Source organism: Candidatus Nitrotoga sp. BS, assembly GCF_927797785.1.
In the GTDB taxonomy this organism is placed as follows: Bacteria; Pseudomonadota; Gammaproteobacteria; order Burkholderiales; family Gallionellaceae; genus Nitrotoga.
The window spans coordinates 1-114,409 of sequence record NZ_CAKMLL010000068.1 but is presented as its reverse complement, the minus strand read 5'-3'; the positions used below and the strand labels follow the sequence as shown (position 1 = coordinate 114,409).

The window sequence follows — 114,409 nt, the reverse complement described above, 5'->3', positions numbered from 1 at the left end:
GAAAACGCCTGTGGGCGATCTGAACGCCATCGGCTGGGGATCCGCAGCCCGTGCTGCCAACGAATATTGCCGCCGCCAGTTCTATCCTGCCGGTGGTTTTTTCAACGGCCATCAGCTCAATGACAAGCGTGGAATCATTTGCCTCGGCAAAAACAGTCTGGTTTCTGACCGCGTCACGGCAACGGATGACTTCCGCGCGGCGCGCATCGCAGACGCTATTGGCGCAGGCAAGGAAACCAAGAGCGCGACGACCGGCGGTCTCTCCAGAGGCGCGTTGGTTACCCCATCCGCCACTGCGGGCAAGTCCACGTCCATTGCTGCGGTGATCGCTGCACAGCAGCCTGCGGTTCTAACTAACCCAGCTCCTTCCTTCACCACCTTCTATGTGGTCGGTGCAGACGGCTCCCTCACCGAGAACCGCCACAACAATCCCGAGACCGGCACCGCGCCTATCATCCTGCCGTCCTCGAGCTCTGCGTGGAACACGTACGACCAGATCATTCCCGGCGGCGGCAACCATCTCTATGCACGCGCTCAGAACGGCGATCTGCTGTGGTACCAGCACGATGGCGTGAACGACGGTTCGAACTCGTGGCGCGGACCTATCAAGGTAGGTAACGGCTGGCAGTCGTTCACGCAAATCATGGGTGGCGGCAATGGCGTTATCTACGCCATCGCGCCCGATGGCTCGCTCATGTGGTATCGAAACACTGGTTTTGCGACTGGCGAGGCCAGCTGGGTCGGCCCCAAGAAGATCAGCACCGGTTGGAGCTCATTCAAGACTGTGTTTAGTGCGGGTGAGGGCGTCATCTACGCCGTGACGAATGACGGCAAGCTAATGCTCTACCATCACCTCGACCCGATGGGCGGCGAAAAGCGTTGGAGCGGTCCGGTGCAAGTCGGCACCGGTTGGGACGGATACGCGCAGTTGTTCTCAACCGGTAACGGCGTGATCTATGGGCTAGCTACCGACGGTAAGCTTAGCTACTATCGGCACCTCACCTGGAACGCGGCAAATCCCACGTTCAAGTGGGTCGGGCCGATCGCGGCGGGAGCGGGGTTCAACCCGGCGGCGAGGATTGTTCCGCTGCTGCCGTAGTAAAGATGCGGGCATGATTCGTTGAAGTGATCGAGGAGAACCAATCGAGACTGACGACATTGATTTGCGTTATTGTTTTTAGTAAAGCTGTATCCTACAGTGGCTTACCCTCTTTTCGCGCCTCTTCGTTCGAGGAAGGAAATGCTGACTCCAGCTTCGTACCGGCAGCTTCAAGTTGGTCTCGCAGATTGGTAATTAACCGTGATAAGCCATGCCTTATTGCCAGTTACCATCCGGGCTACTGTCGTACCTAATCCACTCCACTATAGGATAAAGTTGAAACTGTTACTACATCCACCGCTGCAATGGCTTTTCGTACTACTGCTGGAGACATTCTCTACTTCCGTATTTTATTTGTGACATAGTTTAAATAGCGATTTTTTCTAAGCTACTTTAGCCTTTCAATTCAGAAAATAGGAATTTAAGCGCACACGTCAACACACACCGCCCCACATATCCTTGCCAAGCAAATCTTTAGGAACAAATGAAATTATTTGTTTTAATCTGCTCCAACCATACCGCTTCTTGATTTCCACTGTTTTTCTTCACCTACTGGTTTCAGGTGCAATCGTGCGCAATGACACATAAACAGCCTGCCTATTAAACAAATGCCAGCGCTTGCTGTAAATCTTCTTTCAGATCATCGATGTGCTCAATACCAATGGACAAACGTACCATATCTTCTGAGACGCCTGCTTTCTTGAGCTCTTCTGGAGATAGTTGGCGGTGGGTGGTACTGGCGGGATGGCAAGCCAAAGATTTTGCATCGCCAATATTGACCAATCGTGTTATCAGTTTCAGCGCATCTTGGAAGCGTGCTCCAGCAGCAGCCCCTCCTTCTATGCCAAAGGTCAGAATTCCTGATGCACGGCCCGTCATGTATTTCTGTATCAACGGATAATCGGGATGCTCTGGCAAAGCTGCATAGTTAATCCAGCTAACTTTGGGATGTTGTTTGAGGTATTGTGCGACTGCCAGCGTATTTTCGCAGATGCGGTCCATGCGTAAGGCTAATGTTTCAATGCCTTGCAAGATAAGAAAACTGTTAAACGGTGAGATTGAACCACCGGTATTGCGTAAAGGTACGACTCGCGCGCGCCCAATAAAGGCAGCAGCTCCAAGCGCTTCAGTGTAAACCACACCGTGGTAAGAAACATCTGGCTCATTCAAACGACGAAAGCGTTCTTTGTGCTCTGCCCAAGGAAATTTGCCAGAATCGACTATAGCGCCACCCAACGAATTACCATGTCCACCCAAGTATTTGGTCAGCGAGTGAACAACGATGTCTGCTCCGTGTTCAATCGGGCGGCACAAGTAAGGGCTGGGTACAGTATTGTCCACAATCAATGGAATTCCCGCATCATGTGCCACTTTTGCGAGTGCAGCTAGATCAACCACATTGCCTAATGGATTGCCGATAGACTCACAAAAAATCGCCTTGGTTTTTTCATCTATCAAAGGCTTGAAGCTTTGCGGGTCACGATAATCGGCAAAGCGTACCTGAATGCCGAATTGCGGTAGCGTGTGAGCAAATAAATTGTATGTGCCGCCGTATAGTGTGCCAACAGAAACAATATTGTCACCCGCTTCGGCTATGGTCATCAGTGCATAGGTAATCGCAGTAGCACCGGATGATAGTGCTAATGCGCCAATACCTCCCTCTAATTCGGTAATGCGCTTTTCCAGCACATCGGTTGTGGGGTTCATGATGCGCGTATAAATATTGCCAGCCACTTTTAAATCAAACAAATCTGCACCGTGCTGAGTATCGTCAAACGCATAAGAAACTGTCTGGTAAATTGGAACAGCAACTGCGTTAGTGGTCGGATCAGGTGAGTAGCCACCATGCACTGCAATCGTTTCGAGTTTCATTGCGTCATCCTGTTTTGTAAGTAATGTGAGTGATTCTCGATTGTGCCTGTCCTGTTGTCAATCAGGTGCGTTGTTGTTGGCGATTTTTTTAGCCCTAGCTACCTCGATTAATCGCCTTTCCCAACATTGGTTTTAGATACTTTGCAGATAACAACGAATTTTCGCTCCCGTTACCTTGACCCCTATTTGATTCCTGTATCCACATGCGTAGCTATTTTTCAAACACAAGTTATCGATTGTGGTGCGTTGCTCATGGCACAGCCAAGGAGTTCAATCTTGATGTCCCATTTTTTGTTTTTTCCTTTCAAGTTATTAAGCCTATTGACAGCTTTGCTGACCCCTAACATTGCGATTAAACGATAGCATGGTTTAGAATGTCCCTCTATCGGACAATCAAGGTGTTGATACGTGTCATCTCAAGCGCTGGTCGAAATTCGCGACGTCCATTTTGGCTATGACAGCCGCCTCATACTGAAAGGTGCCAACTTAACTTTCCCCAAGGGCAAGGTGATCGCAGTTATGGGCGGCAGCGGCAGCGGCAAGACTACATTGCTTCAGCTTATCGCTGGCGCGCTCAAACCAAGCAGTGGTTATGTAAAAGTTGATGGACAGGTGATACATAAACTTGACCATAAAGATTTATTTCGTATGCGCCGCCGGATGGGCATGCTGTTCCAATTTGGGGCGCTATTCACGGATATGTCAGTGTATGACAATGTGGCGTTTCAGATGCGCGAGCATACTGATCTGCCAGAAGAAATGATTCGGGATTTAGTATTGATGAAACTGCATGCGGTGGGCTTGCGTGGCACGCATCATTTGATGCCTGCTGAGCTTTCAGGCGGTATGGCGCGGCGCGTGGCGTTGGCTCGTACAGTGGCATTGGATCCGACATTGATTATGTATGACGAGCCGTTTACCGGACTGGATCCCATCTCACTTTCCGTGGTGGCTAATCTCATTCGTCGTCTGAACGATGCGCTGGGTGCGACTTCAGTGGTAGTCACGCATGACGTTCAGGAATCACTTAAGATCGTTGATTATATTTATTTTATTGCTGATGGAGTAGTGGCTGCAGAAGGAACACCAGATGAAATAAGAGCTTCCGATATGCCGTTCGTGCATCAATTCATGCATGGCGAAATAGATGGCCCGGTTCCATTTCATTATCCCAGCGGAGATTACGGGCAAGATTTGAATTTACGGCCCGATAGATGATGATCGTTGAAAATCTGAGATCCTTAGGGCATCGCATTGTGAATACGGTGTGGCGTATTGGATATGCCTCCCGCTTCTTCATGCTGATCCTGCTTTATTCTGGGACCAGCTTCCGACGCTTTCACTTGATCATCAAGGAGATATTCGCTAGTGGGGTGATGTCACTGATTATAATTTTGGTGGCAGGCTTGTTTGTCGGTATGGTCTTGGGGTTACAGGGCTATGAGACACTCAAACGCTACGGCTCAGAATCTGCACTGGGATCACTTGTGGCACTAAGTCTGGTGCGCGAATTGGGGCCGGTGCTGGCTGCCCTGTTGTTTGCGAGTCGTGCTGGTTCGGCGATGACTGCAGAGATTGGTTTAATGAAGGCCACCGAACAAATTTCCGCGATGGCTCTGATGGCGATCAATCCGATGGCGCGTTTGGTTGCGCCTCGTTTTTGGGCTGGAGTCATTTCTGTACCGCTACTGACAGCGTTATTTTCTGTCATGGGTGTATTTGGCGGATATATGGTAGGAGTGGTGCTGATTGGCGTGGATCAAGGTTCGTTCTGGTCGCAAATGCAGGCAGGAGTCGATTTTAGGTACGACATAGTAAACGGGATGATTAAGAGCTTCGTGTTTGGAGTGGCAGTGACTGTCATTGCACTGTTCGAAGGTTATGATGCACCACCTACAGCAGAAGGGGTGTCCGGTGCAACCACACGCACAGTGGTCCAATCGTCACTGGCAATTTTGTTCTTGGATTTTATTTTGACCGCATTTATGTTTCAAGGGGAGTAGTATGAAACGCACCACGTTGGATTTATGGGTCGGCCTATTTGTCGTGGCAGGTTTCGCAGCCTTGACAGTGCTGGCATTGAAGGTGGGGAATCTGAGTACGTACAACACGTCCGATACGTATCAGTTGCAGGCTTATTTTTCTAACATCGGTGGCCTCAAGTCCCAGGCATCCATCAAAAGCTCTGGCGTACTCATCGGACGGGTGGCTCAGATCAGCCTGGATTCCGATCGATATGAGGCTAAAGTAACCATGATAGTAGACAAGCGTTACCAGTTCCCAAAAGATACATTCGCTAATATTCTGACTTCAGGATTGTTAGGAGAGCAGTACATCGGCTTGATTCCGGGTGGTGAAGAAGCATTTCTGAAGGCGGGTGACGAAATCAAACACACACAGTCTGCTGTGGTGCTGGAGGATTTAATCAGCAAGTTCTTATATAGTAAGGCTGAAGATTCACAATAACTAAATAAATTTATAGGTATCCATATGAAAAATATAATTGCATCGTGGGTGGGAGTGCTGATGGTGTGTGTGTCACTGGGCGCGCAGGCGAACACGCCGGAGCCGGAGGCGTTAATCAGAAACACCGTGGACGAAGTCCTGTCCGTCATTAGGCAGGACAAGGATATTAAGGCCGGTAATAAGGAAAAAGTGAATGCACTGGTAGATGAAAAAGTGTTGCCGCATTTTAATTTTGCGCATATGACCAGACTTGCCGTAGGTAAGTACTGGCGTAAGGCTACGCCAGAGCAGAAGAAGGTCTTGGAAATCGAGTTTCGTAATTTACTGGTGCGCACTTACACCAACGCATTCACTACCTACCAAGATCAGGAGGTTGAGGTGAAGCCGCTCAACATGGCAAGCGATGCTACTGACGTGACTGTAAAAACTTCGATTAATAACAAAGGCAAGCCACCTACATACGTAAATTATGATATGGAAAAGACAGCTCGTGGTTGGAAGGTTTACGACCTGTTGATTGAAGGTGTGAGTTTGGTTACCAACTATCGCGGTACCTTTGCGGAGCAGATTCAGAAGAACGGCATTGATGGACTGATTAAAACGTTAATGGAAAAAAATCAGTCTCTGGCGGCGTCCAAGTGATAGACCGTGATGGAGATCATATGCAAGTGCCGAGCCGTCTGACCATTGAAACAGTTACACCTCTGTTCAAAAATGGTTTGCAATCAGATATAAAAACACCGCTGGTGGTTGACTTGGCTCAGGTAGAAACGGTGGATTCTGCCGCAGTCAGTTTGCTGCTGGCTTGGCTACGCGAGGCGCAGCGCAGTAGTGTGAAGCTGTGTTTCGATCATGTTCCAGAGAACTTGTTAAGCTTGGCTCGTTTGTACGGTGTTGTGGATATGCTACCGCTATGCGGTAATGATTCCGCTCAGTCTTGAGCATTTTAATTTAATGCCACCTGCCATTGATGTGCGCCAAGCACGAAAGCGCTATGGCAACTTGCAAGCATTGGACGGCGTGGATTTGCGTATCGAGCAGGGTGAGTTCTTTGGTTTGCTTGGCCCCAACGGTGCGGGAAAAACCACTCTGATTAACTTGCTGGCCGGACTTGCATTGCCAGATGACGGGCAGTTGTCTGTGCTGGGGCATGATGTAGTCAAGCAATATCGTGCTAGTCGCCGTTTGCTGGGTGTCGTGCCACAAGAGTTAGCGTTTGATCCTTTTTTCACAGTGCGTGAAACGTTGCGTTTACAGTCTGGTTTTTTTGGATTACGCCGTAATGATGCCTGGATCGATGAGGTGATGCACCACTTGGATTTGACCAGTAAGGCCGATACCAATATGCGCCGCCTGTCCGGTGGTATGAAGCGCCGTGTGTTGGTGGCGCAGGCCTTGGTGCATAAGCCGCCAGTTATTGTGTTGGATGAACCGACTGCCGGGGTGGACGTGGAGCTGCGCCAATCATTATGGCGCTTCATCCAGCAGCTTAACCGCGATGGACACACCATTCTGTTGACCACCCATTATCTGGAAGAAGCAGAAGCCTTATGCACACGAATTGCCATGCTCAAACACGGCCGGATTGTAGCGCTGGATAGTACGCAAAATCTACTTAGTAGCTTGGCCGGTTGTCGCGTCAGACTGAAACTGGCGGGACATTTACCGGCCGCATTGCTGCCACAGGTGGTCGAGCAGACAAACGATGATTACCTACTGACACTGCCATCGTATCAAGCATTGGAGTCAATGCTGGCGGAGCTGCGTGTGGCTGGAGTTGCAGTGCAGGAGATGACTTTGCAGCAGCCCGATTTGGAAGAAGTCTTCTTGCGCTTGGTGGGACGGGTCGTGCATTGAGGCGGGCATGTTGAGTTTTTGCAGCCTGCTCTACAAGGAGGTATTCCGGGTGTGGAAGGTGGGCTTCCAGACCGTGCTGGCACCAGTGCTGACCGCACTGCTCTATCTGCTGATTTTCTCACATGTGCTGGCACAGCATGTCGAGGTGTATCCGGGGGTGCATTACACTGCCTTCTTGATCCCGGGACTAATGATGATGGCAATATTGCAAAATGCTTTTGCCAATAGCTCTTCCAGCCTGATTCAGTCCAAAATTACTGGTAATATCGTGTTTGTGCTGCTGGCACCGATTGCCTATTGGGAATTTCTTGCAGCATATGTGCTGGCTTCTATGCTGCGCGGGTTGGTGGTTGGTATAGGAATATATTTGGCCGCACTATGGTTTGCCCAGCCGCCGATGTTGTTCCCACTCTGGATTATATTGTTCGCCGTTCTAGGTAGCGCGATGCTTGGCTCGCTGGGGGTGGTGGCTGGGATGTGGGCAGAAAAATTCGATCAACTCGCAGGATTCCAGAATTTCATTATCATGCCGTTGACTTTTTTGTCCGGCGTTTTCTATTCCATTCACTCGCTGCCACCTTTTTGGCAGGCGTTATCGCGTTTCAATCCATTCTTTTATATGATAGATGGTTTTCGTTATGGATTTTTCGGCGTGTCGGACATTTCACCATGGGTGAGTTTAACGGTGGTGGGCGGCTGCATGCTGGGTCTGATGCTGTTATCTTTGGGGTTGTTAAAATCCGGATATAAATTGCGGTACTGAGCATATTGCAAGCATGGCGAGAATACATTTAAGATGAAATAGGGACTTTTAAAGATACCAGCATGCAAAAATTAGTTATACAAGGCGGCTCCCCATTGCGTGGCGAGGTGCATATTTCCGGTGCCAAGAACGCGGCGTTACCTATAATGTGTGCCAGCCTATTGACAAGTGATGTCTTGCAATTAAGCAATATGCCGGATTTGCACGATATCGCAACCATGCGTAAATTGTTGGAGCAGATGGGCGTGACGGCTGCTGTGCAAGGTGACGAGATGGCTTTGCATGGTGAGCATGTGGATACGCTGGAAGCACCTTATGACATGGTAAAGACCATGCGTGCCGCAGTGCTCGTGCTCGGCCCGCTAGTGGCGCGCTTTGGTGAGGCGCGTGTATCAATGCCGGGTGGTTGCGCCATCGGCTCTCGCCCCGTAGATATTCACATTAAAGGCCTGCAAGCGATGGGTGCTCAAATTTTCATTGAGCATGGCTACATTCATGCGCAGGCAAAACGCCTCAAAGGCGCACGAATTTTATTCGACATCGTCAGTGTGACCAGCACAGAAAATCTGATGATGGCTGCTACTTTGGCAGAAGGGGTAACGGTATTGGAAAATGCCGCGCGCGAACCGGAGGTGGTGGATTTGGCTCACTGCCTGATCGCAATGGGTGCGAAAATCGAGGGGGCCGGCAGCCACACTATTGTCATAACGGGTGTGGACCGATTGCACGGTGCAGCCCATCGCATCATGCCGGATCGTATCGAGAGTGGGACTTTTCTAGTAGCGGCAGCGGCAACGGGTGGTAGCATCGTGTTGCTCGATACACAAGCGGACATTCTTGATTCCGTGTTGGAAAAACTTACTGAAGCAGGCGCGCACATCCGTATCGATAGCGAGAACATCCACTTGAACATGACGGGTCGGCCCAGATCAGTGAACGTGCGTACTGCGCCATATCCTGCATTCCCTACGGATATGCAGGCACAGTTTATGGCCTTGAATGTTGTTGCCGATAGCAGCGCGATGGTCGTGGAAACGATTTTTGAAAATCGCTTTATGCATGTGCAAGAGTTGCGCCGTCTTGGTGCAAGGATAGACGTGGAAGGAAATACTGCTTTGGTCCACGGTGTCGATCATCTGGAAGGTGCAACGGTGATGGCAACAGATTTGCGTGCTTCTGCGTGTCTGGTTATTGCCGGATTGGTGGCGCAGGGTGAAACCGTGATTGACCGCATTTACCATCTGGATCGTGGTTATGCACATATAGAGACAAAATTGTCGCAACTCGGAGCGAACATATTTCGCATTAAATAAATGAAAGATACTCCCATGATTACCATCGCCTTATCCAAAGGGCGCATCTTTGAAGAGACCTTGCCGCTGTTGCAAGCGGCGGGGATCACACCGCTGGAAGCCCCGGAGCCTACGCGCAAATTGATTTTATCTACCAATCGTGCCGACGTACGTCTTATTATCGTGCGTGCTTCCGATGTGCCGACCTATGTGCAATACGGTGCTGCTGACTTGGGGATCGCGGGCAAGGATGTCCTCGACGAACATGGCGGCATCGGCTTGTACCAGCCGCTGGATTTGAATATTGCGTGTTGCCGCATGATGGTGGCAGTAAGGAATGATTTCGATTATGAATCAGCCGTTCGTCAAGGCGCGCGTCTGCGCGTGGCGACCAAATATGTGCAAACCGCACGCGAGCATTTTGCGGCTAAAGGTGTGCATGTGGATTTGATCAAACTGTATGGCTCCATGGAACTGGCTCCACTGGTCGGTTTGTCAGATGCAATCGTGGACTTAGTCAGCAGCGGCAACACACTGAAGGCCAACCACCTCAAGGCGGTAGAAGACATCTCTGCAATTTCCTCGCGTCTGGTGGTGAATCAGGCCTCGCTTAAACTCAAACATGCGGCTATTCAGCCCATGCTGGACGCGTTTTCCTTGGCGGTAGTCCAATGAATATCAGGCGGCTTTCCACTCGGCAGCCCGATTTCAATACGCAACTGGACAAGCTGCTGGCGTTCGAGGCAACTCAGGATCACCAACTGGACGAGACTGTGGCGGCTATTTTGGCGGATGTGCGCACACGTGGTGATGGTGCCCTGCTCGATTACACCCGACGCTTCGATCGTATGGATGTACATGACAGTGCCGCACTGGAACTGCCCCCTGCAGTCTTACGTGCCGCCTTCGAGGGATTGCCCGCCGCCCAGCGTTCCGCTCTGGAGCAAGCTGCACAGCGCGTTACCGTTTACCATCAGAAACAGCTGCAAGTTTCATGGAGTTATACGGAAACGGATGGCACCCTGCTCGGTCAGCAGATTACGCCATTGGATCGGGTTGGGCTTTATGTGCCGGGGGGCAAGGCCGCCTATCCATCTTCAGTGCTGATGAATGCACTGCCAGCGAAAGTGGCTGGGGTGGGCGAACTCATTATGGTCGTACCTACCCCAGATGGAGTGCGGAACGCGCTGGTGCTGGCAGCAGCCCACTTGGCAGGAGTGGACCGGGTGTTCACCATTGGCGGGGCGCAGGCAATTGCCGCACTGGCATATGGCACGGCAACCGTGCCGCGAGTAGATAAAATCGTCGGTCCCGGCAACGCTTACGTAGCCGCCGCCAAACGCCGTGTATTCGGCGTAGTTGGAATTGATATGGTGGCGGGGCCATCAGAGATTCTGGTGATCTGCGATGGACAAACCGATCCGGACTGGATCGCGATGGATCTATTTTCTCAAGCAGAGCACGATGAATTAGCGCAGGCTATCCTGCTGACACCGGACGCTGCTTTTGCTACAGCCGTGGCGCAAAGTGCGGATCGTCTGTTGTTAGAAATGCCGCGCAGTGACATCATACGAACTGCATTAGAGAACCGGGGGGCTTTGATTGAAGTGGCTGATTTAGATGAGGCTTGTGTTATCAGTAACCGCATAGCACCTGAGCATCTTGAGCTTTCAGTGGATAATCCCCAGCAATGGCTGCCAAAGATAAAGCATGCCGGGGCAATTTTCTTGGGTCGTTATACTTCCGAGTCACTGGGTGATTATTGCGCTGGCCCTAATCACGTCCTGCCGACCTCCGGTACGGCACGTTTTTCTTCCCCGCTGGGAGTGTATGACTTTCAGAAGCGTAGCAGTTTGATTCAGGTTTCCGCGCAGGGCGCAGCAATACTAGGCGAAATTGCCTCGGTATTAGCCCTTGGTGAGGGTTTACATGCGCATGCGCAGTCTGCCCTGCTCAGAAAGGGGTCTTGTACTTATTGAAAGTGCGGAACCATTTCAAATACAACTCCTTCCGGATCGCGTTGGGGCGTGTACAAGAGATCATTCGCACTTATGCCGTGCTTTCAAAACTGCACTACCCAGAATGGCACTGTTATAATTCGTCACCATGAACAAAGCCAACTTTGCCGCTTCGCGCGCACTTGATTTAGCTCGCGAGGTATTAAATATTGAAGCTGCAGCTGTATTGGCGCTTACGCAACGCATTGATGAGAGTTTTCTGCAGGCGTTAAATATTGTTTTAGCCTGCGAAGGCCGTGTGATTGTGAGCGGAATGGGCAAGTCGGGCCATATTGCACGTAAAATCGCCGCGACGCTTTCTAGCACGGGCACTCCAGCGTATTTTGTACATCCCGCCGAAGCCAGCCATGGCGATTTAGGCATGATCACCGCTAAAGATGTGTTTATTGCGTTGTCGTATTCGGGAGAAAGTCAGGAATTGCTTACTATAGTGCCAGTCCTTAAACGTCAGGGGGCACGGCTGATTAGCCTGACAGGCAATCCACGATCCAGCTTGGCCGAGGCGTCGGACGCACATCTAGATGCTGCTGTGGACAAGGAAGCTTGTCCGCTAGGGCTTGCCCCCACCGCCAGCACCACGGCAGCGCTAGCATTAGGCGATGCTCTGGCCGTGGCGCTGCTGGATGCCAAGGGGTTCGGGGAAGAAGATTTTGCTCGTTCGCACCCTGGCGGAAGCTTGGGTCGCCGTTTGCTTACCCATGTGCGCGACATTATGCATGCTGACAAAGGGATTCCTACGGTGCATCAAAATGCAACGCTGGCCGAGGCAGTGCTGGAAATCTCGCGTAAAGGGTTAGGTATGACTGCCATTGTAGATGATGCTCAGCAGGTGTTGGGCATCTACACCGATGGAGATTTACGCCGAACGTTGGAAAAGCATGTTGATTTTACTACCACTACAATCAGCTCCGTTATGTCGCGCAATCCGCGCAGTATTTTGCCGGATGCACTGGCAGCCGAAGCCGTGCAGATTATGGAACAAAATAATATTAGCCAGATGCTGGTGATAGATTCCAACAACAAGCTGGTTGGCGCTCTGAATATGCATGATCTGCTGCGTGCAAAAGTGATTTGATGTCTTTAAATAAAGCACAATCTATTCGCCTCATCGCCTTTGATATAGACGGCATCATGACGGATGGCGGTCTCTATCTAACCGATTCGGGTGAAGAGTTTAAGCGCTTCAATTCACTTGACGGTCATGGCTTGAAAATGCTCAAAGCATCTGGTGTGGAACTGGCAATTATTACTGGTCGTACCTCCCGGTGTGTAGAGCTACGCGCACACCACCTTGGCATCTCGCACTTGTATCAAGGCGTACACGACAAGCTTGCAAGTCTGCAAAAAATGCTTGCACAACTTAAACTGCCGTTGGATGCGGTCGCCTTTATGGGTGACGACGTGATGGATCTTCCAGTAATGCTTCGTGTCGGTTTCGCTATCAGCGTGCCGAATGCACCGCAAGTAGTGCGCGATCGCGCTCACTATGTCACCGAGCGTGAAGGCGGGCATGGCGCAGTACGTGAAGCATGCGAATTATTAATGTCTTCGCAAGGCACGCTGGATGCGCAACTCGCGCCTTATTTGACATGAATCCTCCCCGCCTTATTGACCGTTTGCGCGCCTGGCTTACCGGATTGCCGCAGCTATTGTTGTTGCTAATGCTGGCAGCAACTTATTGGCTGAATCAGCAAGTACAGCCGCTGCCGCTCACACCCGACAGCAGCAAGCGTCACGAGCCAGATTTTATCGTTAGCGAAGTTGTTGCTACTACCCTGAATGAGCAGGGTAAGCCGCGTTTCGTGATGGCTGCAAAAAAAATGCTGCATTACCCGGATGATAATAGTACGCATCTGGAAGCCCCTGTACTTACCAGCTTTGATTCAGGCCATCCTCCCATGCATACTTATGCAAATAGTGGAATGGTCTCAGGTAAGGGCGAAGAAATATTTTTACACGACGACGTAAAAATCGTGCGTACCGCTACTGCCACGCAAAGTGAAATGACGTTCACCACTACTTATCTGCATGTTGTTCCTGACCGTGGCTTGGCCGATACAGACCAGCCTGTAACGATGATTGATGGTCGTAACATTGTGCATGCAGTAGGTATGAAATTTGATAATAAAGCACGCATAGTAAAACTGCTTGCGCAAGTTAAAGGCGAATATGTGTCCAGCAAAAATTAAATACGTTGCTTTACTCTGTTTAGCGCTTATCGGTCATATGCCAATCAGCCAAGCGGAACTTGCCGACCGTGATAAGCCGATGCATTTGGAAGCAAATCAGCTCAGTATTGACGATGTCAAACAAATCAGCGTCTTTGAAGGCAAGGTGCAGCTCACTCAGGGCACGATGATTATTAACGCCGACAAAATTGTCGTGACTCAGGACAAGGAAGGATTCAAGCACGGTACGGCTACCGGACAACTCGCCAGTTTTCGCCAGAAGCGCGATAACGTAAATGGATATGTGGAGGGATATGGTGAGCGCATTGAATATGACTCCAAGACCGCAATCATAGATTTCTTCGGTCAGGCGCGCGTAAAGCAGGATCAGGATGAAGTGCGTGGCGAACATATTACCTATAACTCCAAAGCTGAGGTATTTCAGGTGAACAGTACCTCCAACAAGGGGCGCGTGCGCGCGATCATCCAGCCAAAACACAAGCGCTCCTCAGTCGGGGAGCCCCTGTCGATCAAGCCGACAACGACACTAGTCAAGCCTAACGAACAACAATGAGCGAGCTGCGCGCCGTTGCACTGAACAAGCGCTATCGGTCCCGCACCGTAGTGCATGACGTTTCCCTGTCGGTACAGAGCGGTGAGGTGGTCGGACTGCTTGGTCCTAACGGTGCCGGAAAGACTACCTGCTTCTACCTGATTGTCGGGCTGGTAGCCGCAGATGGAGGTGACATTTTTATCAATGGACAGAACATTACTCATCTCCCCATTCATCGCCGTGCGCGTTTGGGGTTGGGCTATCTGCCACAAGAAGCATCTATTTTTCGCCGCCTAACTGTCGCGCAAAATATTCAGGCTGTGCTGGAATTACAAGATTATGATAAGGATGAAATTCAAGCACGGCAGGATGAGTTGATGGCGGATCTGCATATTACTCATATACGTAATAATTCAGCTATCAGCTTGTCCGGAGGCGAGCGACGACGTGTCGAAATTGCTCGTGCGCTTGCCACCAATCCACGCTTCATACTGCTGGATGAGCCTTTCGCAGGAGTGGATCCAATTGCCGTGCTGGATATTCAAAAAATCATTCGTTTCCTTAAAGAACGTGACATTGGCGTGCTTATAACTGACCACAACGTTCGCGAAACATTGGGAATCTGTGACCGTGCCTATATCATTAATGCCGGGTCGGTAATGGCAGAAGGCAAACCCGACGAAATCATTTATAATGAAGGCGTGAGAAAAGTATATCTTGGTGAGCATTTCAAGCTATAAATGCATACTATTCGCCGCTCTTGTCCGTAAATTGCGTAATGAAACCCACTTTACAACTTAAGCAATCCCAGCAACTGACGCTTACCCCGCAGTTGCAACAAGCCATACGCCTGTTGCAACTCTCCACTCTTGAAGTCAATCAGGAGGTGGCACGCTTGCTGGACGAAAATCCATTGCTCGAACGCGAAGATGAAGACGTTATGCAGCCCTATGTTCATGGAGCCGCTGCCTCTACCTCCGCTACCGATAATGTCGAAGCAAAAGATGAAGTGCCGCAACAGGCTGATGAAGAATGGGCAAAAGAAGACTGGAATGAACCATCTTTTTCCGTAGCGAGTGGGCCGGATGACGAGAAAGAGACTCGTGCCGAACTTGCGGCAGATACCCCCAGCTTGCGTGAGCATCTCATCTGCCAACTAAATATGAGCCAGCATAATATGCGCGACCGAAAAATTATCGGTCTGCTGATCGATGCATTGGACGGTAACGGCTACCTGGCACAACCGCTGGAAGAAATTGTCGAAATGCTGCCGGATCAACTCGACATTACCCTAGATGACTTGGAAACTGCGCTCGTGCAATTGCAGCACTTGGATCAGCCAGGTATAGCCGCACGTACCTTGAGTGAATGTCTGGCTCTACAGCTCAAAGCGCTCCCGGAAGACACTCCTTGTCGCGATTTGGCGCTGTGCTTGGTGTTGCAGCACCTCAACCTGCTTGGGGCGCACGATTTTACCAAGCTGAAGAAAGTTCTCCGCTGTAACGATGACGAATTGCGCACGGTGCAATCGCTTATCACCCATCTGCAACCAAGACCTGGCGCTGAATTTGAACAGCGCACTGCAGACTATGTGGTGCCTGACGTGGTGGTAGAATGCCGCAATGGTAGCTGGAATGTACGTCTTAATCAGGCTGCCATGCCTCGCCTACGCGTTAACCAAATGTATGCCAATATATTGCAGCAGGGCAACGAAAAAAACCCACTGCAGCTAACCGGTCAATTGCAGGAAGCACGCTGGTTTATCAAAAACTTGCACCAACGTTTCGATACTATTTTGCGTGTGTCACAGACAATTGTTGATCGCCAACGCGATTTTTTCGAGCACGGCGATACCGCCATGCGTCCCCTAGTGTTGCGCGAAATCGCAGAACAGCTGGATTTGCATGAATCTACAATCTCCCGCGTGACTACACAAAAATTCATGCTCACCCCGCGCGGCATCTATGAGCTCAAGTATTTTTTCTGTAGCGGAATTGCGACTGAAAGTGGCGGTACGTGTTCCTCAACGGCGATCCGTGCACTCATCAAGCAGATTGTCAACCAGGAAGATGCGCGTCACCCCGTAACCGATAGCCGCATGTCTGGGATTTTGGCACAGCAGGGCATATTGGTTGCTCGGCGTACCGTGGCAAAATACCGCGAGTTGTTGAACATCCTTCCAGTTAATCTTCGTAAATCACTCTAAACCATTAAGGAGCAGGCAATGAACCTAAATCTCAGCGGACACCATTTGGAAATTACCCCCGCTATTCGCGAGCACGTAGTAAGCAAACTCGACAAAATTAATCGTCACTTCGACAATGTAATTGATGTTACTGTTGTCCTTTCAGTGGAAAAATTAAAACAAAAGGCCGAGGCTAACGTGCACCTGAGTGGCAAGACGATTTTTGCGGAATGTGATGATACGAATTTATATACCGCGATTGATAATCTGATCGAAAAACTTGATCGCCAAATTATCAAATACAAAGAAAAAAATGCTGCTCGTCGCCATGATGAAACCGGCATACCCCCTGTACTAGAATAAGAATAATAGCAGGGTGACTTACGGCTCCGTCTTTTCTTTTTTTAAAGTGTTTGAATTATGAACCTAATCAGCAAAACTCTGCCTCTTGAGAACGTCATACTGGATGCAGATTCAACCAGTAAGAAAAGGGTTTTCGAAAGAGTGGGGGTATTATTTGAAAACACTCATAAAATCGCACGTAGCCAAATATTCGATAGCCTGTTTGCGCGCGAGAAGCTAGGCTCAACTGGCTTGGGACACGGCGTGGCTATCCCACATGGTCGCATCAAGGGGCTGCGAGATGCGACAGCAGCTTTTGTCAAAACACAAGCATTGATTCCATTCGACGCACCGGATAGTCAACCGGTTAACTTGATTTTCGTGTTATTGGTGCCGGAACGTGCGACCGATCTGCATCTGCAACTACTAAGCGAACTGGCGCAAATGTTCAGCGATAAGACCTTCCGCGAAAAAATACAGAATACCAATGATGTCGCGATAATTCATCAATTGTTTACTAACTGGGCGATCTAACCGCAATGGCACAGGTCAATATTCAACAGCTGTTCGAGGACAAACAGGAGCGGCTGGCATTGAGCTGGGTAGCCGGAGCGGAGGGTGCTGCGAAGATAATTGATAGTGATTTAGTAAGTGCTTCTAACAACGGCTTGATTGGCCACCTCAATTTAATCCACCCGAATTGGGTGCAAGTATTGAGCGAGACTGAAGTTGACTATCTTCAAGAGCTTTCATCCACCGCGTTCACAGAGGCACTGACGAAACTGGAACACGGCGGTACGCTATGCTTGATTTTGGCCGGTACCGACAGGCTCCCACAGGAATTAATTAGTTACGCTAACCGCACACATACACCGCTGTTCCGCTCTCCTTTACCCAGCGTGCATTTGATGTGGTTGGTGCGTCATTACATTGTCAAAGAGCTGGCAGAATCGACCACGCGCCACGGCGTGTTTCTCGACGTGCTTGGTGTCGGGGTGCTGGTCACTGGTGAGAGCGGCATAGGCAAGAGTGAGCTGGGACTGGAGCTTATTACACGCGGTAACGGTTTAGTGGCGGATGATATTACCGAACTGTACGGCATTTCTCCGGAAACGCTTGAAGGGCGCTGCCCGGAACTGTTGCGTGACTTCCTTGAAGTGCGGGGGCTGGGCGTGCTTAATATTCGCACCATGTTTGGCGAGACTGCGGTACGGCGCAAAAAAAGTTTAAAGCTCATTGTGCATTTGCATCGTCCTTTACGCGGCGACCTTTCCCATCTGGAACGCTTGCCGTTAGCAGCAAGTTATCAGGAAATCCTGGGCGTGAAGATTAGCACGGTAAGCATCCCGGTCATGGCTGGGCGCAACCTTGCGGTGTTGGTAGAGGCGGCAGCGCGCAATTTCGTGCTACAGCAACGCGGTATCGACAGCATGCAGGAATTTCTCAGTCGTCACGAGCAGCAAATGCAGGAACAATAATTCATGCAGTTATTTCTGATCAGTGGCCTCTCCGGCTCAGGAAAAAGCGTGGCGCTCAAGGCGCTGGAAGACAGCGGCTACTATTGTGTGGACAATCTGCCTGCTGCGTTATTGCCTGTCCTAATGGAAAATCTGCATCAGACGGGTAATGTACGCATTGCTGTCAGCATAGACGTGCGTAGCGGCGACAGCGTGAAACAACTGCCGCACTATATTTCGCAACTTAAGCAACAAGGTATCGATGTGCACTTGCTCTTTTTAGACGCACAGACCGACACGCTGGTGAAACGTTTTTCAGAAACGCGTCGCCGTCATCCGTTGCGTAATGCTCTCCCTCCAGAGCAGACCAACGTAGGACTTACTCTGCCAGAATGCGTACAACTTGAGCGAGAAATGCTTGCCGAGATTAGTAATATTGGCCATCGTATTGATACCAGCGAACTCGGAGCCAGCACCTTGTGTGCCTGGATCAAAGATTTTAAGGGCGTTGACCGCGCACACATTACCTTGCTGTTCCAATCATTTGGTTTTAAGAATGGCATTCCGATTGATGCCGACTTTGTGTTTGACGTGCGCTGCCTACCTAACCCACATTACGATCCAGTGCTGCGACCGCTAACCGGCCGAGATGCGGCGGTAATCGAGTTTCTCGATCGCGACCAAAATGTACAAAATATGTGCGAAGACATCCGCAGTTTTATCGAGAAGTGGCTGCCTAGCTTCATCGCTGATAACCGCAGCTATCTCACTGTCGCCCTCGGTTGCACAGGTGGTCAACATCGCTCGGTGTATTTGGTGGAAAAGCTTGCGCGTTATTTTAAATTGCAACAACAAGTGCTGCTGCGTCATCGCAAACTCGGTAACACTTACTGATTTTTGTGTAATTTATGACAAATTTCATTAAAGTACCCGTCCTTTCCATACAGGAGAAAATCCAGACTTCTCAGGGCAGCTTAGATTTAAACTACCCACTGAATGTACTTTCAGTACGGTAAAGAAAGAATGTTGCTAACCAATCAATAATCATGTTGCCATTACCGCCCATAAAGACAGGCGATTGGATGGTGCTGTTGCTTGGCGTACTCGGCGTTACATGGCTTACCATCACACTATGGCAAGGCGGTGTAGCGGATAAGGCTATCATTCGCAGTGGCGGCAAAATATTCAGTGAAGTGCCGCTATCTCGTAACCAAATTATTTCTGTGCCCGGTCCACTTGGCATTAGTCGAATTGCCATACACAATCGACAGGTGCGCATCGCAGCTGACCCCAGCCCGCGCCAATATTGCGTTCACCAAGGCTGGCTTAAGCAGGCAGGCGAAATTGCCATCTGCCTGCCCAACCAAGTCAGCGTTGAACTGAGTGGCAGGGGTAAGCGTTATGACAGCCTTAACTATTAAACTCGCAACAACAGCAGCGGATCACCATATCGCGCGCATGGCGGCATTGGCGCTGGGCCTTTCGATGCTGGAAGCAGCCATTCCCTCACCATTGCCTGGCGTAAAGCCTGGCTTAGCTAACATTATCACTCTCATCGTGCTCACACGCTACGGCTGGCGCATGGCGGCATGGGTATCGCTGTTGCGTGTGCTGGCGGGCAGTTTGCTTATGGGGAGTTTTCTTACGCCGGGATTTTTTCTCAGCCTAAGCGGTGCGCTATGCAGCATCTCCATTCTAGCCATCAGCCAGTATTTGCCGGCACGCTGGTTCGGCCCGATCACCCATAGCATCTTCGGTGCATTTGCACACATTGCAGGCCAATTACTATTGGTGTATTTCTGGCTAATTCCACACACTGGGCTAATGTATCTGATTCCTGTCTTTGCGACGGCAGCATTGCTGTTTGGCACAGTAAATGGTCTGATTGCGGCACACTACCTGGATGCACCAAACACCGAGATCGAAGTACCTAAATTGACTGGTTGAATAGCACATGAAAACTATCGTACTTGCCCTAACCGGTGCATCCGGCTTACCCTACTCCATGCGACTACTTGAGTGCCTGCTTCAAAGCGGTCAACGCGTGCACCTAGTTTATTCTCAAGCGGCACAAATAGTCGCCAAACAAGAGTTGGATTTTGTGTTACCCAACCGTCCGCAAGATGCGGAAAAAATCTTGGCGGAGCAGTTCGGCAAAATCAGCGGAAAACTGCGCGTGTTCGGGCGCGATGACTGGTTCGCGCCCATGGCCTCAGGATCGAACCCTGGTGACGCGATGGTAATTTGTCCCTGCACTATGGGCACACTGGCGGCGGTGGCGGCGGGGTTAAGCGATGATCTCATCACCCGTGCAGCCGATGTCATGCTCAAAGAGAGGCGCCCATTAATTTTAGTACCGCGCGAAACGCCATTCTCTGCCATCCATCTGGAAAATATGCTCAAGCTAAGCCATGCCGGTGCGGTCATTTTGCCGCCCAACCCGGGCTTTTACCATCACCCGCAAAGTGTGCAAGACTTGGTGGATTTTGTGGTGGCAAAGGTACTTGATCATTTAGGCGTGGAGCATGTGTTAGTGAAGCGGTGGGGAGAGAATCATCGGCTGAGCTGAGGATCAAGTACAGCCTATTTCGTTGGGGTGAAATTATAGAACGCGCACATTAAACAACCCGTGGTGACATAACTTAAAATTATTTTTGGTTGCTTGTTTGACTAGTCGGGTTTTTTTAAACTATAGTTCGTTTCATGCAAGCAGAATTAGACAGATTGGGAAGAAAGTTGGCTCAATTAGCGCAATTGACTACACGTCTGCGAGAAGAAAACAATCACCTGCGTCAAGAATTGGCCCAAGCGTTAAGTCAAGGCCGTCAATGCCATGACAAAATTGATTCTGCCAAGTCGCGCTTGGAACGGCTGCTGGCGAAACTACCTGAAGAGTAAACATGAGTAGCGATAGTGAAAGAACGCTTGATGTCACAATCCTCGACCGTGAATTCCGCGTTAGCTGCTCGGAGGTGGAGCGCCCGGAGCTGCTTGATGCGGTAGCTTATCTTGATAAGAAAATGCACGAGATTCGCGATATCGGCAAGGTTACTTCTATTGAGCGTATCGCAATCATGTGTGCCTTAAATATGGCTCATGAATTACTAACCACACGTCTCGGTACTGGTTTTGACATGAGTGAGTTTAAGCGTAGAATGAACTCTATGGAGGCGACTATAGACGCGTTGCTCACGGAACAAAAAGAGTTACTTTAGGTTTCCCCTGCGGTGTTCGTCAGGCTCATAATTCTTTGGACCAATAAGCTTTGCTTAGGTCGTGACCCATAATGTTACTGTTGTGCGCATTCCTTGCGGATGTACCTGATGTAACTGGGAATCGGCCCTCTTGAACCCAGGTTCAAGATGTTGGGTCAACGGCACAGGCGGGGGTCTTTATTTATAATGCGGCGTAAGCCGCATTTTTTTATTAGTGCACCGTGCATTGCGCGCAACCGCAACTTGACTGACTGTAGTGGTCAATCAAGTGACTTGGGGATGAAAGTTCTCTTCACACCCGGCAAGGGAAGTTCTAGCTGAATGGCAAGCGTGCCCAGCTAACACAAACCTACTTAAAGGAGTTGCCTCCCATGCCTTGTAGATATCCGATCGTCATTTCTGGCCCGTTGCGTCGTTGTATAAACACCCTATGCTTGGTGCTTTGCGGGATTGCACTTCCATTGCCAGCCTGTGCTTTTTTGACTCCGATTCATGCGACGGTTTATGAATACCTGAACGACAATACCGGGCACTATCTACTGTTGTCCGACCCGAATGAAATCGCAGGCGTGGATGCCGGTGCGGCTGGTGCGGGGTGGCGCCGCACCGGCTATATTTTCGATGCCTACCAATATCATATTGCACTACACGGTGGCGAAGCCGATGTTTGCAGGTTTTACTCACCCGGCACCAACTCCCACTTTTATACGGCCAATGCATCGGAGTGCAATACTTTAAGAAACACCAATTCGGGCTGGATCTTCGAGAAAATTGATTTTGTCGTTGACGTGCCTCAGAACGGCAGTTGCCAGCCCGGTCAATCGCCTATATATCGGCTGTATAACAACCGTTGGATGTTCAACGATTCCAATCACCGATTCACGCCGGATGCCGCGATCAGAGATCAAATGCTTGCTAAGGGCTGGGCGGATGAAGGTATTGCATTTTGCGCCAATAATTCGGCCTTAATTCCAGCCAGTTCGTTTTCGGTCGACACCGAGAAGGTTCATGTAGCGAAGGAATGCGAAAACGAGTCAATTAATTTAGGCTCCTGTGTCGCGCTCAATCAGTTGCCGGAGATGCCCAATGTGATCCAGCCGTTCCTTCCCCCGTTTTACGTTGATCAAAATCCCGTTTATGACTTTGGCGTCGATCAAATTACCGGCTACCCTGATCTAGCGGGAGGGTCGGGGAATTTACATTCTTCGCAATTGCCGGGTAACTTTGCGGCGTTAGAGGCACATTCGTTCGTGCAGACGGGCGGTAATGCCTTTGGCCTATACGTGAACTCCTACGAGCGCGGAACCTTCAAATACACCAGCATCAATCCTCTCTACCAATTCACGACGACGCCACCTTTGCCGGATGCGTGGGATTTGCGGATATTTCCGTGGCATGATGAACGACCGCATGATGTGGTTGTCTCGTTCAAGCTGGAAGTCAGGACTGTCCGCCGCGCCAACCCTGAAAGCCACGTCTACGGACATCCAACGCTGCAATTCATCGATGCCAAAAGCCACAGACATTTTTATTTTACGCTGCAAACTTATGGCACCGTGGCGCCCGGAGATTTCCTGGCACTTGACGACAGTACCGGCAGGGCGATCGTCTCTACGGTGTTTCGCAGCAACCCGGCTTACGGCACACGTCTTTCTGGCGATTTCATCCCATGTACTGCCACGGCGGTTGCTGGAAGTTGTGCGGTGAAGACTCCGACCGACTTCAAGTTCAGCATTAACCGCTCTGATTTCCAGGGCATAGTCAATGCCGCGCAGAAGATCGACCCATTGTTATCGGGCAATGTTGCAGACTACGCTCTCGCCAATTTTCATTTCATTAACGAGGTTTACCTGGATGGCGAGCTCGGTCTCACGCTCAGCAACTATAAGCTAGAAATTTTTGGCTACTGATCGAAGATCCTTTCCTGGACTGATCTAGCACCGACCGAAAATGAGCAAGCCGAGTTAAAGGTGATATCTGGTGGTGACAGGCACTTCATGAACAGCAAGGAATTAATATGCGTTACTGGCTAATGAAATCTGAACCGAGCGACGTCAGCATAGATGACCTTGCCAACCTGCCCAACCAGACCGTGGCATGGTACGGTGTGCGTAATTATCAGGCGCGCAACTTCATGCGCGATCAGATGTGCACAGGCGATGCGGTGCTTTTCTATCATTCCAATTGTGCTGTACCCGGCATCGCCGGTATAGCGCGCGTTTCCAGCACGGCCTATCCCGATGCCACTCAGTTCGATCGCAATAGCAAATATTTCGATCCCAAGGCCACGCAGGAAACGCCCCGGTGGTTTAATGTAGATGTGCAATGGGTAAAGAAAGTTGAACACATTTCATTGGCAGAGCTGCGCCGCCATCCACAATTGGAAGGCATGCGTATTTTGCAACGTGGCAACCGTTTGTCCATCACACCGCTTGACCCCGCCGAGTGGCGCTTTATTCTGAAGCATCTGGTACGCGACTAATATGGAATGGGCGCTCGCCTATCTCGCGCTGGGTGCATTTGTTGGGCTATTTAGTGGAATGTTCGGCATTGGCGGCGGAGCCATTCTGGTCCCCGTTTTGCTGATACTGTTCAACATGCAAGACTTCCCCACCCCCTATATCATGCATCTGGCGCTCGGTACTTCTATGGCAACCATCCTGTTCACTTCACTCGCCAGCATGCGCAAACACCACCAGCATGGCGCGGTGAATTGGGCCGTGGTTCGTACCATAACGCCCGGCATTTTGTTTGGAGCAGCGCTGGGCGCGCTATGCGCCGCATCTGTTTCGCCGCGTGGACTAGGAATATTTTTTGCTTTATTCATGTATTTTGCTGCGATTCAAATTCTGTTTGAATTACGCCCGCAAGCCTCACGTCAATTACCCGGCGTGGCCGGTATGACACTGACTGGCACGTTCACCGGCTGGATCAGTAGCCTCGTATCCATTGGCGGTGGTACGATTGTAGTGCCGTTTCTAATTTGGTGTAACGTGCCGCTACGCAATGCAATTGGCACCTCTGCGGCGATCGGTTTCCCTGTCGCCATTGGCGGCACAACAGGCTATATTGTTTCTGGTCTTAGTTTCCATATGCTACCCTCTCCAAACTTGGGTTTCGTGTATCTACCGACGTTATTCTGGATCGCACTTGCCAGCGTCATGACCGCGCCGCTAGGCGCAAAAGCTGCACATCGCATGAAGATCGGGCTATTACGCAAACTTTTTGCAGTGCTGATGCTGGTATTGGCGACACATTTGTTAATAAAATTTATTTAGGGCGACTCTAAAAACTCAAGCCTCTGCGGGATAAACTATATGGAGCTCGCCATGACGAAGTATGAGGCGTGTTCTTGCACGATGCTAACGCTTGATTCTTGAGGAGATACAGGCAACTTGCAGGGCAAACTACTACACAATGGATTACTTTAGGCATTTTGAATTAACAGAGATGAAAAGATGATATTAAAATTCACCAAGATGCATGGTGCTGGTAATGATTTCGTAGTCATCAATGGAATGCGCCAGCACAACCCGCTTACGCTGGAGCAGCTGCGTCTGTTAGCTGACCGGCACTTTGGCGTGGGCTGCGATCAAATTCTGCTGGTGGAAACTGCACAGCATCCCGATGCGGATTTTCGTTATCGCATTTTCAATGCTGATGGTGGCGAGGTGGAACAATGCGGCAATGGCGCGCGCTGCTTCATGCGATTTGTTCACGATCAAAAACTGACGCACAAGCGTGAAATCGTGGTAGAAACAAAAGCTGGTCTGATTACGCCTCGTCTTGAAGACAATGGTCAAGTTACAGTAAACATGGGCGCGCCGATTTTTGAGGCTGCACGTATTCCGTTCCTTGGCAGTAACGATACGGTTATCCAAATGCTAGAAGTGGCAGGCGAGACAGTGCAGATTACGGCACTATCGATGGGCAATCCACATGCTGTACAGGTAGTGACTGATGTGGAACATGCACCCGTCGCTATGCAGGGAGCGCTCATTGAACATCACCCGCGTTTTACGCAACGCGTGAATGCAGGCTTCATGCAGATAGTCGATCGTAATCACATCAAATTACGCGTGTATGAACGTGGCGCTGGTGAGACTCTGTCTTGCGGAACTGGCGCGTGTGCCGCAGTGGTAACCGGCATCCGTCGCGGCCTGTTAGACGCGCGCGTAAATGTTGCCACGCGCGGTGGGGTGCTGAATATAGCTTGGGCCGGAATCGACATGCCGGTATTTATGACAGGACCCGCGATTGTTGTATTTGAAGGCGAAATAAATTTATAAGAGGACGGCATGAAATCTGCAGACATTGCACAATATTTACTAAACAATCCACAGTTCTTTGAAGATCATGCTGATATGTTAGCGGAAGTCACTATTCCTCATCCTTACAGCGAACGCACCATTTCATTGAATGAGCGGCAGTTACTGACTTTGCGTGAGCAGAACAAAATCCTGGAAAAAAAACTGCACGAGATGGTAACGTTTGCGAAGGAGAACGATGCATTGCAGCATAAAGTGCATCAATTCACCCTCGCGTTATTTGGCGCGCGTGACCTGATGAGTTTGCAGAATGTCATTACGCAGAATTTGCGTGAAATTTTTTCCGTACCGCATGTTGTGCTGCACGTCTGGAAAGGATTGCCGCCCAGCGTGGAAGTGCTGGCCTTCGCTGACCAGCAACTGCAACCCGTCTGTGCTCATCACGCTCTCCATGACACGTTGCCCTGGTTTGGCGAAAGTGCGGCTCATTTACATTCGTTTGCTTATTTACCGTTGCGCGCGGACGAAAAATCCATCGGCCTGTTAATCTTGGCGAGTGGGGATGCGCAGCGCTTCTATCCCGGTATGGGCACGCTGTTCCTGCAGCGTATTGCGGAAACTGTGAGCAGCGCGCTACGCCCCTCACTGTAAAGCGTAGTTAAACTGTACCGTGCAGGCTGCCACTCTCAACCAAGCTACACTGCACGGATTTCTCGACCATCTGCGCAACGAGCGCCGTTACTCCCCTCTTACTGAAGAAAATTACGCTCGCGATATTTGCCGTTTGCTTAAACTTGCTGGTGATACGCCGTTAAATGAGCTCAAAAATCATCAAATTCGCCGTTTCGTAGCGCAATTGCACGGTAGCGGTTTGGGTGGCAAGAGTTTGGCGCGCATGCTGTCGGCATGGCGTAGTTTTTATTTTTATCTAATACGCGACCACCAGTTCAAAGACAATCCGTGCATCGGGCTGCGTGCGCCCAAATCGGCGCGCAAGCTGCCGCATGCACTTTCCCCGGACGAAGCCGTGCGCATGATGGAATTACCCACAACAGGCGACATACTGGCGGTACGCGACAAAGCGATGTTTGAGTTATTTTATTCTTCCGGCCTGCGCCTTGCTGAGCTGGTCAGTCTCGATCCGCCAGCGCTTGACTTTACTGATGCCGTTGTACGCGTTATCGGTAAAGGCGCCAAGACACGCGTCGTACCGCTGGGCAGTTATGCGATTTCCGCACTGCAAGCTTGGCTGGCACGGCGCGGACAATTGGCCAAACCTGATGAAACGGCGTTGTTCGTTAACCGCAACGGTAGCCGCATTGGTTCGCGCGCGGTGCAATTACGTATGTCAGGCTGGGGCATCAAACAGGGCATCACCAGCGGTGTTCACCCACACCTGTTGCGCCATTCGTTCGCCTCACATGTGCTGCAATCGAGCGGAGATTTGCGGGCAGTGCAGGAAATGCTCGGTCATGCCAGCATTTCTACCACGCAGGTATACACGCATCTTGATTTCCAATACCTCAGTAAAATTTACGATGCAGCCCATCCGCGGGCCAAAAAGAAAACTGTGTGAATAAAATTACTTTTACGGAGGAGAGGGAGAAATTACATCTACTATGCCGTGGGGCGTTACATCTGTCTGGAGCGCATCTTCGAGGAATCGAAAGAAAGCTACTATAAAACGCGGAAGCCAGCTCGCTGGGCTAGCACCTTTCCGGCTTATCGCACTGCGGAATAATCTGAACGGCGACGATTAAATCTGTTTCGCAATTGAGCGGCGATCATCGCGAAAAAGTGATTCAAGCTTTTCGTCTAACCACATCGATACCGGTTATATTAGCGCCTTCAGCCGTATACAGCCCATCATCCCGGAATAGCATCTGCCCCCCATGTTTGAACAAGCTTTCAAAAATATCGACGACGTTCTCTGGAAAGAGGCCGGTTGTGCCAGCGAACTGGACTACACCGAACAAACCTCTTGGCTGCTGTTCCTGAAATTCCTGGACGGTTTGGAGCAGGACAAGGCTATGGAGGCTGGGCTGGAGGGCAAAAAGTACGCTTTTATCCTCGACGCGCCCTACCGCTGGGAAAGTTGGGCCGCGCCCAAAGGAGCTGACGGCAAGCTCGACCACAACAAGGCGCTAACCGGCGACGACTTGCGCGATTTCGTGGATCGCAAACTCTTTCCCTACCTGCACGGCTTCAAACTGAAGGCCAGCGGGCCGAATACCCTCGAATACAAGATTGGCGAAATTTTCGGCGAGATCAAGAACAAGATTCACAGCGGCTACAATCTGCGCGAGATCATCGATCACATCGACGAACTGCGCTTCCGCTCGCAGACCGAGAAGCACGAGCTCTCGCACCTCTACGAAGCCAAGATCAAGAACATGGGCAACGCGGGCCGCAATGGCGGTGAGTATTACACCCCGCGACCATTGATTCGCGCCATGGTGCAAGTGGTGCAGCCCAAAATCGGCGAGCGTATTTACGACGGCGCTTGTGGCTCGGCGGGCTTCCTGTGCGAAGGCTTCGATTACCTCAAGGCCAAGCCCGGCCTTACCACCAGCAATATTAAGACGCTGCAAGAGCGCACTTTCTACGGCAAGGAAAAAAAGTCGCTGGCCTACGTCATCGCCATTATGAACATGATTCTGCACGGCATCGAAGCGCCCAACATCGTTCACTCCAACACCCTGGCCGAGAACCTTGCCGACATCCAGGACAAAGACCGCATGGATGTGATCCTCGCCAATCCGCCCTTCGGCGGCAAGGAGCGCAAGGAAGTGCAGCAGAACTTCCCCATCCGCACCGGCGAAACAGCCTTCCTGTTCCTGCAGCACTTCATCAAGATGCTCAAGGCCGGTGGCCGGGCGGGCGTGGTTATCAAGAACACCTTCCTCTCCAACACCGACAACGCCTCGGTTTCCTTGCGCAAATTGTTGCTGGAAAGCTGCAACCTGCATACCGTACTCGACTGCCCCGGCGGCACCTTTCAGGGCGCGGGCGTGAAAACCGTTGTGCTGTTCTTCGAGAAAGGCGCGCCGACCCTTCGGCATGGCTCAGGGCAGGCCCTCAAGATTTGGTACTACCAGCTCGAACCCGGCCGCAACATGGGCAAAACCAACCCGCTCAACGATACTGACCTGGCAGAGTTCATCGAACTGCAAAAAACCAAAGCCGACTCGCCCAAAAGCTGGAGCGTGGATGCCAAGAGCATCGACCCGGCGACATTCGATCTGTCGGTAAAGAACCCCGACGGTGGCGAGGAAGTCACCCACCGCAGCCCGCAGGAAATCATGGGCGAGATCGCGGCGTTGGATGCTGAGAGTGCGGAGGTTCTGGCGCAGATTCAGCGCTTACTAACAATCGGCACGGAGGGTTGCTCTGGACAGAGGAGGCGCGACTAATGACATTCTGGGTCTACATTCTTCGCTGTGCCGACAGCAGCTACTACACCGGCCACACGGACAATCTCGAAAAACGGATAGGGGAACACACGACTGGTGCAATCACCGGTTGCTACACATTCAAGCGGCGCCCTTTGGAACTCGTTTTCTCGCAAGATTGTGCAACCCGAGAGGAAGCCCTTGCCAGCGAGCGGCAGATTAAAGGCTGGAACCGCAAGAAGAAAGAAGCCATGATGCGCGGCGATTGGGCCGAAGTCTCCCGCCTCGCCAAATCAGCTGCTTCCATACATCTTGATCCCGCCACCCCCGTTCACCCTGAGCCTCCCCCCGCCGTTCGCCCTGAGCTTGTCGAAGGGCATCTCACGAGCCCCGTTCATCCTTCGACAAGCTCAGGACGAACGGACGAGAAGATGTCGCGATGAAGGCGGGGTGGGCAATAAAATCTCTCAGAGATTTATGCACATTTAAGCCGCCAAAGTCAGAGGCAAAAGCTAAGCTCTGCGCTACGGACAAGGTTTCATTCGCATCAATGGACGTGCTCGGTATCGACCGTATGTATCTGGAATCGTCAGATGCCCGCTCGTTTTCTGAAGTAGCCGGAAGCTATACCTACTTTGCCGACGGTGATGTGCTCTTGGCCAAAATCACCCCATGTTTTGAAAACGGCAAGTTGGGCATCGCTCGCAATCTGGTGAATGGCATTGGCTTTGGCTCCAGTGAATATTTTGTTATCCGCCCAAATTCAGAGCTGACAGCAACCTACCTCTACTATTTTTTGTTGCAGCCATCCTTTCGCGAGGAAGGTGCCAAATCAATGACTGGAGCGGTCGGTCATAAACGTGTTTCCAAGGAATTTCTCGAAAGCCACAATATTCCTGTGCCACCTGTTGCAGAACAGCGCCGCATCGTCGCCATCCTCGACGAAGCCTTCGACGGCCTCTCCACCGCTAAAGCCAACGCCGAAAAGAACCTTCAAAACGCCCGTGCATTGTTTGAAAGTCACCTGCAGGCTGTCTTTACACAGCGGAGTGAGGGGTGGGTGGAGAAAAAATTGGGCGATACTTCTATATTGAAAATAATTGATGGCGATAGAGGTAGCAATTACCCCAGTAAAGAAGATTTCTCGGATGAAGGTTTTTGCCTGTTCATTAACACAAAAAATGTACGGCCTGATGGATTTAACTTCGACACCACGATGTTCATTTCTGAGGAAAAAGACAAAGTCTTGCGAAAAGGTAAGTTACAGCGTCAAGACGTAATTCTTACCACACGTGGCACGATTGGAAACGTTGCGATTTTCGATGAAGATGTTGAGTTTGAAAACATCCGCATCAATTCAGGAATGCTTATTTTTCGGCCAAATACAGGAAAAATATTACCCTCATTCCTTTTTGAGGTGTTTCGATCTGGGATTATGAAAAGTCAAATGACTCGTCATGTATCTGGGGCTGCACAACCTCAATTGCCAATAAAAACGCTCATTAATTTTAAAATCCCTGTGCCAAATAAACTAGAGTCACAACGCGCAATTGTAGCCAGTGTTAGAGAAATTGATTCAGAAACCCATCGCCTCGAATCTATCTACCAGCGCAAGCTTACCGCCCTTGATGCATTGAAAAAATCCCTGCTGCACCAGGCTTTTTCCGGCGAGCTATGAATGATGATGTGTATAGAAAACCCAGTTTTTTAATCCTACTTAACATAACGTGAAAAGAAAATGCATTTTTTTATATACGTTGTCTGCAACATGATAAGATAATTGAAATTTCTTATTATGTTTTTATAGGGCGAACGGTATGATTGCTTTACAGATACCTTCAAATGCCAGCTTGGAAGTTAAGGCTATCTGGCAAAGCCTGGCCGAGGCGCACCGCCATTTGGCCGAGTTGAAGGGTTTGTGTGAATCCTTGCCCAACAGCGCGATTCTGTTGGATACGCTGTCCATACAGGAGGCGAAAGATAGCTCTGAAATAGAAAATATCATCACCACGCATGACGAGCTCTATGCCTACGACCAAAGCAGCTCGGCTACCCCTGCGGCCAAGGAAGTACAAAACTATATCGCTGCTTTAAGGGTGGGGTATCAGGACGTGCGTGACTCCGGCTTGATTCGATTGAGAACGATTTTGCGCGTGCAGGAAGCAGTCGAACAAAACAATGCTGGCTTGAGGAAACTGCCGGGCACGGTCCTTAAAAACCAGACCACGGGCGCAACGGTTTATGAGCCGCCACAAGATGCCGAGGTGGTAGAAAAGTTGATGACGGATTTGGTGGATTTTATTCATGACGATGATGAGCTGGACCCAATATTGCGCATGGCGATTGCGCATCACCAGTTTGAAAGCATCCATCCGTTTTACGATGGCAATGGGCGCACCGGGCGCATTCTCAATTTGCTGATCTTGCAGCGCGAAGGCTTGCTGGATTTGCCTGTGCTGTATTTAAGCCGTTATATCACCTCTACGAAAAGTCAGTATTACCGACTGCTTCAATTAACAAGGGAAACCAATAACTGGGTAGATTGGTGCGTGTATATCGTGAGGGGTATTGCTGTAATTGCCAAAAGTGAAATCAAACTGATTAAGAATTTGCGGGCGTTGATGCAAACAACCAAGCATCGCTTACGCGCTGAACTGCCTAAAATCTATAGTCAGGATTTGCTTAATAATCTATTTCGCTATCCATATACCAGGATCGAGTTTGTGGTAAAAGATTTAGGCGTTTCGCGCATTACTGCGGCAAAGCATTTGGATACGCTTGCTAAAAATGGTTTTGTGGAAAAGAAAAAGGTTGGCCGCAAAAATTTTTATATCAATCGGCCATTATTTGAACTCTTGACGCAGATTACTTTAGATGATGAACGAAGCTGAAACCAGAGCCGAACACATCGACCCAGCTCTTGCAGCGGCTGGCTGGGGTGTGGTCGAAGGCAGCCGCATTCGCCGCGAGTATCGAATCACGCTCGGCCGCATCGAAGGCCACGGCAAGCGCGGCAAAGGGCTCACCGCCGATTACGTGCTGGAGTATCGCAACACCAAGCTGGCGGTAGTCGAGGCCAAGGCGTGGGACAAACTGCTGACGGAGGGAGTGGGACAGGCCAAGGATTACGCGGGCAAGCTGGCCATTCGCTACACCTATTCCACCAACGGGCAGGGTATCTACGGCATCGACATGCACACCGGCATCGAGGGTGAGTTGAAACACTATCCCTCGCCGGAGGAATTGTGGAGCCGCACCTTTCCCGCCCATAACATCTGGCGCGAGCGCTTTGCGGCCGTGCCGTTCGAAGATCGGGGCGGCTACTTTCAGGGGCGCTACTATCAGGACATCGCCATCGAACGGGTGCTTGAGGCCATCGCAGATCAGAAGCAGCGCATTCTGCTGACGCTGGCGACCGGCACGGGCAAGACCTTCATCGCTTTTCAACTTGCGTGGAAGCTGTTCCACAGCCGCTGGAATCTGGGCGACTGGAAGACTGAGAACGAACCGACGCGGCGGCCGCGCATCCTGTTCCTGGCTGATCGTAACATTCTGGCGAATCAGGCATTCAATGCCTTTTCGGCCTTCCCCGAAGATGCGCTGGTTCGCATTGCCCCGGAGGATATCCGCAAGAAGGGCAAGGTGCCGAAGAACGGCAGCATTTTCTTCACCATCTTCCAAACCTTCATGAGCGGACCGACCAAGGACGGCCACCCTTCACCCTATTTCGGCGAGTATCCGCCGGATTTTTTCGACTTTATCATCATCGACGAGTGCCACCGGGGTGGGGCGAATAACGAAAGCAACTGGCGCGGCATCCTCGACTACTTCGCTCCCGCCGTGCAGCTTGGCCTGACTGCCACGCCCAAGCGCCGCGACAACGTGGATACCTACGACTATTTCGGCGAGCCGGTGTTCGTCTACTCGCTTAAGGACGGCATCAATGACGGCTTTTTAACGCCGTTCCGGGTGAAGCAGATTTCCACGACGCTCGATGAATACGTCTATACGTCTGATGACACGCTGGTCGAAGGCGAGATCGAGGCGGGCAAACGCTACGAGGAAGCCGACTTCAACAAGATCATCGAGATCAGGGAACGGGAGAAAAAGCGGGTAGAAATCTTGATGTCGCAGATCGACCAACGCGAGAAAACGCTGGTCTTCTGCGCGAACCAAGCGCACGCGCTGGTGATACGGGATCTGATCAACCAGGCAAAGAGCAGCACTGACCCAAATTATTGCCAGCGGGTGACGGCCGATGACGGCGCTTTGGGTGATCAAAACCTGCGGGATTTTCAGGATAACGAGAAGACCATCCCCACTATCCTGACCACTTCGCAGAAGCTCTCGACCGGCGTGGATGCCCGCAACGTGCGCAACATCGTGCTGCTGCGGCCTATCAATTCGATGATCGAGTTCAAACAAATCATCGGGCGCGGCACGCGACTCTATGACGGCAAGGACTACTTCACGATCTATGATTTTGTGAGGGCGCACCATCATTTCAACGATCCGAAGTGGGACGGTGAGCCGCTTGAGCCGGAACCGAGAGAAGTCGTGCCGGTTTCCGTGCCAATTGCGCCCATCGAAGCGCGAGAACCGGCAGAGGAATATCAGGCGAGACAGAAAATCAGGATCAAACTCGCCGACGGCAAGACACGCACCATTCAACACATGATGGTGACCAGCTTCTGGCACCCGGACGGCACACCGATGTCGGCGCAGCAGTTCATGGAAGCGCTGTTCGGCAAGCTGCCCGAATTCTTCAAGGACGAAGAAGAACTGCGCGCCTTGTGGGGCGCGCCGGATACACGCAGGAAGCTTTTGGAGGGGCTCGCCGAAAAAGGCTTCGGCAAGGATCACCTGACCGAAATGCAGAGGATTATCGACGCGGAGAAGAGTGACCTGTTTGACGTGCTGGCCCATGTGGCCTATGCCCTGGCTCCGCGCACCCGCGAAGAGCGTGCGGCCCAAGCGATGGCATTCATCAGCACCCACTTCAACAGCAAACAACAGGTCTTCCTCGACTTCGTGCTCTCGCACTATGTCAGCGTGGGCGTGGAGGAACTCGATTCGGCAAAGTTGAAACCGCTGCTGTGTCTGAAATATCACGATTCAATTGCGGATGCCGTGGCTGATCTTGGCAAGCCGGAGGAGATCGGCAAGGTGTTCAGCGACTTCCAGAAGTACCTTTACCAGGAAACGGTTTGAAATTGCTTTTTTAGATTATGTGAGGTGTGGTGTGTGCAGCTCAACCGGGTCGACCATCAGTGCGTGGTCGCCAGTAGACTGGTAAATAGCGCACCGCCCAAGATCCAAAACACGCCAGCCAGACGGCCCCAGCAGCGACATACAGCCAGTGTCCAGTTTGTATGGGCAATATGTCCGCCAGCACACGCAGTATGGCGACAAGCTGCAATCCCATAAACATCAAATTGATCGGTTTACCCACTTTCATCGGCAGCCCGGAATGCCCGAGTGTGACGCGTGTAGCCATGCCGATTAGTAAAGTGGAGAAGCAACCTATGGTCAGTGCGTGCAAAGGTGCAAGTCCCCAGATAAAAGTTTTGCCATCGCTGATGAATAGTACAAAACTTTGCGCAGTGAACAGCAGCATGGCGATGCCTAGCCAGGCAAAGCCGATGTGCAATACGCCCAGCAGCGGGAATTTTAGGCTGCGGCGTAATCCCCAGCTGTGCGTTAAATGGAGTGCCACGATAGCCAGTGGTGCGTCGCATAGCCAAAGCCAGGCAGATGCACCATTCATTTGCAACAGACCATGCCCCGCGCTGGCAACCAATATGCCCCACCAAGCCCAATGCGGGCTCGGGATATAGTTATGCGTCAGCGCACTGGCGGTGAAAAATGGAATCATACGATGCGCAACACTGGAAAATACCGGTAACAAAAATAACCACAGTCCGCCTTGAATAGAGAAACGCAACCATGTTGTGTTGCCACTCAATAACCAGATGAGGTAGGCAACGAGGCTGCACCAACCTAGGCTCAGTGCGATGAAAATGAGTTGCGGGTGACGTTTGTTTTGGTGTGTAGTGTCAAGCAATACGCGCAACAGTGCATACAGTGCCAGGAGCCATCCCGATAGCGTACTGAAGATGGCAACAATCAATAGGGTATGGCTAATCAATAGCCCGATAAAGAAACTAACAGCCCCTAGCATGAGCAGCAAAAAGGCGGGCACATATCGATGCGGCGGAATGTCGCTACCTTTCATCCAACGCGGATAGGTCGTCATCAGAAAGCCAAACATGAAAAACGGAAACAGGCCGTACATCATTAACCATGCGTGTGCGGCATTCGGTGCAATTGCCCAAGCTATGGGATGCCAGAGCACACCATAGCTTGTCAGCAACTCAGTCAGCAGCCATACCATTACGGCGACAGCTTGCAGCGCACCGCCGAAGAACATGACGCGGTGAGGTGCGGCACTAAAGATATGCCATTGTTTTGAGATAATCATAAGTTCGTGTGGATTGACTACGCTAAATAGCGTTGCGTAACAAAATGGTAGCTAATATTTTTAGTGTGTGATTTTCGATGGCATTATGCATGCTGACATTCTACTCGGTGCGGCTCATCAAACCCAGCAGGTGCAGCAAGATAGCTTGAAGTAGGATAAATCTGATTTAAGGTTGACGCTCTAATTTCAGAGCATTTGCGAAAGTACCTAACAGTTGCACCTGCCATCGGATAAGCCCCATCAAGTGTTATAATTCACGCTTCTTGTGAAAGTGTTGTGTAATGTTTGCTGTCCTGAATTTCAAGTCCCATCTTTCCGAATTGTTCGCGCAGGCTGTGCGTGTTGTTGCACCTGAAGCGGCACAGACCGACATCCTCATTGAGCGTCCCAAACAGGTGCTGCATGGCGATTACGCCTGTAATCTGGCGATGCAGCTGGCAAAACCGCTGCGCAAATCTCCACGTGATATCGCGCAAGCATTGATCGCGGCCTTGCCTGCATCTCTAGTGGTGGCAAAGGTGGAGATTGCGGGTGCGGGTTTCATTAATGTATTCATTACGACTGCAGCCAAACAGAATGTGGTGCGCAGCGTGTTGCAGGCAGGGGTGGGCTATGGCCACATTCATCTGGGCGCGGGTCGTAAGTTGCAAGTGGAATTTGTTTCTGCCAATCCAACGGGGCCGCTGCATGTAGGGCATGGTCGCGGTGCAGCGGTAGGCGATTGTTTGTGCCGCGTGTTGCTGGCGGCAGGTTGGGATGTAACGCGGGAGTTTTACTATAACGATGCTGGTGCGCAGATTGACAATCTCACGCTATCCGTACAATTGCGCTGCAAGGGTGTGACACCTGACGATCCATCGTGGCCTGAAAATGGTTATCGCGGCGATTATATTACCGATGTCGCTCGTGCGTATTTAGCGCAAGAAACGGTGGAAGCCGACGACCAGCATGTGCGAGCATCAGGTGATGTAAATGATGCCACTGCCATCCGCCATTTCGCGGTAGCTTATCTGCGTAGTGAACAGGATCTCGATTTGCGCGCCTTTGGCGTAAATTTCGATGTGCATTCGCTGGAGTCTGCACTGTATACCGACGGTAAAGTGGAGGAAATTGTCAGCAAACTTATTGCCAGTGGCCACACATATGAGCAGGACAATGCACTATGGCTGCGCACGACAGACTTCGGCGACGACAAAGACCGTGTAATGCGCAAGAGCGATGGCAATTTCACTTATTTTGTACCGGATATAGCCTACCACCTGGATAAATGGCGACGCGGCTTTACTCGGGTCATTAACGAACAAGGTGCGGATCATCACAGCACTATCACTCGCGTGCGCGCGGGACTGCAAGCTTTGGATGTTGGCATTCCAAAAGGTTGGCCGGATTATGTGTTGCACCAGATGGTAACGGTACTGCGCAATGGCGAAGAGGTGAAAATATCCAAGCGCGCGGGCAGTTACGTCACTCTGCGTGACTTGATTGATGAGGTGGGCTGCGATGCGACACGCTTCTTCCTGGCGGCGCGCCATCCTGACTCTCAACTGGTGTTTGACATCGATCTGGCAAAATCGCAGAGCAATGAAAACCCTGTGTATTACATTCAATATGCTCATGCGCGTATTTGCAGCGTGTTGGGACAGTGGGGTGGCGATACTGCGGCGCTCGGTCAAGCCGATGTGAGTGAGCTGGAGAGTGACTACGAGCGCGCCTTGTTACAACACTTGATTGACTACCCGCATGTGATAGAAAGTGCTGCAGAAGATTTGGCACCACATCTGATTGCATTCTACTTAAAGGATTTGGCCGCTGATTTTCACAGCTATTACAATGCTTCACGCTTCCTGGTTGAGGAAGAAGGCATTAAGCAGGCACGGTTGGCATTGATTGCTGCGGTGGCACAGGTCATGCGCAACGGCTTGGTGCTGCTGGGGGTTTCCGCACCGGAAAAAATGTAGGTTGGCTTCCTTGCGCTAGCAGCCTGTCGGACTTCAAGGCCGCGAGGTCGAACTCAAATGTGGCGTTACCAATTCTATGGGTTGCGCGATGAACTTCGCGGGAATACATGAAATTTTTTAAAGATTGATTATATGAATAAAAATAGTACCACTCGATCCGCTGCGCCGCGCCAAGGCAGCCTGCTACTGACTGGCATTTTGGTCGGCGTGGTAGTGGGGCTGGCTATTGCGGGTGGGGTGGCATGGTTTGTTTTAAAGACGCCTAACTCGTTCGTAAGTAATGTTTCACATGAAACAACTAAGCTTGCAGCAGACGCTAAGAAGCAGCTTCCCGCATCTACAGAAAAAACTGCGCAGGAACCCACTTCTTCGGCGGCTATATCAGGTGTGGATGATGGCAAACCGCGCTTTGAGTTTTACAAGGTGTTGACTGACAAACAAGATGCAGCAGAACGTATTCAAAATAACCGTGACGATACGGTAACGAAGGCGAATAAGTCTGCTGGTAAAGACACTGAGAAAGCTAGCAATGAGACTGCGAAAGCAATTTATTTTTTACAGGCGGGTTCATTTTCCAATGCGGATGATGCAGATAGATTAAAAGCCAAGCTGGCTATGCTGGGCATAGAAGCCAGTGTGCAAATCGCGATCATTCCTGATAGAGGGGTGTGGCATCGCGTGCACATTGGCCCCTATAAAGACAAAGAAAAAATGAGTGTTGCATTAAGCATGTTGAAACAAAATGGGGTGAGCGCTACTCCAATGCTTGCGAGATAGGCGAAAACGTAAGCTCGCTGGTTATAGAAGTAATTGTCTAGTTAACTTTGTGAAGTGTTTTTAATAAATTTAGCTTGTAGTCTGAATGTTCCGTATTTGTTTGCATGAAACTGCATTAAGTTTCTATTGTTCGGCAGTATTGAAAAGCAATGTGACATTTCATATGCCAGAATTAAAAATATGCAGCACAAACAAATAGTAATGTTTTTTAACGCGGTAATTTTATGATATATTTTTGCTTGCAGTCCTAACTTTGTATGGAGATAGATATGAAATTCATCAAACAGTTGTTTGTGGTTCTAACTTTGTTATGTGTTAACCAAGCTTTTGCCGAGCCTGAGCTTGGCAAAGATTACAAAGTACTCAATTCGGCGCAGTCGGTGCCTGCAGGCAACAAAATTGAGGTGTTGGAATTTTTCTTCTACGGCTGCTCACACTGTTTTAAGATGCACCCGACGTTGACCGCTTGGGAAAAAAAGATTCCCAAGGACGTAGAGTTGATCTATGTACCGACTATTTTCAACGCATCATGGGAACCGATGGCACGTACTTATTACACATTGGAATTGCTTGGACAGGGAATGCGGCTGCATGACGACCTGTTCAATGCTTGGAACGTGAACAACATTGACCTGAGCGACAAAGCCAAGATCGTTGACTTTGTTGGCCAGCGTGGCGTGGATCGCAAGAAATTCAGCGATACCTACAATTCGTTCACCATGCAAAGCAAAATATCGCGCAGTAAACAATTGGCGAAGATTTATGGCATTCGCGGTACACCGTCGCTGACGGTGGATGGAAAATATCTGATTAGTGGCCTAGGGCCGGATGAAAGCATACAAGTGTTGAACGCTATGATCGACAAGGCACGCAAGGAACGCTTGGTTAAACGTTAGTGACTGCACAACGCGTCGTTATCAGCGGCGCATCCAGCGGCTTAGGTCTGGCGCTGGCTCAGCATTATCTTGAGCAAGGCGCGATAGTTGGGGTGTTTGCCCGTCGCGCTGATTATCTGCAAAGCCTCTCTAAGCAATATCCTCAACAAGTTTATTGTTACCCGCTGGATGTGCGTGACTCGGCTGCCGTGCAAGCGGCTGCGCAGCGTTTCATTGCGCATAAGAGTGTGCCAGATATCGTAATTGCTAATGCAGGTATTAGTGCCGGAACGCTTACTGACTATGCCGAGGATATTGATGTTTTCCAACAGATAATGGATGTCAATATGTTGGGCGTAATAAAAACATTTCAACCGTTTCTTGTACCTATGCGTGAGGTAGGCCATGGGACACTGGTTGGCATTGCCAGTGTGGCGGGATTTCGGGGGCTGCCGGGGGCAGGTGCTTATTCCGCATCCAAGGCAGCGTTAATCTCATATATGGAAAGTTTGCGTGTGGAATTGCATGGTAGTGGGATGCATGCAGTTACCATTTGTCCTGGCTACATCAAAACGCCGATGACCGCCATCAATCCGTACTCCATGCCTTTTATTTTGTCAGCTGACGAAGCAGCGCGTCGCATAGCACGAGTAATTGTTTCCGGTAATTCATTTGCAGTCGTGCCTTGGCAGATGGGACTCGTGGGGCACGTACTTAAGCTGTTACCTAACTGGATATATGATATTGCGTTTTCACGGGCTCCGCGCAAGCCGCGTAAACTGTTTTAACTTTCTCGCTCTTAAATAAAGTTTTGATTCAAACTCTATAAGAACTATTCAAGGCCGTACTTCTTGTTCTGACCAAGCCATCTCGTCGCGTATTCGTATGAAGCGGGCAAACCGGGGGATACCGGTTTTTTCATTCAATCCGTTATAGCGGTAGGTTACCCAACTTCCCAATTGGGGCGGATGAAGCCGATCTTCGTCAGACAGGCCAGTACCCAGCCGAAATCGCAATCCATCAGCCGATTCCACCTCTAATGCTCCCAATGTGTTTGCATATTTACCTTTGCCTGGCAGGTAAGCTACTACCTTGGCCTCAGCATCTTCATAGGGTTTTAGTTTTAATAGATCGTCGCTGCGAATTGCCCGGTAAAGTGAAGTGCCGCGATGTAGCATCAGCCCTTCCCCGCCTTGCTTGACCACCCGTTTAAGCATCACTTTTAATGCGACCTGATCGGCCACTTTAATCTGCTCAACGTGGTGTACCCATGGCTGTCCGATCTGCGTGATGACAGATTGTAGTGCCGCATTGCGTTCGGTGTAACCACCTGGATGCGCTGGCAGATCGAATATCATGAAGTGCAGCATGCGCCATTGAGCGTCGTCGGGAATTTTTTTCCTGACGGTGGAAACTGTGCGGGAAAACTGGCCGTGGCCTATCCATAATTCTCCATCGAGAGGAATGTTTGGCCAGCCGGTGGTGAACCATGCTGGGGCTTCGATATGTTCGCCACTCCGCGTCAATAATTTTTCGCCATCCCAGTAACCGCGCATGCCATCAAATTTTTCACTTACCCAATAATCTGCCAGCGGGATATTGCCTCGAAAGACATTTGCCAGCATCACCTGAGGCGGCGCAGGCTCCGCTGCTCGTGTGGGCGGGCAACAAAAAAGAAGTGCAAGCGATAAAGTGCAAAGTCGTACCAAACAGGAAAGATGGATTCCTGAGTAGCAGCGTGTTAGTAACTGAACAGCTGTGAAATGTTTCATGTACCTATCCGAAAATGTATTGCTCATGGCACATATTCAGGCCTTGCGCTCGAGTGGTTTTGATGCGGATGGTTTGCTTGATGTTCCAGAGGAGCGCGCGATTTCCAAGACTGTTTCCAGCCAAAAAATTCGCGCAGTAAGACGGATCTTTCTTGCTGAATTTTCATGGTACCTGTCTCTTGGAATGGCTGATTAAAGTTCAGTCAGTTGCAAGAGCGCAGTATTTAACCCGCTAGCTTGCGCTTTAGAATTTCATTCATCTGTGCGGGGTTAGCTTTTCCTTTGCTGGCTTTCATGGCGAGGCCAACAAAATAGCCAAACACTTTTTCCTTACCACTGCGATATTCGGCTACTTGCGCTGGATTAGCAGTGATAATCTCGTTTACCATTGCCTCCATTGCGCCGACATCGGACATTTGTTTTAAACCTTTTGTTTCGATAATGGTATCGGGGTTACCGCCTTCACTCCAGAGTACCTTGAAAACCTCCTTGGCGGCGGAGTTGGAAATGGTTCCATCTGAAATACGCTTGAGCATACCGCCTAGCTGCTGTGGTGTAATCGGGCATTGCGTGATATCGCGATCTTCACGATTAAGTGAAGCGCTTACATCACCCATCAGCCAGTTGGCGCACAGCTTGGCTTCGTTAGTGGCTTCGTTTAGTGTTGCCTCGAAGAAATCCGCCATTTCTCGTGAGGAGGTCAAAGTGTCGGCATCGTAGACAGATAGGCCGAGATCGGCAACATAGCGTGTTTGTTTGGACAGTGGCAACTCGGGAAGCGTGTTGCGCACCTGCTCAATCCACTCATTATCAATCGCTAGCGGCAATAAGTCAGGATCCGGGAAATAACGGTAATCGTGCGCGTCTTCTTTACTGCGCATGGCGCGAGTTTCACCCTTATCGGAATCGAATAACACTGTAGCTTGATGAATAGTCCCGCCGTTTTCCAGTGTATCTATTTGCCATTGTGCTTCGTATTCAATTGCCTGCTGTAAAAAGCGGAATGAGTTAAGATTTTTAATTTCGCGGCGTGTGCCCAATTCTGCCCCCGGGCGACGGACAGAGACATTTGCATCGCAGCGGAACGACCCTTCCTGCATGTTGCCATCGCAGATGCCGATCCAGCGTACCAGAGTGTGCAGCATTTTGGCATAGGATACGGCCTCGGCGGCAGAGCGCATGTCCGGTTCCGAGACTATTTCCAGCAGAGGTGTTCCAGCACGGTTAAGATCGATGCCTGTCATGCCATGAAAATCTTCGTGTAACGATTTTCCTGCATCTTCTTCAAGATGGGCACGGGTCAGCCGTACTATTTTTTTATAAGTTTGCCCTGCGGTCGTTGTTGGAACCTGAATAGTCAATGAGCCTTGGCCAATGATAGGTAGATCAAACTGACTGATTTGATACCCTTTGGGCAGGTCAGGATAGAAATAATTTTTACGTGAAAACACGGAGCGCGGCGCAATATGCGCACCGACAGCAAGGCCAAACCTGACAGCTCGTTCCACTGCGCCACGGTTCAGCACCGGTAATACGCCAGGCAGCGCCAAGTCTACCGCGCAGGCTTGGGTGTTGGGTTCTGCGCCAAATGCGGTCGAAGCGCCAGAAAAAATCTTGCTGCTGGTCGAGAGCTGAGCATGCACTTCCAGTCCGATAACGATTTCCCATTGCATGGTGCGGTTCCTTACACCTCGATATGTTGCGGAGTGCGGGTGTGCCAATCGGTCACCTGCTGATATTGATGTGCGACGTTTAGCATACGTGCCTCGTCAAAATAATTGCCTATAATTTGCAAGCCAACGGGCAGGCCATTGCCGTCGAGGCCTGCCGGGATGGACATGCCGGGCAGGCCTGCGAGATTCACCGCGATGGTATAGATGTCGGAGAGGTACATTTGCACCGGGTCATCGTTTTTCTCGCCCAGATTGAAGGCAGTGGTGGGAGTCGTTGGCCCCATGATGACGTCACATTGCTTGAATGCTTCAACAAAATCCTGTGCGATCAAGCGGCGAATTTTCTGTGCCTGCAAATAATATGCATCATAGTAACCGTGCGATAGCACGTAAGTGCCGATCATAATGCGCCGCTTCACTTCGTCACCGAAACCTTGCGCGCGGGATTTTTCATACATGTCTGCAAGATTGGTGTATTCCGGCGCGCGGTAGCCGTAACGCACACCGTCGTATCTCGACAGATTGCTGGAGGCTTCTGCCGGAGCCAGCACGTAATACACCGGGATGGACAGGCGCGAGTTGGGCAGGCTGATGTCTACCACGCTGGCACCTAATTTTTTATATTCGGCAATGGACGATTCGATCGCTTGCGCGACATCTGCACTCAAACCTGCGGCGAAAAATTCTTCGGGCAGGCCGATGCGCAGGCCATTCAACGGCTTATTTAAATCTCGTGCGAAATCTTCTGTTTCACGTTGCAGGCTCGTGGAATCACGTTCGTCGAAGCCTGCCATTACATTCAGTAGTAGCGCCAAATCTTCTGCGCTGCGTGCCATTGGTCCAGCCTGGTCCAGGCTGGAGGCAAAGGCAATCATGCCGTAGCGAGAGACTACGCCATAAGTCGGCTTCAGGCCTGAGATGCCGCAGAGTGCAGCCGGTTGGCGGATAGAGCCACCAGTGTCGGTGCCGGTGGCTGCTGCACATAAGCGTGCCGACACAGCTGCCGCACTGCCTCCAGAACTACCACCAGGTACGGCGTTGCGGTTCCATGGGTTTTTTACAGTGCCAAAGTAAGAGGTTTCATTACTGGAACCCATGGCGAACTCGTCCATGTTGGTTTTGCCCAGATTGACCGCACCGACGCGGTTGAATTGTTCAATCACATGTGCATCATAGGGGGCAATAAAATCAGACAGCATTTTCGAGCCACAGGTGGTACGCCAGCCCATGGCACAGAATATATCTTTCTGAGCAATAGGAATGCCAGTGAGAGCGTTGGTTGGGGATTGCGCCAACTGGACATCGGCTGCGCGTGCCTGTGCCAAGCTCATTTCTTCATTTACCGTGATGTAGGCGTTGAGTTTTGAGTTAAGTGCGGCAATGCGGCTGAGGTATAGTTGCGTCAACTCTACGCTGGAAATTTTCTTACTGCGCAATGCTGCGCCTAACTGTTGCAAACTGGAATTAAGCATGGTCTTGGAACTGGAAGTTATTCGATGACTTGTGGTACTAAATACAATCCATTTTTAATTTGTGGTGCTGCAGCCTGGAATAGCTCACGTTGATTGGGTTCCGTGACCACATCCTTACGCAAGCGTTGGGTAATATCCTGAGCGTGTGGCATCGGTGCAATCCCAGTAGTATCGACTGCCTGCATTTCGGCGATCAAGCCAAAGATATTCAGAAGCTGTGCGTGCGCCGTTTGTGCTTCCTGCTCGGTCATTCCTAGTCGGGCCAGCCGGGCAACTTTATAGACATCATTAATACTGAGCGACATAGGCTGAATTCTTTATCTTTATTAAAGGTAGCTTAATAGGTTATCATCAAATATTGTTGCCTGACTAATTTTTTATGATATCGGGCACGTTTTTTCTACTCTGGGATTCTTCATGTTTGGATTTTTTAACAACTATTTCGCTAATGATTTAGCGATAGATTTGGGCACCGCTAATACCCTGATCTGGGCACGCGGCAAAGGCATTGTGCTGGATGAGCCTTCAGTAGTGGCGATTCGCCAAGGGAGTGGCCCAAACGACAAGAAAGTGATTCAGCAGGTTGGGCTGGCAGCCAAGCAGATGCTCGGGCGCACGCCAGGCAATATTACTGTTATACGCCCGATGAGAGACGGCGTAATTGCTGATTTCACCGTAACAGAACAAATGCTTAAACAATTCATTAAGAGAGTGCATAAGTCTGGCATTTTCAGCCCTAGCCCGCGTATCGTGATTTGTGTGCCGTGCGGCTCCACTCAAGTGGAGCGTCGCGCTATCCGCGAATCCGCTTATGGTGCAGGGGCGCGCCGAGTAGAATTGATTGAAGAGCCTATGGCAGCAGCAATAGGCGCTGATCTGCCAGTGGAAGAGCCAAACGGCTCGATGGTGGTGGATATTGGCGGTGGTACAACCGAAGTAGGTGTGATTTCGCTTGGTGGTGCCGTGTATTCCGGTTCCATACGTGTCGGGGGCGACAAATTCGACGAGGCAATTATTAATTACATTCGCCGCAACTATGGCATGTTGATTGGCGAAACGACTGCAGAACAAATCAAGAAAGAAATCGGCTCGGCCTTTCCTGGCAGCGAAGTGCGTGAAATGGAGGTAATGGGACGCAATCTGGCGGAAGGTGTACCGCGCAGCTTTACCATTTCCAGTAATGAAATACTGGAGGCCCTTACTGATCCGCTTAATAATATTGTCAGCGCTGTGAAGATCGCGCTAGAACAAACACCCCCTGAACTGGGTTCGGATATTGCCAGAAAGGGTATGGTTCTGACAGGCGGCGGTGCATTGCTACGTGATATCGACCGCTTATTGATGGAGGAAACTGGCTTACCTGTGTTGGTTGCCGATAACCCACTTACCTGCGTGGTGCGCGGTTCCGGCATGGCTCTTGACCGGATGGATAAACTCAGTGGGATTTTCACCAGTGATTAGGCATCAGATTTAATGACATGTGGATAATTTTAAATTAATACAGTCCAGTGATTCCCTTCTCTAACGCTATTCTCTTTCGTAAACGGGAGAGAATAGCGTTAGTGTTGTAACTGCGAACTGTAAGCAGAAATGGCTGTTGAAACGCTCTAATGGAACAAAACCAGCCCCTTCGCTTCTTCAATCGAGGCCCTTCTCCAGCCGTCCGGCTGGTATTTTTCGCGCTGCTCTCGTTACTGCTACTGTTCGTGGATGTTCGATATCGATATCTTGAATCCATACGTAGCGGCCTTTCAGGCTTGGTGCACCCTCTGCAACGGCTAGTAACGACACCAAGTAAACTATGGCATGAGGTTGATGATTTTTTTTCCGCCCATAACAGTTTGATTCGCGATAACGCTGCATTACTTCGTCAACACACTTTAGATGGCGCACAGTTGCTGCAACTGGAGGTGCTGAAGGGGGAAAACCAGCACTTGCGTAAACTTCTTATGGTGCAGCAGCGCGCCGATTATCCAATGCAGCTAGCCGAAATCATATATGTTGAACGAGACATCTTTAATCGCAAAATATTATTGGACAAGGGCACGCAGGCAAATGTGCTAGCCGGACAAATAGTAATGGATGATAGCGGTATCGTCGGCCAGGTTACACGCGTTTATCCTTGGATGAGCGAGGTCACGTTAATTACTGACAAAGATCACTCGGTGCCAGTGCAGGTGCTGCGCAATGGCTTGCGCGCAGTGGTGTTCGGCGCTGGCGATGCCGGAAATAAGCTGGCGCTGCGCTATATGCCCAATAGCGCTGACATTCAGAATGGCGATGTTTTGGTCACTTCTGGTATCGATGGCACTTATCCACCCGGCTTACCGGTAGCTAAGATAATCCATGTTGAGCGCGATCCCACCTATCCGTTTGCGCGCATTTTGTGTGCCCCGATTGGAGGGGTGGATAAGCGCCGCCAACTGTTGATCTTGTCTACGTTGCTAAAGTTTCCGGAGCGCCCGGAGGGTGTGGAAGCCGCAACCGACAACTCAAAAAATGGCAAACGGAGGGGGCAGTGAGTGATCGCATTCTGCAAGACCAGGAATTCCAGTTGCCCGTCAGTCGTGTTTTTATCGCAGCTACCTTATTGGCTGCGCTCTTGCTCGATTGGTTACCGTGGCAAGGAATCTGGTTGACGTTCCGTCCAGATTTTGTCGCGCTGGTATTACTCTACTGGTGCATGCACAAACCCTACCATGTTGGGATTAGCGTTGCGTGGACGGTAGGCATACTTGCCGACGTGGCGGATGCAAGTCTCTTCGGGCAGCATGCACTGGCATATTCGGTATTAGCTTTTAGCGGCATCGTGTTTTATCGCCGAGTGTTGATGTTCAATTTACATCAGCAGACCTTGCAAATTTTCCCGTTGTTTTTGCTTGCATATACGGTGTATGCCATGGTGCATTGGCAGCTACATGGTAATATTTCATGGAAATACTTCATTGGCAGTGTGGTTTCATCCTTGCTGTGGGCACCAATGACTATATTGTTGCAAGCTTTGCGTCGTCCCCGTGCTGCACCTAATCAGACATGACGCGTCACATCGAGTTTAAAGACACTCATCGAGAAATCCATAATTTTCGGCTGCGCCTAACGCTAAGTTTAGGGTTTGTGTTACTGCTGTTGTTAATATTGCTGGCGCGTTTTATTTATCTGCAGGTAATACAACAGAGTCACTATCAAACTCTGGCAGAGAATAATCGCATTTCCATCGTGCCCATTGCACCCAGCCGCGGCTTGATACTTGACCGCAACGGCACGACTCTGGCACAGAATTACTCTGCTTATACTTTAGAGATAACTTCAAGCAAGGTGGCCGATCTGAAATCGACTATTGATGAACTTGCAAAGTTAATTGATATTCAGCCCGGAGATCGCAAGCGATTTAAGAGGCTGCTGGCAGATAACCGTAATTTTGAGAGCCTGCCAATACGCAACCGCTTAACGGATGAAGAGGTGGCACGTTTCGCAACACAGCGCTATCGTTTCCCCGGCGTGGAAATTAAAGCGCGCTTATTCCGTGAGTATCCATATCACGAGCAGATTTCTCACTTGCTCGGCTACATCGGTCGGATTAACGAGAAAGAAATTGCGCAGCTTGAAGAGGACGAGATGGCTGCAAATTATCGTGCTTCCAATTACATCGGCAAGACTGGCATCGAGCAGAGTTACGAGAACGAATTACATGGTAAAGCCGGTTACCAGCAGGTGGAAGTCGATGCAGGTGGGCGCGAGGTGCGAGTGCTGTCGCGCACTCCACCCGTATCGGGTAGCAATTTAATACTAACGATAGATGCCAAATTGCAGGAAGTTGCCGAGCAGGCGTTCGGCAAATATCGGGGAGCGTTAGTAGCTATAGACCCGAGCAATGGGGAGGTATTGGCCTTTGTCAGCAAGCCAGGCTATGATCCAAACCTGTTCATTGATGGTATTGATCAACAGAGTTGGAATGAACTGAACAACTCGCCCGATGTGCCACTCAACAACCGTGCATTGCGTGGCCAATATCCACCAGGTTCTACTATCAAGCCGTTCATGGCATTGGCTGGGCTACATTACAACAAGCGCACACCCGGCTACACTATTAGCGACCCAGGTTACTTCAGCCTGCCCGGCAGTCGACGTCGATACCGCGATTGGAAAAAGGAAGGACATGGCAGCGTAGACTTGTTTAAATCCATCGTGGTGTCTTGCGATACTTATTATTATGGGCTGGCCACCGAATTGGGCATAGACAACATATTTAGCTTTTTTTCGGAGTTCGGATTCGGTAAGAAAACCGGTATTGATATGGAAGGTGAGGCTTCCGGTTTGATGCCGTCCCAGGAGTGGAAGCGGAAACGTTACAAACAAAAGTGGTATGCCGGCGACACGGTTTCGGTTGGTATCGGTCAGGGCTACAATTTGGTTACACCGCTACAATTGGCTTATGTTACTGCGACATTGGCCAACGATGGAATAGCCTATCGCCCGCATTTGTTGAAGGAGGTACAAAGTTCGCACACAAACAAAAAACGGGCATTGGGGACGAAAATGGAGTTTAACCTCAACCTTGATCCGGAGCATCTCGCGCTCGTAAAAAATGCTATGGTAGCCGTAACCCAGCCTGGGGGCACCGCCACGATGGCAGGTGCGGGTGCATCCTACGCATTCGCCGGCAAAACCGGCACGGCGCAGGTGGTAGGCATTAAACAGGACGAAAAATACATCGAGAGCAAGGTTCAGGAACGGTATCGTGACCACGCTTGGTTCATTGCTTTTGCACCTGCCGATCAGCCTAAAATCGCGCTAGCTGTGCTTGTTGAGAACGGCGGACATGGTGGCTCTATCGCTGCACCGATTGCACGTAAGGTCTTGGATTACTTTCTGCTTGGCAAGATGCCTCAGCCCTTGCTTACAGTGGATGAGGCCGCAGGGATAGAACATGATTAGGCGACGCTTATTGCAACGCTTCGTTGCACACCTTGATCCCGTTCTGTTGGCTTTGATTGGATTGCTTCTGCTGATTAGCGTGGTGGTGATATATAGCGCCAGTGGCGGTAACTGGTCCCGTGTATTGGCGCAAATGACAAATATACTGGTGGCGTGCGCCGCACTCTGGATAGTGGCCAATATGCCGCTTCATTACCTAATGCGGGTTGCCGTGCCCGCTTACTTGCTAGGTATGGTGCTGCTGATCGCAGTGGCGTTTTTCGGCGAAATAACAAACGGTGCTCGGCGCTGGTTAAACCTTGGGGTGACGACCATTCAGCCTTCTGAGCTGATGAGGATAGCCGTGCCGTTGATGATGGCTTGGTATTTTGAGAAGCACGAAGCCATGTTGACATTAAAAAATTATTTCGTCGCAACCTTGCTGTTACTGCTGCCGGTGGCTTTAATTGCGCGCCAGCCAGATTTGGGTACGTCCATTATGATTGCCGCAAGCGGATTTTATGTGCTATTTCTTGCCGGGATATCCTGGCGAGTCATGCTGACCTTCTTTGTAATTATAATGGCAAGTATGCCGCTTGCGTGGTCCACACTGCACGATTATCAGCGCCAACGCATCATGATGCTTCTTGACCCAGCGCTGGATCCGCTGGGCAGGGGCTATCACACTATCCAAGCCATTATTGCAGTGGGTTCCGGCGGCATGTTTGGCAAGGGGTATCTCAATGGCACTCAGACTCACCTCGAATTTTTGCCTGAGCGTACTACCGACTTCATTTTTGCTGTGTACTCGGAAGAATTCGGCCTGCTCGGTAACGTTATACTGTTAAGCTTGTACCTGTTCGTCATTGCACGTGGCTTCGTCATTACCGCCAATGCTTCAACTTACTTCACTCGTCTCATGGCCGGTAGTATCACACTCACTTTTTTCACCTATGTCTTCGTCAATATAGGCATGGTGAGTGGAATTCTTCCAGTTGTGGGCGTACCGTTGCCGCTCATTAGCTATGGTGGCACGTCTATGGTTATATTACTGCTTGGTTTTGGTATGCTTATGAGTATTCATACTCATAAGAAGCTGGTGCAAACTTGATGTGGTTGAATGGCAATCGTGCAGTCCTATGGGTTAAAGTGTCCCGTCCCGAGTGATCATATCCCCGTCCGCAGCTGGCCACTGTTTAGAGCGCGGCAACATTGTTTTTCGCTTGGGTCAGCAAGTGCATCGCCAGAAACCAGCGTGTCAGTGGCAGCTTCGTTGCTTGGAAGATCGTACCGGCAGTGACCGTCGTCTGGTAGCGGCACACTCGGCACTGCCAGTGCTGCCTGCCGTCGTGGATAAAGGTGCTGTGATGGGTTCCCCCGCAATGCGGGCAGACAAAGCCCTCTGGCCAGCGCGACGCCAACAGCGCCGCGTGGCACTACTCCACCCTCCCGTACTGCTTCAGAAACTCAGATATCGACAGACCCTTTTGAAACTGAACTCGATTCATTGCCATGACGCATCTCCTTGGATAGATGCGCCTATTATTACCCCCTCATAGCTCACCACATGAGCCTGAAAGTAAAAAATTGTACCCAGCTGAGGCATGTAACCAATCAAGTTGGTTTATGTGACAGGGGAAATCGGGGAAAATCCACCATCGGCGATACCCATATCCTTATCCCTAAAACCACACGCAAGAATGCCAGACAGGAGCAGCTTTTTCTGGCACGTTATCGCTTCAGACGACGGGCAGGGATAGCGCCGGTTATTGGCCATCTGAAATCAGACTATCGGCTGGGACGCAACTTTCTCAAAGGGATGATGGGCGACCAACTAAACGTCCTGATAGCTGCTGCAGTATGGAACTTCACCAAGTGGATGAGGGATTTTGCCTGCATTTTAGGCGCAGTAAATGGTCACTACGCCACAAAAATAATCATTATCTCGCTAGGGCAATGCATCAAGTACGGAGGAGTAAAACAGATCAGCACTCAGGCAACTTACGTAGCCTGATCTTAACGACAGAATCGAATAATTCAGTGTCGACTAAATAGGTTCGATTGCAAATCCCATATTGTCACTTGGATCTGTGCTTCCAAGTGACAATATGGGTAAGACATTTAAACCATTAAGTGACTTATAGCCCGGCGTCAGCCCGCAGGGCAGGTGCCTTGTCTGTTGCTTCCCAGGTAAACTCTGGTTCTTCGCGGCCAAAGTGGCCATAGGCAGCAGTATTGGTATAAATTGGGCGCAACAAATCGAGCATTTGCACAATACCTTTTGGGCGCAGGTCGAAATGTTTTTTTACTAACTCCGCAATTTTTTCATCGGAAATTTTTCCCGTTCCATAACTGGTGACCCACACACTGGTGGGTAGAGCCACGCCAATCGCGTAGGAAATCTGAATCAAGCACTTGCTGGCCAGACCAGCAGCTACGATATTCTTGGCGATATAACGGCCAGCGTAGGCTGCGGAACGATCTACCTTAGAGGGATCTTTGCCGGAGAATGCACCACCTCCATGAGGGGCGGAGCCACCGTAAGAATCTACAATAATCTTGCGCCCTGTCAGGCCGCAGTCGCCTTGCGGGCCGCCGATAACAAAACGGCCAGTGGGATTTACCAAATACTTAATGTCACCTTTGATTAGCTCCTGTGGCAACAGGGGCTTGATAATATCTTCAATTACGGCTTCACGAATTGTTTCTAGCGACATCTCGGGGGAGTGCTGAGTAGATAGCAATACAGTGTCGATGGAGTGTGGCTTACCATCCACATAACGGATGGTGACTTGCGCTTTTGCATCCGGACGCAGCCAGTTAAGGCGACCATCGCGGCGCAGTTGCGACTGGCGCTCAACTACGCGGTGTGCCAAATGAATCGGCAGCGGCATTAACGTGGGTGTTTCATCGCAAGCATAACCAAACATCAGGCCTTGATCACCTGCGCCCTGATCCATGTACTCATTAGATGAGCGATCAACGCCTTGGGCGATGTCCGGACTTTGCTTGTCATAAGCAACAAGCACGGCACAACCTTTGTAGTCTATGCCGTATTCGGTATTGTCATAGCCGATGCGCTTGATGCAGTCGCGCGCAACTTTGATATAGTCCACATTAGCGCTGGTGGTGATTTCACCGGCAAGCACCACGAGGCCGGTGTTGACTAATGTCTCAGCGGCTACTCGCGCATGGGGGTCTTGCGCTAGAATAGCATCTAAAATGGAATCGGAAATTTGATCCGCGACTTTGTCTGGATGACCTTCAGACACTGACTCGGATGTAAATAGAAATTCATTCATGAACTCTCCTTAAAGATAGAGTTGGTTGAGAAAACCTTCATTATAGCAACTACTGATTGTAATTACCCCCATGATCCCCTCGCTTGTAGCCAGACTATTCAATTTGGTAGCGCGTTTACCGCTGAGTGTGTTACACCGTCTTGGCGCCATGCTGGGCAAATTGACTTATAGTCTGTCGGATAAGTATGCAGAACGGATGCGTGAAAACCTCAATAATGCATTAAAAGGGCGTCCCCAAACAGATTTTCGCAGAGTGTTAAACGCCAGCATAGTTGAAACGGGCAAGGGGGCGGTCGAGTTACTGTGGATTTGGTGCCGACCTTTAGCAGAGGTGACCGCCAGCGTCAAAGCATGTTATGGCTGGGAGCATATCGAAGCGGCACGTGCAAGTGGCAAGGGGATAATTTTTTTAACGCCGCATTTGGGATGTTTCGATGTGTCAGCCTTATATGTCGCAGAGCATATGCCACTCACTGTACTGTATCGCCCTCCCAAGTTAATCTGGCTAGAGCAAGTGATGCGCAACGGTCGCGAGCGAGCCCAAATGCGGCTGGCGCGTACCGATGTAAGCGGGGTGCGCCAGTTGTATAAAGCGCTCAAGCGGGCTGAAGCAATAGGGCTTTTGCCAGATCAGGTGCCCGGCAATGGCGAGGGAGAATGGGCAGACTTCTTCGGGCGACCAGCCTACACCATGACGTTGATTGGGCGCTTGGTGAAGTCTAGCGGCGCATCGGTAGTGATGACTTCCGTCGAACGATTAACCAATGGGTCGGGATATGTCCTGCGCTTCACACCCCTGAAATTCAATGTTGATTTGCCCATTGGTAGGCAGGTCAATGCGGCGCTTGAAGAATTGGTGCTCACGAATCCTGCGCAATATTTGTGGAGTTACAATCGTTACAAGACTCCGGCAGGCATTAAGCCGGCCACGAAGCAAGACGTAAATCCAATATGATGGTGCGTTGTGGTGTTTTTCTGCTGTGGTTACTGCATTTCCTTCCATATCGGCTGCAAGCGTGGATAGGCAATGTCCTGGGGGCGCTGCTTTATATGTTTACAGCCAAGCGTCGTCGCGTGGCATGTATCAATTTGCGTTTATGTTTCCCCGAACTGAACGAAGCAGAGCGATCGAAACTGGTGCGACAGCACTTTAATGCTTTTGGCCGCAGTATTGTGGAGCGGGGTATTTTATGGTGGTCTAGCCGCGAGCGCATCCAGAAGTTGATACGTGTTGAAGGTGTGGAGCATTTTCAAAACGCACTCGGTAATCCACTGATTTTACTGACGTCACATTTTGTTGCTCTGGATGTTGGTGGTTCCTGGATTACCCAGCATACGGATGGGGTGAGTGTGTACTCTAAACAAAAAAATACTTACTTGCAAAACTTGGTGTTGCAGAAACGCGCGCGTTTCGGCAAGCAATTTTTGTATGCGCGACAAGCGGGGATGCGCCCGGTAGTAAAATCATTACGCGAATGTCGGCCATTTTATTATTTTACGGATCAAGATTGGACTACCAAGGATGGTGTGTTCGTTCCATTCTTTGGTATACCCGCCGCTACGTTGGCGACGTTGCCTCGCCTGGTAATGATGGCTAATGCAAAGGTGGTGCCGTGTATTACACGTGTTTTGCCGGATTATAAAGGGTATGAGGTACGCTTCTATCCAGCGTGGGAAAACTATCCTAGTAATGATTTAATAGTCGATACCCGCCGTATAAACGAATTTATCGAACAGCGAGTGCGGGAAATGCCGGAACAATATTTCTGGCTGCACAAGCGATTTAAAACCCGCCCCGAGGGCGAAGAAAGTTTTTATAAATGAAATATCGTGACCTGCGCGATTTTATCTCGCAATTAGAAAAACTGGGTGAGCTTAAGCGCGTGATTACGTCAGTTTCTCCGCATTTGGAGATGACGGAAATCTGCGATCGTGTGTTGCATGCACAAGGCCCTGCTGTGCTGTTTGAAAATCCTGCAGGACACAGTATGTCTGTTCTGGCGAATTTGTTCGGTACGCCGCACCGCGTGGCATTAGGCATGGGCGAGGAAAGCGTAACGGCATTACGCGAAGTGGGCAAGTTGCTGGCTTACCTGAAAGAGCCCGAGCCACCCAAAGGTTTAAAGGATGCCTGGGACAAGTGGCCGATATTGAAGCAGGTGCTGAATATGACACCCAAGGTAGTTTCGAGCGCTGCCTGCCAGGAAGTAGTATGGGATGGCAGCGAAGTAGACCTGAGCAGGCTACCCATACAAACTTGCTGGCCAGGAGATGCGGCACCCCTGATTAGCTGGGGGCTGGTGGTGACCCGTGGCCCCAACAAGCCGCGCCAGAATCTTGGCATTTACCGCCAGCAGGTGATCGCGCCCAACAAGGTCATTATGCGCTGGCTGGCGCATCGCGGAGGTGCGCTGGATTATCAAGAGTGGTGCAAAACGCATCCGGGTCAGCCGTTTCCGCTGGCAGTGGTGATCGGTGCCGACCCAGCTACCATTTTAGGCGCCGTCACGCCAGTGCCGGACAGCCTGTCTGAATATCAATTTGCTGGGTTGTTGCGTGGATCGAAAACAGAACTGGTTAAATGTATTGGTAGCAATTTGCAAGTACCTGCCAGTGCCGAGATCGTTCTGGAGGGAATGATCCACCCAAATGAGATCGCGCTGGAAGGCCCGTTTGGTGACCACACCGGTTATTACAATGAGCAGGAAAAGTTTCCGGTATTCACCATTGAGCGCATTACCATGCGTCACAATCCCATTTATCACTCCACCTATACCGGCAAACCGCCAGATGAGCCGGCCATTTTGGGCGTGGCATTGAACGAAGTGTTCGTGCCACTTCTGCAGAAACAGTTTCCCGAAATTTCGGATTTCTACCTGCCGCCGGAGGGCTGTTCTTATCGTTTGGCAATTGTGTCCATGAAAAAGCAGTATCCGGGACATGCCAAGCGCGTGATGTTCGGCATCTGGTCCTACTTGCGTCAGTTCATGTACACCAAGTTCATCATCGTGGTGGATGATGACATCGATATCCGTCAATGGAAGGAAGTTATCTGGGCGATCACAACGCGCGTTGATCCCGCGCGCGACACATTGCTGGTGGATAATACGCCCATTGATTATCTCGATTTCGCCAGCCCGGTATCCGGTCTGGGCAGTAAGATGGGACTGGATGCGACCAACAAATGGCCAGGTGAAACGCAACGCGAGTGGGGTACGCCAATTGCGATGGACGACGCGATCAAGCGTCGTGTAGATGCCATGTGGGAGGAGCTTGGCTTGTAGTTGACCGTAGTATTAATCCATCACCAGTACGACTTTGCCAGTGACGCCGCCTTTTTCAATGAGACGGTGTGCGTGGGCAGCATCTTTCAATGGCATCACCATGCTCATCAGCACGCCGAGTTTTCCGGCCTCAACTAATTGCGCTCCCTGTTCCAGTATTTTGCGCTGGCGTATACGCTCGTCATGCAAGTGCATCACTTGCGGCGTAAGCATCAGTTCGTAGCACAATGACAGATTGCGCAGTCGCGCCAGTTGAGTGTCAGTCAATGACAGCGGAGTGGACAGCAAGCTGACCACTTTGCCGCCAATGCGCGCTGCATTGAACGAGCGCAGAAAAACTTCGCCGCCTACCGTGTCAAATATCACGTCCACACCTTTATCAGCGGTCCAGGCAAGAACTTCCGGCACAAAATCCTGCTCGCGGTAATAAATTATTTTTTTTGCACCGAGACCTTGCACCAGCCCGGCTTTTCTGTCATCGCTTACTGTTACCGCGACATGTGCGCCCAGATGGTGGGCGAGTTGCACGGCAATATGGCCGACACCCCCAGCCGCGGCATGGATGAGGATAGATTGTTTGACTTGCAGATTAACGCGTTCGACTAGCGCCTCCCACACGGTAATCAGCACCAGTGGCAACGCAGCGCTTTCATGCAGGCTGAGGTTGGCTGGTTTGAAAGCGCAGTAGTCTTCATGCACGGTGGTATATTCAGCATAGCAGCCGGGTTCGTCGCCGATACCACCGTTGCAGAAATAGACCGCATCACCGACTGCAAAACGCGTCACGGCCGTGCCGATGGCATCTACGATACCGGCACCATCGCAGCCCAGGATGGCGGGAAGTTTGTCGGGGTAATAGGCTGGCTTAGCGCGCAGTTTGGTGTCCAGCGGATTGATACCCACGGCGGCCAGTTTGACCCGCAAATGGTTTTGTGAGGGTATTTCGGGTAGGGGGATTTCACGCAGTTGCAACACATCGGGGCTGCCAGCTGCGGTCATTAAAATTGCTTTCATTTTTGTAACCATGAATGGATGGTTGGAAGGGTAACCGGAGACCGAGGCCGCAAATCGCCAGAAAGTCAAAAAAGCCTATTACACATCAACTGCCTAGTTGGAGCGACTTGATAGAGATGTGGTATGTTAAACTCGCCTCATAAATTTAGCGAGTTTAGCCATGTCAGGAAATACATTCGGTACTTTATTCTGCGTCACATCTTTTGGTGAGTCTCATGGTGCCGCAATCGGTTGCGTGGTTGATGGTTGTCCGCCTGGGATGGCGTTGAGTACAGCAGATATTCAAAGTGAACTGGACAGGCGTAAGCCCGGCACTTCACGCCATGTCACCCAAAGACGCGAGTCAGACACGGTAGAAATTTTATCCGGTATCTTTGAAGGCGAAACCACTGGCACACCGATTGCGTTGTTGATTCGCAACGAAGATCAACGTAGCAAAGATTACGGCAACATCGCCGCAAGCTTTCGTCCTGGCCATGCCGACTACACTTATTGGCAGAAATACGGCATCCGCGATCATCGCGGTGGCGGGCGGGCGTCGGCACGTGAGACCGCAGTGCGCGTAGCGGCTGGAGCGATTGCGAAAAAATGGCTGAACGAGCGTTATGGTGTGGTGATACGCGGCTATTTATCGCAATTGGGTGAAATAGTGGTGCCCTTCAAGAGCTGGGATGAAGTCAACTGCAATCCCTTTTTTGTCGCCGATAACAGTTACGTTGAGCAACTGGAAACCTACATGGATGCGTTACGCAAATCCGGCGATTCCATCGGTGCAAAACTCACGGTCGTGGCTGAACATATGCCTGTGGGCTGGGGCGAGCCAGTGTATGACCGTCTTGATGCCGACATTGGCTACGCCATGATGAGCATTAATGCTGTAAAAGGTGTAGAGATTGGTGCCGGCTTTTCCTCAGTTACGCAGAGAGGCAGTGAGCATAGTGACGAAATCACTCCACAAGGTTTTTTATCCAACCATGCTGGCGGCATACTGGGCGGCATTTCCACTGGACAGGATATTGTGGCACATGTCGCCATAAAACCCACTTCCAGCATTCGTCTTCCGCGCCGCTCCATCAATAAAGCGGGTGAGCCAACGCTGGTGGAAACCCATGGTCGCCACGACCCGTGTGTAGGTATTCGCGCTACGCCTATCACTGAAGCCATGCTTGCCTTGGTACTGATCGACCATGCGCTGCGCCACAGAGCCCAGAACGCAGACGTGGTATGCACCACACCAAAAATTCCAGGCAAGATCGATTAGCACTCGAAAGGCTATAGGGGTATCGATGATGCTCTTATAACGCTAGACCGCACACCAAACGTACTCTTGCTAGCTGAGAACTGCATTGCCGCAGCGATGAAAATCAAGCTTGAAAAATAAAGCCAGCAAAGCGAAGAGTCAGCGCACTCTTGTTAGGCTCACAATATCCTTCAGCTCGATTTTCTGCCCACATATTGCCACCGTCGCATGAGTGATGGGCTCCCTAGCCTTATTAACAAGTGAGAAGTTTCCTTTGTAAGTCATGCACGAAGTCAAGAGAAGAGCTACCGACACCACCTAGTAAGAAAGTCTTCATTTCAGCGCGCTCCTTGATATGTATTGTATGACGAGCCGTTGAGAGGCAGAGTCCACAGCTTGCCTTGATTAACCGGCGTACTGTTTTTCCAGCGTCTCGCCCGACAGCGTTGTTGTACAAATCCATGAGCATTTCACCCAACTGCTGCCCGCCCCTCAGACTGTCGAGCTTATGACCGGTTCCTGCTATCCATATGGTACAAGAATTTGTTTCTTGTGTCGTTTGGTTGAAAGCTAAAGTTGGAATCCGCTATAACGTTACCGAATTCATCGTAATCCATGCGTTGACCTTGCCGGTTTTTTTTGAGTGTGATGTCAGGCGACTCGATCAGGCACTAAACGATCACTTCATTGTTTATTATTTTCAGTGAGACATCGTCAAGGCATCAATCAATGCTGACAAGCGTGGCGTGAAGTTGATGAAGCGCACAATCAGGATAAGAAACGCTGTTGGTCGCTGGGGCATGATGCCAGCGGAGTCTTGTTGCTGGTGACGCATATTTACCAGACTACCGGCCCCACCAGTGCCAGTGCCCGCTTGATTTCCGCCCACCCGGCCATTAAGTGGAAACGGTTTTTTTACGAGAACGTACCACGATAGGTACCAATATGAATGCAGCTACTACCCCCTCACATGACAACGACATCCCTGTCGAAGTGGATTATACCGGTTCGACACGCGGCAAGTTTGATCAGCCCAATCTACGCCCCAACCTGCCGGTTTATCTTGATGCCGAGGTGCAGGATTATCAAAATGTGATAGCCGCTAAAAAAGAAACCACCGCATCCGGGTTGCCGGAGAGGATGGCTTTTTTATTGTAAATAAGTAAGGAAGAGAGAGGGTGGGCAGTGCGGCTCAATCAATCAGCGAATTGTGGAACATTATCATACGGCGCAATGCGCTTCGCTTATTGTCGCCTTACGGGGTGCGCCTTACGCGGGTTGGCACATTGGTAACGCATGTGTCCTCCCCTTGTGATGTTGGGCTTCGTAAGCTCAGCGCCAACCTACGTTAGCTCAGGCTACGCTTGCCATGTAGGATCAAGGTGACGCTTGCAGCAAAATTGAAACCACAATACCTTGGCGCATTCCTATGCCACGAACTAAAGATGTATCTGTATCAGGTCCGTATAGCCAGAATTGATCTAACTCTTTTGGTTTGTAATATCTGCCACTATCATCCGAAAGCCATCATTTATAGGCTGTTGCTGAGTCCAGAATTTCTATAGGATTTCCATAAGCAGATATCACATTTTTTTCAGTGCTACCAAGTGAAATTCCTCTTTCAGTGACAAATTGGTTAAGGATATATTTTGCTTTCCCTCTGGAAGCACAAGCTTCGTTATTAGAAAGAAGCATCGAGACTACTATCCCTTCGCTCTGTAGTACGCCAGCTCGAAAATAACCGCCACCAGTCACAGCATAACAATAGTAGACAATGTCTTTACCCGCAGGATTTACCTTACCTATCGTTTTGAAAAGATGCTTGGCATCCAACGCTTTTTTATCTAGACAGTTTTCACCTAAACATGTCGGCCCCTCTTTAGAGGCAGCGTGGACAGTTAAAGTCAGAAATAACAACGCTACAACCATAACGAATCTAGATATATTTATTCGCATAAAAGCTTCTCAATCCTAATATCGATAGTATGGAATACTGACTCCTGGATGTTCTTTCTTGAAATCCATAATCTTGTCAGCCAAATCTAAAACGTCGCCATTCTGTCCTCTAGTACAACCCATGGTTGCACACCACCCCTGTTGGTCTGCTTGGGAGTCTGCTACAGCTCTACAGCTTCCACCTCCATGAATATGTCTACCTCGCGAATCTCCAACGTCAATCACAGCACCGTCTGGGCCAAACGCTCGGCTATTACCTTTGTGACGTACACCAATAACATTTGGTGTAGAAAATCCTTGATTTGCATCTGATCTTGCGCGTGATGAAACAGAAGTACTCGTCGGAATTGTAAATGGATTCCCATTTGGATCTTCTGGTCGAGGATCAAATGTGGTCGTACCTCCACGCATGTCGGTATACAACGATGCTAATCCCAAAGGATCCACATAACTAAGCGGATTCCCCCCGACATAGGTATACAAATTCCGATCCCCACCTTCAAACAAGATCGGATCCTTGGCTGTCCACCGTCCAACTTCGGCATCATAATCGCGAGCGCCGAATCTGAGCAGCTTGGTATTGCGATCATACAACCCGCCTGCGAAGCCGAAAGGTTGGAAGCCAGGGTTGGAATCCGCAATAACATTGCCGAATTCATCGTAATCCATGCGTTGTACGATGGCGCCGGTGGAGGTATTCACCACCAACCTCGGGCTACCCAGATTATCGGCGATGATGCGGTAGGTTACACTGGCCTTGATCATGTAATCGGGCACATTAATGTGTGTGGCATATACGAAACGACTCACGATAGCGTTAGTGCTGTTCAATTCGGCAACAGGACGAAGCCGGCCCTGGTATAAAAACGCCTGCACCAGTGTTCCGTTCACTTTTTTGCCAATACGGCGATTCTCTCCATCGATCAGATAGTCTATGGCTGTGCCATCTGGCAGCGTAACGTTCAGCAGGTTACCGATTGCCCGCCGCTTTGCCTTTGACGTATGTTTTACAGTCGTTCGCATATCGGTTAAAGACATAAGTCTACTTCCAAGTGCTGATTCATAGGCGATATACTCGTCCATCCTCGACTATCACGAAAGTTTTTTCCATCGACAGGTCGTGATTAACTCGGTCAAAAAACTATTCCAGCACTATGCTACCTCAGTTCTGAGGCCCTCTGTAACGTATTGATTGTCCGTTTTGAACGCTTAAAAATTAAGTAATACTTTGTTTCACGTGGAACAACTATGAGAGGGCTTTCTGCCTTCGTATCATTTTGATGTATGATGCGTGTATTCGTTTCATCAAGCGTATTACCGTTTCTGCAATCAAAAAACTAAAGAAAACAAAGATGGATTTCCCGAAAAAATTCGATGTGATTGTCGTGGGCGGTGGCCACGCCGGGACAGAGGCTGCACTTGCAAGTGCACGCATGGGCTGCGCCACCTTGTTGCTCACGCATAACATTGAGACACTCGGGATGATGTCGTGCAACCCATCTATTGGCGGCATCGGAAAGGGGCATCTAGTCAAAGAGATAGATGCTTTGGGCGGTGTTATGGCGGCGGCAGCTGATGAATCTGGCATTCAATTTCGCATCCTCAACGCCTCTAAAGGGCCAGCAGTGCGCGCTACGCGCGCTCAGGCTGATCGAGTGCTATACAGGCAAGCCATCCGCAAGCGATTAGAAAACACCCCCAACCTTTGGTTATTTCAGCAGGCGGTGGATGATTTACGGGTAGAAGATAATAAGGTATGCGGAGTTTTCACTCAACTGGGTTTGTATTTTTCTGCAAAAACCGTTGTGTTGACTACAGGGACTTTCCTTTCGGGCCTAATTCACATCGGACAGACCTCTTACCAAGCAGGACGGGCGGGCGACCCACCCTCTTTTAGTTTAGCGCAATGTTTGCGCGAACTTAAGTTACCGATGGGCAGGCTGAAGACTGGCACGCCACCGCGCATTGATGGGCGTAGCATTGATTATTCCGTGATGACCGAGCAACCTGGCGATATGCCGGTGCCAGTATTCTCATTTATGGGACGAGTACAACAGCATCCGCAACAATTATCTTGCTGGATTACCCATACAAATCAACACACGCACGATATTATCCGCGCTGGGTTAGATCGTTCACCGATGTTCACCGGAGTTATTGAGGGTGTGGGGCCACGCTATTGCCCTTCTATCGAGGACAAGATCACGCGCTTTGCCGACAAAGAATCGCACCAGATTTTTCTGGAGCCGGAAGGGTTGACTACACACGAAGTTTATCCAAACGGGATTTCCACCAGCTTGTCTTTCGATGTGCAGTTGGCACTAGTGCGTTCCATAAAGGGCTTGGAGAATGCGCATATCACGCGCCCTGGCTATGCAATTGAATATGATTATTTTGATCCACGCGGATTGAAGCATTCATTGGAAACCAAAGTGATAAGTGACCTGTTTTTTGCCGGGCAAATTAATGGCACCACCGGATATGAAGAAGCGGCCGCTCAGGGTTTATTGGCGGGCATTAATGCAGCCTTGCGCGTGCTGGGCAAAGAAAGTTGGTGCCCGCGACGCGATGAGGCCTATCTGGGCGTATTGGTAGATGACTTAATTACGCGTGGCGTGTCTGAGCCTTATCGTATGTTTACCAGTCGTGCCGAGTATCGCCTGCAACTACGTGAAGATAACGCAGATCTGCGTTTAACAGAAATCGGGCGCAAACTGGGTGTGGTAGATGATGCATATTGGCGGGCGTTTGAGTTGAAGCGTGATGCAATTACACGCGAACAAGAACGGCTGAAATCCATTTGGATCAACCCAAAGCTGTTGCCACAGGAAGATGCGGTGCGCGTTCTGGGCAAAGGGATAGAGCGCGAATATGCGTTATATGAACTTTTGCGCCGTCCCGATGTGAGCTATGCCAGCCTGATGACTTTGCCTGGGGCAGGTGAGCCGGTAGTTGATGAAAAAGTGGCAGAGCAGGTGGAAATTCAAGCCAAATATCACGGCTACATTGAGCGACAGCGCGGTGAAGTTGCGCGCAATGAACATAATGAAAATATGCGGTTACCTGAAACTATGGATTATCGAACGGTGCTTGGCCTGTCAATTGAGGTGCAGCAAAAACTCAATCAACATATGCCAGAGACAGTAGGAGAGGCGGCCCGTATTTCCGGAATAACTCCGGCAGCGGTTTCCTTGTTATTGGTACACCTGAAACGCGGTTTTCGGAGTGTTGTAATGACAGCAGATGTTAAAGAGCCACCAGAAGGCGCGAAAGTGAAGAAAAGCGCGTGAATCAGGCCAAAGAGCTGGCGCTTGGTATTACGCAACTCGGGTTGGATGTTGCGCCAGATGTGCAGTGCAAGTTGTTAAGTTATCTTGAGTTGTTGCAAAAATGGAATCGGGTTTATAACCTGACGGCAATTCGTCAGCCGGCACAGATGGTAAGTAGTCATTTGCTCGACAGCCTTGCCGTCTTGCCGCATTTATGGCCAGGCCGTTGGCTAGACGTGGGCTGCGGTGCAGGCCTACCCGGCTTGATGCTGGCGCTAATGCGCCCAGAATGGACATTCGTCCTTCTGGATAGTAACAGCAAGAAAACTAGCTTTGTGCAGCAAGTGAAAATTGAACTGGAATTGCGCAACGTAAGCATTTACTGCGGACGAGTGGAAGCCTGGCAGTCGGAGGAGAAATTTGATGGCATCATTTCCAGAGCTTTCGCAGAGGCAACAAAATTTGTTGCGCTGACACGTCATTTGCTGGCACAGGAAGGGCGCTGGGTAGCCATGAAGAGCGTTCCGCAGCTGGAGCTGGAGCGGTTGCCAAATGATGTCAGTGTGGAACGAGTTGTTCCGTTGCAGGTGCCAGGGCTGGCCGCCGAACGCTGCCTGATGATGTTGAAATTCACTTGAATATGGTCAAGATACTAGCGATTACCAATCAGAAAGGGGGGGTGGGTAAAACGACCACGTCAATTAATTTGGCTGCAAGTCTGGCAGCCATGAAGCAGCGCGTATTGCTGATTGATCTGGATCCCCAAGGTAATGCCACTATGGGTAGTGGTATTAACAAGCGTGATTTGTCGGCAACTATTTACCACGTTTTACTGGGAAGCAAAACCCTGCAAGAAGTTCGTCTTCAGTCGGAAGTCGGTAAGTATGACGTACTACCGGCGAACCGTGATCTGGCTGGTGCCGAAATTGAACTGGTTGATTTGCCGCAGCGTGAAACCCGACTCAAGAAAATTCTGCAAGCCGTAACGGCTGAGTATGATTATGCATTGATTGATTGTCCCCCCGCTTTAAATCTGCTTACCCTCAACGGGCTGTGTGCAGCAAAGTCAGTCATGATTCCGGTACAGTGCGAATACTATGCCCTGGAAGGGCTTAGCGATTTGGTTAATACCATCCGAAAGGTGCGAGCTCACCTTAATCCGGATCTTGAAATCGAGGGTTTGTTGCGCACCATGTTCGATCCACGTAATACATTGGCTTTGCAGGTATCAGAACAATTGCAACAGCACTTTGGTGAGAAAGTCTACCGTGCTATCGTCCCACGTAATGTGCGGTTGGCGGAAGCGCCCAGCTATGGTGTGCCGGTACTTCACCATGACAAATCTTCCAAGGGTGCTCAGGCCTATCTAGCTCTGGCTGGCGAATTGCTCAATAAGGCGGCGCAATCGGCACCGTCTTAACCTAGAAGGAAATGACTTGGTAAAACCAAACAAAGGATTGGGGCGCGGCTTGGATGTATTGCTGTCCGGCAACGGCAAAGAGCAAGACGACGTACTGAGTGAAATGAAGGTTGATGAACTCCAGCCGGGCAAGTACCAGCCGCGCAGCCGCATGGATGAAGCCTCACTCAATGAACTGGCCGCTTCGATCAAAGCGCAGGGCGTTATGCAGCCAATCCTGGCGCGTTTGTTACCCAATGGTGATCACGAGATAATTGCCGGGGAGCGCCGCTGGCGAGCTGCTCAGCTGGCAGGTCTGAGCCAGGTGCCGGTGTTGGTGCGCAAGGTGGCAGACAACGCCGCACTGGCCATGGCGTTAATCGAAAACATTCAACGTGAGGATCTCAATCCATTAGAAGAAGCAATCGGCATTCAGCGTCTGATCGATGAATTTCAGATGACGCACATGGAGGCCGCCGACGCGGTAGGGCGTTCGCGCAGTGCAACTAGTAACCTACTGCGCCTGCTCAAGTTGCCGAAGGCAGTGCAGGATATGTTGATGGGGGGCGGCCTCGATATGGGGCACGCTCGTGCGCTGCTGGCGCTGGATGGCGCGCGGCTGATCGCCGCCGCCAACAAAATTGCAGCGGACGGGCTGTCGGTGCGCGAGGCAGAAAAGCTGGTGCAAGATTTGTTGAATCCAATACCGCGACACAACAGGGTCAAACCCAGTCGCGATACACTGCAATTACAAGAAGATATTGCCCAGAATCTCGGCACTAACGTACAAATCAAGGAAGGTAAAAAAGGCGCGGGTAAGTTAATTATTAACTACACTAGTCATGATCACTTGGCCGAGCTCATCGCACGCTGGAAATGACGCCCTGAAAATAAATCGTTGACGCAAGTCAGCTAGATTGAGTAGAATGCTGGGCTTCGAGGGAATTGGGGACGCTTGTGGGCAGTGCGGTTCGCCGGATTATTTTGATTCAGGTGGCTGTAACCGTGGCAATGGCATTGTTGATGCTGGTGCGCCTGAACGCAGTTGCCGCAGCCTCTGCTTTTGCTGGAGGAGCGGTAGGTTTTCTGACCAGTTTGGTTTACGCTAAAAAAATGTTCGCGCCATTGGGCAGCGAACCAGAAGCAATAATTTCGGCGCATTATCGCGCCGAAGCTTACAAGCTTGTGTTCACCATCCTATTGTTCTCTTTGGTCTTCACGCAATTTAAGGAAGTGCATGTGTTGCCGCTGTTTGTGGCATATATTGCAACTTTGATGGTTTACTGGGTAGCACTAATTTTTGTCTAAAATTTATGAGCACTGAAGGCCTGACGACATCCGCTTATATTAAGCACCATCTTCAAAATCTGACCTGTTCCATACAGGAGGGTCATTTCCATTGTGCGCATACAGCCGAGGAGGCTAAGGCAATGGGGTTTTGGGCATTCAACATGGATACACTTTTGGTTTCTCTACTCCTAGGATTGGTGTTCTTATTCCTTTTTAACAGGGTGGCTAAAAGCGTCAGCACTGACGTTCCAAGCGGTATGCAGAATTTCGTGGAATGGGTAGTTGAATTTATTGACAGCAGTGTGCGCGGCTCATTTAACGGGCGCAGTGCATTGGTTGCTCCGTTGGCATTAACCATTTTTGCCTGGATTTTCCTGATGAACCTTATGGATCTGGTGCCTATAGACTATGTTTCGTTGATTACCCAGCCGCTGGGCATTGGTCATTTTAAGCTGGTTCCTACCACGGATCCGAACGCTACCATAGGTATGGCTATTGGCGTATTTCTGTTAGTGCTCTATTACAGTGTAAAGGTTAAAGGTCTGGGTGGCTTTGTCGGTGAATTGACGCTGCAACCGTTTGGTAAATTTGGTTTGCCAGTCAATCTGTTTCTAGAAGGAGTCAATCTAATTGCCAAGCCGGTTTCATTGGCATTGCGGTTGTTCGGAAATATGTATGCAGGCGAAATGATATTCATCCTGATCGCGCTTATGGGCGCATCTTGGGTAAGCTTTACCTTCTCCAGCACGCTATTGTTCGGTTCACAGATTATTCTTTCTTTGGGGTGGGCGATTTTTCATATTCTGATTGTCACGCTGCAAGCCTTTATTTTCATGACGTTGACTATTGTGTATTTGGACATGGCGCATCAGGAACATCACTAGAGAATCATAACTTTATTTTCTTAAACACTTAACTTTTACTGACAGGAGAAAAACAAATGGATACGGCACAAGCAATGCTTTATATCGCCGGCGCGATCATGATGGGGCTCGGTGCTTTGGGTGCCGCAGTAGGTATTGGTATTTTGGGTGGTCGCTTCCTTGAAGGCGCCGCTCGTCAGCCTGAGTTAATTCCTATGCTACGTACACAGTTCTTCGTGGTAATGGGCTTGGTTGATGCTGTGCCAATGATTGCGGTCGGTATTGCTATGTATGTTCTGTTCGCAGTGGCAGGTCAGTAAGCCTACGTACGTTTAATCTAGGAAAGGTATTTGCATGAACATTAATGCGACCCTTATCGGCCAAACGATCATGTTTGCATTGTTCGTATGGTTTTGCATGAAATTTGTGTGGCCACCCATCATGGCAGCGCTGGATGCTCGCAGTAAGCGGATTGCAGATGGTTTGGCTGCGGCAGAGCGAGGCAAGAATGACTTGGCGTTAGCTTCCAAGCGCTCTGCCGAGCTTCTCCGAGAAGCAAAAGAAAAGGTATCTGAAATTATTGCGTTAGGTGACAAGCGCGCAAGCGAAATAGTTGAAGAAGCCAAGGTGCAAGCCAAGATAGAAGGTGAACGTATTGTTACGGCAGCTAAGGCTGAAGTTGAGCAGGAGGTATTCCGCGCCAAGGAGCATTTGCGTACACAGGTGACTGCAGTTGCATTGGCTGGTGCAGGCAAAATTCTGGGTCGAGAAATAGACGCCAAGGCACATAACGACTTGCTTGATAAGCTAGTCGCGGAAATTTAAATATTATGGCTGAAGCTATTACTGTCGCACGCCCATATGCTCAAGCCGCATTCGATGAAGCGCGTGCGCTTGGCGAATTGAAGAGTTGGTCGGACATGTTGCAATCACTAGCTCAGGCAGTGATTAATCCAGAGGTTCGTGCAATTATTACCAGCCCACGCATAATCAAAAGCCAGTTAGTAGACTTGATGCTGGCACTTGCCGGCGATAAGGTAAGCAAGATTCAACAAAGCTTTGTCAAATTGATGATAGAGGGTCAGCGCCTCACGCTTTTGCCAGAAATCGTAATTCTGTTTGAGATAATGCGAGCTGAAGCAGAGAAAAATGTGGACGTTGTGGTGACTTCCGCCTTTGATTTAAGTGAAGTACAAAAGCAAAAAATTTCTGAAGCGCTACAAAAGCGCATGGGCCGAGAGATCAGGCTTAGCTGTGAAACTGACCGCAAATTATTAGGCGGAATAGTTATCCGCGCCGGTGATAAGGTGATAGATGGATCTGCGCGCACCCACCTTTCCGAGTTGGCCAACGCCTTGGCTTGATACAGATATATTGAAATTAAGGAAAAGTAGATGAAGCTCAACCCTTCTGAAATTAGTAATTTGATTCGTAGTCGCATCGAAAATTTCGAGGCGCTATCCCAAGCGCGTACGGAAGGTACGGTCGTCAGCGTAACCGATGGTATTGTACGTATTCACGGTCTGTCAGATGTTATGCAGGGTGAGATGCTCGAATTTCCCGGCAATACATTCGGGCTGGCGCTCAATCTTGAGCGCGACTCCGTTGGCTCAGTGGTGCTGGGCGACTACGAGCACATTACTGAAGGTGACACTGTCAAGTGCACTGGCCGAATTTTGGAAGTGCCTGTCGGACCCGAGCTGATCGGCCGCGTAGTGAATGCTCTTGGTCAACCCATTGACGGCAAGGGTCCAGTCAACGCCAAGATTACAGATAAAATTGAAAAGGTTGCGCCGGGTGTAATTGACCGCAAGTCAGTGTCACAGCCAGTGCAGACCGGCCTCAAAGCCATTGATTCGATGGTTCCAGTTGGTCGCGGCCAACGCGAATTGATCATTGGTGATCGCCAAACTGGAAAGACTGCCGTAGCTGTAGATGCCATCATCAACCAGAAAGGTCAGGACATGACCTGTATCTACGTTGCGATTGGCCAAAAGGCATCTACTGTTGCCAACGTAGTGCGTAAGCTCGAAGAGCACGGCGCGATGGAATACACCATTGTGGTTGTGGCAACCGCCTCTGATTCTGCGGCCATGCAATTTCTGGCGCCTTACGCCGGTTGTACTATGGGCGAGTATTATCGAGATCGTGGCCAAGATGCGCTGATTGTTTATGACGATTTAACAAAACAAGCTTGGGCATATCGCCAGATATCTTTGCTGTTACGCAGACCACCCGGTCGTGAAGCCTACCCAGGAGATGTATTTTACTTGCACTCGCGCTTGCTGGAACGTGGCGCACGGGTGAATGAAGAGTATGTTGAAAAATTTACTAATGGCGAAGTCAAAGGCAAGACTGGCTCGTTGACAGCGTTGCCAGTGATTGAAACTGCCGCAGGTGACGTGTCCGCTTTCGTCCCTACCAATGTAATTTCCATTACCGACGGCCAGATTTTCCTGGAATCTGATTTATTCAATTCGGGCATCCGCCCCGCGATCAACGCCGGCATATCAGTATCGCGCGTGGGTGGTGCGGCACAGACCAAGGTAATCAAAAAACTGGGGGGCGGCGTACGTTTGGCGTTGGCGCAATATCGCGAACTAGCCGCCTTCGCTCAGTTCGCTTCTGATTTGGACGACGCAACACGCAAACAACTGGAGCGTGGTCGCTTGGTTATGGAATTGATGAAGCAGCCGCAGTATGCACCATTGTCCGTAGCTGAAATGGCAATAACGCTGTTCGCGATTAACAAAGGTTCCTTTGATGATGTACCTATCAATAAGGTTTTGGCATTTGAAATCGGACTCCACACATTCGTAAAATCCCAATATAAGTCCTTGGAGGAAGCCATTGAGTCCAGTAAGGAATTATCTGCCGACAACGAGAAAATCTTGATTGCTGCGATTGAAAAATTCAAGTCCACTGCAGTTTACTAAACTGGGGGCAAGATAATGGCTGGTAGCAAAGAAATACGAACTAAAATAAAAAGTGTAGAGAATACACGAAAGATCACGCGCGCGATGGAAATGGTGGCGGCTTCCAAGATGCGTAAGGCACAGGAACGTATGCGCGCCGCTCGCCCATATGCGGAAAAAATACGTCAGGTTGCAGCACATTTGTCTCGTGCTAATCCGGAATATAAGCATCCATTTCTGATTAAACGAGAGATCATCAAGAATGTCGGTGTGATTATTATTACCTCTGACAAAGGATTGTGTGGCGGTCTCAACACGAACATCTTGCGTCTAGTAGTGGCGCGGATGAAGGAATGGGAAGACGAGAGTAAAGGTATTAGCATATGCGCTGTTGGTAATAAAGGTTTTACCTTTATGTCCCGTATCGGTGCAAAAGTCAAATCACATATGATTGGACTGGGAGACATTCCTCACATCGAGAAACTGATAGGAGCGGTCAAGGTAATGCTGGATGGATACAATGCCGGTGAGATTGATGCAATTTACATTAGTTATAACGGGTTCGTTAACACCATGAAGCAAGAGCCAAGAATGGAGCAATTGCTGCCGCTCACGGGCGAACTTCTGGAGCCTACGAATGGCAGCGCATGGGATTACATTTATGAGCCTGATGCCAAGGTCGTAGTGGATGAGTTGTTAGTTCGGTACATTGAATCGTTAGTTTATAACGGGGTGACTGAAAATCAGGCGTCCGAGCAGAGTGCTCGCATGGTAGCCATGAAGGCTGCATCCGATAATGCGAAGGAAGTGATAGGTGAACTAAAGCTGATTTACAATAAAGCGCGTCAAGCAGCGATTACGAAGGAAATATCAGAAATTGTTGGTGGTGCAGCGGCTGTAAGTTAATGTATGTTATTTACTGCGGCTCAATCAAATTTAGAATCTTAAATTAGAACTGGGCTGCTAAAAAATAGCACACGCATATTTTGTAGATGCTTAACAATAAGTAAATATTTAGTTAACAAAGCCAGATCACGATAGATTTTGAATTAGAGATGTACTCAACTGTTTGCAACAATGAGTACAGAATCAATATAAAGTGGGGAACCTCAAGATGAGTCAAGGAAAAATTGTTCAGTGTATTGGTGCGGTGGTGGACGTTGAGTTTCCGCGTGATCATATCCCAAAAGTTTACGATGCGCTGGTAGTACAGGACGATGGAAGCTCTGTTGCTGAAAAAGGCCTGACCTTGGAAGTACAGCAGCAGATTGGCGACGGCGTTGTGCGCACCATTGCAATGGGTTCCTCCGACGGACTGCGACGCGGAATGGGAGTGGTCAATACAGGTGACCAGATAACTGTGCCAGTTGGTCATGGCACTTTGGGTCGTATTATGGATGTGTTGGGTCGCCCTATTGATGAAGTGGGTGAAATTAAATGTACGGAACGGCGCTCTATTCACCAGAAAGCGCCAAAGTTCGATGAATTGTCTCCATCGGTCGATTTGTTGGAAACTGGTATTAAGGTTATTGATTTGGTGTGTCCCTTCGCCAAGGGCGGCAAGGTGGGTCTATTCGGTGGCGCTGGTGTTGGTAAGACCGTGAATATGCTTGAGCTCATTAATAATATTGCCAAACAACATTCCGGTTTGTCCGTGTTTGCTGGTGTAGGTGAGCGTACTCGTGAAGGGAATGACTTCTATCATGAAATGTCGGAAGCGGGTGTGATCCAATTGGATAACTTGCCTGAGTCCAAAGTAGCAATGGTATTTGGGCAGATGAACGAACCGCCAGGCAATCGCCTACGCGTGGCGTTGTCTGGTCTGACTATGGCGGAATATTTCCGTGATGAAGGACGTGACGTCCTGTTTTTCGTAGATAATATTTACCGCTTCACGTTAGCTGGTACTGAAGTATCTGCTTTGTTGGGACGTATGCCTTCAGCGGTAGGTTACCAGCCAACTCTGGCAGAAGAAATGGGGCGTTTGCAGGAGCGTATTACCTCAACTAAGACGGGCTCCATCACCTCGATCCAGGCTGTGTATGTGCCAGCCGATGACTTGACCGACCCTTCTCCTGCGACTACGTTCCTACACTTAGATTCCACCGTAGTTCTGTCGCGCGACATCGCTTCATTGGGTATTTACCCCGCTGTAGATCCATTGGACTCAACTTCGCGCCAGCTTGACCCTCTGGTAGTAGGAGAAGAACATTATAACGTTGCCCGTAGCGTACAACAGACGTTACAACGCTACAAGGAATTGCGAGACATTATCGCGATTCTAGGCATGGATGAATTGGCACCAGAAGATAAGCTGGCAGTGGCACGTGCACGTAAGATTCAACGTTTCTTGTCTCAGCCTTTTCACGTAGCCGAAGTGTTTACCGGCAGCCCTGGAAAGTATGTGACTCTGAAGGAGACTATCAAGGGCTTTAAGGGCATTGTCAATGGCGATTACGACCACTTGCCTGAACAGGCATTCTATATGGTCGGTACTATTGATGAGGCGGTTGAAAAAGCAAAAACTCTTCAGTAAGATTTTAACGCCGTAATTGGGCCACGTGTCGTAGTAATAAGGAAATTTATGGCAATGACTGTTCATGTTGATGTGGTGAGCGCAGAAGAGTCCATTTTCTCTGGCCTTGTAGAAATGGTCGTCGTTCCGGGAGAAATGGGTGAGCTAGGTATTTACCCACGCCATGCACCACTATTAACACGCATTAAACCAGGTTCTGTTCGCCTCAAGCTGCCGGATCAAAGTGAATTTATGCTGATTTATGTTTCTGGCGGGATGCTGGAAGTGCAGTCCAGTGTTGTTACGATTTTAGCTGATACCGCCATTCGTGGCGCAGACTTGGATGAAGCGCGCTCGCTCGAAGCTAAGCGTGTAGCTGAAGAAGCAATGAAGAACCGTGCTTCTGATATTGACTACGCTACGGCGCAAGCCGAGTTATCTGAAGCACTAGCCCAGTTGCAAGCAATTCAGAAAATGCGTAAGCAACAACCACATTAAGCTACTATATTAATGTGATTTTCAATGAAAGCGGCTTAGGCCGCTTTTTTTGTTTATACTTATCAATATATTTTATATTGTATATATCATGACAAAGCTCAATATCGTTATTCTTGCTGCTGGCAGGGGGCAGCGCATGCACTCGAATAAACCAAAGGTGCTGCATACTTTGGCTGGTCGTCCACTGATACAACATGTTCTTGATACCGCTGCCCAATTAACTACTGGTATAACCTGCGTGGTTTATGGCCATGGAGGCGAAGCGGTGCCGCAGGCGATGGCGAAGTATGGTGCTGATTTTGTGTTGCAGGAGCCCCAGCTCGGTACCGGTCATGCGGTACAGCGAGCACTTCCGCATTTAAATGATGACACTTTTACTCTGGTGCTGTATGGCGACGTGCCGCTTATTCAGCGCGACACATTGGAAAAAATGTTGCTAGAGCATCAAGCACTCACTTTGCTCACTATTCACCTTAGTAATCCTGCCGGTTACGGACGTATCGTGCGCGATAGTGCAGGCAACGTAATCTGCATCGTAGAGGAAAAAGATGCCACTGCAGAGCAGCGCGCCATCCGCGAAGTAAATACTGGCATCCTTGCTGTTTCTACCAATCTACTGTGTAACTGGTTGTCGAAATTACGCAATGAAAATGCACAAGGCGAGTACTACTTAACAGACATAGTCGGCATGGCCGTTGCGCAGGGTGTTGCTGTGCATACGGTACAGCCTGCTCATGGATGGGAGGTTGCAGGTGTCAACAGCAAAGCACAATTGGCCGAATTGGAACGTATCTGGCAACACGAACAGGCACACCAGCTATTGATGAATGGTGTTACGTTGGCTGACCCTGCGCGCATCGATGTGCGCGGTAAATTGGTTTGCGGGCGTGATGTTGAAATTGATGTTGGCTGCATCTTCGAAGGCGATGTTTCTCTAGGAGATGGCGTACGCGTAGGTGCTTACTGTATTATAAAAAATACTCGCATTGGCGCTAATACCTACCTCGAACCATATAGCCATATTGATCAAGTGAGTATCGGCGACAGTTGCCGTATCGGCCCTTATGCCCGTCTGCGTCCTGGCAGCAAATTACATAACGAGGTACACGTTGGCAATTTCGTCGAGGTTAAAAATAGTGAAATTGCCGCCAATAGTAAGGCTAACCACTTAAGCTATATTGGAGACAGCAGCGTCGGCAGCCGCGTAAACATAGGCGCAGGCACTATCACCTGCAATTATGATGGCGCAAACAAACATCGCACTATCATCCATGATGATGTTTTCATAGGCTCAAATACACAACTGGTAGCGCCATTAGAAGTCGGGCGTGGTGCTACCATAGGCGCGGGCTCCACCATTACGAGCGATGCACCTGAAGGTGAATTAACCTTGTCACGTGCCAAGCAAGTTACTCTGACGGGCTGGCGGAGACCAAGCAAGAAGGAATAGTTTACCTTAATTTGAGTGTGCTTTATCAAGGAGATGCTCCCTCGTTAATATTCGGGTGCATAAAAAATCAGTCTATCTGGCTCTTGGTTAACTATAAAATAGCACTGCTGTCCGGTTAAAAGTCGAATAAATTAAGGTGATTGCTGATGGTGGCATCATCCGAAACGTAGTCACTGCCCGCAAAGGCCTGCTGCATGGGCATTTTTTCGAACAGTGTGAGCGAAAATATCTGTCGCAAAGTGTAACGTGAAGTCTCCAGATTGAGGCGTTTTTTGACAATGGCAACGAGGAGATAAACCGACACGGCGATCCAGATTTGTGATTTCACTGCATTTTCAGAGTTACCGTAAAATTTCTTGATACGCAAATGCTGCTTTATCCACTTAAAAAACAATTCCACCTGCCAGCGTGCTTTATAAAGAGCGCAGATGGTGGCTACCGACAAAACAAAATTGTTGGTCAGAAATACCAACGTCTTGTTGGTCTCGGGGTCATTGAAACGGATACGGCGCAGATGCTCGGGATAATTTTGCGGCTTAATGATGCCAGTGAGCGCGACGGTTTGGTCACAGATGATCCCCGTGCTGCGATCTACCGTAGCCCAATAGACGCGTCGCATTTGAGTGTTCGACTTGGCGTGCGTGACAAAACAGGCTTGTGCCTGATACATCACGTAAAGCCTTGCGAAATCCAGATAGCCACGATCCATGACGTAGATCGCGCCAACTTCCAATACCAGCACATCCGAGCACATTCACATCGCCCAGCTTACCGTCAGAGATAGGGATGAAGCTGGGGATGTTGCCGCGCAAATCGAACAGTATGTGCATCTTCACTGCCGACTTTGTCGTGCGAAACAGCGCCCAAGGGAAGAGCGACATGCACAGATCAATCGTCGTCGAATCCAGTGCGTAAGTCGTATTCGCAAGCTCAATGCCAAAGCTATCGTCGATTAAAGCTTCCGGGCTTGAACGATCAGGCGCTGAGCGAACTTCTCATGGATGCGCCAGCTCCGCGTCTCGTTGGTATCGGCCAGCGTTGTGCGCTTGACCTCCTGCTCGAATCACATATGGTAAAGCCTGGCAGATTAAGCCGAGAGGCAAACCTTGATGTCACGCAGACTCTCGCGATAAGTCAGTTGGGCGAAGACCATCACGCGGAATTGCTCGGCGCAGGTGAGCGACTTCACGTAACGGTCGCCGCCATGTCGCTCGACAAGGCGTGTGAACGTGCTCCAAGGCAGGAAATCCATCGGTTGGGCAAACAGTGTTTTGCCAGTGTTCATATACGTCTCAGGGTGTGTTACCCCCAGAATTCGTACGGAACACCATTTTGACATTCAAATCGACACCACAACGTTATCCTATGGACGCTCCACCAAGTACGGCTTCCAGCGATTTGACCATTCGTTTAACCGGACAGCAGTGATAACATTCACTAGTTGGGGCTAACATCGGGACAATAGGGGCAGCCCCACCTGCCCCGACCCTGTTAAAATCCGATTCTTCTCATATCCTCCGGACCTGCCGCTCATGACCCAGAACCCGACCCTGAATACACCCGTCACCATCCATCGCAAAGACTACACTGCCCCGGCCTATTGGGTGAATATCGTTGAAATAGGTTTCGATCTCGACCCTGCGGCAACCCGTGTGTCCACGCGCATCACGCTGCAGCGCAATAGCGCATCACCCAACAAGGATGTGGAACTGCTGGGCGACGGCGCCAAGCTGGTGGCTTTGCGCATGAATGGCAAGACGCTCCGCAAAGGAGTTAAGGGTTACTCGATAGCAGACGGCAAGTTGCGCATTGCCAACGCACCGGACGAAATCACGCTGGAGGTCGAGACACTGGTTGAGCCCGAGAAGAATACTTCGATGATGGGTCTGTATGTCTCCAACGGCAATTTCTTTACCCAATGCGAGGCCGAAGGGTTCCGCAAGATCACCTGGTTCCCCGATCGCCCGGATGTGATGGCCAAATACACGGTCATGCTGCGCGGCGACAAGAAGAAGTATCCGGTGCTGCTGTCCAACGGCAATCTGATCGAACAGGGCGATCTGCCCGGGGGTCGCCACTATGCCAAGTGGGAAGATCCGTTCAAGAAGCCGTCCTATCTGTTTGCACTGGTGGCCGGCAAGCTGGTGTGCCAGGAAGAAAAATTCAAGCTCAACAGCGGGCGTCGTGTATTACTGCAAGTGTGGGTGGAGCCGGGCAATCTGGACAAGACCCAGCATGCGATGGATTCACTCAAGCACAGCATCCGCTGGGATCAGCACCGTTTTGGACTGGAGCTGGATCTCGATCGCTTCATGATTGTCGCGGTGAGCGACTTCAACATGGGCGCGATGGAAAACAAGGGCCTGAATATCTTCAACACCAAGTATGTGCTGGCCAATCCCAGCATCGCCACCGATACCGATTACGCCAATATTGAGGCGGTGGTCGGCCATGAATATTTTCATAACTGGACCGGCAACCGCGTGACCTGCCGCGACTGGTTTCAGTTATCGTTAAAGGAAGGCCTCACGGTGTTCCGTGACCAGGAATTCTCAGCCGACATGATCGGTACGGACAGCGGTCGTGCGGTGAGTCGCATCGAAAATGTGCGCATGTTGCGCCAGGTGCAGTTCTCCGAGGACGCAGGGCCGATGGCCCATCCGGTGCGGCCGGACAGTTATGTCGAGATCAACAATTTCTACACCGTCACCATTTATGAAAAAGGCGCGGAGGTGGTGCGTATGTATCAAACCCTGCTGGGACGTGACGGCTTCCGCAAGGGCATGGACTTGTACTTTGAACGGCATGACGGACAGGCGGTTTCCTGCGACGATTTCCGCGCGGCCATGGCCCACAGCAGCGGGCGCGATCTTGCCCAGTTCGAGCGCTGGTATAGCCAGTCCGGCACGCCGCAACTCAAGGTGCAAAGCCGTTACGACGCCGATAAGCAAACCTATGAACTCACGCTCAGCCAAAGCTGCAAACCCGGTGTTGGGCAAAAGAAGCCCCTGCCCTTCCATATCCCGGTTGCGGTGGGCCTGCTCAATGCCCAGGGGCGAGACATGCCATTGCAGCTTGAAGGCGCAGCCGCTGCCACCGCTGCTACCCCTGCCCCCACCACCTGTGTGCTGGAGCTCACCAAGGCAAAACAGACGTTCACCTTCACCAACGTCACCAGCAACCCCACGCCCTCGTTGCTGCGCAACTTCTCGGCACCCGTGGTGATGGAATACAACTACACCGATCAGGCGCTGGCACAGCTGATGGCGCATGACAGCGATGCCTTCAACCGCTGGGAAGCCGGACAGCGGCTGGCCATGCAACGCTTGCTCAATCTGATCAAGCAGGTACAAGAGGGTAAAACGCTGACGCTGGATGAGTTGTTCGTCAACGCCTTGCGCACCACGCTCAACGATCCGTCGCTTGATCCATCTTTCATTGAGGTGGTGTTAGCGTTGCCTTCTGAATTGATGCTGGCCGAACAGTGCGAAATGATCGACCCGCAGGCGATTCACACTGCGCGCCAGTTTATGCGCAAGACGATCTCTGAAAGACTCAAGGCCGACTTCATCGCCGTCTATGCAGCCAACCAGACACCCGGCAAATACAGCCCCGATGCCAGATCGGCCGGTAAACGCGGGCTGAAGAACCTGTGCCTGTCTTATCTGCTTGGCTGGCAAGATGAATCCACGCTGCAACTGGCTTACGCGCAGATCGACGCTGCCGACAATATGACCGACCGCCTGGCGGCGCTAATGGCGCTGGTGAATACCGGTAGCAAGACGGCACAACAGCCATTGAAAAATTTCTATCGGGATTTCAAAAACGAGGCGCTGGTGGTGGACAAATGGTTCAGCCTGCAGGCGGTCGCGGTGCATACCGATGTAAAAGCAGTGCGTAAGCTGATGACACATTCCGCGTTCACGTTGAAAAATCCCAACCGCGCACGCAGTCTGATCTCCAGTTTCTGCAACGGCAATCCGTCACAGTTCCATGCAGCAGATGGCAGCGGCTATGCCTTCTGGACAGAACAGGTGATCGCGCTGAACAACCTCAATCCGCAGGTGGCTGCGCGTTTGGTACGCACGCTGGATCATTGGAAAAAATTCCAGCCTGCGCTGAAACAACAGATGCAGGCCGCGTTGCAGAAAATTGCCGCAACCAAAGGCTTGTCCAAGGATGTGCAAGAGGTGGTGTTCAAGACTTTGGGCTGAGGGAAATAAAGGGGTGAGGCTCGGAATGGCACTATTGACTTGGCCAGTAGGTAGGGTGGGCACGTCTTTGTGCCCACGCGGGCAGCGTCAATCATATCCCAGCACCGCGCGTTCCATCGAATCAGACAAGTCATGCGCATATACCCCATCACGCACATAGCGGTGAAATGTCGAATGAGGCCAATCAACCGCACGATTACCATGCCCGTGTTTAACCGGGTTGAAATGGATGTAATCGACATGGCGGGCAAAATCATTTTCATCACGAATTTGGTGTTCCCATAATCCGCGTGGGCATAAAAACCTGCCCACCCTACCTTACTTACGGAGCGTCGGGCAATGCCTCTGTCGCGTGGCAGATCGAAACGTGAGGTGGCAGATTAAATCAAGGGCGCCTCTAAAAATTCAATTTTCTAGACAAGACAAGGCGCGAGTAAAAAATTTGAGCGAGGCATATAGTTGATATGTAAGCGATAATTTTTTTCGAGTAACGCAGTATTGTGACGAAAATTGGATTTTTAGAGGTGTCCTCAAGTTTGCCACCAATTTACAAGCTCTCCTTTTTCCTAATTCTCGTCAGCGGTTAAGTAGCTATCAAAGTACACAGCATGGCAGGTATAGCCACCTGGGTTATTCACCAAATAGTCTTGATGATAGTCTTCAGCTACCCAGAAACGCCCGCGTGGTTCAAGGGTAGTAACCACCGGATTAGGCCAACGTTTAGATTTATCAACAATGCCAATCATTTCTTTAGCGATCGCTTTTTCTTCATCATTAGCAAAAAAAATAGCTGAGCGATACGAAGAACCGCAGTCGTTACCTTGTTGGTTAATCGTCGTTGGATTGTGAATCTGAAAGAAGAAGTCGAGCAATTTCTTGTAATTTGTTTGAGCTGGATCGTACGTGATCTCGACCGCTTCGGCATGATTGGAATGGTTATGGTAGGTCGGGTTGTCATTCTGGCCGCCAGTATAGCCGGCTTCAGTATCGACAACTCCCGGCTGCTTTCGAATTAGGTCTTCTAACCCCCAAAAACAACCTCCCGCTAGGACTGCTTTCTTATGTGTAGGCATCGTTATTTACCGTTAGTGAGTAACCTCTATGTAGTTTTGTGGTCAAGACAAATACCGTTGATACAGTAGCGATCGTGTCGACCAAAGTCTTGCTCGCCATCTTTTTTGCGGTCTGGTCCGTCTGGAAAAACATGTCCGAGGTGTGCTTTGCAGCCCGCACACTGTACTTCAGTGCGGCGCATACCGTGGCTGTCATCGCTGATAAGCTTGACTGCATCTTTACTTACCGGATCAGTGAATGACGGCCATCCTGTACCTGACTCAAACTTTGTGTCTCCACTAAAAAGTGCTGCATTGCATACTGCACAGCGAAACACACCTTCTTTGTCTGCATGCAATAAGTCACTGGAGCCTGATGGTTCCGTACCTCCTTGTCGAGCAACTCTGTATAGCTCAGGATTGTCTTTCTTTAGCTGTTCGTCTGTTTTCATACTCGTTGCCTTATGCTTATGAAAATTTAAGTATAGCAAAGCTGTCAAGCTCTTGAGACAGAGGCGAAGGGGTCAAAGAAGGCGGCGAATACTTATGGGTGCATTATTCCATTGTTAGCAGAGCGCTCCATCAAACTTCGCTCAAAATGCATGATTACGAGGCCAGCCCTTAAGTTTTTTCGGATACCTATATTTGATCAATTGCTCCCTTGCCAAATCCCTTGTTTTTGTCAGTAGCTGATATGGTTTATGGCGTCGCTTGATTGCCCTTGGCTCGATTCGTCCGGGGCGGTTGCCGACAGACTGCTCGGCCACCAGCGCCAGCCAAGTAGCCAAGTAGGGTGGGCACGATTTTGTGCCCACGCGGGCAGCTGGGTTGAAATGAATGTAATCGACATGACGGGCAAAATCATTTTCATCACGAATTTGGTGTTCCCAGAATCCGCGTGGGCACACCCTCCGGGTGCGAGAACCTCTACGAGGCAAAAACCTGCCCACCCTACATTATTAACAGCCCCCATGTTCTCTTAATTTCTTTCAATTTGCATGATGAACCTCTTATCTATATCCGGCAGTGGAGTAAATCCACCGCCGGGTGATGAGATCAGGTAGCCTGCACTACGATCCGGCGCGGCTGTGCATGCTCGGCTTTCGGAATGCGCAATTCCAGCACGCCATGTCGGAATCCTGCCGATACCTTGTTGCCATCCAGTTCCCGCGACAGGCCGAATACCCGGCGGTAACGCGACAGGTCGACTTCAGCGTGGATCGCCTCCATGTTCGGCGGGGAATTTATTTCCAGCTCGCCTTCCAGAATCAGATTGTCGCCTTCCACATGGATGGACAACTTTTCTTTTGGCACTCCAGGTAGATCGGCATACAGTGTGATGCCGGTCGCATCTTCAACTACGTTCACTGCAGGGCGCATGGCTGCACTCTCTTCACTCGCATTTTCACGCTTGATAACTTTCTCGCTCATGGTGTTCTCCTTTCTCATTGAACCGAAATCCGGCGCGATTGGGCAGCTTCCCTGCGCGCCACGCAGACGTGTAGCACGCCATCGCGATAACTGGCCGTTGTCGAATTCGGCTCGATGTCGTCCGGCAGCGATACGACACGTCGGAAACGCCCGGAGAAATGTTCGCCAATATGTATGGTCGCTCCCTCAGGTGCCACTATGTCTTTGCGCTCGCCACTGATGGTCAGCACGCCATTCTCGACTTGCACATCGAATTCCTCCGGTGTCATGCCGGGCGCAAAGGCATAGACCTCAACCGACTTCGGTGTTGTGCCAACGTTCATGGCCGGATAGCCTGGCGCTGCACCGCGAATGCTGGGGGAGCCGTCAAAATCACGCTGCAACCGCTCCAGTTCCGCGAACAGATCGCGGGGAAAAATACCTCGATAATGCATGATGTCTCCTTTCAACGGGTAAATGCTGGCAGGATTGCCATACCCCTCAATCTGTGGACACGAACATAAAATTTCAAGTGCTGGAAAGTGGAAAATCTGACAATTTATGGATCAGAGATATTCTGGAGAGGTTCATGCATTATCAGGACTATTGCAGATGCCGGCCGTATCGCTTGATGCCACGGCGGAAGAGCCAAGTAGATACCGTCTTTAAAGTCAAGCATTTTTCAGATAATTGTGTTGATATGGCTGTTGAGTTTTGAGTACGCCAAAGCACAAATGTACCAACTTACGCATTGCGGCACCGAGGGAAGACATCTTGGACTTGCCTCGAGCAACTAGGCGTTCATAAACAGCTTTGACGTGTGGGTTGCAGCGTGTCCCCACGACGGCAGCCATATATAACACGGCACGTATTCTGGCGGGACCGGCCTTGGACATACGCGCGCGACCCAGCACCGAACTACCCGACTTTCGTTCCACCGGAACGAGTCCCAGATAAGCCGCCAACTGTTCAGCCGAACCAAAATCATGGTTGTGCATCACAGAGAGTAAATTGCTCCCCACCTGTGGACCAACTGCTGGAATACTCTGGAGCAATGCCCTATCTTTCTGAAGATCCGCATGCTTGTCGATATGTGCGTCAATATCCTTTTGTATCTGATCTAACTGCTTGGCCAGAAATGCAATGCCCTCTTCAAGTGATTTATGAATCAGCGCTGGCGTGTCTGTGGCAACGGCTTTCTCCTGGCGATTACGCTCACGATGTAAATCTTGGACAAGCGCCTCACGGCGTACTAACAACGCTTGCAATACCCGTGCTTCCGGTGTAGGCGGCACCCAAGCTTTGGGTTTGAGTAATGCGCCATAACGAGCCAGCACAACGCTGTCCACGCCATCGGTCTTGGTGCGCACGGCCAGCCCACGGCCAAAATCTTTAACCTGCGCCGGATTGATGATGGAAACCATCACACCAGCATCCGCGAGCGCCATGGCAGCATGTTCGTGATAGATGCCGGTGGCTTCCATGACGATATGCAAAGCTTCCGGGGATACGTTTTGTTTGGCAACCCAAGCCAGCAAATCAATGATGCCTGACTGGGTGTTTTTCACTACTTTAGTCTTGCGCTTGCTACTGGCCTCATCCAGCAACAGGCAACAATCTAATTTGGCTTTTGCCACATCCATACCGAGATAGAACATGATGACCTCCTGTTTCAATGTTAGCCAACTTCGCCCACTTGCCTTGTGCATGCAGGGTTCACCCCTTGGATACCGTTCAGTGTCTATGCTGGCGAAAGGTGAAGCAGAGGGCTTGATCTACATGACAAGGTCGAGCCTTAAGGGTGGGCTCAAGCTTCCTCTGCTTCGTGTAATGGTAGCTAACCACCACGGGAAGAAAGATACAAGGGTGGGCACGTCTTTGTGTCCACGCGGGCAGCTGGGTTGAAATGTATGTAATCGACATGGCGGGCAAAATCATTTTCATCACGAATTTGGTGTTCCCAGAATCGCCGTTGCCAGATAGTCGATTCGCGATGTTTGAGTTTTGATGTAGTCACCCAGTCGGCACGACGATAATCTGCTCTGCAGGTCAAAGAAACCGCGCGCTTGATCATCATCCAACGGGTGGAAAAATCGGCATCACCGTCAGGTAATGTCCTCACGCAATGTAAATGATCAGGCAACAATACCCATGCATTAATGACGAAAGGACGCGCCACACGCACCGTTTCGATTGAGGTGCGCAATGCGTTACGAATCACTTCGTCACATAGAATCGACTGGCGCCGATAAGCGACCACCGTAAAGAAATAGCTTGAGCCTGCAGCCATTGCGCGGCGATAACGTGACATAGTGTCTACTCCAAAATGACGAATCCGCGTGGGCACAAAAACGTGCCCACCCTACATGGCTGTTTATTTTGCGAGCCACTTTAAGACCGGCTCTGCCGTCAGCACAGACAGAGCGATACAGGCCGAGCTGAGCCAGAAGAAACTATGCTCAAACATTGCCCAGACTCTACCCGGCATAAGGCGAAGTCCGTATGGCCCTTGCTTGCAAAGCCAAAGTTCGTCATACGTTTTGCATTCAGTGCTGGAGCTTGCGATGACCGCCCCGCAGACCCCAGCTAGAAACATAAAGATTACTGCAGCGAGCAGCAATTTCGGGCTGCCAACATATGGCGCTAGATTCCGGGTTTTGTTCTCCTCGGCAAGATAACCGACGGCGGCAGTCAGCGCTCCTGCTACAGACAGGTAAATACCAATGTGCCACTTCGTGTAGTCGTACAGTCGTTCGAGCCGCTTGTCGTCATTCATAATCTCGCTCTCAAAGTTGAAAAAGGCTAGTTTATAAGGTTACAGTTAAAGCAGTTATTTTGAAGCGCAATAAAACTGAGGGACGGCAAACTTCTGAGCAGTCAAGTAGGGTGGGCACGTCTTTGTGCCCACGCGGTCTGAGTCAATCAGACCCTAACACCCCATTTCTCATCGAATCAGAACAGTCATGCGCATATACCCCATCATGCACATAGCGGTGAAATGTCGAATGAGGCCAATCAATCGCACGTTGTACATGCCCGTGTTTAACCGGGTTGAAATGAATGTAATCGACATGACGGGCAAAATCATTTTCATCACGAATTTGGTGTTCCCAGAATCTCCGTTGCCAGATAGTCGATTCGCGATGTTTGAGTTTTGATGCAGTCACCCAGTCGGCACGACGATGCTCTTCTCTGCAGGCCAAAGAAACCGCTCGCTTGATCATCATCCAACGAGTGGAAAATCGGCATCACCGTCAGGTAATGTCCACACGCAATGTAAATGGTCAGGCAACAATACCCATGCATCGATGACGAAAGGACGCGCCACGCTCACCGTTTCGATTGAGGCACGTAGTGCGTTACGAATCGCTTCATCACATAAAATTGACTGCCGCCGGTAAGCGACCACCGTAAAGAAATAGCTTGAGCCTGCAGCCATTACGCGGCGATAACGTGTCATTGCTGTTTACTCCAAAATGACGAATCCGCGTGGGCACAAAAACGTGCCCACCCTACATGGCTCTACCCGTGCGTTCCAACCTAACCTTATTCGTTAGGCTCGATATTTGTTAATACTTTCAAATCAGTTCGCCAATCAGCGCCTTAACATGATTAGATACTTTGCCACTATTCTTGAGTTCGAATGGATCAAATGTCGCATAATCTTCTTTTATTAAATGACCACCGTGCTTAAGCATTTCTTGAAAGTCATCATTACCAAGTACGACATACGGTTCGAAACCTATTGACTGAAGAAGCCTCCAAATATCGCCAACATTCTCAGGCTCTGAATCGTTCAAAGCCTCAGAGATTCTGAATCTAGATATACTGTGAATCATGCCAACTAGATTAACAACGCCATTAAAAAACTTGGCTCTAAGATCAATATACATCTTATCTTCAAGGAAGTCGGGTATAACCGCTTCACCAATTATGAGTGGGAGCATTACTGTGCGTTGTTCTTTTTGCTCTCTGGACAAGGCCTTTTTATATTCTGTTTTTGTCCATACAGTTTTGTTGTAGTTTTCAGTAATCAATATTGCTATATATCGAGATTCATTCATGGCCTTAGAGATTTCATCTGTAAGGCTTTGTCCTACCTCAAGTTCCCAATCGTCTAACCATACATCTATAGAACAAAAATTGAGTACTTTAGCCAAATGAAGTGCCGCCTTTTTATCTTTAGAAGAATGACTGATAAAAATATCAGGCTTTGCGGTTCTTTTCGCTCCACGCTCAATCATCATCATTGTTCAATATCTCCTTTTATGTTTCTTGTGTTGAAAATTCAGTCACGTAGGGTGGGCACGTCTTTGTGCCCACGCGGTCTGCGTCAATCATATCCAAGCACCGCATTTCCCATCGAATCAGACCAGTCATGCGCATATATCCCATCACGCACAAAGCAATGAAATGTCGATTAAGACAATCAAACGTACGTTAAACATATCAGCGTTTCCCCAATTTGACGAGAGTGGATCTGTGCGTTATTTAACATCTAATTTAAGTCATCACTTAATGCTTCTTTGTACTCATCCAGAAAATGATAAAGCGAGCTATCTACAACTTTTACAGCACCATCTAACAAATGACAGCGCCCGCCTCCCGGTAAAATATTGCATAAATCAACTAGGCTATCCAGATCGGCTTTTGAGCCTTTTCCCGTATCTATCTCACCTAACAATTGAGACATATAGTACGTACCCGTTTTACAAGCGGGACATTGGCCACATGATTCTGCCGCAAAAAAATCAACATACTGCGCCACGCGTTTAACAATACCTGTACCACGTGATACCACAATCATTGCACCTGTACCCAGAGCTGAACGTCTTTCTGAAACAGATTTAAAATCCAAATTAACATCCAGATCTTTTTCAGTCAGAATGGTATTCGAGGGGCCGCCGGTAAATACTGCTTTCAGCTGCTTGCCTACCAACATACCCTGCCCATATTTAAATATAAGCTCCGTTAAAGGTGTGCCCATTGGTAATTCATAAACACCGGGTGAAAGCACATCACCACTCAAGCTATATATTTTCGTGCCATTCGCTTCGCCTATACCTAAATCTCGATACCATTGCACACCTTTACGCAAAATATGCGGGACGTTACATAAGGTTTCTATATTATTAATCAGGGTAGGGCAGCCATTAACACCTGAAGTAGTAGGACGCGGTTCTTTACCTCTTGGAAAAGGGAATTTGCCTTCGACTGATTCAATGGCGGCTGTTTCTTCTCCGGCAATATAGTGTCCGCTGCTGGCGACTATTGTGTATTTTAGATTTAAGCCCTGCTGTAAAGCATTATTGTGAATTTCAGAAGCTAGCCATTTTGCCAGGGCACTTTGCATAACTTCATGGCAGGTTTTGAGGTTAGGATTAATATAAAAAACAACATTATTTATACCGCAGGCTAACGCTGCAATTGTTGCGCCTTCAATCACCTGGAATGGCGTTTCTTCCAATAACACTCTATCTTTAAATGTACCTGGCTCATCTTCATTGCCATTACAAATTAAATATTTTTCCGTATTTGTCTGATCAGCAATGGCTTGCCATTTTATATGTGTCGGAAAGCCGCTTCCGCCAAGCCCGAGCAAACCTGCATCTTTAATATTAGAAATAATATCGGCAGGATGCTCCATGGCATTTTTTAAACCTTGCCCACCCCAGCCATTTTTCCAGAGTGAGTAGTCTGCACCCACTCTGTTATTTTTGTGCAACAGAACCTGATTAAGCACATTTTCCATCATTTACTCTTTTTATTCTTATGTAGCCCGGAATAGTCTGAATCTGTTTCAAACTTTGCATAAGCCGGAAATAAAATAGGACCTTTTGAGTCCATTGGCATATCGGCAAGCATCAACTCTCTGCGTAATCGACTTAAATGTTCAATAGAGATTTTTCTAAAGGGCTTTCTTGGAGAGTATTTTGCTGCATGAATGCCTGCTCTGCGACCGAAGCTTATAATTTCCAGTAGCGAATTACCCATTAAGCGGTTGCGTCCATGAATGCCGCCACTCACTTCACCGACACAATACAATCCTGGAATATTTGTTTGCCCATGCTTGTCAATGATAACGCCACCATTCTGATAATGAAGTGTTGGATAAATAAGCAAGGGTTGTGTACGCGGGTCTATACCGGACTTCTTGCCTATTTTAATTAATTTAGGAAATCGAGCGTTAAAAATACCCGGATTATTAAGCTCTAAACCAGGGGTATCAATCCAGATGCCTTTTATACCATTCCCTGCATCTACGCCCCGACCTTCTACACATTCACGCATGATTGCCGCAGCAACTTTATCTCTCGGTAGTAACTCATCAACAAAGCGTTCTCCCCGAGCATTTAATAAGTATGCACCGGCAGACCTCACCCCTTCGGTAATTAACGTGCCGGATAAATGCTGCGGATACGCCAGGCCAGATGGATGATACTGAAATGAATCAAGATCCCGCAGCTTCGCACCTAGCCTGTATGCTAACACCAGCCCATCACCCGTTGCGCCGAAGTGGTTTGAGGTAGGAAAACCATTCAAATGCAAACGACCTATGCCACCCGTGGCAATGATCACAGACTTGGCTTTTACCAGCTTATAACGATTGTCCTCTAAAGAGGACAGCACAGCGCCTGTACAATGGCCATCCTCATCGGACAACAACTCTACTGTAGGCACATAATCCAGCACCTCAATTTCTGTGCTGCGCACCGCCTCCTTTAGCACCCGCATCATTTCAAGGCCGGTGTAATCTTTGAAATAGACCACCCGGGGAGCCGTGGTTCCACCCGCCTTTCTGGTAAGCAAATCACCATATTCATCCAGATCAAACTGCATGCCTTGCTGGATAAGCCAACGAATAACATCAGGCGCACTCATGACCATTTCAGCGACGAGTTCTTTATCTACCGGCCTGTCTGCACTGCGCAAAGTGTCATCATAATGCTGCTGTGGCGTATCATCTTTCTCAATGGAAACTTGCACACCGCCCTCAGCCATCACGGTATTACTGTCGCCTAAACGTAATTTGGTTGCGATAAGTACACGGGCGCCGGACTCTGCAGCGGTTAGCGCGGCAGCACAGCCGGCACCGCCACCGCCAATGATCAATATGTCTGTTTCAATGACTTGCGCACCTGCAAGGTCGGCCTCATCAATACGTGCATCAGCCTGTAACATCTCGGCTAATTGAATATGGCAAATGTCGCCCTTGTTCGGGCCAATCTTAAGTTGAACGCACGCGTCTTTGAAATAATCCGGGTGATATTTTTCAAGCAACCCCTCATAGTTCACTTCAGGCAAAGGCCTTTCTGAGACGGCCTCATAGCTAGCAAATGCTTCCTGGTAAGAAATATTATTAGTCATATAAATTTTTTATCTCAGCATCAGATGACGACTTTAAGCTCACCCTTGCGTAATAGCTCAAGTCTATTTATTAAATTGGATGGACGTGTATGCAGGTGAGCAGTAACTCGACGAGAAAAAATGCCAACATGATTCGGGGCGATATTTTCAGGGCATGCACTTTGGCAAAGGTCACACAGCACACATTCTGTAAAAAGATCACCGGCTTCTCTGAAACGTCCCTTGGCGGCAAGAATCACGCCTCTTTCGACATTTATCCCTTTGGGGCAGGTTGTATTGCAGCCACCACAATGCCGACAATTTTCCGCTTCCGGGAAAATTGTATGGAAATTGTCCTGTACTTCCCATGAATTACGGATATCTTCTAGTTTGTAATGCTGTTGTGCAGGCGTTGGGAAAGCCAGGAAATTAACCTGCATGCCTTCTTCAATCAGCACCTGACAACCTAATTCAGTGCTAATGGTTTGAGAATTTTGCCTGCGCACCAATACCCTGCAGGTGCCGCAAACACCCTCAAGGCAACCCACGCTTTTTATCCTTGGATAGCCCGCATGCCATAACGCCTGAATGACTGATAAATACTCCGGAGCGCTTATAGCTTTACCATTAATGGTCGCATTTATTAAAGTTTCTGTAGTTTGGTTCATAATTTTGACTGGCTTATAGGCGAGAGTGTGTTCGTTTTGTTGGCGCTGGCTTCGGATTGACCAGTTGTGCCGGGTTAAAACTGACCAGATAGAAATTGTTGCATAGCGTACTACGCAGATGTAGATAAGTCGACAAAGACTGTAATTGGTTTTGATCTCCTGTTCGATTTTATATGGTTGCGATTTGATGGGCCGGTAACAGTGTTGTGCAACTCTAAAAGCCAATCTTCGGCACACGCAAAGTGATGCGAATCCGGGGGCAATCGGATTTAAAAAAGCGTAAACTGGCCATTGGTAAATCACAAGAATCATAATTCATGTATGAGCAGGAAAGTCGTTATTCGCAATACCACCCATGCAGATGTCATTCCGTTGATCGAGTTGCAAAAGCACGTCTATCCGACTATCCCGCCCTGGCGTGAGGATCTGCTGCTGAATCAGCTGGAAGTGTTTCCTCAGGGACAGTTCGTCGCCGAGATCAATGGTGAGTTGGTGGGCGCGTCGAGTTCGTTCGTGGTGCTGTGGGATGAATGGCAGGTGGAACATACCTGGAAAGAGATCACCGCCCGTGGCAGCTTCAACACCCACAATCCCGAAGGTCGCACGCTGTATGCCGCCGAAGTATTCGTACATCCGCATAAGCGCGGTGCGGGGATAGGGCATGCACTGTATCACGAGCGCCGGCGTCTGTGCCGTCGGCTCAACCTGAAACGCATCATGGCCTGCGGCCGCCTGCCGGGCTACCACCGTTATGCAGACCAGATGCCCGCCGAACTCTATGCGCAGAAGGTCGTGTGGGGCGATCTTCAGGATCCGGTGCTCAGCTTCCAGTTGCGCGAGGAATTCCAGTACTGCGGCATCGTTGTTGGCTACATACCGGAAGATCAGGAGAGCCACGGTTATGCCGCACTGATCGTGTGGCTCAACCCGCGTTACAATGCAAAGAAGCCCAGTCTCATCATGCAAGGAGAAGCGCCGTGAAAGTCCGTATCGCCGCTGTACAATATCTGCTCCGCTCAATCAAAGACTGGGACGGTTTTGAAAACCAGGTTCGCTTCATGCTCAAGGCAGCTGCAGAATACAAACCGAACTTTGTGATGCTGCCGGAGATTTTTACCAGCCAGTTGCTGTCATTCTTGGATACGGATAACGATATCAAGGCCGCTGTGCGGCGCATGCACGACTTCACCCCGCGCTATCAGGAACTGATGATCGAGATGGCCAAGAAATACGGGTTTTACCTGATCGCCGGCAGCCACCCCAACCTGCGCGCCGGCCTGCTCTACAACACCTCGTTCATGTTCTCGCCGCAGGGCGAGATGTTCATGCAGGACAAGATCCACCGCACCCGCTGGGAGCGCGAAAAGTGGGATACTTCGGCGGGAAGCAAGCTGCACCTTTTTCAGACTGAATATGGCGCGGTCAGTATCCTGATCTGCTATGACATTGAGTTTCCAGAATTGTCCAGGATGGTGTGCGAGGCGGGCGCGGATATCCTGTTTGTGCCGTCTTCCACAGACGACCGCCAGGGTTACTTGCGGGTGCGCTACTGCGCCCATGCGCGCGCCATCGAGAATCAGGTCTACGTCGCGATGACCAGCACCGTGGGTAACCTTGCGGTGGAAGGGCTGGGTATGCATTACGGCCAAGCTTGTATCATGACGCCGTCTGATTTTCCGTTTTCGCGCGATGGCATCGCCGCAGAAGGCGTTGCCAACATGGAGCAGGTGGTGGTTGCAGATGTCGATCTCGATGCGCTGATGCAAAACCGTATCAACGGCACGACCATCCCGCTCTACGACAAGATGCGCGAGGTGTATCAGGATCCTGTCAATATCGTTAAGACGCAGAGCAGCACAACGAAATCCTGATAGGCTGCTAGACCATTTAAATGGCGGTATTCCCGTCACGAGAGTTCCGTAGGCTCTGGAAAGGTTGCATTATGATCATCCAGTGCTGCAAATTTTGGGGTGACCTCAGGCTCTATGTATAATGGCGGCCTGAAAAGTATTTATTATCAAGCTGGAACCTCGATTAACTGATGAAATTCCCGTTTCTGGAAGAAAAGCAGATTCTTGAATGGAAGCGCCGGCTTGTATTCTGGAGCGGCGCAGTCAGCGTCGGCGTGGTTGCAATTTTTTTTGCTGTTGCCTGTGAGCAGGCAAATGCCCTGTTTCATAAATTGCTTGCGTACTCCCCCTATCTTCCGCTGATACTCACTCCACTGGGTCTCATGATGATCGTCTTTGTGACCCGAAAATTCTTCCCGGGATCCCAAGGTAGCGGTATTCCCCAGACCATTGCCTCTCTTGAAAAAAATGAAAGCTCCGAAATCCGTGATCGTATGCTTTCATTGCGCGTGGCTTTCGGGAAAATCATGCTCTGTATCGCTGGACTTTTTTTTGGCGCTTCCGTGGGACGCGAAGGTCCGACGGTACAAATCGGCGCAGCCATCATGCACAGTCTGGGCAACCTTGCACGCTTCCCCAGGCACGATCTTGAAAAGGGTTTGATACTTGCCGGCGGCGCAGCAGGTGTCGCAGCTGCTTTCAACACACCGCTGGCCGGCATCGTGTTTGCCATCGAAGAGATGAGCCGATCCTTTGAAGAGCACAACAGTTCAACGATCCTCATGACAGTAATCATTGCCGGTATCACTTCACTGGCGTTGCTGGGTAATTATTCCTACTTCGGCCACACCTCTGAAACACTGGTGCTCGGCAGGGAATGGAGTGTGGTCATATTCTGCGGCATCAGCGGCGGATTGCTGGGCGGAGGGTTCAGCCGCATCCTGATCGAAGTCAACAAGGGTTTGAAAGGCCGTATGGGCAAGTTGATGCGGGAAAAACCGGTCGCTTTTGCCGGTTGTTGTGGTGTTGCACTGGCACTGATAGGTCTGGCATCCGGTAATAGCACTTACGGAAGCGGATACATCGAAGCCAAATCACTTCTTGACGCCAACGCAGAATTACCGGAAAGCTACGGCTTGTTGAAAATGGTTGCCACCATCGTTTCCTACGTCAGCGGAATTCCGGGGGGGATCATGGCGCCAACGCTTTCTGCAGGGGCGGGATTCGGCGCCAACATTGCGCACTTCTTCACCTCGGTACCTACAGGTGCTGCCATCATCCTTGGAATGGTTGCTTACTTCGCCGGCGTAACCCAGGCACCCATTACCGCTTTCGTTATCGTCATCGAGATGACAGACAACCACGAGATGATCTTGCCGATGATGGCAGCTGCTTTCATAGCAAAAGTCTGCTCGAAATTGATCTGTCCCACACCGCTGTTCCATACGCTTGCCAAAAACTTTTTGCCCAAGACAGAGAGGAGGCTTATATCCTCCCCCTATCATGAATCTCGCAGGGCAACGGATTAAGCCAAGTAGAGATGGGCAAGTCTGCTTTAACCATTCATAGCCATTTTTTCTGAGGAATAAATTGTTTTTTCTCAGGATCTGGCAATGCAATTCAACGCTTGATTTGGGAAATTTTTGTACCTTCAATGCTTATGCTCGCCATGAGTCCCTGCATGTCAAATATGAAAGCGTAGGCGTCATCTTTTAATGTTGTTGTGGAGACATTCTTAGCGACTCCTTCATTCATCACAACTACAGACGGTCCTACACCCACTTCCCAGCCCTTCGATTTTTCTAGATAATTTATGGCCTTGTCGTTCATGAGAAACAAAACGTAACCATACGATTGTGCACCTGCCTGCAAACCCCACGATATTCCTACCGAATTATAATAACCTGCAACAGAGCCATTTTTCATTAAGACCCCTTCACCATAGCTCCCTCCAAATACAAGTCCGGCTTTGACAATGTTGGGGAACACTATTACGGCCTTAGCAATCTTTGAAAATTCTGCTGCAATAGAATTGGATTTGAGCAAACTTTGAAGTGCTTGAGTAGCCTCTCTGTTCAAGTCTTCCGCAGATTCAGCGGCATGGCTACTAACTGTAGTTAATGAGAACATTACGACAGTCATGAGAAAAAACCTGTGAAAAATTAGTTGGGCATTCATCATCATTAATTATCTCCTTAAAATTAATTTTATAAATATTAAATAGATACAGGCACGTAGGGCGGGTTGGCGTAGCGTAACCCGACATTCCCTCATTCATGCCCAATATCCTCAAAATCCATCTGCCCCTGCCCCCAGCCCGCCTCATAAACCCCAGATTCGACATATCGCGGGAAGCTGGAATGCGGCCACGCCAACGGCGATGCCACATACCCGTGTTTCACCGGATTGTAATGGATGTATTCCACATGGCGCTCGAAATCGGCTTCGTCTCGCAGCATATGTTCCCAATAACGATGCTGCCATAACGCCTGCTCTTGCCTTCTCGTCTGTACAGCGCTTGGTGCGGGACGTAGCGCCGGATCGCAATGCTTGGTGAACCATGTTTTAACCAGTCGCCAGCGAGTGGCAAAATCCGCGTCGCCGGGTGGCAATGTCCAAATGCAATGCAAGTGATCGGGCAAAACCACTATCGCATCAAGCACAAAAGGGCGAGTGGAGCGCACCGAGCGAAATGCACGTCGCAAGACATCCACAGCCTCCGCTGATGCAAACAACGGTCGCCGCTTCTCCGTCACCAATGTGAAGAAGAATGAACCACCAGAAACGAAAGCGCGCCGGTATCTCATTGCATGGTTTATCCTCGAATAACGTCAATTCGTACAAGTTAATCGTCGGGTTACGCTGCGCTAACCCGACTTAAGGGGCTTTTCCATCACGCACCGCAATTGCATTACGTGCGGCCTCAGGTAGATTTGAGTAGAGTGCCTCAATTTGCTTGGGGCGGCTGATTCGGTCCTCAACGATGAAATTGATCATCGCGAAAATTTGGTGGGCAATTTCAGGTGTGTCGTTCAGATCAATCTCACCTGGGTGCACAGCATTGTTGCCAACAATACGGCAGAAGTCTAATGCCTGTTGGACTTGTACAGGGAGACCCTTCTTCACGAGGCTAGCGATATCATCATTAATATTCTTACCAGATTCTCCAAGTATTGGCATTAGCTGCTGAACTGCTAGCCGCAGCAGCGCAGATGCTGCACGAGGAGAAGCAGAGACGATCGAACGCGCCTCTTGATATTCTGGAAGGCACTTCTGCGGCATATCGAGGTGTGGGGGCTGTACTGGTGCGTCTGAGGGCACGATCATCCGTTCGTCAAACCAGTACGACCATTTAGAGCAGTGACTGCATGCGCAAAATTTGAGGTGTTGCTCAGTATAGATACTCCTATGCTCCGTTTTGTAATATAAGTTGTGCCAATACTGTGCTGCATATACCCCGCAATGAATACAATGAAATTGAGCTTCTTGGAATTCAGGCGGATAGTATTTTTGCATGTTAAGTACCGCTCCTATGTGTTGTGACCTAACGTAAATTAGGTACCCCAAAAAATGCCACTAAAAATACCTATAGATGCATAAAGTGGTGCTTATGTCTGTTAATCAACTGCTTTAATTGAATGTAAAGCCTACACCACATCCGAATTTAGTTAGCAAATTCATCGTTTTATTCTTGTTGTACATCATCTTCGTCTTCCCAGTTCAAGTAACGAGGGCTATAAATACATCACATGACTTGCAACAAAATGAAACATTACTCTAAGTTCTGAATCTGCTCTCGCATCTGTTCTATCAAAAGCTTCATTTCCATCGATGCACGGGATACTTCTGCGTCGACGGACTTTGAGCCTAGCGTGTTTGCTTCGCGGTGAAGCTCCTGCATCAGAAAATCCAGCCGCTTGCCTACTGCCCCGCCTTTGACCAGTACTCGCTTCATTTCTACCAGATGCGTTTGCAGGCGTGACAATTCTTCATCCACGTCAATTTTGCTGGCAAACAGTGTAATTTCCTGCCGCACGCGTTCATCGTCTCCTGTTTGCAGCGCTATACGCAAACGCGCGACCAGTTTTTCTTCATACGCCGCAATTGCCGTTGGGATGCGCGGTGAGACCAGGGCGCATAAGGTTTCGATTTGCTCTATGCGCTGCAACAGAAACTCTTGTAATTTGTCACCTTCGCGTCCACGTGCTGCGGTGAATTCTTGCAGCACTTGTTGCAGTAGTTCAGGCACCAGGGTTTGCAGCGTGTCGGTAGGGAGAGCGGCGCTTAGTAGCGCGCCATTCCAACGCAATACATCGGCTACGCTCAAGCCCTTTGCTTCGGACAGGATGGATTGCACTTCGTCGTTCCATTTCGCCAGTTGTTGTACCAGGGGTTGATTGAGCTGCGCCGGATTCTGTTCGGATATCCGTGCGGAGAAGCCGATACGGCATTCCACCTTGCCGCGCGTCAGCTGCGCAGCAAGGATCTCACGCAATAGGGGTTCCAGCATGCGCAGTTCGTCTGGCATGCGTATCTGGAGGTCGAGGTAACGGTGGTTGACTGCACGCAGTTCTACTGCAAGCGATCCGCTGTCGAGTTCTGTTGCGGCAGTGGCAAAACCGGTCATGCTAAAAATCATTGGGACTCCAGATAATGTAGTGTGAGTGATTGCCCAATCCAGTTCCAACGTTAATCAAGGCCATGATTTATTTATGTCTGGCTACGTTTTTTTGGAAATATAGATTGAGCTGAAGTGTGTGCATTATATGATGATTGCATAGTGTAATTTTTGTTATATACCGTTTAAAACGCGTCTGTAGCAGTCGCGCGGGACTAATCCTGAAGACTGCGGTGGCGCAAGTTATAATGCGTGCCATTCTATTTTCAGGATTATTTTATGCGTCCCAGCCAGCGGCAATCTGATCAGCTTCGTTCCATTCTCATCACGCGTCATTACACCAAGCATGCCGAAGGTTCGGTGCTGATCGAATGCGGCGACACAAAAGTGATTTGCACCGCAAGCGTGGAGGAGCGTGTGCCGCCGCATAAAAAGGGCTCTGGTGAGGGATGGGTTACGGCGGAATATGGCATGTTGCCACGCTCAACCGGCAGCCGCATGGCGCGTGAAGCGGCCAAAGGCAAACAGTCTGGACGGACGCAGGAAATCCAGCGTTTGATAGGACGCAGTTTGCGTTCTGTAGTGGATTTGAAACTATTGGGCGAGCGCACCATCCAAGTGGACTGCGACGTGATTCAGGCCGATGGCGGCACGCGTACCGCCAGTATTACCGGTGCTTTTGTCGCCTTGCACGATGCCGTTAGTGGATTGGTCAAACAAGAGTTGATCAAAGAAAGCGCATTACGCGATTTCGTCGCTGCGATTTCGGTGGGCATGTATCAAGGTGTACCAGTGCTTGATCTTGATTACGCCGAAGATGCTGCATGTGATACCGATATGAATGTGGTGATGACCAGTGCGGGCCATTTTATAGAGGTGCAGGGTACGGCAGAAGGTCACGCTTTCAGCCGTGTTGAAATGGATGCCATGCTCGATTTAGCGCAGTCTGGCATCGCCAAATTAATTGAGATACAGCGCGCGGCGCTGGGGAAGTAGCTCACCATGCATAAGCTAGTTATCGCCTCCAACAATCCGGGCAAATTGCGCGAGTTGCAGTTAACGCTTGCGTCACTCCCCATAGAGATACTGACGCAGGCGCAACTGGGCATTGAAGAGGCTGAAGAACCTCACTGTACTTTCATTGAGAATGCGCTGGCCAAGGCGCGTCAGGTCAGCCGTATCAGTGGCCTGCCCGCACTGGCGGACGATTCTGGAATTTGCGTCGCGGCTTTGAGCGGCGCACCGGGAGTACAGTCTGCGCGTTATGCGGGCGATCCGAAATCGGATTCGCGCAACAATGAGAAATTGTTGCAAGCAATGAAAGACGTGGTTGACCGGCGTGCACATTATTATTGTGTGCTAGTGTTGGTGCGCCATGCTGACGATCCGCAGCCGCTGATTGCAGAAGGTGAATGGCATGGCGAAATTGCGCAACAAATGCTCGGCGAAGGAGGATTTGGTTACGACCCGCTGTTCTGGTTGCCGCAACTCAACAAAATGAGTGCGGAATTGAACCGCGACGAGAAAGCGGAGATTAGCCACCGTGCACAGGCACTGCATATTCTGCTACAAAAGCTGCAAATTGCGGAGCCTTGAGAGTGCTGGCGTTGCAAACCACTCTCAGGTATACCAACCGCGCGCAGTAGCAGGCGAAGTCGTTCGCGCTGACATTTCTAATGACAGTGACCTTGTCCGTGTTTTTCCAGATACTGCTGGTGGTCATCCTAGGCGTGGCCAGTGGTGCCAGTGCACACTTCCATATTAAGTTGGATTGACCGTATTGCCGCCAATATTTCCAACGCTCGTTCCAAGTACGCCTGGCGTCTGCCGAAATGCAGCTTCTCCATCCCGGAAACACCCTGCTGAAAAAGTTGCCTGTTCCATATTTTATGCTCTCAGTTGGTACAATCGCATCCATGAACATTCACCTTTCACACCCACTCAACTCCACGACGCAAGCGATCAGTTTTAAAGCTTTACCGCCGTTGTCTTTGTACATCCATATTCCGTGGTGTGTGCGCAAATGCCCTTATTGTGACTTTAATTCGCATGAGGTGCGCGAGTCTCTGCCGGAGCAGGAATATGTGACTGCGTTAGTGCGCGATCTGGAGCTGGCTCTGCCGCAAATTTGGGGACGCAAGGTTTACACCGTGTTCATCGGTGGCGGTACGCCCAGTCTGCTTTCTGCTCAGGCGATGGAGAAAATTCTCGCTACAGTACGCATGTTATTGCCACTGGATCTTGGCGCGGAAATTACGCTGGAAGCCAATCCGGGCACAGTGGAGGCAAACAAGTTTGCGGGTTTCCGTGATGCCGGAGTCAATCGGCTGTCGCTTGGTATACAGAGTTTCAACGATACTCACCTCAAGGCGCTGGGACGAATTCATGATGCATCTGAGGCGCGGCGGGCAGTAGAAATCGCACAGCAGCATTTTGACAACATTAATCTGGATTTAATGTACGGCTTGCCGCAGCAAACGCAGGCGGAAGCGGTGCAGGATGTGCATGCCGCGCTGGAGTTTTCACCGCAACATTTGTCCTGCTACAACCTCACTCTGGAACCCAATACACTTTTTCACCGTTATCCGCCACCTTTGCCAGACGATGATCTGTGTAGCGCCATGCAGCAGAATATTGAACAAATACTCAGTAAGCACGGTTATCAACATTACGAAACTTCGGCCTTTGCACAACCGAAAAAACAATCACGCCATAATCTGAATTACTGGCAGTTTGGTGATTATCTGGGCATAGGCGCGGGCGCGCACAGCAAGTTGAGTTTTCCGGATAAGGTGCTGCGACAGGTCCGTTATAAACAGCCGCAGGCGTATCTGAAACAGGTCGCGCAGGATTTGCCGGTGCAGTCCGAAGAGTCCGTGAAGCGCGAGGATTTGCCGTTTGAATTCATGATGAATGCGTTGCGCTTGAATCAAGGTTTTGCTGACACACTATTTGCCGAGCGTACCAGCTTGTCTTTGCTATTGATTCGTCGTGAACTGGAGCAGGCTGTGCAACGTGGCCTGCTGGAGCGTGATCTGCAACGTATCGCACCGACCGAGTTGGGGCGGCGATTTTTGAATGACTTGCTGCAGGTTTTTTTGCGTAAGTAAGGTTTTGTGGATTTGATTAGAGCTTCTTGAATACCATGTCCCAAACGCCATGTCCCAATCGCAGCCCACGCTGTTCGAACTTGGTAAGCGGGCGATAAGCCGGGCGCGGTGCATAATCAGCTGCGGTATTTTCCAGTGATGTTTCGCCGCTCAATACTGTGAGAACCTGTTCAGCGTAATCCTGCCAATCAGTGGCGACATGAACATACCCACCCGGTTTGATTTTCTTCACCAGTTGCGCCACAAATGGAGGTTGAATCAGGCGACGCTTGTTGTGGCGTGTCTTGTGCCAGGGATCGGGAAAAAAAATATGGACACCGTCCAGCACGTTATCGGCCAGCATGTCGCGCAGTACTTCAACTGCATCATGCTGAATGATGCGGATATTTTTCAAATCCAACTCTTCAATCAGTTTGAGCAAACAACCCACGCCCGGGGTGTGTACCTCAAGGGCAAGATAATCATTTTGCGGATGTGATTGGGCAATGGCGGCAGTAGTTTCTCCCATGCCGAAGCCGATCTCAAGGATTTTAGTCGCCGTTCTGCCGAAAATACTTTCCAAATCCAGCGATTGAGAATGGTAGGGGATGCCATAAACTGGCAGGAGCGCGTCGAGGCACCGCTGTTGCCCATTGGAGATGCGCCCTTGACGCAGCACATAGCTGCGAATGTGTGAGGAGCGCTGTGGTATCAACTTATTAATCCGCTGGTAGGTGAGCTGGGTGTAGCGCTATACAGTTTTTTTGGCATGCGTCCGGCCAGAAATGCCATGCGACCCGCCTCCACGGCCAGCTTCATGGCAGAGGCCATTAACACCGGCTGCTGTGCGGCGGCAATGGCGGTATTCATCAACACCCCATGGCAACCGAGCTCCATGGCGATGGCCGCGTCTGAAGCCGTGCCCACTCCCGCATCCACAATAACCGGCACCTGCACGCGATCCATGATGAGCTGCAAATTCCACGGATTGAGGATACCCATGCCGGAGCCGATCAGCGAAGCCAGCGGCATAATGGCGACACAGCCGATATCTTCCAGCTGCTTGGCGATGATGGGGTCATCCGAGGTATACACCATCACCTGAAAGCCATCTGCCACCAGCGTTCTTGCGGCGGCGAGGGTCTCTACAACATTCGGATAAAGCGATTGTGGATCACCCAGCACTTCCAGCTTGACCAGACTGTGCCCGTCCAGTAGCTCGCGTGCGAGTCGCAGCGTGCGCACGGCGTCGTCCGCGCTGTAGCACCCCGCCGTGTTGGGCAGCAGGGTATATTTTGATGGCGGTAAAATGTCCAGCAGATTTGGCTCGTTCGGGTTTTGCCCGATGTTGCTGCGACGGATGGCGATGGTGATAATTTCGGCGCCGCTGGCCTCCACCGCTGCCTGAGTCTCGGTGAAATCCTTGTATTTGCCGGTGCCGATTAAGAGGCGCGAGTTATAGCTTTTGCCCGCGATGAGCAATGTATCTTTGTTCATTAATGTGTTCCGTGTTTAACCACCACCGACTGCGACAACAATTTCAAGTTGGTCGCCATCTGCCAGCAGTTGTTGGTTGAATTGTCCGCGCGGCAAGATTTCACCGTTGAGCTCAAGCGCGATACGCTTGCCCGTCAGTTGCATCTGTTCGAGGAGCGTAGCGATGGTAATAGAATTATCGAATTGGCGAACTTTGCCGTTAATTGAGACTGAAATCACTTTCAAATTCTGGTCTGGTTAAGGTAACATCTATTTTACATGCGGGCGTCGTATAATGGTAATACCCTAGCTTCCCAAGCTAGCGCCGTGGGTTCGATTCCCATCGCCCGCTCCATCTCCCCTTAATATAATCCGCAGACGCCGATTATCGTCGGCATTCAGTTGAACAGGTAAGGAGAGCACCGACCTTAGTAATGTTTGGAGGTCAAAGTCTGCAAAAGCATCGCTGATTATGACGCACTAGCTACGATAACTGGCGTTTATCTTGACATAGTCATAAGAGAAATCGCAGGTCCATACTGTGGCAACAGCCGTGCCGCGATCTAGCATGACCCGAATGGTAATGTCGCTTTGTTGCATGATGCGCTGACCATCTTCTTCAATATAGCTGGTAGCGCGCCCACCATTTTCAGCCACTAGCACGTCGTCAAGATATAGCTTGAGACGATGCACGTCGAGATCCTGCACATCGGCGTAACCGATAGCAGCGAGAATGCGTCCAAGATTGGGATCAGAAGCGAAGAATGCAGTCTTGACCAAAGGAGAATGTGCCACAGCATAGGCAATTTTCTTGCACTCCGCCACGCTCTTTCCCCCTTCAATTTGGACAGTGATAAATTTAGTTGCACCCTCTCCATCACGCACGATGGCCTGCGCCAGCAATATGGCAACATCCGTGATTGCCGCCTGCAATTGCTCGAACGCCCTGCTTGTCACGTCAACGATAGCTTGTGCGCCGCTCATGCCGGTGGCGATTACAATCAGTGCGTCATTTGTGGAGGTATCGCCATCCACGGTGATGCAGTTGAATGAAGCATCACTGGCGTGAGTGGCTAACTGTTGCAACAGAGGCTGTGCCACCGCCGCATCCGTGGCAATATAGCCAAGCATGGTAGCCATGTTGGGATGGATCATGCCGGAGCCTTTAGCAATGCCGGTAATTGTGATCGTTACACCATCGAGCATAATTTGTTTGGACGCCGCCTTGGCAACGATGTCAGTGGTCATGATGGCCTGCGCGGCATTAAGCCAGTTATCCTCGCGTAGTTCAGTTACGCAGGTTGGCAGCCCAGATATCAACCGCGACAGTGGCAACGCCTCCATGATGACTCCGGTGGAGAACGGCAGCACCTGCTCTGCCTCGCAGTCCAGCAGATTGGCTACTTCGGCACAGGTGGCGCGAGCCGCAGCCAATCCCTGCTCACCGGTGCCAGCATTGGCGTTACCCGTGTTAACCACCAATGCGCGCACGTTTTTGTGCGCAACCAGATGTTCGCGTGCCACAATAACCGGCGCAGCGCAGAAGCGGTTTTGCGTGAATACACCGGCCACCGTGGCTTGCTCGGTTAGATGCATGAGCAGTAAGTCCTTGCGCCCGGGCTTTTTGATACTCGCTTCCGCCGTGCCCAGCAGCACGCCCTTGACAGGCAGGAGAGCACTTGAAACGGGAGATTGTAGATTAACTGGCATGCCTCTAGCCCATATGTTTCATAAATTTGTACGATGTGCGAATGCCATTAGCTACCAGGCAATGCATTTGAAGGCGCGGTGTGGATATTCATATAATGATCTGAACAGCATATTGTATAGAAACATCTAGAGGCCAGTAAGGAGGTGCTCTCCACAGTTAAAGCTTTAGGATTTGCGCTAGTAGCGACCACCTTGTTGGTAGATATAGTTGCTCATTTCTACGGATTGCATATTCATGCGCCTCACAATGCCATGCACATGACGCACGACACCGCGCATTACATAGTAAACGATGGCGGGGTTAGTGCTAAGAAACGATTCTAGTCGGGAGCGTTCTAGTAACAGCATTTTGCTGTTTGTTTTGGCCATCACGGTCGCACTGATCTGCGCGGCACTCCCACCAACAAACGTGATGATGCCAGCCAAGTCACCGGGCTGTAGCAGATGCAAGGTAGCTTTCTCACCGCCGAGAGTGGCCGTCGCCTCAACCTCACCAGTAGCAAGGATCATAAGTGTATTTCTGAGCGTGCTATTGCCAGGCTGGAGAAGATACTCACCCGCTTTGTATTCATGCACCGTAACAATACTTGCCAACGTTTCAATCTCGGCATCTCGCAACTCTTCAGTCAACGTGGAGTTGCGCAAGGTCTGCAAAATCAGGTCATCCATCGTCATCGTGCTCTCCCACCACCAATAATAACTACATCAAGTTAATTTGCCATGGCATTGCTTGTATTTTTTGCCAGAACCACAGGGGCATGGATCATTGCGCCCGGCTTTTTTGTCAGTGCGAACAAAAGGTTTTTGCTCTGCATCACCATCTTCCGTAGCCAATGCCTCATCGTAACCAGCATGATGATACTGCACATTTTCTGGAGCGTGGGGTGCTTCTACTGCTTCAATATCCTCTTCGTTGCGGATGCGCACGTTCATCAGTGTGCGCGTGACGTCACGCTTGATCGAGTCCAGCATACTGGAAAACAACTCAAATGCTTCACGCTTATACTCTTGCTTGGGGTTCTTCTGCGCATAACCACGCAGATGGATACCCTGACGCAGATGATCCAGTGCTGCCAAGTGCTCACGCCAGTGGGAATCAACGCTTTGCAGCATAATGATGCGCTCATATCCGTGCATCATTTCTGACTCAACTTGCTCCACCTTGGCTTGATATTGCTGCTGTGCAGCCTGTACCACATGGTCACGCAAAGCAGTTTCATCAAGCTGCTTATTTTGTTCTAGCCACTGTGTAAGTGGTAGCGATAATTGAAATTCAGCAGCCAATTCCTTCTCCAGCTCAGGGACTTCCCACTGCTCTTCCATACTTTGCGGCACGATGTATCCGCTAATGATGTTATGCATTACCCCTTCACGCATTGCATCGATAGTTTCGGAAATGTCCACACTCTCCAACAGCTCATTGCGTTGCTGGTAAATTACCTTACGTTGTTCATTGGCGACATCGTCGTATTCAAGAATCTGCTTGCGCATGTCGAAATTACGCGCTTCGACCTTGCGTTGTGCGTTCTCAATGGCGCGGGTGACCCAAGTATGCTCAATCGCTTCACCTTCGGGTAGTTTGAAACGGTTCATGATGGCTGCCACGCGGTCGGAGGCGAAAATACGCAACAGCGGGTCTTCCAGCGATAAATAAAAACGGCTGGAGCCGGGGTCGCCCTGACGGCCCGCACGGCCACGCAACTGGTTATCTACACGACGCGATTCGTGGCGCTCAGTGCCGATGATATGCAAACCACCGCTCTTCACAACCTGGTCATGTATCGGCTGCCATTCAGCACGCAATTGGGCGATACGTTGATCACGAGTGACATTATCCAAGCTCTCGTCCATGCGTAACAGTTCGATGGGCTTTTCCACATTACCGCCCAACACAATGTCAGTGCCGCGCCCAGCCATGTTAGTGGCAATCGTAATCATCTTTGGGCTTCCCGCTTGCGCTATGATCTCTGCTTCGCGCTCGTGCTGCTTGGCGTTTAAAACTTGGTGCGGCAGCTTTTCTTTATCGAGTAATTGCGACAGTAATTCCGATGTTTCAATCGAGGTTGTGCCGACTAGCACCGGCTGTTTACGTTGGTAGCAATCCTGAATATCTAAAATTGCTGCTCTATATTTTTCATCTGTCGTAAGATAAACCTTGTCCATCATATCCTTGCGAATAGTGGGCAGGTGCGGCGGAATAATAACGGTTTCAAGGCTGTAAATCTGCTGAAACTCAAACGCTTCGGTATCTGCTGTACCGGTCATACCGGCCAATTTGCCATATAGACGGAAGTAATTCTGGAAGGTAATGGAGGCTAGCGTTTGATTTTCCTTCTGGATAGCCACTCCTTCCTTGGCCTCTACCGCTTGGTGCAGGCCGTCGGACCAACGCCTTCCTGCCATCATGCGACCAGAGAATTCGTCTACAATGATCACTTCACCGTTCTGCACTACATAGTTCTGATCGCGAAGGAACAGCGCATGTGCTCGCAACGCAGCATACAGATGATGAATCAGCATGATGTTGGCCGGGTCATACAAGCTGCCACCAGCGGGCAATAGCCCTGCCTGACTAAGCAATTCCTCAGCATGTATATGGCCGCTTTCCGTCAATAAGATCTGACGGTTTTTTTCGTCAACACTATAATCGCCGGGGCTATCTTCTTCTTGCTGACGGACAAGCTGCGGCGCCAGCTTGTCCATACGGACATAGACGTCAACATTGTCTTCAGACTGGCCAGAAATGATCAGCGGGGTACGCGCCTCATCAATCAGAATGGAATCCACTTCATCCACGATGGCATAATTAAGCTTGCGCTGGAAGCGCTCACCAGCATGGGTGGCCATATTGTCGCGCAGGTAATCGAAGCCGAATTCGTTGTTGGTGCCGTAGGTGATATCTGCATTGTAAGCAGCAAGCTTGTCAGCATGATCCATCTGAGACAGAATTACTCCAACCGACAATCCAAGAAAGCGATATAGCCGCCCCATCCATTCAGCATCACGTGCCGCGAGATAATCGTTTACCGTCACCACATGCACGCCTTGACCTGAAAGCGCATTGAGATATGCGGGCAAAGTCGCCATCAAAGTTTTGCCCTCGCCAGTGCGCATTTCCGCAATCTTGCCATGGTGCAACGTCATGCCGCCGATCAGCTGCTCGTCGAAGTGGCGCATTTGTAATACGCGCTGCCCAGCTTCACGCACCACGGCGAATGCCTCTGGTAACAATGTGTTCAGAGCTTCGCCTTTGGCAATGCGCTGTTTGAAGGTTTCAGTTTTAAGGCGCAATGCCTCGTCTGAAAGCTTTCCCATCTCGGCCTCGAGAGTGTTAATTGCCTTCACTGTCTGACGATATTGTTTGAGAAGACGATCGTTACGGCTGCCAAAAACACTTTTCAATAAATTAGAAATCATTATTTAATTTTTTAGGTTTCAATTCTGAGAATTTTAATGCTGGATTTAAATTCCGAAATTTTAATTCATTTTCAACTACACTAAATAAAAAGGGTGAAGTGCCACACCTCACCCTGGTACAAAATCCAATGACTATCAATATCGCGACGTTCCAAAAAACGCTTGTGGCTATGTTTGGCATCGTTGGATGTTTGACTTCTAATGTTAGTATAAGCAAGCAAAAAAGCCCATATCTGTTGGCCTTGGCTACCTCCCGCCCGCATTGCTGTTATGAATTGCGACAGCAGACTAAAGATGTACACATAGAGAACCAAACATCATTGCCATAATCAGTCTTTGACATATTATCATATTGCTCTGGGTAATCCGAATGCACTCCTAATATCTAATATCAATTAAGAGCTGTGCCCAATTAAAAATGTTTATACATTGAAAAGCCCATTCGCTGGAAGCGAGGCAGTTTCTTGTTGAGTATAACGCACTGGCAATGGGAACAATCCTGCCCTAAAGACAGCACAGCTCTCTGATAGTGCATTGTTACCGAGCAGGCACTACGAGATTTTACAACACAACGGAAACTAGAATAATATCAACGTTTACATTTTTGAATTAGCCGGATTTTAGTGTCAAATCGATTAAGTTCATATTTCAACGCCAGCCAAGAGTTGCGTCAACTATCGCACAAGGTAGATCAGCTGCTCATATTACAGCGGCACTATGAGCAAATCGCGCCACCTGCCCTGGTACGCGCTAGCCATGTGATGCAAATTGACCAGCACACTCTCCTGGTCGCTGCTGATAACGGCACGGTGGCGGCCAAATTGCGTCAGCTTGCCCCAGGACTTACCCAGCTATTGCAAGATAGGGGGTATGAGATTACTGGAATTCAGTTTAGGGTGCAAGTTGCCTTGCCGATCACCACGCGACCTCCTCGCCCCAACTCGCTCAGTAGCATTGGACGGCAACAGCTGGTTGATTTCACCGTAAAATTGCAGGACTCACCTCTGAAAACAGCGTTGCAGCGCTTGGCAAAAAACGAGAAATAATGGCAGGCAATCTTAGCTCGGACAGTTAGAAATTATTGGAGCTTATATTTTCACCCAGCAGTCCCAACACGGACTCAAATCGAAAAGCTATGGCACAATGCGAAATGGGAGTGGGTAGACTTCAGAGCCCGACGATGTCGAAGGTAATCGAAATTGACACGGCCTGAATTCTTAACTTTCGACGAGCGGAATCTCGATAAGGTGCATGGCAATCATATTATCGACTTACCAAATGAGCACGCCCAACATATCAACCCTGCTACGATTGAGAGATGTCGCCCTCAATATTTCTTGCAGGTTTTATCATTTAAATAAATTAAGATCTCACTTCTATTAAAGGCCTGCCGGGTTTATCCTCATCGCTCTGACCAGGACCAGTTATAGAGGGGCTGATAGCATGGTGGTTGCTTCCCTAAGACGAGAGACTACTGTTTACCTTTTAATTTCTGCTTACGAGCGGTTTCTGTGGAGTATGGTGGGATGAGTCGCTTATTTCTTGTAGTTGTTATCTTCATAGCCATCTACTTGTTACTTAAGTATTACCGCAAGCAGTTGCCAAAAGAAGATGTCCCTGGTGAAGATGCATCCAAGCAAAGAGAAAATATGGTGCGTTGCGCGCACTGCGGTGTGCATCTCCCCAAAGGTGAGAGCATAATGCTTGATCATAAGCACTATTGCAGTGAGGCGCATCGCCGCGAACATATAGACGAACCTGAATAACTCCTAACTACCAGATGAATTTTGATGTGGGATAACCTGCCCCTCTCTACGTGGCATTTATTACGCGCGGGATCTAATTCTGCGTCTGCGCCAGCACCGGAAGCCATGTGGCGCTCAATTTACTTCTTTAACCTATATCGACTGACCTTGAGTGGACTATTTGTGTTCCTAGTGAGCACGTTTAGTGAAGCTCTGTCATTAGGTTCACACTCGCCATCGTTGTTCTTGTACACCAGTATTACATACTGCGTACTGACCTTAGCGTCACTTCTAAGCATCAAGTTACGTCAGCCACGATTTGGCTTGCAATTGGCATTGCAGGTAGCAGTTGATATTGTATGTATAACAATTTTGTCGCATGCCAGCGGGGGCGTACAAAGCGGCTTGGGAGTGTTGCTACTAGTATCGTTGACCGCTACAGGATTGATTAGCCGTGGCAAGATCACTCTCTTCTTCGCGGCCCTTGCCAGTATTGCGGTGTTATTGCAGCATTCCTACGCAGTGCTTACCCAAGATGCAGCGGTAGCCCAATATATGCAGGCCGGATTGTTGAGTACCGCTTATTTCGCCGTTGCTTGGTTAGCACATACCATGGCCAAGTATGCCATTGCCAGTGAAAATCTGGCCGCTATGCGCGGTGTAGATCTGGCCAATATGGCGGAAATTAACAGGCTGGTGATTCAAGACATGCCTGACGGCGTGCTCGTGGTGAATGAGAGCGGGATGGTCAGGCAATACAATCCTAGCGTAGAGCGTTTGTTAGGGTACAAGTTTTCAGATACTGACAGTGCCACGCTGGAAAGTTGCGAGCCTATGCTGGCGGATCGGTTCTCCGTTTGGCGGCAGCACCAGAGGCGTGGACATGAAGTGTTGCGTTTGCCGATCACCAACCATCAGGTGCGTGTGCGTTTCCTGCCTGTACAGCGCGAGGGATTCAGGGGCGCGATAATTTTTCTTGAGGATATTCAACGTGTTCAGGCTCAAGCTCAGCAGATCAAGCTTGCCGCACTGGGCCGGCTGACCGCTAACATTGCCCATGAGGTGCGCAACCCATTGTCGGCTATCAGTTACGCAACTGAATTGCTGCAAGAAGAAAAGCACGATCCGGCGCAGACTCGGTTATTTCAGATCATTATGGACAATGCTGCAAGGTTGAATCACATCGTGGAAGATGTGTTGCAATTGAACCAGCGCGACAGAGTACAAAGCGAAGAATATAATTTAGCCGAAAAATTACCTCCCTATATTGAGGGGCTTAGTCATACCCAGGGCGTGTCGCAGGAGATATTTGTAATTGAGGTTGCATCGGCCTGCGTAATCAGCTTCGATCGTGGTCATCTAGATCAAGTATTGTGGAATTTATGCCGCAATGCTCTGCGTTATTGCAGCAAACAGGTAGGCAGTGTGCAACTGTCTGCATGGAACTCCAGTGAGGGCAAGGCGGTATTGGAAATTTTTAACGATGGACCTCCAGTTGCCCCCGAGGCCGTTCATAAATTGTTCGAGCCTTTCTTCACCCTGACTGCGGGCGGCACAGGTTTAGGCCTGTATCTCGCACGCGAACTGTGTGAAGCTAATGGTGCGACGCTTGAATATAGGCAGCCGGCAAAGGACGGTGCGTGTTTCCGCATTGTATTTGGAGAGCAAAATGAACGTTGATATGCCGACCAATACTGCGCGCGTCTTGGTGGTGGATGACGAGCCAGACATATTGGAGCTGATCGAGTTGGCGTTACTACGCATGGGATTGCAGGTCGATCGCGCAAGCAACGTGCAAGAAGCCTTGCAACAACTAAATAATAAATCCTATCAACTGTGCCTGACAGATATGCGCCTGCCGGACGGAGAAGGGTTGGAGGTGGTGCAGCATATTTCAGCCCGCAACATGCATGTGCCCGTTGCAGTGATTACCGCGCATGGCAATATGGAAAATGCGATTTTTGCACTAAAGGCGGGTGCTTTTGACTACTTGGCCAAGCCAGTTGCATTGACCCAGTTGCGCGCCTTGGTCAATGCTGTGTTGAAGCTGCCGCCACCATCCGCAACCGTGCGGAAAGGCGTGCGAATTTTGCTGGGGCACTCCCCGGCAATGGAGAAGGTGCGCGACCTGATCGACCGGGTTGCGCGTAGCCAGGCGCCGGTGCATATCAGTGGCGAATCCGGGAGCGGAAAAGAATTGGCTGCGCGGCTGATCGTTGAAAAAAGCGCTCGGCGAGACCAACCTTTCATCGCGGTAAACTGCGGTGCAATCCCGGAAGCGCTCATGGAAAGCGAATTTTTCGGTTATCGCAAGGGCGCATTCACTGGTGCGGAGAAAGATCGTGAGGGTTTATTTCAAGCTGCCAATGACGGCACTTTATTCCTTGACGAGGTGGCCGATTTGCCTCTCTCCATGCAGGTAAAGCTCCTGCGGGTAATCCAGGAAAAAAAAGTACGTAAGGTGGGCGCTACACAGGAAGAGTCGGTGGATGTGCGTATCATCAGCGCCACCCATACTGCGTTGGCAGAGCAGGTACAGCAGGGGAAATTCCGTCAGGATCTGTATTATCGACTGAACGTTATTACCCTGCTTATGCCACCGTTGCGCGCAATGCGCGATGACATCGTCGAGGTCGCCAGCCAGTTTTTAGTTCGCTTGAGTGGTGATGCAAAGGTCGAGTTTGCGGCGACAGCTTTAAAGGCACTTCAACAATATGATTTTCCAGGTAATGTGCGCGAGCTGGAAAACATAATCGAGCGGGCGCTTGCACTGTGTTCGGACGACATAATCATGCCAGCCGATTTGCAGCTAGCGCCCATTGATATTGAGGGAGTCACCGTCAAACCAAGTGTGGCTGGCAAATACCCGCTTACCGATTATCTGGATAGCGTTGAACGCGCAGCGATTCTGGAAGCGTTACAACAGACCAATTTTAATCGCACAGCTGCGGCCAAGGTGTTGGGAGTGACTTTTCGCGCCTTGCGCTATCGTATGGATCGGTTGGACATCACTGACAAGGATGAGTAAACAGTGAAAGTTGGCACAAATGGATGGGTCAGCGGTATGCGCCGTCTTGCTTCGCCAAATTGTGATTCCCGTCCAGCTGGTACTGCCATAGATTTATTGGTTATTCACAATATCAGCTTGCCACCGGGTGAATTCGGTGGCCTGGCGGTTGCGCAGTTATTTACCAACACGCTTGATACGGATGCGCACCCATTTTATGCTCAACTCAACGGCGTGAGAGTTTCTGCCCATTTTTTAATACAACGTACGGGCGAGATTATCCAATTCGTGCCTTGCGGCAAGCGTGCTTGGCATGCGGGTGCATCAGCGTGGCATGGACGCACGGCCTGCAATGACTTTTCCATAGGCGTAGAACTAGAAGGCACGGACTTCCTGCCATTCAGCGATCAGCAGTATGCTGCATTGATACGGCTGACACGAGTGCTCAAACGTGCCTATCCAGTTCGTGCCACCGTAGGACATTCAGACATTGCGCCGGGACGCAAGACTGATCCTGGGTATGAATTCGACTGGTCGCGTTATCTTGCAAAAGATTACTTGAAAGTGAGCAGAAAATTGGACATGTAGGTCTATTTGCGTCGATAGAAAATATATTGTGCTGTGTTTACTTGTTGTAATTTTTCGTTGTATAAAATAGATTGATTTAGCAGAAAAAAATTGAATTATTTTGCTGGTGCACTAAAACTGTTTTTACTATAGCTACTCCCATATACGATACTGAACCACTACATATAGTGGTTTTTTTATTTTGACCTGATTTAATATAAAGTGATAATTCTTGTAGTTCAAGCAACAATTATTATGTTACGATAATCAAAAGTTACTCATAATTTAAGACTCAATATAAGATCTACATGACCTCCTCTCTAGTATCGGTAAAAGTTGTTTCCGTCGAAGGCACGTCTTCTTCCAGCCTCCCTTTTGACCAACATAAGGTTATACGCCGCAATGGTTCTGTAGTTGCTTTTGAGGCAACTAAGATTGCGGTTGCTTTGACCAAGGCGTTTATTGCCGTAAACGGCGAGGCATCCGCGCGCGTGCGCGAGCTGGTTAACCAATTGACCGACACCGTGGTTAATGCGCTGTTGCGCCGCCACCCGCATGGCGGGACGCTGCATATCGAAGATATTCAGGACCAGGTCGAACTGGCTTTGATGCGCTCCGGGGAACACGATGTGGCTCGCGCCTACGTGCTTTACCGCGAGGAACGCACACGTGAACGGGCCAAGGAAAAGATCGCGCCAGCACATGTTCTTCAAGTTAACGACAAGGGCGTGCTTCTCCCACTAGATGAAGCAGTGCTTGCGGCACGTATCACGGCAGCTTGTGAGGGGCTAGGCAACGCGGTAAGTGCTGACCCAATTCTAAAGCTGACACTACGTGATCTTTATGATGGCGTACCAGTTGAAGAGGTACGCAAGAGTGCCATTCTGGCCGCCCGCGCAATGATCGAACATGATCCAGCCTATAGCTTTGTTACCGCCCGTCTGTTGCTGAACAACATCTGCTGTGATGTTGTCGGTGAAGACGCCAACATGGCAACGCGTTATGCCGAATATTTTCCCTCGTTCATCAAGCGCGGCATCGAGGCAGAGCTACTTGACCGTGACATGGCGAACTTTGACCTGCCTCGATTGGCTAATGAACTCACTGCAAGCCGTGACTTGCAGTTCAGTTATCTTGGCTTGCAAACCCTATATGACCGTTACTTCCTGCACATAAACGAAAACCGTATTGAGCTGCCACAGGCATTTTTTATGCGCGTAGCTATGGGGCTGGCGCTCAGGGAGAGTGATCGCGATGCACGCGCTATCGAGTTTTATCATCTGCTGTCCAGCTTTGAGTTTATGAGTTCGACACCGACCTTGTTCAACTCCGGGGCGATTCGTTCGCAACTTTCTTCCTGCTACCTTACTACCGTGCCGGATGATCTTGCCGGAATTTTTGAAGCGGTAAAGGAAAACGCCCTTCTGGCCAAATACTCTGGTGGTCTTGGCAACGACTGGACGCCCGTGCGTTCCATGGGCGCTCACATCAAGGGCACCAACGGCAAATCGCAAGGCGTAGTGCCGTTCCTGAAAGTTGCCAATGACACCGCCGTGGCAGTCAACCAAGGGGGCAAAAGAAAGGGCGCGGTATGCGCGTATCTGGAAACATGGCATCTGGACATTGAGGAGTTTCTTGAGCTGCGCAAGAATACTGGCGATGATCGCCGTCGTACGCATGATATGAACACCGCCAACTGGATACCCGACCTGTTCATGAAACGCGTTATGGAAGACGGGCAATGGACACTGTTTTCGCCGTCAATCTGCCCTGACCTGCACGACAAATTCGGCACAGAATTCGAGCGTGCCTACATGATTTATGAAGCCAAGGCAGCGAATGGCGAGATTACCCTGTTCAAGAAAATTTCGGCTGCCAACCTGTGGCGCAAGATGCTGACCATGTTGTTTGAGACCGGCCACCCATGGATTACTTTCAAAGACCCATGCAACATACGTTCGCCGCAACAACACATCGGCACGGTGCATAGTTCTAATTTATGCACCGAAATTACGCTAAACACCTCCGAATCCGAAATCGCGGTATGCAACCTTGGCTCAGTCAACCTCAAAGCGCATCTCAATACATCCGGTCAGCTTGATCATGAAAAACTTAAGCGCACCATTACCACCGCCATGCGTATGCTGGACAACGTAATCGACATCAACTACTACGCTGTTGAAAAGGCACGCAACTCCAACCTCAGGCACCGTCCTGTTGGGCTAGGTATCATGGGGTTTCAGGATTGCCTGCATGAACTGCGGATTCCCTATGCCTCGAAAAAGGCAGTCGAATTTGCCGACAGCTCCATGGAAGCAGTGTGCTATTACGCTTATTCTGCATCCACAGAGCTGGCCGAAGAACGAGGCCGCTACGAAAGCTATAATGGCAGCCTGTGGGATCAGGGCATATTGCCGCAGGATACGCTGGAGCTTCTGCGTCAGTCACGTGGAGGGCATGTAGAGGTAGATATGTCCACCAGCATGGACTGGGACAAGCTGCGTGCGCGCATCAGGCAGTACGGCATGCGTAACTCAAACTGCGTGGCCATAGCGCCCACTGCGACTATATCGAATATTATCGGCGTATCAGCCTGCATTGAACCTACTTACCAGAACTTGTTTGTAAAATCGAACCTGTCCGGTGAATTTACTGTTATTAACGAATATCTGGTGAAGGATCTCAAACGACTTGGACTGTGGGATGAGGTGATGATAGCTGACCTAAAATATTTCGATGGAAGCCTTGCCAAAATTGATCGCATTCCAGCCGAATTGCGTAGCCTGTACGCGACCGCATTTGAAGTTGAGCCCCAATGGGTAATAGAAGCGGCGGCACGGCGTCAGAAATGGATTGATCAATCACAATCACTCAATATCTACATGGCTGGCGTATCGGGGCGCAAGCTCGACGAAACCTACAAGCTGGCATGGCTGCGTGGCCTGAAAACTACTTATTATTTACGCACCATGGGCGCGACTTCGACGGAGAAATCCACTTCGCGCGCTGGTGAACTGAATGCGGTGCAGATGTGCGCAATTGACGATCCAGAATGTGAGAGCTGCCAATGAATGACTATACTATCGCATCCAGTTCGACTGGACGGATACGAGTGGAAGATAAACGCATCATCAACTGCAATGCAGACGTTAATCAGCTCGTGCCATTCAAGTACAAATGGGCTTGGGAGAAGTACATCTCTGCCTGTGCCAACCATTGGATGCCGCAAGAGGTCAACATGTCCGCCGACATCGCGCTATGGAAGAACCCCAACGGCCTGACCGATGATGAGCGCCTCATGGTCAAGCGCAATCTTGGGTTTTTCACCACAGCGGACAGCCTCGCGGCCAACAATATCGTACTTGGCACTTACCGTCACATCACCAACCCTGAATGCCGCCAGTACCTGCTGCGCCAAGCGTTCGAGGAGGCAATCCACACGCATGCCTACCAATACATCGTTGAAAGCCTAGGATTGGATGAGGGCGAAATTTTTAACATGTATCATGAGGTTTCCAGCATACGTGAAAAAGATGAATTTTTGCTGCCCTTTATCGACACTCTGACCAATCCGGACTTCAAGACTGGCACACCGGAAACGGATAGACAATTATTACGCAGTCTGATTGTGTTCGCCTGCATCATGGAAGGACTTTTTTTCTATGTCGGTTTCGTGCAAATTTTAGCGCTTGGACGTCAAAATAAAATGACCGGTGCCGCCGAACAGTACCAGTACATCATGCGTGACGAATCCATGCACCTCAATTTCGGTGTGGACGTAATCAATCAGATCAAGCTGGAAAATCCCCACCTGTGGACACTTGAGTTCCGCGCGGAAATTTGCAGCCTCATGCAGAAAGGCGTGGAGCTGGAATACCGTTATGCTGAGGACACTATGCCACGTGGTGTGCTCGGCATGAACGCATCAATGTTCAAAGAATACCTGCGCTTTATCGCCAACCGACGTTGTCAGCAAATCGGGCTGGATGTGCTATATCCAGGAGCTAGTAACCCGTTCCCGTGGATGGCGGAAATAATTGATCTCAAGAAAGAGAAAAATTTCTTCGAAACGCGCGTTACCGAATATCAAACCGGGGGCGCGCTATCTTGGGATTAATAGGCTTCGGTCATTCTGCATTGATATGCACTAGAGAAGGTAGTGGTTGTTAATGTTGTATTTCTTTGAACTTTGATTACCGAAGGAGGTTGAAATGGCAGCAGTAAAGAAAGCTAAACCCGCAGCTACAACAGCAGTAAAGAAAGCTAAACCCGCAGCTAAAACAGCAGTAAAGAAAGCTAAACCCGCAGCTAAAACAGCAATCGCTGCCAAGAAGCCTGCAGCTAAAACAGCAGTCGCTGCCAAGAAGCCTGCAGC

Annotated in this window: 117 protein-coding genes, 1 tRNA gene, 1 other RNA gene and 3 pseudogenes (1 of these 122 cut by a window edge); 83 read left to right on the top strand and 39 right to left on the bottom strand. The window is 50.0% G+C overall.

Annotated features, from left to right (window positions below; translation table 11 throughout):
* A protein-coding gene (locus MJ769_RS08795; protein ID WP_239236425.1) for a tachylectin-related carbohydrate-binding protein crosses the window boundary here: on the top strand, positions 1-1,099 show its end. 1,343 nt of this gene lie to the left of the window's left edge; 1,099 of the gene's 2,442 nt are visible here — the last part of the coding sequence; the start codon falls outside the window, past its left edge; the stop codon is at positions 1,097-1,099.
* 600 nt (positions 1,100-1,699) lie between these two features.
* Here MJ769_RS08795 and MJ769_RS08790 read toward each other — a convergent pair.
* The gene (locus MJ769_RS08790; RefSeq protein WP_239236424.1) at positions 1,700-2,971 is read right to left on the bottom strand and encodes an O-acetylhomoserine aminocarboxypropyltransferase/cysteine synthase family protein; all 1,272 of its coding nucleotides are present in this window, start codon (positions 2,969-2,971) and stop codon (positions 1,700-1,702) included.
* A gap of 408 nt (positions 2,972-3,379) precedes the next feature.
* Here MJ769_RS08790 and MJ769_RS08785 point away from each other — a divergent pair, with 408 nt between their 5' ends.
* From MJ769_RS08785 to hsdR, 37 genes are all read left to right on the top strand, one after another.
* Positions 3,380-4,189: an ABC transporter ATP-binding protein gene (locus MJ769_RS08785; protein WP_239236422.1), complete on the top strand. Its 810-nt coding sequence runs from the start codon at positions 3,380-3,382 to the stop codon at positions 4,187-4,189.
* Positions 4,186-4,974, top strand: a complete 789-nt coding sequence (gene mlaE / locus MJ769_RS08780) for a lipid asymmetry maintenance ABC transporter permease subunit MlaE (protein ID WP_239236420.1) — start codon at positions 4,186-4,188, stop codon at positions 4,972-4,974. The genes MJ769_RS08785 and mlaE overlap by 4 nt, the downstream gene beginning before the upstream one ends.
* Position 4,975: 1 nt before the next feature.
* Positions 4,976-5,437 carry an outer membrane lipid asymmetry maintenance protein MlaD gene (mlaD, locus tag MJ769_RS08775; RefSeq protein WP_239236418.1) on the top strand — a complete coding sequence of 154 codons (462 nt, stop codon included), beginning with the start codon at positions 4,976-4,978 and terminating at the stop codon, positions 5,435-5,437.
* Positions 5,438-5,461: 24 nt separating this feature from the next.
* Complete coding sequence (locus MJ769_RS08770; RefSeq protein ID WP_239236417.1) at positions 5,462-6,079, top strand: MlaC/ttg2D family ABC transporter substrate-binding protein; 618 nt, start codon at positions 5,462-5,464, stop codon at positions 6,077-6,079.
* 20 nt (positions 6,080-6,099) lie between these two features.
* Positions 6,100-6,378, top strand: a complete 279-nt coding sequence (locus MJ769_RS08765; RefSeq protein ID WP_239236415.1) for an STAS domain-containing protein — start codon at positions 6,100-6,102, stop codon at positions 6,376-6,378.
* Positions 6,379-6,391: 13 nt separating this feature from the next.
* Complete coding sequence (locus tag MJ769_RS08760; RefSeq protein WP_239236413.1) at positions 6,392-7,294, top strand: ABC transporter ATP-binding protein; 903 nt, start codon at positions 6,392-6,394, stop codon at positions 7,292-7,294.
* A gap of 7 nt (positions 7,295-7,301) precedes the next feature.
* The gene (locus tag MJ769_RS08755; RefSeq protein ID WP_239236403.1) at positions 7,302-8,057 is read left to right on the top strand and encodes an ABC transporter permease; all 756 of its coding nucleotides are present in this window, start codon (positions 7,302-7,304) and stop codon (positions 8,055-8,057) included.
* 62 nt (positions 8,058-8,119) lie between these two features.
* Positions 8,120-9,370 (top strand): UDP-N-acetylglucosamine 1-carboxyvinyltransferase, encoded by a 1,251-nt coding sequence (murA, locus tag MJ769_RS08750; RefSeq protein WP_239236401.1) that lies wholly within the window; start codon positions 8,120-8,122, stop codon positions 9,368-9,370.
* A 15-nt stretch (positions 9,371-9,385) separates the two neighbouring features.
* A complete protein-coding gene (hisG, locus tag MJ769_RS08745) occupies positions 9,386-10,024 on the top strand; it encodes an ATP phosphoribosyltransferase (RefSeq protein ID WP_239236399.1) in 639 nt (212 codons plus the stop codon).
* Complete coding sequence (gene hisD / locus MJ769_RS08740) at positions 10,021-11,328, top strand: histidinol dehydrogenase (protein ID WP_239236397.1); 1,308 nt, start codon at positions 10,021-10,023, stop codon at positions 11,326-11,328. Before hisG ends, hisD begins: the two co-directional genes overlap by 4 nt.
* 127 nt (positions 11,329-11,455) lie before the next feature.
* Positions 11,456-12,442, top strand: coding sequence for a KpsF/GutQ family sugar-phosphate isomerase (locus MJ769_RS08735; RefSeq protein WP_239236396.1), 987 nt, complete (start codon positions 11,456-11,458; stop codon positions 12,440-12,442).
* Positions 12,442-12,960: a KdsC family phosphatase gene (locus MJ769_RS08730; protein ID WP_239236394.1), complete on the top strand. Its 519-nt coding sequence runs from the start codon at positions 12,442-12,444 to the stop codon at positions 12,958-12,960. The genes MJ769_RS08735 and MJ769_RS08730 overlap by 1 nt, the downstream gene beginning before the upstream one ends.
* On the top strand, positions 12,957-13,556 hold the full coding sequence (gene lptC / locus MJ769_RS08725; protein WP_239236393.1) for an LPS export ABC transporter periplasmic protein LptC: 600 nt from the start codon (positions 12,957-12,959) through the stop codon (positions 13,554-13,556). The genes MJ769_RS08730 and lptC overlap by 4 nt, the downstream gene beginning before the upstream one ends.
* 37 nt (positions 13,557-13,593) lie before the next feature.
* Positions 13,594-14,109, top strand: coding sequence for a lipopolysaccharide transport periplasmic protein LptA (gene lptA, locus MJ769_RS08720; RefSeq protein WP_239236392.1), 516 nt, complete (start codon positions 13,594-13,596; stop codon positions 14,107-14,109).
* On the top strand, positions 14,106-14,828 hold the full coding sequence (gene lptB, locus MJ769_RS08715) for an LPS export ABC transporter ATP-binding protein (RefSeq protein WP_239236384.1): 723 nt from the start codon (positions 14,106-14,108) through the stop codon (positions 14,826-14,828). Before lptA ends, lptB begins: the two co-directional genes overlap by 4 nt.
* A gap of 38 nt (positions 14,829-14,866) precedes the next feature.
* Entirely contained in the window at positions 14,867-16,294 is a 1,428-nt protein-coding gene (locus MJ769_RS08710; protein ID WP_239236379.1) for an RNA polymerase factor sigma-54, read from the top strand.
* Between the two features lie 18 nt (positions 16,295-16,312).
* Positions 16,313-16,636 (top strand): ribosome hibernation-promoting factor, HPF/YfiA family, encoded by a 324-nt coding sequence (gene hpf, locus MJ769_RS08705; RefSeq protein WP_239236377.1) that lies wholly within the window; start codon positions 16,313-16,315, stop codon positions 16,634-16,636.
* Between the two features lie 57 nt (positions 16,637-16,693).
* Positions 16,694-17,149, top strand: a complete 456-nt coding sequence (locus MJ769_RS08700) for a PTS sugar transporter subunit IIA (protein ID WP_239236375.1) — start codon at positions 16,694-16,696, stop codon at positions 17,147-17,149.
* A 5-nt stretch (positions 17,150-17,154) separates the two neighbouring features.
* Entirely contained in the window at positions 17,155-18,093 is a 939-nt protein-coding gene (gene hprK, locus MJ769_RS08695; protein WP_239236373.1) for an HPr(Ser) kinase/phosphatase, read from the top strand.
* A gap of 3 nt (positions 18,094-18,096) precedes the next feature.
* A complete protein-coding gene (rapZ, locus tag MJ769_RS08690) occupies positions 18,097-18,966 on the top strand; it encodes an RNase adapter RapZ (protein WP_239236372.1) in 870 nt (289 codons plus the stop codon).
* Between the two features lie 152 nt (positions 18,967-19,118).
* Positions 19,119-19,493 carry a NusG domain II-containing protein gene (locus tag MJ769_RS08685; protein ID WP_239236370.1) on the top strand — a complete coding sequence of 125 codons (375 nt, stop codon included), beginning with the start codon at positions 19,119-19,121 and terminating at the stop codon, positions 19,491-19,493.
* The gene (locus tag MJ769_RS08680; protein WP_239236369.1) at positions 19,474-20,019 is read left to right on the top strand and encodes a Gx transporter family protein; all 546 of its coding nucleotides are present in this window, start codon (positions 19,474-19,476) and stop codon (positions 20,017-20,019) included. The genes MJ769_RS08685 and MJ769_RS08680 overlap by 20 nt, the downstream gene beginning before the upstream one ends.
* 7 nt (positions 20,020-20,026) lie before the next feature.
* A complete protein-coding gene (locus tag MJ769_RS08675) occupies positions 20,027-20,641 on the top strand; it encodes a flavin prenyltransferase UbiX (protein WP_239236368.1) in 615 nt (204 codons plus the stop codon).
* 134 nt (positions 20,642-20,775) lie between these two features.
* Complete coding sequence (locus tag MJ769_RS08670) at positions 20,776-20,970, top strand: hypothetical protein (protein ID WP_239236365.1); 195 nt, start codon at positions 20,776-20,778, stop codon at positions 20,968-20,970.
* A 2-nt stretch (positions 20,971-20,972) separates the two neighbouring features.
* Positions 20,973-21,287 (top strand): cell division protein ZapA, encoded by a 315-nt coding sequence (locus MJ769_RS08665; RefSeq protein WP_239236364.1) that lies wholly within the window; start codon positions 20,973-20,975, stop codon positions 21,285-21,287.
* Position 21,288: 1 nt separating this feature from the next.
* Positions 21,289-21,465, top strand: a non-coding RNA gene (ssrS, locus tag MJ769_RS08660) — 6S RNA.
* 193 nt (positions 21,466-21,658) lie between these two features.
* Positions 21,659-23,197 carry a hypothetical protein gene (locus MJ769_RS08655; RefSeq protein ID WP_239236362.1) on the top strand — a complete coding sequence of 513 codons (1,539 nt, stop codon included), beginning with the start codon at positions 21,659-21,661 and terminating at the stop codon, positions 23,195-23,197.
* A 107-nt stretch (positions 23,198-23,304) separates the two neighbouring features.
* Positions 23,305-23,769: an EVE domain-containing protein gene (locus MJ769_RS08650; RefSeq protein WP_239236360.1), complete on the top strand. Its 465-nt coding sequence runs from the start codon at positions 23,305-23,307 to the stop codon at positions 23,767-23,769.
* A 1-nt stretch (position 23,770) separates the two neighbouring features.
* Positions 23,771-24,565, top strand: a complete 795-nt coding sequence (locus tag MJ769_RS08645; RefSeq protein ID WP_239236358.1) for a sulfite exporter TauE/SafE family protein — start codon at positions 23,771-23,773, stop codon at positions 24,563-24,565.
* 180 nt (positions 24,566-24,745) lie between these two features.
* On the top strand, positions 24,746-25,576 hold the full coding sequence (dapF, locus tag MJ769_RS08640; protein WP_239236357.1) for a diaminopimelate epimerase: 831 nt from the start codon (positions 24,746-24,748) through the stop codon (positions 25,574-25,576).
* 9 nt (positions 25,577-25,585) lie between these two features.
* Positions 25,586-26,206 (top strand): DUF484 family protein, encoded by a 621-nt coding sequence (locus MJ769_RS08635; protein ID WP_239236355.1) that lies wholly within the window; start codon positions 25,586-25,588, stop codon positions 26,204-26,206.
* A gap of 19 nt (positions 26,207-26,225) precedes the next feature.
* Positions 26,226-27,131 carry a tyrosine recombinase XerC gene (xerC, locus tag MJ769_RS08630; RefSeq protein ID WP_239236353.1) on the top strand — a complete coding sequence of 302 codons (906 nt, stop codon included), beginning with the start codon at positions 26,226-26,228 and terminating at the stop codon, positions 27,129-27,131.
* A gap of 316 nt (positions 27,132-27,447) precedes the next feature.
* A complete protein-coding gene (locus tag MJ769_RS08625) occupies positions 27,448-28,968 on the top strand; it encodes a class I SAM-dependent DNA methyltransferase (RefSeq protein ID WP_239236351.1) in 1,521 nt (506 codons plus the stop codon).
* Positions 28,968-29,390: a GIY-YIG nuclease family protein gene (locus MJ769_RS08620; RefSeq protein ID WP_239236349.1), complete on the top strand. Its 423-nt coding sequence runs from the start codon at positions 28,968-28,970 to the stop codon at positions 29,388-29,390. The genes MJ769_RS08625 and MJ769_RS08620 overlap by 1 nt, the downstream gene beginning before the upstream one ends.
* Positions 29,387-30,625: a restriction endonuclease subunit S gene (locus tag MJ769_RS08615; protein WP_239236347.1), complete on the top strand. Its 1,239-nt coding sequence runs from the start codon at positions 29,387-29,389 to the stop codon at positions 30,623-30,625. The genes MJ769_RS08620 and MJ769_RS08615 overlap by 4 nt, the downstream gene beginning before the upstream one ends.
* Before the next feature lie 139 nt (positions 30,626-30,764).
* On the top strand, positions 30,765-31,838 hold the full coding sequence (locus MJ769_RS08610) for a Fic family protein (protein ID WP_239236338.1): 1,074 nt from the start codon (positions 30,765-30,767) through the stop codon (positions 31,836-31,838).
* The gene (gene hsdR / locus MJ769_RS08605) at positions 31,825-34,158 is read left to right on the top strand and encodes an EcoAI/FtnUII family type I restriction enzme subunit R (RefSeq protein ID WP_445083082.1); all 2,334 of its coding nucleotides are present in this window, start codon (positions 31,825-31,827) and stop codon (positions 34,156-34,158) included. The genes MJ769_RS08610 and hsdR overlap by 14 nt, the downstream gene beginning before the upstream one ends.
* Before the next feature lie 40 nt (positions 34,159-34,198).
* Here hsdR and MJ769_RS08600 read toward each other — a convergent pair whose 3' ends face one another.
* Positions 34,199-35,428, bottom strand: coding sequence for an NnrS family protein (locus tag MJ769_RS08600; protein ID WP_239236335.1), 1,230 nt, complete (start codon positions 35,426-35,428; stop codon positions 34,199-34,201).
* A gap of 281 nt (positions 35,429-35,709) precedes the next feature.
* Between MJ769_RS08600 and argS the strand changes: the two genes are divergently transcribed.
* From argS to MJ769_RS08580, 4 genes are all read left to right on the top strand, one after another.
* Entirely contained in the window at positions 35,710-37,386 is a 1,677-nt protein-coding gene (gene argS, locus MJ769_RS08595; protein ID WP_239236333.1) for an arginine--tRNA ligase, read from the top strand.
* Positions 37,387-37,518: 132 nt separating this feature from the next.
* Positions 37,519-38,163: an SPOR domain-containing protein gene (locus MJ769_RS08590; protein WP_239236331.1), complete on the top strand. Its 645-nt coding sequence runs from the start codon at positions 37,519-37,521 to the stop codon at positions 38,161-38,163.
* Positions 38,164-38,432: 269 nt separating this feature from the next.
* Positions 38,433-39,059 (top strand): thiol:disulfide interchange protein DsbA/DsbL, encoded by a 627-nt coding sequence (locus MJ769_RS08585; RefSeq protein WP_239236329.1) that lies wholly within the window; start codon positions 38,433-38,435, stop codon positions 39,057-39,059.
* Positions 39,059-39,826, top strand: a complete 768-nt coding sequence (locus tag MJ769_RS08580; RefSeq protein WP_239236328.1) for an SDR family oxidoreductase — start codon at positions 39,059-39,061, stop codon at positions 39,824-39,826. The genes MJ769_RS08585 and MJ769_RS08580 overlap by 1 nt, the downstream gene beginning before the upstream one ends.
* 48 nt (positions 39,827-39,874) lie before the next feature.
* Here the strand turns inward: MJ769_RS08580 and MJ769_RS08575 are convergent, their stop codons facing one another.
* Positions 39,875-40,810, bottom strand: coding sequence for a DNA ligase (locus MJ769_RS08575; protein WP_239236326.1), 936 nt, complete (start codon positions 40,808-40,810; stop codon positions 39,875-39,877).
* A 25-nt stretch (positions 40,811-40,835) separates the two neighbouring features.
* Between MJ769_RS08575 and MJ769_RS08570 the strand changes: the two genes are divergently transcribed.
* Positions 40,836-41,006 carry a hypothetical protein gene (locus tag MJ769_RS08570; RefSeq protein ID WP_239236324.1) on the top strand — a complete coding sequence of 57 codons (171 nt, stop codon included), beginning with the start codon at positions 40,836-40,838 and terminating at the stop codon, positions 41,004-41,006.
* Between the two features lie 28 nt (positions 41,007-41,034).
* Here the strand turns inward: MJ769_RS08570 and gatB are convergent, their stop codons facing one another.
* From gatB to gatC, 3 genes are read right to left on the bottom strand one after another with little or no spacing between them, the layout of a single operon-like run.
* Entirely contained in the window at positions 41,035-42,483 is a 1,449-nt protein-coding gene (gatB, locus tag MJ769_RS08565; protein ID WP_239236322.1) for an Asp-tRNA(Asn)/Glu-tRNA(Gln) amidotransferase subunit GatB, read from the bottom strand.
* 11 nt (positions 42,484-42,494) lie between these two features.
* Positions 42,495-43,955 (bottom strand): Asp-tRNA(Asn)/Glu-tRNA(Gln) amidotransferase subunit GatA, encoded by a 1,461-nt coding sequence (gene gatA / locus MJ769_RS08560; protein WP_239236320.1) that lies wholly within the window; start codon positions 43,953-43,955, stop codon positions 42,495-42,497.
* A 17-nt stretch (positions 43,956-43,972) separates the two neighbouring features.
* The gene (gene gatC, locus MJ769_RS08555; protein ID WP_239236312.1) at positions 43,973-44,260 is read right to left on the bottom strand and encodes an Asp-tRNA(Asn)/Glu-tRNA(Gln) amidotransferase subunit GatC; all 288 of its coding nucleotides are present in this window, start codon (positions 44,258-44,260) and stop codon (positions 43,973-43,975) included.
* A 112-nt stretch (positions 44,261-44,372) separates the two neighbouring features.
* Between gatC and MJ769_RS08550 the strand changes: the two genes are divergently transcribed.
* The 5 genes from MJ769_RS08550 (at position 44,373) to rodA (ending at position 49,980) form a co-directional block, all read left to right on the top strand.
* On the top strand, positions 44,373-45,416 hold the full coding sequence (locus tag MJ769_RS08550; RefSeq protein WP_239236303.1) for a rod shape-determining protein: 1,044 nt from the start codon (positions 44,373-44,375) through the stop codon (positions 45,414-45,416).
* A 149-nt stretch (positions 45,417-45,565) separates the two neighbouring features.
* Positions 45,566-46,477, top strand: coding sequence for a rod shape-determining protein MreC (gene mreC, locus MJ769_RS08545; RefSeq protein ID WP_239236301.1), 912 nt, complete (start codon positions 45,566-45,568; stop codon positions 46,475-46,477).
* Positions 46,474-46,992 (top strand): rod shape-determining protein MreD, encoded by a 519-nt coding sequence (gene mreD, locus MJ769_RS08540; protein ID WP_239236299.1) that lies wholly within the window; start codon positions 46,474-46,476, stop codon positions 46,990-46,992. Before mreC ends, mreD begins: the two co-directional genes overlap by 4 nt.
* On the top strand, positions 46,989-48,890 hold the full coding sequence (gene mrdA / locus MJ769_RS08535; protein ID WP_239236297.1) for a penicillin-binding protein 2: 1,902 nt from the start codon (positions 46,989-46,991) through the stop codon (positions 48,888-48,890). Before mreD ends, mrdA begins: the two co-directional genes overlap by 4 nt.
* Positions 48,883-49,980 carry a rod shape-determining protein RodA gene (rodA, locus tag MJ769_RS08530; RefSeq protein ID WP_239236296.1) on the top strand — a complete coding sequence of 366 codons (1,098 nt, stop codon included), beginning with the start codon at positions 48,883-48,885 and terminating at the stop codon, positions 49,978-49,980. The genes mrdA and rodA overlap by 8 nt, the downstream gene beginning before the upstream one ends.
* An 88-nt stretch (positions 49,981-50,068) precedes the next feature.
* On the opposite strand, the pseudogene MJ769_RS08525 reads toward rodA, so the two are convergent.
* Positions 50,069-50,383, bottom strand: a pseudogene (locus tag MJ769_RS08525) (transposase); the annotation flags it as partial.
* Positions 50,384-50,436: 53 nt separating this feature from the next.
* Between MJ769_RS08525 and MJ769_RS08520 the strand changes: the two are divergent.
* Positions 50,437-50,883, top strand: coding sequence for a hypothetical protein (locus MJ769_RS08520; RefSeq protein WP_239236294.1), 447 nt, complete (start codon positions 50,437-50,439; stop codon positions 50,881-50,883).
* Positions 50,884-51,007: 124 nt separating this feature from the next.
* On the opposite strand, the gene metK is transcribed toward MJ769_RS08520, so the two are convergent.
* A complete protein-coding gene (metK, locus tag MJ769_RS08515; RefSeq protein ID WP_239236285.1) occupies positions 51,008-52,171 on the bottom strand; it encodes a methionine adenosyltransferase in 1,164 nt (387 codons plus the stop codon).
* A 70-nt stretch (positions 52,172-52,241) separates the two neighbouring features.
* Between metK and MJ769_RS08510 the strand changes: the two genes are divergently transcribed.
* From MJ769_RS08510 to ubiD, 3 genes are read left to right on the top strand one after another with little or no spacing between them, the layout of a single operon-like run.
* Positions 52,242-53,126 (top strand): lysophospholipid acyltransferase family protein, encoded by an 885-nt coding sequence (locus tag MJ769_RS08510; protein WP_239236283.1) that lies wholly within the window; start codon positions 52,242-52,244, stop codon positions 53,124-53,126.
* The gene (locus tag MJ769_RS08505; RefSeq protein WP_239236275.1) at positions 53,123-53,995 is read left to right on the top strand and encodes a lysophospholipid acyltransferase family protein; all 873 of its coding nucleotides are present in this window, start codon (positions 53,123-53,125) and stop codon (positions 53,993-53,995) included. Before MJ769_RS08510 ends, MJ769_RS08505 begins: the two co-directional genes overlap by 4 nt.
* Positions 53,992-55,455 (top strand): 4-hydroxy-3-polyprenylbenzoate decarboxylase, encoded by a 1,464-nt coding sequence (ubiD, locus tag MJ769_RS08500; RefSeq protein WP_239236273.1) that lies wholly within the window; start codon positions 53,992-53,994, stop codon positions 55,453-55,455. Before MJ769_RS08505 ends, ubiD begins: the two co-directional genes overlap by 4 nt.
* A 12-nt stretch (positions 55,456-55,467) precedes the next feature.
* Here the strand turns inward: ubiD and MJ769_RS08495 are convergent, their stop codons facing one another.
* The gene (locus MJ769_RS08495) at positions 55,468-56,469 is read right to left on the bottom strand and encodes a zinc-dependent alcohol dehydrogenase family protein (RefSeq protein ID WP_239236271.1); all 1,002 of its coding nucleotides are present in this window, start codon (positions 56,467-56,469) and stop codon (positions 55,468-55,470) included.
* Between the two features lie 160 nt (positions 56,470-56,629).
* Between MJ769_RS08495 and aroC the strand changes: the two genes are divergently transcribed.
* Positions 56,630-57,730, top strand: coding sequence for a chorismate synthase (aroC, locus tag MJ769_RS08490; RefSeq protein WP_239236269.1), 1,101 nt, complete (start codon positions 56,630-56,632; stop codon positions 57,728-57,730).
* 679 nt (positions 57,731-58,409) lie between these two features.
* Here the strand turns inward: aroC and MJ769_RS08485 are convergent.
* Positions 58,410-58,598: a hypothetical protein gene (locus MJ769_RS08485; protein ID WP_239236267.1), complete on the bottom strand. Its 189-nt coding sequence runs from the start codon at positions 58,596-58,598 to the stop codon at positions 58,410-58,412.
* Between the two features lie 56 nt (positions 58,599-58,654).
* Between MJ769_RS08485 and MJ769_RS08480 the strand changes: the two genes are divergently transcribed.
* Entirely contained in the window at positions 58,655-58,867 is a 213-nt protein-coding gene (locus MJ769_RS08480; protein WP_239236265.1) for a hypothetical protein, read from the top strand.
* Between the two features lie 369 nt (positions 58,868-59,236).
* Here the strand turns inward: MJ769_RS08480 and MJ769_RS08475 are convergent, their stop codons facing one another.
* Both MJ769_RS08475 and MJ769_RS08470 read right to left on the bottom strand, forming a co-directional pair.
* Positions 59,237-59,665, bottom strand: a complete 429-nt coding sequence (locus MJ769_RS08475) for a hypothetical protein (RefSeq protein WP_239236263.1) — start codon at positions 59,663-59,665, stop codon at positions 59,237-59,239.
* A gap of 15 nt (positions 59,666-59,680) precedes the next feature.
* Positions 59,681-60,703, bottom strand: a complete 1,023-nt coding sequence (locus MJ769_RS08470; protein WP_239236261.1) for an RHS repeat-associated core domain-containing protein — start codon at positions 60,701-60,703, stop codon at positions 59,681-59,683.
* A gap of 314 nt (positions 60,704-61,017) precedes the next feature.
* Between MJ769_RS08470 and mnmG the strand changes: the two genes are divergently transcribed.
* The 14 genes from mnmG (at position 61,018) to glmU (ending at position 73,864) form a co-directional block, all read left to right on the top strand.
* Complete coding sequence (mnmG, locus tag MJ769_RS08465) at positions 61,018-62,955, top strand: tRNA uridine-5-carboxymethylaminomethyl(34) synthesis enzyme MnmG (RefSeq protein ID WP_239236259.1); 1,938 nt, start codon at positions 61,018-61,020, stop codon at positions 62,953-62,955.
* Positions 62,952-63,572, top strand: coding sequence for a 16S rRNA (guanine(527)-N(7))-methyltransferase RsmG (rsmG, locus tag MJ769_RS08460; protein WP_239236257.1), 621 nt, complete (start codon positions 62,952-62,954; stop codon positions 63,570-63,572). The genes mnmG and rsmG overlap by 4 nt, the downstream gene beginning before the upstream one ends.
* Before the next feature lie 2 nt (positions 63,573-63,574).
* The gene (locus tag MJ769_RS08455) at positions 63,575-64,354 is read left to right on the top strand and encodes a ParA family protein (protein ID WP_239236251.1); all 780 of its coding nucleotides are present in this window, start codon (positions 63,575-63,577) and stop codon (positions 64,352-64,354) included.
* A gap of 16 nt (positions 64,355-64,370) precedes the next feature.
* Complete coding sequence (locus MJ769_RS08450) at positions 64,371-65,213, top strand: ParB/RepB/Spo0J family partition protein (protein WP_239236249.1); 843 nt, start codon at positions 64,371-64,373, stop codon at positions 65,211-65,213.
* Positions 65,214-65,290: 77 nt separating this feature from the next.
* Positions 65,291-65,641, top strand: coding sequence for an ATP synthase subunit I (locus tag MJ769_RS08445; protein WP_239236247.1), 351 nt, complete (start codon positions 65,291-65,293; stop codon positions 65,639-65,641).
* Between the two features lie 5 nt (positions 65,642-65,646).
* Positions 65,647-66,507 (top strand): F0F1 ATP synthase subunit A, encoded by an 861-nt coding sequence (atpB, locus tag MJ769_RS08440; protein ID WP_239236245.1) that lies wholly within the window; start codon positions 65,647-65,649, stop codon positions 66,505-66,507.
* 56 nt (positions 66,508-66,563) lie between these two features.
* Positions 66,564-66,806 carry a F0F1 ATP synthase subunit C gene (gene atpE / locus MJ769_RS08435; RefSeq protein ID WP_239236244.1) on the top strand — a complete coding sequence of 81 codons (243 nt, stop codon included), beginning with the start codon at positions 66,564-66,566 and terminating at the stop codon, positions 66,804-66,806.
* Between the two features lie 34 nt (positions 66,807-66,840).
* Positions 66,841-67,311 carry a F0F1 ATP synthase subunit B gene (locus MJ769_RS08430; RefSeq protein WP_239236242.1) on the top strand — a complete coding sequence of 157 codons (471 nt, stop codon included), beginning with the start codon at positions 66,841-66,843 and terminating at the stop codon, positions 67,309-67,311.
* A 5-nt stretch (positions 67,312-67,316) separates the two neighbouring features.
* Positions 67,317-67,850: a F0F1 ATP synthase subunit delta gene (locus MJ769_RS08425; protein ID WP_239236241.1), complete on the top strand. Its 534-nt coding sequence runs from the start codon at positions 67,317-67,319 to the stop codon at positions 67,848-67,850.
* Positions 67,851-67,880: 30 nt separating this feature from the next.
* The gene (atpA, locus tag MJ769_RS08420; protein WP_239236240.1) at positions 67,881-69,422 is read left to right on the top strand and encodes a F0F1 ATP synthase subunit alpha; all 1,542 of its coding nucleotides are present in this window, start codon (positions 67,881-67,883) and stop codon (positions 69,420-69,422) included.
* 15 nt (positions 69,423-69,437) lie between these two features.
* Complete coding sequence (gene atpG / locus MJ769_RS08415; RefSeq protein ID WP_239236238.1) at positions 69,438-70,307, top strand: F0F1 ATP synthase subunit gamma; 870 nt, start codon at positions 69,438-69,440, stop codon at positions 70,305-70,307.
* Between the two features lie 208 nt (positions 70,308-70,515).
* On the top strand, positions 70,516-71,937 hold the full coding sequence (gene atpD / locus MJ769_RS08410; protein ID WP_239236236.1) for a F0F1 ATP synthase subunit beta: 1,422 nt from the start codon (positions 70,516-70,518) through the stop codon (positions 71,935-71,937).
* Positions 71,938-71,985: 48 nt separating this feature from the next.
* Positions 71,986-72,414 carry a F0F1 ATP synthase subunit epsilon gene (locus MJ769_RS08405; RefSeq protein ID WP_239236234.1) on the top strand — a complete coding sequence of 143 codons (429 nt, stop codon included), beginning with the start codon at positions 71,986-71,988 and terminating at the stop codon, positions 72,412-72,414.
* An 88-nt stretch (positions 72,415-72,502) separates the two neighbouring features.
* Entirely contained in the window at positions 72,503-73,864 is a 1,362-nt protein-coding gene (gene glmU, locus MJ769_RS08400; protein WP_239236225.1) for a bifunctional UDP-N-acetylglucosamine diphosphorylase/glucosamine-1-phosphate N-acetyltransferase GlmU, read from the top strand.
* 115 nt (positions 73,865-73,979) lie between these two features.
* On the opposite strand, the pseudogene MJ769_RS08395 reads toward glmU, so the two are convergent.
* Positions 73,980-75,149, bottom strand: a pseudogene (locus tag MJ769_RS08395) (IS4 family transposase).
* A gap of 247 nt (positions 75,150-75,396) precedes the next feature.
* On the opposite strand from MJ769_RS08395, the gene pepN reads away from it, so the two are divergent.
* Positions 75,397-78,078 carry an aminopeptidase N gene (pepN, locus tag MJ769_RS08390; RefSeq protein ID WP_239236223.1) on the top strand — a complete coding sequence of 894 codons (2,682 nt, stop codon included), beginning with the start codon at positions 75,397-75,399 and terminating at the stop codon, positions 78,076-78,078.
* 87 nt (positions 78,079-78,165) lie between these two features.
* Here the strand turns inward: pepN and MJ769_RS08385 are convergent, their stop codons facing one another.
* The 14 genes and pseudogenes from MJ769_RS08385 to MJ769_RS08315 all read right to left on the bottom strand — a co-directional run bounded on the left by MJ769_RS08385 (position 78,166) and on the right by MJ769_RS08315 (position 88,555).
* Entirely contained in the window at positions 78,166-78,390 is a 225-nt protein-coding gene (locus tag MJ769_RS08385) for a hypothetical protein (protein WP_239236222.1), read from the bottom strand.
* A gap of 254 nt (positions 78,391-78,644) precedes the next feature.
* A complete protein-coding gene (gene msrA, locus MJ769_RS08380; protein ID WP_239236220.1) occupies positions 78,645-79,151 on the bottom strand; it encodes a peptide-methionine (S)-S-oxide reductase MsrA in 507 nt (168 codons plus the stop codon).
* 26 nt (positions 79,152-79,177) lie between these two features.
* The gene (msrB, locus tag MJ769_RS08375; RefSeq protein ID WP_239236211.1) at positions 79,178-79,582 is read right to left on the bottom strand and encodes a peptide-methionine (R)-S-oxide reductase MsrB; all 405 of its coding nucleotides are present in this window, start codon (positions 79,580-79,582) and stop codon (positions 79,178-79,180) included.
* A 141-nt stretch (positions 79,583-79,723) separates the two neighbouring features.
* Complete coding sequence (locus MJ769_RS08370) at positions 79,724-80,068, bottom strand: hypothetical protein (RefSeq protein ID WP_239236430.1); 345 nt, start codon at positions 80,066-80,068, stop codon at positions 79,724-79,726.
* A gap of 118 nt (positions 80,069-80,186) precedes the next feature.
* Positions 80,187-80,561: an Hsp20/alpha crystallin family protein gene (locus MJ769_RS08365; protein ID WP_239236209.1), complete on the bottom strand. Its 375-nt coding sequence runs from the start codon at positions 80,559-80,561 to the stop codon at positions 80,187-80,189.
* Positions 80,562-80,575: 14 nt separating this feature from the next.
* The gene (locus MJ769_RS08360; RefSeq protein ID WP_239236207.1) at positions 80,576-80,995 is read right to left on the bottom strand and encodes an Hsp20/alpha crystallin family protein; all 420 of its coding nucleotides are present in this window, start codon (positions 80,993-80,995) and stop codon (positions 80,576-80,578) included.
* A 216-nt stretch (positions 80,996-81,211) separates the two neighbouring features.
* Positions 81,212-82,249 carry an IS110 family transposase gene (locus tag MJ769_RS08355; protein ID WP_239236205.1) on the bottom strand — a complete coding sequence of 346 codons (1,038 nt, stop codon included), beginning with the start codon at positions 82,247-82,249 and terminating at the stop codon, positions 81,212-81,214.
* A 128-nt stretch (positions 82,250-82,377) separates the two neighbouring features.
* Positions 82,378-82,851, bottom strand: coding sequence for an REP-associated tyrosine transposase (locus MJ769_RS08350; protein WP_239236203.1), 474 nt, complete (start codon positions 82,849-82,851; stop codon positions 82,378-82,380).
* Between the two features lie 63 nt (positions 82,852-82,914).
* The gene (locus MJ769_RS08345) at positions 82,915-83,316 is read right to left on the bottom strand and encodes a hypothetical protein (protein WP_239236201.1); all 402 of its coding nucleotides are present in this window, start codon (positions 83,314-83,316) and stop codon (positions 82,915-82,917) included.
* 142 nt (positions 83,317-83,458) lie between these two features.
* Positions 83,459-83,979, bottom strand: a pseudogene (locus MJ769_RS14730) (REP-associated tyrosine transposase).
* Between the two features lie 139 nt (positions 83,980-84,118).
* Positions 84,119-84,790, bottom strand: coding sequence for a toll/interleukin-1 receptor domain-containing protein (locus MJ769_RS08330; protein WP_239236198.1), 672 nt, complete (start codon positions 84,788-84,790; stop codon positions 84,119-84,121).
* Positions 84,791-85,038: 248 nt separating this feature from the next.
* Positions 85,039-86,295 (bottom strand): NADH-ubiquinone oxidoreductase-F iron-sulfur binding region domain-containing protein, encoded by a 1,257-nt coding sequence (locus MJ769_RS08325; RefSeq protein ID WP_239236196.1) that lies wholly within the window; start codon positions 86,293-86,295, stop codon positions 85,039-85,041.
* Positions 86,292-87,908: an FAD-dependent oxidoreductase gene (locus MJ769_RS08320; RefSeq protein WP_239236194.1), complete on the bottom strand. Its 1,617-nt coding sequence runs from the start codon at positions 87,906-87,908 to the stop codon at positions 86,292-86,294. Before MJ769_RS08320 ends, MJ769_RS08325 begins: the two co-directional genes overlap by 4 nt.
* Before the next feature lie 20 nt (positions 87,909-87,928).
* Positions 87,929-88,555, bottom strand: coding sequence for a 2Fe-2S iron-sulfur cluster-binding protein (locus tag MJ769_RS08315; protein ID WP_239236193.1), 627 nt, complete (start codon positions 88,553-88,555; stop codon positions 87,929-87,931).
* A gap of 321 nt (positions 88,556-88,876) precedes the next feature.
* Between MJ769_RS08315 and MJ769_RS08310 the strand changes: the two genes are divergently transcribed.
* The 3 genes from MJ769_RS08310 (at position 88,877) to MJ769_RS08300 (ending at position 91,934) form a co-directional block, all read left to right on the top strand.
* Entirely contained in the window at positions 88,877-89,536 is a 660-nt protein-coding gene (locus MJ769_RS08310) for a GNAT family N-acetyltransferase (RefSeq protein ID WP_239236191.1), read from the top strand.
* Complete coding sequence (locus MJ769_RS08305; protein ID WP_239236189.1) at positions 89,533-90,426, top strand: carbon-nitrogen hydrolase family protein; 894 nt, start codon at positions 89,533-89,535, stop codon at positions 90,424-90,426. Before MJ769_RS08310 ends, MJ769_RS08305 begins: the two co-directional genes overlap by 4 nt.
* A gap of 170 nt (positions 90,427-90,596) precedes the next feature.
* Positions 90,597-91,934, top strand: a complete 1,338-nt coding sequence (locus MJ769_RS08300) for a chloride channel protein (protein WP_239236188.1) — start codon at positions 90,597-90,599, stop codon at positions 91,932-91,934.
* Positions 91,935-92,025: 91 nt separating this feature from the next.
* On the opposite strand, the gene MJ769_RS08295 is transcribed toward MJ769_RS08300, so the two are convergent.
* The 4 genes from MJ769_RS08295 to MJ769_RS08280 form a co-directional block, all read right to left on the bottom strand.
* Complete coding sequence (locus MJ769_RS08295) at positions 92,026-92,589, bottom strand: lipid-binding SYLF domain-containing protein (protein ID WP_239236186.1); 564 nt, start codon at positions 92,587-92,589, stop codon at positions 92,026-92,028.
* Between the two features lie 86 nt (positions 92,590-92,675).
* Positions 92,676-93,212: an REP-associated tyrosine transposase gene (locus MJ769_RS08290; RefSeq protein ID WP_239236185.1), complete on the bottom strand. Its 537-nt coding sequence runs from the start codon at positions 93,210-93,212 to the stop codon at positions 92,676-92,678.
* Positions 93,213-93,282: 70 nt separating this feature from the next.
* Entirely contained in the window at positions 93,283-93,921 is a 639-nt protein-coding gene (locus MJ769_RS08285; RefSeq protein WP_239236183.1) for a DUF4145 domain-containing protein, read from the bottom strand.
* A gap of 256 nt (positions 93,922-94,177) precedes the next feature.
* Positions 94,178-95,044: a YicC/YloC family endoribonuclease gene (locus MJ769_RS08280; RefSeq protein ID WP_239236181.1), complete on the bottom strand. Its 867-nt coding sequence runs from the start codon at positions 95,042-95,044 to the stop codon at positions 94,178-94,180.
* Between the two features lie 258 nt (positions 95,045-95,302).
* Between MJ769_RS08280 and rph the strand changes: the two genes are divergently transcribed.
* Positions 95,303-96,019 (top strand): ribonuclease PH, encoded by a 717-nt coding sequence (gene rph / locus MJ769_RS08275; RefSeq protein WP_239236180.1) that lies wholly within the window; start codon positions 95,303-95,305, stop codon positions 96,017-96,019.
* Between the two features lie 6 nt (positions 96,020-96,025).
* On the top strand, positions 96,026-96,619 hold the full coding sequence (gene rdgB, locus MJ769_RS08270) for an RdgB/HAM1 family non-canonical purine NTP pyrophosphatase (protein ID WP_239236178.1): 594 nt from the start codon (positions 96,026-96,028) through the stop codon (positions 96,617-96,619).
* Positions 96,620-96,784: 165 nt separating this feature from the next.
* Here rdgB and MJ769_RS08265 read toward each other — a convergent pair whose 3' ends face one another.
* Positions 96,785-96,907: a peptide-methionine (S)-S-oxide reductase gene (locus MJ769_RS08265; RefSeq protein WP_239236177.1), complete on the bottom strand. Its 123-nt coding sequence runs from the start codon at positions 96,905-96,907 to the stop codon at positions 96,785-96,787.
* A gap of 32 nt (positions 96,908-96,939) precedes the next feature.
* Here MJ769_RS08265 and hemW point away from each other — a divergent pair, with 32 nt between their 5' ends.
* A complete protein-coding gene (gene hemW, locus MJ769_RS08260; protein ID WP_239236176.1) occupies positions 96,940-98,133 on the top strand; it encodes a radical SAM family heme chaperone HemW in 1,194 nt (397 codons plus the stop codon).
* A 16-nt stretch (positions 98,134-98,149) separates the two neighbouring features.
* Here the strand turns inward: hemW and trmB are convergent, their stop codons facing one another.
* Genes trmB through thiS form a run of 3 tightly spaced genes read right to left on the bottom strand, consistent with a single transcriptional unit; the run spans position 98,150 to position 99,828 of the window.
* Positions 98,150-98,827 carry a tRNA (guanosine(46)-N7)-methyltransferase TrmB gene (trmB, locus tag MJ769_RS08255; protein WP_239236174.1) on the bottom strand — a complete coding sequence of 226 codons (678 nt, stop codon included), beginning with the start codon at positions 98,825-98,827 and terminating at the stop codon, positions 98,150-98,152.
* A complete protein-coding gene (locus MJ769_RS08250; protein WP_239236172.1) occupies positions 98,824-99,609 on the bottom strand; it encodes a thiazole synthase in 786 nt (261 codons plus the stop codon). Before MJ769_RS08250 ends, trmB begins: the two co-directional genes overlap by 4 nt.
* A 15-nt stretch (positions 99,610-99,624) precedes the next feature.
* On the bottom strand, positions 99,625-99,828 hold the full coding sequence (gene thiS / locus MJ769_RS08245) for a sulfur carrier protein ThiS (RefSeq protein ID WP_239236170.1): 204 nt from the start codon (positions 99,826-99,828) through the stop codon (positions 99,625-99,627).
* 41 nt (positions 99,829-99,869) lie between these two features.
* On the opposite strand from thiS, the gene MJ769_RS08240 reads away from it, so the two are divergent.
* Positions 99,870-99,943: transfer RNA gene (locus MJ769_RS08240), tRNA-Gly, on the top strand.
* A 125-nt stretch (positions 99,944-100,068) separates the two neighbouring features.
* On the opposite strand, the gene argJ is transcribed toward MJ769_RS08240, so the two are convergent.
* The 3 genes from argJ to secA form a co-directional block, all read right to left on the bottom strand.
* Positions 100,069-101,298: a bifunctional glutamate N-acetyltransferase/amino-acid acetyltransferase ArgJ gene (argJ, locus tag MJ769_RS08235; protein WP_239236169.1), complete on the bottom strand. Its 1,230-nt coding sequence runs from the start codon at positions 101,296-101,298 to the stop codon at positions 100,069-100,071.
* 177 nt (positions 101,299-101,475) lie between these two features.
* Positions 101,476-101,973, bottom strand: coding sequence for a Crp/Fnr family transcriptional regulator (locus MJ769_RS08230; RefSeq protein WP_239236167.1), 498 nt, complete (start codon positions 101,971-101,973; stop codon positions 101,476-101,478).
* Positions 101,974-102,003: 30 nt separating this feature from the next.
* Positions 102,004-104,715 carry a preprotein translocase subunit SecA gene (secA, locus tag MJ769_RS08225; RefSeq protein ID WP_239236165.1) on the bottom strand — a complete coding sequence of 904 codons (2,712 nt, stop codon included), beginning with the start codon at positions 104,713-104,715 and terminating at the stop codon, positions 102,004-102,006.
* Positions 104,716-105,338: 623 nt separating this feature from the next.
* Here secA and MJ769_RS08220 point away from each other — a divergent pair.
* The 7 genes from MJ769_RS08220 to MJ769_RS08190 all read left to right on the top strand — a co-directional run bounded on the left by MJ769_RS08220 (position 105,339) and on the right by MJ769_RS08190 (position 114,151).
* Positions 105,339-105,761: a DciA family protein gene (locus tag MJ769_RS08220; RefSeq protein WP_239236163.1), complete on the top strand. Its 423-nt coding sequence runs from the start codon at positions 105,339-105,341 to the stop codon at positions 105,759-105,761.
* Positions 105,762-106,241: 480 nt separating this feature from the next.
* Positions 106,242-106,481: a PP0621 family protein gene (locus tag MJ769_RS08215; protein ID WP_239236162.1), complete on the top strand. Its 240-nt coding sequence runs from the start codon at positions 106,242-106,244 to the stop codon at positions 106,479-106,481.
* Between the two features lie 105 nt (positions 106,482-106,586).
* On the top strand, positions 106,587-108,140 hold the full coding sequence (locus tag MJ769_RS08210; RefSeq protein ID WP_239236160.1) for a two-component system sensor histidine kinase NtrB: 1,554 nt from the start codon (positions 106,587-106,589) through the stop codon (positions 108,138-108,140).
* Positions 108,130-109,488, top strand: coding sequence for a sigma-54-dependent transcriptional regulator (locus MJ769_RS08205; protein ID WP_239236158.1), 1,359 nt, complete (start codon positions 108,130-108,132; stop codon positions 109,486-109,488). Before MJ769_RS08210 ends, MJ769_RS08205 begins: the two co-directional genes overlap by 11 nt.
* 3 nt (positions 109,489-109,491) lie before the next feature.
* Positions 109,492-110,055: a 1,6-anhydro-N-acetylmuramyl-L-alanine amidase AmpD gene (gene ampD, locus MJ769_RS08200; RefSeq protein ID WP_239236156.1), complete on the top strand. Its 564-nt coding sequence runs from the start codon at positions 109,492-109,494 to the stop codon at positions 110,053-110,055.
* Positions 110,056-110,342: 287 nt separating this feature from the next.
* Entirely contained in the window at positions 110,343-113,105 is a 2,763-nt protein-coding gene (locus MJ769_RS08195) for a ribonucleoside-diphosphate reductase subunit alpha (RefSeq protein WP_239236154.1), read from the top strand.
* Positions 113,102-114,151, top strand: coding sequence for a ribonucleotide-diphosphate reductase subunit beta (locus MJ769_RS08190; RefSeq protein ID WP_239236152.1), 1,050 nt, complete (start codon positions 113,102-113,104; stop codon positions 114,149-114,151). The genes MJ769_RS08195 and MJ769_RS08190 overlap by 4 nt, the downstream gene beginning before the upstream one ends.
* Before the next feature lie 30 nt (positions 114,152-114,181).
* Here the strand turns inward: MJ769_RS08190 and MJ769_RS08185 are convergent.
* Positions 114,182-114,409, bottom strand: a 228-nt coding sequence (locus MJ769_RS08185; protein ID WP_239236150.1) for a hypothetical protein, incomplete at its 5' end; no start/stop codon positions are given.

Excerpts from the sequence above, each read along its gene's own strand:
- mlaD (WP_239236418.1), top strand. The coding sequence starts at position 4,976 with ATGAAACGCACCACGTTGGATTTATGGGTCGGCCTATTTGTCGTGGCA.
- atpE (WP_239236244.1), top strand. The coding sequence starts at position 66,564 with ATGGATACGGCACAAGCAATGCTTTATATCGCCGGCGCGATCATGATG.
- MJ769_RS08645 (WP_239236358.1), top strand. The coding sequence starts at position 23,771 with ATGGAATGGGCGCTCGCCTATCTCGCGCTGGGTGCATTTGTTGGGCTA.
- MJ769_RS08285 (WP_239236183.1), bottom strand. The coding sequence starts at position 93,921 with ATGCAAAAATACTATCCGCCTGAATTCCAAGAAGCTCAATTTCATTGT.
- MJ769_RS08520 (WP_239236294.1), top strand. The coding sequence starts at position 50,437 with ATGAGCCTGAAAGTAAAAAATTGTACCCAGCTGAGGCATGTAACCAAT.
- rdgB (WP_239236178.1), top strand. The coding sequence starts at position 96,026 with ATGCATAAGCTAGTTATCGCCTCCAACAATCCGGGCAAATTGCGCGAG.
- MJ769_RS08325 (WP_239236196.1), bottom strand. The coding sequence starts at position 86,295 with ATGATGGAAAATGTGCTTAATCAGGTTCTGTTGCACAAAAATAACAGA.
- msrB (WP_239236211.1), bottom strand. The coding sequence starts at position 79,582 with ATGAAAACAGACGAACAGCTAAAGAAAGACAATCCTGAGCTATACAGA.
- metK (WP_239236285.1), bottom strand. The coding sequence starts at position 52,171 with ATGAATGAATTTCTATTTACATCCGAGTCAGTGTCTGAAGGTCATCCA.
- mrdA (WP_239236297.1), top strand. The coding sequence starts at position 46,989 with ATGACGCGTCACATCGAGTTTAAAGACACTCATCGAGAAATCCATAAT.
- lptB (WP_239236384.1), top strand. The coding sequence starts at position 14,106 with ATGAGCGAGCTGCGCGCCGTTGCACTGAACAAGCGCTATCGGTCCCGC.
- MJ769_RS08770 (WP_239236417.1), top strand. The coding sequence starts at position 5,462 with ATGAAAAATATAATTGCATCGTGGGTGGGAGTGCTGATGGTGTGTGTG.
- rodA (WP_239236296.1), top strand. The coding sequence starts at position 48,883 with ATGATTAGGCGACGCTTATTGCAACGCTTCGTTGCACACCTTGATCCC.
- MJ769_RS08405 (WP_239236234.1), top strand. The coding sequence starts at position 71,986 with ATGGCAATGACTGTTCATGTTGATGTGGTGAGCGCAGAAGAGTCCATT.
- MJ769_RS08425 (WP_239236241.1), top strand. The coding sequence starts at position 67,317 with ATGGCTGAAGCTATTACTGTCGCACGCCCATATGCTCAAGCCGCATTC.
- gatB (WP_239236322.1), bottom strand. The coding sequence starts at position 42,483 with ATGCAATGGGAAATCGTTATCGGACTGGAAGTGCATGCTCAGCTCTCG.
- MJ769_RS08675 (WP_239236368.1), top strand. The coding sequence starts at position 20,027 with ATGAAAACTATCGTACTTGCCCTAACCGGTGCATCCGGCTTACCCTAC.
- mreC (WP_239236301.1), top strand. The coding sequence starts at position 45,566 with ATGGAACAAAACCAGCCCCTTCGCTTCTTCAATCGAGGCCCTTCTCCA.
- MJ769_RS08455 (WP_239236251.1), top strand. The coding sequence starts at position 63,575 with ATGGTCAAGATACTAGCGATTACCAATCAGAAAGGGGGGGTGGGTAAA.
- MJ769_RS08360 (WP_239236207.1), bottom strand. The coding sequence starts at position 80,995 with ATGCATTATCGAGGTATTTTTCCCCGCGATCTGTTCGCGGAACTGGAG.
- mnmG (WP_239236259.1), top strand. The coding sequence starts at position 61,018 with ATGGATTTCCCGAAAAAATTCGATGTGATTGTCGTGGGCGGTGGCCAC.
- MJ769_RS08550 (WP_239236303.1), top strand. The coding sequence starts at position 44,373 with ATGTTTGGATTTTTTAACAACTATTTCGCTAATGATTTAGCGATAGAT.
- MJ769_RS08310 (WP_239236191.1), top strand. The coding sequence starts at position 88,877 with ATGAGCAGGAAAGTCGTTATTCGCAATACCACCCATGCAGATGTCATT.
- rapZ (WP_239236372.1), top strand. The coding sequence starts at position 18,097 with ATGCAGTTATTTCTGATCAGTGGCCTCTCCGGCTCAGGAAAAAGCGTG.
- hisG (WP_239236399.1), top strand. The coding sequence starts at position 9,386 with ATGATTACCATCGCCTTATCCAAAGGGCGCATCTTTGAAGAGACCTTG.
- MJ769_RS08700 (WP_239236375.1), top strand. The coding sequence starts at position 16,694 with ATGAACCTAATCAGCAAAACTCTGCCTCTTGAGAACGTCATACTGGAT.
- MJ769_RS08790 (WP_239236424.1), bottom strand. The coding sequence starts at position 2,971 with ATGAAACTCGAAACGATTGCAGTGCATGGTGGCTACTCACCTGATCCG.
- atpD (WP_239236236.1), top strand. The coding sequence starts at position 70,516 with ATGAGTCAAGGAAAAATTGTTCAGTGTATTGGTGCGGTGGTGGACGTT.
- glmU (WP_239236225.1), top strand. The coding sequence starts at position 72,503 with ATGACAAAGCTCAATATCGTTATTCTTGCTGCTGGCAGGGGGCAGCGC.
- gatA (WP_239236320.1), bottom strand. The coding sequence starts at position 43,955 with ATGCTTAATTCCAGTTTGCAACAGTTAGGCGCAGCATTGCGCAGTAAG.
- MJ769_RS08230 (WP_239236167.1), bottom strand. The coding sequence starts at position 101,973 with ATGACGATGGATGACCTGATTTTGCAGACCTTGCGCAACTCCACGTTG.
- MJ769_RS08350 (WP_239236203.1), bottom strand. The coding sequence starts at position 82,851 with ATGTCACGTTATCGCCGCGCAATGGCTGCAGGCTCAAGCTATTTCTTT.
- lptC (WP_239236393.1), top strand. The coding sequence starts at position 12,957 with ATGAATCCTCCCCGCCTTATTGACCGTTTGCGCGCCTGGCTTACCGGA.
- MJ769_RS08575 (WP_239236326.1), bottom strand. The coding sequence starts at position 40,810 with ATGAAACATTTCACAGCTGTTCAGTTACTAACACGCTGCTACTCAGGA.
- MJ769_RS08665 (WP_239236364.1), top strand. The coding sequence starts at position 20,973 with ATGAGTAGCGATAGTGAAAGAACGCTTGATGTCACAATCCTCGACCGT.
- MJ769_RS08210 (WP_239236160.1), top strand. The coding sequence starts at position 106,587 with ATGTGGCGCTCAATTTACTTCTTTAACCTATATCGACTGACCTTGAGT.
- MJ769_RS08680 (WP_239236369.1), top strand. The coding sequence starts at position 19,474 with ATGACAGCCTTAACTATTAAACTCGCAACAACAGCAGCGGATCACCAT.
- MJ769_RS08620 (WP_239236349.1), top strand. The coding sequence starts at position 28,968 with ATGACATTCTGGGTCTACATTCTTCGCTGTGCCGACAGCAGCTACTAC.
- MJ769_RS08510 (WP_239236283.1), top strand. The coding sequence starts at position 52,242 with ATGATCCCCTCGCTTGTAGCCAGACTATTCAATTTGGTAGCGCGTTTA.
- MJ769_RS08650 (WP_239236360.1), top strand. The coding sequence starts at position 23,305 with ATGCGTTACTGGCTAATGAAATCTGAACCGAGCGACGTCAGCATAGAT.
- hpf (WP_239236377.1), top strand. The coding sequence starts at position 16,313 with ATGAACCTAAATCTCAGCGGACACCATTTGGAAATTACCCCCGCTATT.
- msrA (WP_239236220.1), bottom strand. The coding sequence starts at position 79,151 with ATGCCTACACATAAGAAAGCAGTCCTAGCGGGAGGTTGTTTTTGGGGG.
- MJ769_RS08280 (WP_239236181.1), bottom strand. The coding sequence starts at position 95,044 with ATGATTTTTAGCATGACCGGTTTTGCCACTGCCGCAACAGAACTCGAC.
- MJ769_RS08295 (WP_239236186.1), bottom strand. The coding sequence starts at position 92,589 with ATGATGATGAATGCCCAACTAATTTTTCACAGGTTTTTTCTCATGACT.
- MJ769_RS08330 (WP_239236198.1), bottom strand. The coding sequence starts at position 84,790 with ATGATGATGATTGAGCGTGGAGCGAAAAGAACCGCAAAGCCTGATATT.
- MJ769_RS08765 (WP_239236415.1), top strand. The coding sequence starts at position 6,100 with ATGCAAGTGCCGAGCCGTCTGACCATTGAAACAGTTACACCTCTGTTC.
- MJ769_RS08315 (WP_239236193.1), bottom strand. The coding sequence starts at position 88,555 with ATGAACCAAACTACAGAAACTTTAATAAATGCGACCATTAATGGTAAA.
- argJ (WP_239236169.1), bottom strand. The coding sequence starts at position 101,298 with ATGCCAGTTAATCTACAATCTCCCGTTTCAAGTGCTCTCCTGCCTGTC.
- hsdR (WP_445083082.1), top strand. The coding sequence starts at position 31,825 with ATGAACGAAGCTGAAACCAGAGCCGAACACATCGACCCAGCTCTTGCA.
- MJ769_RS08250 (WP_239236172.1), bottom strand. The coding sequence starts at position 99,609 with ATGAACAAAGATACATTGCTCATCGCGGGCAAAAGCTATAACTCGCGC.
- MJ769_RS08475 (WP_239236263.1), bottom strand. The coding sequence starts at position 59,665 with ATGCGAATAAATATATCTAGATTCGTTATGGTTGTAGCGTTGTTATTT.
- MJ769_RS08570 (WP_239236324.1), top strand. The coding sequence starts at position 40,836 with ATGGCACATATTCAGGCCTTGCGCTCGAGTGGTTTTGATGCGGATGGT.
- MJ769_RS08355 (WP_239236205.1), bottom strand. The coding sequence starts at position 82,249 with ATGCACAAGGCAAGTGGGCGAAGTTGGCTAACATTGAAACAGGAGGTC.
- atpB (WP_239236245.1), top strand. The coding sequence starts at position 65,647 with ATGAGCACTGAAGGCCTGACGACATCCGCTTATATTAAGCACCATCTT.
- hemW (WP_239236176.1), top strand. The coding sequence starts at position 96,940 with ATGAACATTCACCTTTCACACCCACTCAACTCCACGACGCAAGCGATC.
- MJ769_RS08685 (WP_239236370.1), top strand. The coding sequence starts at position 19,119 with ATGTTGCCATTACCGCCCATAAAGACAGGCGATTGGATGGTGCTGTTG.
- hisD (WP_239236397.1), top strand. The coding sequence starts at position 10,021 with ATGAATATCAGGCGGCTTTCCACTCGGCAGCCCGATTTCAATACGCAA.
- MJ769_RS08615 (WP_239236347.1), top strand. The coding sequence starts at position 29,387 with ATGAAGGCGGGGTGGGCAATAAAATCTCTCAGAGATTTATGCACATTT.
- hprK (WP_239236373.1), top strand. The coding sequence starts at position 17,155 with ATGGCACAGGTCAATATTCAACAGCTGTTCGAGGACAAACAGGAGCGG.
- MJ769_RS08495 (WP_239236271.1), bottom strand. The coding sequence starts at position 56,469 with ATGAAAGCAATTTTAATGACCGCAGCTGGCAGCCCCGATGTGTTGCAA.
- MJ769_RS08290 (WP_239236185.1), bottom strand. The coding sequence starts at position 93,212 with ATGAGATACCGGCGCGCTTTCGTTTCTGGTGGTTCATTCTTCTTCACA.
- aroC (WP_239236269.1), top strand. The coding sequence starts at position 56,630 with ATGTCAGGAAATACATTCGGTACTTTATTCTGCGTCACATCTTTTGGT.
- pepN (WP_239236223.1), top strand. The coding sequence starts at position 75,397 with ATGACCCAGAACCCGACCCTGAATACACCCGTCACCATCCATCGCAAA.
- MJ769_RS08585 (WP_239236329.1), top strand. The coding sequence starts at position 38,433 with ATGAAATTCATCAAACAGTTGTTTGTGGTTCTAACTTTGTTATGTGTT.
- MJ769_RS08625 (WP_239236351.1), top strand. The coding sequence starts at position 27,448 with ATGTTTGAACAAGCTTTCAAAAATATCGACGACGTTCTCTGGAAAGAG.
- lptA (WP_239236392.1), top strand. The coding sequence starts at position 13,594 with ATGCCAATCAGCCAAGCGGAACTTGCCGACCGTGATAAGCCGATGCAT.
- MJ769_RS08190 (WP_239236152.1), top strand. The coding sequence starts at position 113,102 with ATGAATGACTATACTATCGCATCCAGTTCGACTGGACGGATACGAGTG.
- MJ769_RS08195 (WP_239236154.1), top strand. The coding sequence starts at position 110,343 with ATGACCTCCTCTCTAGTATCGGTAAAAGTTGTTTCCGTCGAAGGCACG.
- MJ769_RS08635 (WP_239236355.1), top strand. The coding sequence starts at position 25,586 with ATGAAATCTGCAGACATTGCACAATATTTACTAAACAATCCACAGTTC.
- atpG (WP_239236238.1), top strand. The coding sequence starts at position 69,438 with ATGGCTGGTAGCAAAGAAATACGAACTAAAATAAAAAGTGTAGAGAAT.
- MJ769_RS08600 (WP_239236335.1), bottom strand. The coding sequence starts at position 35,428 with ATGATTATCTCAAAACAATGGCATATCTTTAGTGCCGCACCTCACCGC.
- rph (WP_239236180.1), top strand. The coding sequence starts at position 95,303 with ATGCGTCCCAGCCAGCGGCAATCTGATCAGCTTCGTTCCATTCTCATC.
- MJ769_RS08590 (WP_239236331.1), top strand. The coding sequence starts at position 37,519 with ATGAATAAAAATAGTACCACTCGATCCGCTGCGCCGCGCCAAGGCAGC.
- MJ769_RS08755 (WP_239236403.1), top strand. The coding sequence starts at position 7,302 with ATGTTGAGTTTTTGCAGCCTGCTCTACAAGGAGGTATTCCGGGTGTGG.
- MJ769_RS08265 (WP_239236177.1), bottom strand. The coding sequence starts at position 96,907 with ATGGAACAGGCAACTTTTTCAGCAGGGTGTTTCCGGGATGGAGAAGCT.
- MJ769_RS08710 (WP_239236379.1), top strand. The coding sequence starts at position 14,867 with ATGAAACCCACTTTACAACTTAAGCAATCCCAGCAACTGACGCTTACC.
- MJ769_RS08365 (WP_239236209.1), bottom strand. The coding sequence starts at position 80,561 with ATGAGCGAGAAAGTTATCAAGCGTGAAAATGCGAGTGAAGAGAGTGCA.
- argS (WP_239236333.1), top strand. The coding sequence starts at position 35,710 with ATGTTTGCTGTCCTGAATTTCAAGTCCCATCTTTCCGAATTGTTCGCG.
- MJ769_RS08300 (WP_239236188.1), top strand. The coding sequence starts at position 90,597 with ATGAAATTCCCGTTTCTGGAAGAAAAGCAGATTCTTGAATGGAAGCGC.
- MJ769_RS08730 (WP_239236394.1), top strand. The coding sequence starts at position 12,442 with ATGTCTTTAAATAAAGCACAATCTATTCGCCTCATCGCCTTTGATATA.
- MJ769_RS08215 (WP_239236162.1), top strand. The coding sequence starts at position 106,242 with ATGAGTCGCTTATTTCTTGTAGTTGTTATCTTCATAGCCATCTACTTG.
- MJ769_RS08470 (WP_239236261.1), bottom strand. The coding sequence starts at position 60,703 with ATGTCTTTAACCGATATGCGAACGACTGTAAAACATACGTCAAAGGCA.
- ubiD (WP_239236273.1), top strand. The coding sequence starts at position 53,992 with ATGAAATATCGTGACCTGCGCGATTTTATCTCGCAATTAGAAAAACTG.
- secA (WP_239236165.1), bottom strand. The coding sequence starts at position 104,715 with ATGATTTCTAATTTATTGAAAAGTGTTTTTGGCAGCCGTAACGATCGT.
- MJ769_RS08610 (WP_239236338.1), top strand. The coding sequence starts at position 30,765 with ATGATTGCTTTACAGATACCTTCAAATGCCAGCTTGGAAGTTAAGGCT.
- MJ769_RS08345 (WP_239236201.1), bottom strand. The coding sequence starts at position 83,316 with ATGAATGACGACAAGCGGCTCGAACGACTGTACGACTACACGAAGTGG.
- MJ769_RS08735 (WP_239236396.1), top strand. The coding sequence starts at position 11,456 with ATGAACAAAGCCAACTTTGCCGCTTCGCGCGCACTTGATTTAGCTCGC.
- MJ769_RS08505 (WP_239236275.1), top strand. The coding sequence starts at position 53,123 with ATGATGGTGCGTTGTGGTGTTTTTCTGCTGTGGTTACTGCATTTCCTT.
- dapF (WP_239236357.1), top strand. The coding sequence starts at position 24,746 with ATGATATTAAAATTCACCAAGATGCATGGTGCTGGTAATGATTTCGTA.
- MJ769_RS08205 (WP_239236158.1), top strand. The coding sequence starts at position 108,130 with ATGAACGTTGATATGCCGACCAATACTGCGCGCGTCTTGGTGGTGGAT.
- MJ769_RS08480 (WP_239236265.1), top strand. The coding sequence starts at position 58,655 with ATGAATGCAGCTACTACCCCCTCACATGACAACGACATCCCTGTCGAA.
- MJ769_RS08320 (WP_239236194.1), bottom strand. The coding sequence starts at position 87,908 with ATGACTAATAATATTTCTTACCAGGAAGCATTTGCTAGCTATGAGGCC.
- atpA (WP_239236240.1), top strand. The coding sequence starts at position 67,881 with ATGAAGCTCAACCCTTCTGAAATTAGTAATTTGATTCGTAGTCGCATC.
- murA (WP_239236401.1), top strand. The coding sequence starts at position 8,120 with ATGCAAAAATTAGTTATACAAGGCGGCTCCCCATTGCGTGGCGAGGTG.
- gatC (WP_239236312.1), bottom strand. The coding sequence starts at position 44,260 with ATGTCGCTCAGTATTAATGATGTCTATAAAGTTGCCCGGCTGGCCCGA.
- MJ769_RS08760 (WP_239236413.1), top strand. The coding sequence starts at position 6,392 with ATGCCACCTGCCATTGATGTGCGCCAAGCACGAAAGCGCTATGGCAAC.
- MJ769_RS08430 (WP_239236242.1), top strand. The coding sequence starts at position 66,841 with ATGAACATTAATGCGACCCTTATCGGCCAAACGATCATGTTTGCATTG.
- mlaE (WP_239236420.1), top strand. The coding sequence starts at position 4,186 with ATGATGATCGTTGAAAATCTGAGATCCTTAGGGCATCGCATTGTGAAT.
- MJ769_RS08655 (WP_239236362.1), top strand. The coding sequence starts at position 21,659 with ATGCCTTGTAGATATCCGATCGTCATTTCTGGCCCGTTGCGTCGTTGT.
- MJ769_RS08670 (WP_239236365.1), top strand. The coding sequence starts at position 20,776 with ATGCAAGCAGAATTAGACAGATTGGGAAGAAAGTTGGCTCAATTAGCG.